Genomic DNA, 108574 nt, shown 5'->3' on the forward strand with positions numbered 1-108574 from the left:
GGACTTGTTATTGCAAATGAAACAAAACAAAATTTTACTGAAATTTTACAATCTACAAATGAAATTGCTGACCAAATTAAAACGATGGTTGAAACAGCTAATGGGATGTCAAAAGGTGCAAATGAAGTATCTATTTCGGTTGGTCAAATTGCTATGACGGCACAAAATAATGCGACGAGTACACAAAGTGTTGCAGCGTCAGCTGAGGAGCAGTTAGCTTCTATGGAAGAAATTGGTTCTGCAGCTGGTACACTATCTCAAATGGCTGAAGAGTTACAAGTATTAATTGAAAGATTTAAAGTATAAAAAGGGGAGGCTGTCTCAAAATAGCATTAGTGCTATTAGAGACAGTCTTTTAGCTGATAAACGGATTAGAGGTTCAATGTATTTAATGTTTGTCGAAAAATAGAGGGATTTGTTAAGCGGGTGTATAATTAATATAATATAGACTACGTTTAAAGGAGATCAGTATGGGAGTGTATTGGGGAACGAAAAGACATTCTTGGCTTAGCTATGTCTCGTTTTGGTTAAGCATTTTATTCTTTGTTGCTTTTTTAATTGAAGTGTTTCTATTTAAAACACTTTCAAATAGCTCATTACAAATCGTTAAATACCTTTATTTTATATTTGTTCCATTAAATATCATTCTTAGTTTAAGGTTATTATTTAAGAAGAATGAAAAGAAAATATTACCGATTTTTAGTTTAATTGTATCACTATTATTTGCAAGTTTAATTATAGTGTTAGCATTAGTAGCTACAGGAAAAGTCTTATGAGGAGAGTGATATAAATTACTCTTCTTTTTTGTGGTTTTTTAAGAGTTATAAGTAGTGTGTAGGAAATAAGGAAAGTGATAAGTTATCAGTAAGAGGACGTACTAGTGAATAGAGAGTGAACTGAAAATACTATATGTTTTGTATGTGTATATAAAGCAAATGAATGCAGTAAGATTCGTGATATATGGTACAATAAACATGGATAGTGATAGAGATAAAGGGTATATAAAATACTCATCGTTTTTTAGTAAGAGAGGGGTTATCTTATGCTATACGAGGATTTGATGACATTATTCCAAGCTGCTCCGATAGAATTGGATAGAGGCGGCTGGAAATATATAATCCAGGAACAAAATGATAATTATGAAATTGTTGATGAAATGTTAAAAAAGCAAATGAATGTTGAATTGTATTTTAATGAGTATGATGAGGTGAAAATCACTTTATATAAAGATGGAAGCCCTATTACTACTATGCAAAGAATTGCTATTTCAAAAGTTGAGTTGGATGAAGAGGAAGACGGCATTCAATTCGTATTGGAACGCATGCCAAGTCGAATGATTCGTTTGCAATTAAAGCCATATCTTGCAGTAGAAATGGGGCCGTACTGGGAAGTATGTGAAGACTGTGAATGAAGATGAAAAACATCCGTATACACGGATGTTTTTTTATGTTTTTTGAAGTTGTTTAAAGGCAATAATCGGTAGTAAAATGATGCTCACCCAACCGATAATAGGGTATAGAATATGAAGTAATTCACTATATCCAATGAAACTAAAGCAATAACTAATTAGTAATATGAAGTAAATAATGCTATTACTTTTCCATCCGGTAATGGATTGCATTTGTTTTGTCATTCCGAATATATTCCCAACTAATGTTGTGAATACTTCACCAAAAATGATAAGAACAAAGAAAAAATGGAAAGTTGCATTAAACCTTCTTACAACTTCAGCCATTGGGATGTTATATTGATAAAATTGTTCAACTGATAATATTGCTAAATGGCTACATAATAAAATAAAGCAAAGCCCCGCGCCGCCTAAAATACCACCCCATAAAATAGCTTTTCGATCTTTTACTTCACTGGCCAATGGGACGAGAACACTTTGGGCGAGAGAAAGATTTAATGCAACATATGTAATAGGGCTAGTAATCCATTTCATATTCCAACTTTCTGTAGGAACGGTGTCAATAATAGGAGTTGTACCATGAATAAAGGTTGTAATAGCAAGTCCGATAATAAAAATCATCATAATAGGTACGACAAGTGTATTCACTTCAAAAACACCTTGTAATCCCCGGCTCCCAATAATGAGGCAGGCGATGACTGTGATGAAAATACCAAGTTGTCTCGGGAGACGAAGTTGTTCTTCAAATACTGCCCCGGCTCCTGATAACATAACGCTAGTTACGCCAAATAATACGAGTAATAATAAAGTATTTACGACATTTCCAAATACATCCCCAAATAAATATTTATTAAATTCTTGCGCTGAAAATGCCCCGATTTGTGATGAAAGTAACATCATTTTTGTACCGAGCCAAATAAAAAAAAATCCACTTATACATATGCCAATGGTTCCGTACAATCCGTTAACTGTAAAAAATTCAACAATTTCTCGCCCAGTAGCAAATCCAGCTCCAACGACCGTTCCGATATAAGTAGCAGCGACTTTCTTTGCTACTTGCCATTGTTGATTGTCCATGTTATCCCTCTTTCTTCTATGATGAGCTTGACTTACTATTATGCATATGTGTGAGCTTGGACAATTAGACATATGAAGTAGTTGAAAGGATACATGAATTATATGATATTAGGGAAATATTAAGGTTGTTAAAACTTTGTTACATATAAGCTGTTCATTCAAAAGAATAGGGAATGTATGGTAAAATGAAGTTAGGTCATTAAAAGATAATAACATGATAAGAGGAGTGGATTGTATGAGTACGAAAACGAATGTTGTTGAAGTATTAAACAAGCAGGTAGCAAACTGGAATGTATTATATGTCAAACTGCATAATTATCATTGGTATGTGACAGGACCGCACTTCTTTACATTACATGAGAAATTTGAAGAGTTTTATAATGAAGCAGGAACATACATTGATGAGTTAGCAGAGCGTATTTTAGCGTTAGAAGGAAAACCGTTAGCGACAATGAAAGAGTATTTAGCAACTTCAACTGTAATCGAAGGGACAAGCAAAGAGACTGCAGAAGAAATGGTGCAAATTTTAGTAAACGATTTTTCTGCACTTATTCAAGAATTAAAAGAAGGTATGGAAGTAGCTGATGAAGCTGATGATGAAACATCGGCTGATATGCTATTAGCAATTCATACGACATTAGAACAACATGTATGGATGTTAAGTGCATTCTTAAAATAAACATAAATGGATTAAAGAAAAACTCTATTGAAAAATTCTTTCAATAGAGTTTTTTGTAATTTTTCAGTTTTCTTTTATGCTATAATATAGTAAAAAGGAGGCGATACAATGTTTCGCTTTTTCAGAACTGGAAAAGAAGATAGGGAAATTACGAAAGATGAATTAGAACAAGCGATGGCGAAGTTTCTAGAAACGAATGCTAATATCGTTTATACAGTTTTAGTAAATGATGATTACACAGTAAATTATGATTTGTTAAAGCCCTATTTACCTGCATTTCCAACAAATTTTTTTCTGATAACGAAGGAAACGCTTGAAGTATTTGAACATACAGAAGAAAATTTAAACCTAGTTAAAGAAATTGATATCGTACAAAAGGCCGTAGATCAATATGTAACAGAAAAAGAAATGTTCCCAATTGTTGAAGATAGCGAAGATCGCCTCATATGCGGAGTGAAGCTAGGACCATATTTAAATCGTATATTAAAAAGAAACTTATATATTTCAGAAAAGCATTATTTAGTTTCAAGTAAACCAGATAAGAAAAAAAAGAATAGTGGGCAGATGTTATGAGAACAACAATAATATTATTGTTGTCTTTTTTTTATTAAAATATTGATTTTTCAGTTTATTTAACTTTATACTACAACTAGTGGATAGGAAGGAGTGGTGTATTATGCGTATACATACATTAACTATTAAATATCATTCTGAGAATCAGGTATTGTTAAGTTGAATTGTAGAATTTAACTATTTATACCGTGACCCTAGAATGATAGGAAGATTGGAGAAGCAATTATTATAAAAGGTTACGGGGGAATTCCTATATGGAAAATAATATGACTTATATTAAGTTATTAAATGAAACGTTACATTGTTATGCGAATAAAGGAAGTTTTGAAGCGTATTCTTACATAATGAATAATGCTAAAGATGTAATGGGTAATGAAGCACAAATATATAATTTTAAATATGCATTAGCAAGTGCAGCAGGACTTGAAGAAGAAGCGTTGCATTTAATGAAGAAAGCAATTATAGAAAATGGATTTTGGTACGGAAGTGAGTATTTAATTTCCGATGATGATTTAAAACCACTACATAAATTTGAAGAGTTTCATAGAATGGTTCAATTATGTAAAGAAAGAGAAGAATTAGCAAAGAAATCGGAACAAGCAGACGTGAAATATAAATACAGCAAACAAACTGAAAATCTACTAATAACACTGCATGGGGATCAAGAAAATATACAAATAATAGAACCATATTGGAACTCTGTAATGGAACAAGGTTTTATGCTAGTATTGCCTCAATCTTCCCAAATTCAATTTTCAGATGGATATGTGTGGGATAATATCGAAAGAGGAAGAGAAGAGTTAAAAGGACATTACAATAAGATTAAAGTGAATAAAACATTTGGGAATATTATTATTGGTGGCTTTTCTGCTGGGGCAAGAGTAGCGTTACATTCCATGTTACAAGGTGAAATAGAAGTGAACGGTTTTATTTTTGTGGCACCGTGGCTCCCGGAAATGGAAGAATGGGAAGAAATAATTGGAATATTGCATGATAAAAGCATAAAAGGATATATAATATGTGGGGATCAAGATGAAGATTGTTTTGAAGGTACACAGCAATTTGTAACGTTATTAAAGGATAAAAATATAGAACATAAGTATAAAGTTGTGCCTAACTTAAATCATGATTATCCTCATAATTTTGATGAGTTATTAAAAGAAGCTATTGAATATATAGGAAGCAAAAACAATTGATTGATAGTAAGAAAAGGAGATGCATCATATGTGATGCATCTCCTTTTCGTTATTATAAATTAAAAGCATCTGCCAATAGGCGATAAGAGTTTAATTTATGTTCAAATTGATGAGTAATCGTGACAATCATAAATTCGTCAGTATTATACGCTTTGCTTAAGTTTAATATTTTTTCTTTCACAGAAGACGGATCACCGACAATCATACGTTGACGATTTTCTTTTATGCGGAATAGATCATAAGCACTATACGAATAATTTTGAGCAGTTTCAATAGAAGGAGTACCAGTAGTCCGTTTTCCTTGTTCTAATAGTAAAATCGATAAATCAAGGCTTGATGCAATCTTCTCCGCTTCTTCATTTGTTTCTCCGCAAATAACAAAAATAGATACGATTGATTTTGGTTTATCACCTAAATAGGAAGGTTGGAATTGTTCTTGGTAAGCCTTCATTACTTCAGGGCCACCGTATCCGTTAATGAACTGTGCAAATGCAAAAGAAGCGCCTTGCTTTGCGGCAATCATTGCACTTTCTCCGCTAGAACCGAGCATCCACATTTCAGGAGATGTTGGGATAACTGGAGTAGCCTTTAAGTTTGCATAATGATGGTTTTCTGGTACTTGATCATGTAAGTACATAGCAACATCTGCAATTTGTTCTGGATATTGATCAAGTGAGACCATTTTACCTTCTTGAAGTGCGCGAGTTGCTATCGGCATACCACCAGGCGCTCTCCCGACACCAAGGTCGATGCGGCCCTTATAAAGTGCTTCTAAAACGCGGAAATTCTCGGCAACTTTATATGGACTATAATGTGGCAGCATAACACCACCAGAACCAACTCTAATACGGTCAGTTTTCGCGGCAATATGTGAAATGAGTATTTCTGGACTTGAACCAGCTAAGCTAACTGAATTATGGTGCTCGGATACCCAAAAACGTGTGAATCCGAGTTTCTCAACTTCTTGTGCAAGCGTAACTGTATGTGAAATAGCTTGGGCTGCTGTGCTACCATCTGAAATAGGTGATTGGTCTAATACACTTAATTTGATCATAGAATATACCTCTCAATCTTAATGTACATCCTATTATATATTTACTTACGAAAAATGCGTAATGAAATGCTCAAAAGGAAAAGTGAATAATTTTTTATCCGCTTTTAATGAGAAAACCCTCGTTCATAATGATTCATTTCGACTAAGTTTAATATATATTCGTAGTTATCAATTTCTAAATGTATTTGCTTGCGTTCTTCTTCAGTTAGTTTAACGCTAGTGAGTTTTTTACATAGCTGCTGTTTCTTTAATTCTAAATGTTTTTTTGTAGCCTGATAATCGTAAGTACGTTTCATGTGTCTCCACCCTTTCCATACAGTTACTATCTGTATGTTTATAATATGAAGCATGTGGAAGGGGGAGAGCTCCACCTTATGTATTTTTAGTGAGTTTTCAAATTGTGGTGGTGTATGTTTAAGTGAATTTATGAATAAAATGCACTAAACCACTAATTTGTATTTCATGAAGTAAGGGGTGGGATTGTGCAGAAAGATATAATGTATAACACTGAGATGGATGAAACATTAAAAGTTATAAATAAGGGATTAAAGAAGACGACACGTCCGAAACAAATCATTGTAGTAGGGGCTGGTATGGCTGGATTAGTTTCGGCATCTTTATTAAAGGCTGCGGGACATGAAGTGAAGATTTTTGAAGCAAACAACCGGGTAGGTGGCCGTATAGAGACAGTTAGAATGGAAGATACCGGATTATATTTAGATGTTGGGGCAATGAGAATTCCGTATTCGCATACATTAACGATGGCATATATAAGAAAGTTTGGGCTACAGGTGAGCCCTTTTATTAATAGGAATGAGACAGATATTATCTACGTAAATGGTCGGAAAACGACATTAAAACAATACGAAAAAGATCCAAGTATTTTAAGATATCCTGTGGAAATGAATGAAGTTGGGAAAACGTCTGAGGAACTATTAATGTTAGCGGTACAGCCCATTATAAATTTTATAAAAAAGAACCCAGAGAAAAATTGGGATATTGTAGTAAAGGATTTTGGGAGATATTCTACAGGTCAATTTTTAAAATATCATCCTTATCAATATAATACGTATTTTTCGCCAGTAACGATTGAGATGATAGGTGTTCTATTAGATTTAGAAGGTTTTTTAGAAAGGTCATTTGTTGAGACGTTACGTTTTTTATATATTATGCAAGAGGAGAGCGGATTTTGCGAAATAATAGGTGGGAATGATAGATTACCAAAGTCTTTTTTACCACAATTAGAAGAAAATATTATATATAATCAAAAATTAATGAAGCTTCATCAACAAGCCAATAGTGTAACAGCCTATTACCGGAACGAGGAAACTTTTGAATATAGTAGTATTACAGGGGATTTAGTTATTGTTACAATTCCTTTTTCAACAATGCGATTTGTAGAAGTAGATCCATTTGATTCGATATCTCATGCGAAGTGGAAAACAATTCGCGAATTGCATTATATGCCGGCTACAAAAATAGGAATTCAATTTAAAAGTCGTTTTTGGGAGGAACAAGGGCAATTAGGTGGGAGAATTATAACAGATCTTCCTATACGTTATGCGTATTATCCAAGTCATGGAATCGGTTCAAAAGGACCAGCCATTATGCTAGGGAGTTATACATGGTCATACGATGCATTACTATGGGATGGTTTATCAAAAGGGGATCGTATCTATTACACATTACAAAATTTAGCAACAATATTAGGTGGTCAAGTATATGATGAGTTCATGTCTGGAATATCAAAGAGTTGGACATTAGATCCATATGCGCTTGGAGGGTTTGCACTATTTCAAGCTGGTCAAGAATCTGAATTACAGCCAGTCATTGTAAAACCTGAGGGGAGAATATACTTTGCCGGAGATCATACAACGCTGTATCACGGATGGATTCAAGGTGCGATTGAATCCGGAGTGCGTGTGGCGATGGAAGTGAATGATCAAAAAGTTTAAAATTCAGAAATTTCTTTACTGTATAACTTGAGATGGATATTATTATATATAAAAGAATTATAGGGAGTGTTTACAGTGAATCCGTTATTATTCGATTTTCCTTCTGAATTTTATACTGACAGGCTTTTTATTCGAATGCCAAAACCAGGTGATGGTAAAGTTGTATATGACGCAATTCAAGCTTCAATACAAGAATTAAAACCTTGGATGGTCTTTGCACAAAAAGAGCAAACAGAGGAAGAAATAGAAGAGAGTATTAGAAAATCGCATATTCAATTTTTGCAGCGTGAGGATTTGAGATTACTAGTTTTTTCGAACGAAACAGGTGAATTTATTGCATCTGCCGGATTACATCGTATTAATTGGGATATACCTCAATTTGAAATCGGGTATTGGATTGATTCAAGGTTTAGTGGAAAGGGCTATATGGTAGAGGCTGCAAAAGGTATAACAGATTATGCTTTCACTGAATTGAAAGCAAACCGCGTAGAAATTCGTTGTGATTCTCTAAATAAGAAGAGTAGAGCGATACCTGAGAAATTAGGATTTAAATTAGAGGGTACTTTAGAAAGCGCGAGTGTTGCGGTGGATGGAAATGGATTAAGGGATATGTGTGTATTTGCAATGACGAGAAATACATATGAAAAAGAAGAGCTGTAAAGAAACAGCTCTTCTTTTTGTTTATTATGGTACAGGATGTCCATTAGAGCTTTCGAAAAGTGTAAACCATTGTTGGCGGTCTAAATTAACTTTTGTTGCCATTGCAGCCGTTTTTACTCGATCTAATTTACCAGAGCCAACGATTGGCATCATGTTAGCTGGATGAGCGAGTAACCATGCATACATAACAGTATCGATGCTAGTAACACCTAGTTCAGTAGCAACTTTTTGTAAAGTTTCACGTACACGTACGGCGCGTTCTGATTGACCAGTAAATATTTCACCACCAGCAAGAGGTGACCAAATCATTGGATTAATTCGTTTTTCTTGGCATAAATCAATCGTACCTTTTTCAAAATGCTCAAGCTGCATCGCAGAAACTTCAATTTGATTTGTAATGAGCGGGAAATCTAAATACGAACTTAACATATTAAATTGTGAAGGTAAAAAGTTAGATACACCGAAGTGGCGAACTTTGCCTTCTTGCTTTAAGCGTGAGAACGCTTCTGCCACTTCAGTTGGATCCATAAATGGATCTGGGCGATGGATGAGCAATACATCAATATAATCTGTATGTAAGTTTTGTAATGAATCTTCCGCGCTTTTTATTATATGTTCAGCACTCGTATTGTAGTGAGCAACATATCGCTCTGGAAATTTAGGTGATGGGGGAGCGATTCCACATTTAGTGATGATTTGCATATTTTCGCGTAAGGAAGGCTTTAATTGTAACGCTTCTCCAAACAATCCTTCACACGTATACCCACCATAAATATCAGCGTGATCGAAAGTAGTAATCCCCAAATCCATACAGTCTTCAATAAAAGAAAGTAACTCTTGCTTTGTCATATTCCATTCTGCTAAACGCCAGAACCCTTGAATAATACGAGAAAATTCTAGTGTTTCGGCCATTTGAACTCGTTCCATTATAAGTACCCCCTTGATGAATGATAATATTTTTGAAAAGGCTTTCTTGCTACATATTATTATATAGTTACCCGGTTGTACATACAATAAATATGTTTTGCTACAAAAACGTTTTTCTCTATATGCTATAATGTAGAAACATATAGCTATAAGGAGATGTAAGGAATGATTCCAGTAACAATACTAACTGGTTTTCTTGGATCAGGGAAAACGACATTATTAAATCGAATTTTATCAGAGGATCACGGCAAGAAATTAGCAGTGATTGTAAATGAAATAGGGCAAATTGGTATCGATAATCAATTAATTATGAACGTTGAAGAAGAAATTATGGAAATGACAAACGGTTGTTTATGCTGTACTGTGCGTGAAGATTTACTTGTTGCTTTAAAACAATTACTGGATGTGAAAGCAGAAGGGAAAATGGACTTTGATGGATTAGTAATTGAAACAACAGGTCTTGCAAATCCAGGTCCGATTATTCAAACTTTCTTTTTAGATCCAGTTATTCAATCTGCATACCAAATTAACGGTGTTCTAACAGTTGTAGATAGCTATCATATACATAAACATTTTGAAAAGGGACTAGAAGCGAAAGAACAAATTGCCTTTGCTGATGTTGTGTTAGTTAATAAATTAGATTTAATTGAAGAAAATGAGAAAGAAAATCTCTTGCATGAACTTCAAGGAATTAACCCGACTGCAAAGTTAATCGAGGCGACTAACTGTGAGGTAGATATTCCATCGTTATTACAAATTCAAACGTTTAAAACGAAAGATACGCTGCAAATTTACCCTCATACAGAACATAACCATCTAGAAGGTGTAAAATCGTTTGTACTACGTGAAGAACGTCCGTTAGATTTACAAAAATTGAATGAGTGGATGTCAGCTGTTGTTCAAGAACTAGGGGAGCATTTATATCGCTACAAAGGAATTTTATCTATTGATGGAGTAGATAAACGTATTGTTTTCCAAGGTGTGCATACACTGTTTGCCGCTTCGTACGATAGAGAGTGGCAAGAGGGCGAAGAGCGAGTAAGTGAAGTAGTGTTTATCGGAAAAGATATTAATAAAGAATGGTTCCAAGAACATTTCCAAGAGTGTGTGAAATAAGTCTGCGTATATTGCAGGCTTTTTTTGTTTACTAAAATTGGAATTTGCATTAAAATAATCTGAAAATACTAAATGTTTAGTATTTCGTTAGGGGTAGGGGGAGAAAAGGTGCGTTTAATGATTCTTGGATTGCTTACTAAAAGGGAGTCGCTATCTGGTTATGAAATACAGCAGGCGCTAAATATGGTGCAAAGTAATAAATGGGCGGAAGTTTTCCCAGCTTCTATTTATCACGCATTAAAAAAAATGGAAAATGAAAATTTCATTCAAGTTAAAGCAATTGAAATGACCGGAAAACGGTCGAAAACGATATATTGTATTACAGACAAGGGAAGTCAAGAATTTAAAAGGTTATTAAAGGAGTCGTTTCAAAAAACTTCAGTTATGTTTCCAAAACATCTATATACAGCGTTAACATTTCTGTCAGAAGAAGAGAGTATGAGAGAGGAGGTTTTAGAAGCTTTAGAAGAGCAGAAAAGTGAAATACGATCTACTTATGAAGAGATGAGGGAAGGAGAAAGACTAAAAGATAACGCGCCAGCGTATGTGAAACTAATTTTCGAAAATATGTATGAACAATGTGAGATGCAACTTCGATTTATTCATAGGTTAGAGAAACTATTAAAAAAATAAAAATGTGGTGGGAAGAATATGAAAATCGATCATCTTGTTATAAATGTAAATAAAGAAATACAAGAAAATAAGGAAACGATTAAAAATGTACATTCTATCGGGCTTCCATATGTTCCGAAATGGGGAAAGGGAACGAAAGGGTTTAAAGTATCTAACATATGGATTGGAAAAGAATATTTAGAATTAGTAAGAGTAAAAACAAAAGATGGGGGTGGTTGGGTACAAGAGTGGGTTCAGAAATATTGTGATGGCCATAGGGGACTTATCGGACTGGCAATTGATGTTGAAAATATAGATAAAGTGTATGGGAAAATGATAGAAGGTGGAATTGGAATTACAAAACCAGAACCATTACAATACAAGTGGTTTTTTAATTTATTTAAGAAAACTATGCCGTGGAAAAATGCATACATACAGCCGATGAAGGGGATGCCGTTTCAATTCTTTCTACAACAAATGGACGATCAAAAGAGCAGAGAATATATGGAGAAATATATGAATCCAAATAGTTTGGAGCAGGGAATTACAGGAATAAATACGGTGAAATTATATGGAGAAATAACAAATGGAGATAGAGACATTATTAGTTGTCTATTTTCAGATGTTACAAATGAAGAAGAAGAAATAGTAATACGTTTAAACAATCAAATGATTTATCTAATTCAATCGGATGAGCATTTTACGGAGATAATACTAGATTGCAAAAGCGAAGCACATAGGGAGAAGAAATTAAATATAGAAAATGTGACATTAATAAATAAATAATAAAAAGCCTGTTTTCACAGGCTTGTATTTTCATCTATTAGTAATTCCATTACAACACCTACAACTGGGCCTTCGTCATCAATATCACCATTTAAACGGAAGCCAAATGACTCATATAGTCCCATTGCGAGTTTGTTGTCAGGATGTAAACTTAAATAAATTATTTTACATTCAAATTTTTCTTGTAAGAATTGAATGAGTATGCGAAGGAAACGTTTTGCGTATCCTTTTCCTTGATATTGTTGATCAATCATAAAGCGATCTAACCAGACACTTTTACGTTTTTCCCAATACCATCCATACATTGCATACCCTACAAGTGTTTCTCCATCATATAAACCTACTGACGTTCCGTTTCCTTCAAATAATGATTCTGCTAAAGAAAACGCATTGCTTTCAATAAATTGCTGCTGGTCTTTTGCGACGTTTAAAGCAGCTACTGAACGCCAATTTTTTGCTGTTACTTCACAAATGTGAAGAGTCATAATTCCAACTCACCTTCTAAATTAATATAGCTTAAAAGCTAATATGGATTATTTTACTTGTTATTTTAGTCAAGTCAAGCGGAAACAGACAAAAAAGAAGCTGAATGGAATATTCAGCTTCTTATAAAAAAGTTGATTAGTTAGTAGCTTCTTTCAATGTATTTACGTTTTCTTCCATTAAAGTGAAGTAATCTTTATTGTTCTTTGCATCATCCTCAGAAATAGTAGCAAGGTGATTTAAGCGTAAAATTTTTGTACCTGTTTCTTTTTGAATAACTGATGCCACTTTTGGAGTAGAGAATGTTTCAAATAAAATATATTGTAGACCGTGCTCTTTTACTGTTTTTGTAATGTCAGCAAGCTGCTTTTGAGATGGTTCATCAGATGCTGAAATTCCAGCGATTGGAATTTGTTTCAAACCGTATCGTTGTTCCCAGTAGCCGTAAGCTGCGTGTGAAACTAATATTTCTTTCGTTTTTGCATTTGCAACAACTGCTTTAAATTGATCATCTAAATCAGTAAATTTTGTTTGTAGTGCTGCAAAGTTTTTTTCGAACTCTTTTTTATGTTCAGGCTGTAATTCTACAAGTGCATTTTTAATTTTTTCTGCTTGTTTCATCGCAAGAGTAGGGTCTATCCAAACGTGTGGGTCTTTATCGTGATGATGTTCATCTTCTTTATGACCGTCTCCATGATCGTGCTGCTCTTCTTCAGATGAAGCACGAAGTTCGATATCTTTAGATGCATTTACAATTTTTACGTTTTCTTTTTTTAATGATTTTTCCATTTTTTCGGCAAATGGTTCTAATTCTGCGCCGTTATAAACAAATAAATCGGCTTTCGCCACTTGTACAGTCTGCTTTTGACTTGGTTCAAATGTATGAGAATCCGCACCAGGTGGGTAAATTGTTTCTACATTTACATAATCACCACCGATTTTTTTTGTAAAGTCAGCGAGTGGGAAAATGGTTGTATAAACAGAAAGTTTCCCATCTTTTTTCGCCGCACCTTCTTTGTTGTTAGAACATCCAGCAAAGATGAGTGTGAAAATAAGTATAAATAAAAATAGAGCTAATTTTTTAGGCATATAATTCTCCTCTTTTCTTTTTTACAATTATATTTTCTCCAAATATAAGAAGAAAATATCGTTTTAACACAAAACGGAATAATTACGTTTTAGGTTGCGAACCTAGTATAATACATCTTTATGAAAGTTGCAATAAATAATAATCATTACGATTTGTTTTTGTTATAAATTTGTCAAAAAGAAAGGTATTAATTTTTATGATTGGTGCATATGTGACAATGTTACTTTCATATATTGGGAGGGAGCAGAAAAAAAGGGGATGAGTACTTGGGTTACTTCATGGAGGCTATCTTATTAATACTTGCGGTAGTATTGCCATTATCTTTTGTTTTAATTTTTTTAAGGAGATTAATAAGTAATTTAGGAGATGCTACAAAAATAACGAAATTACCAATGGAGGAAAAAGAAAAGAAAAAAGAGTAAGTAAAGCACTATGCGTACGCATAGTGCTTTACTTATGGTAAAATGGGAGAACGGAAACTCCTGTTAGCGACGATTAGCTATAGGAGAGAATAGTAAATAAAGAGGTATACACATATATGAATAAGCGAACAGCGTTAGTACTTGGCGCAAGTGGGCTAGTTGGACAAGAAATAACACGACTATTACTTGACTCAGATTACTACGATTCGGTTACTATTTTTGTAAGAGAACCATTACAATTACAGCATGAGAAATTGCAACAGAAACAGGTGGATTTTTCAGTATTAGAGGAATACAAAGAATTTTTTGCAGTAGATGATGTTTTTAGTTGCTTAGGAACAACGATAAAAAAAGCGAAGTCGAAGTCGAATTTTAAAAAAGTAGATTATGAATATACATTACGAGCTGCCTGCTTAGCTGAAAAACAAGGTGTGCAAAATTTTCTTGTTATTTCATCAATGGGAGCAAAACCTAAATCATTTTTCTTTTACTCGCAAGTGAAGGGGAAAATGGAAGAGGAGCTGAAAAAGCTAGTTATTGGTGGCATACATATTTTCAGGCCGTCATTATTAGTTGGAAATCGACAAGAATATCGTTTTGGGGAAAGAATGGCTGAGAAATTATCTCGTATTCTTCCGTTTATATTTAAAGGGGCTTTTAAAAAGTATAAACCAATTTCAGCTAAAGATGTGGCGAAAGGAATGTATATAACAGCGCTACGTGAAGAATCTGGTATTCATATTTATAGTTCAAACGATATTATAGAAATAAAATAAGTAAAACCGAGAAGAATAATTTCTCGGTTTTACTTATTAGTTTTAATTTTCCCGGGTGCTCGTCGGTACTGATATGGTTCTTTTAATTCAAAGCCAAGTTCATTGGCAGCTATTCTTGGGAAGTATGGATTACGAAGTAACTCGCGTCCGATAAAAATTAAATCTGCTTCGTTATTATTTAAAATTTGCTCTGCTTGTGATCCGGTTGTAATTAATCCTACCGCACCAGTCGCGATGTCAACATGCTCCTTAATATGTTTAGCATATTGTACTTGGTAACCAGGATACACATCAATATGTGCGGGTACAACAGCACCAGAACTACAATCGATTAAATCTACCCCTTGTTCTTTCATCCATCCTGTATACTGCACATAATCTTGAACCGTTAACCCGTCAGGATGATAATCATTTGCTGAAATACGAACAAATAACGGTCCGTTCCAAACTTCATTTACAGCATCGATGATTTCGCGTAAGAAACGATAGCGATTTTCAGGTGAGCCCCCCCCGTATTCATCAGTCCGCTTATTGGAAAGCGGAGAAAGAAATTCATTAATAAGATAACCGTGAGCACCATGTAATTCAATAACGTCAACCCCCGCTCGTTTAGAGCGTAAAGCTGCTTTTTGAAAAGCAGAAACAGTTTCTTTAATTTGCTTTTTATTCATTTCTACTGGTATTTTCATTCTATCGTTAAACGGAATTGCTGAGGGAGCGAAAGCATCTGTTTCTAATTCAGCCTTTCTTCCGGCGTGAGCGAGTTGAATGGCTGCTTTTGCACCGTTATTATGTATAAATGTTGTCGTTTTATGTAAGCCTTCAATTAGAGTATCATCCCAAATGCCTAAGTCTTTGTTAGAAATTCGTCCTTCAGGTAACACAGCTGTTGCTTCAATCATAACTAAACCTACTTGGCCAGCAGCCCTGGTTCCATAATGGACGAGATGAAAATTAGTTACTTGGCCATCCTCATTTTCTGATGAATACATGCACATAGGTGACATAATGATACGGTTTTTTAGCGTAACGTCCTTAATTGTATAAGGTGAAAAGAGTTGAAACTCCATCAAATATCCCCCTTGATTGAATTTTCTTACATTGTATCATCCTCTTTTTTGTTTCCCTAATAAAACGCTTATACGAAAAATTTCGTCTATTCGTGTTACAATAAATAATATGTAATGAATTGGAGGATGACATATGTACCAGGCTTATTATGATAGTGAATTAGGTTTGTTAGAAATTACAGCGAACGAAGAAGGAATTACGTCTGTTATATTTGTTGAAGATAGAAAAGAAGAACATAAAAATGAACTTGTTGAACAATGTATAAATGAATTAGATGAATACTTTGAAGGAAAAAGAAAAGAGTTTACAGTTCCATTGTCTGCTGAAGGAACACCATTCCAAAAGAATGTATGGGATGCACTTTACACTGTTCCGTATGGCGTAAGTGCTTCATATTTAGATATTGCGGAGAAGGTTGGGAATACGAAAGCTGTACGAGCGATAGGAGGGGCAAATAGCCGGAATCCAATTTCAATTATCGTTCCATGCCATCGTGTAATAGGAAAGAGTGGAAAACTTGTTGGGTATGCGGGTGGTTTATGGAGGAAAGAGTGGTTATTGAAACATGAAGGTATTTTAAATAAATCGTAAGAAACAACCTTTGGAACGAGGGAGTTAGCTCGGCTGTCCTAAGACAAATTCGTTAGCTATCAAAAGTAACGATGAACCGAGAAGCCCCCACTTCGGGGTAAGCTCGTAAGAGATACTAAGTGGTGGGTAGTTCACAATGAAGTATGGATGGAAAGAGGGATTGTTTTGAAATGTATAAATTGTGGGCGACCTTGTATTAATGATCAGCTGAATTGTGCAAATTGTCAACGAAACTTGCATAATGAACAAGGTGAAGAAAGCTCGCTAATAGACAAAGAATTAGAAGTATATGTAGGGAGACAATATCCATATTACAAAAGAAAATGGGAGCTTGAGAATAAGCGAATTGCTAGGTGGAGCTGGAATGGTCTGGCTGCTATTTTTAATGTAGGTTGGCTTGGATATCGCAAGTATTACGTACCTGCTGCTTTATTTATACTGTTATTAGTAGCATGTGATGCATTTTCTTATTATATGGGGTTCAACGTAGCGTTGCCAATCATTAATATGGTGCCTCTTACGTTTTTATTACTCATTTTCATTCTATTTGGGATGGGGATTTTTGCAAATGGATTATATTATCAATTTGCAGAAAGGCGTATATATCGAATAAAAGCACGGGGAATTAAAGATGAATCGGTTGAAAATTATCTCATCCGTGATAGTGGTGGAACGAGTAAAATGGGAGCAACAATCGTTACTATTTTAGCAGTTGCTAGTATTTTTTTCAGTCATTTCTTTTTTCCGACTGATCGAGATATTATACAAAAAGTACGTACAAGTTCGCTTTATGAATATCCGTTCTTTTCGATTGGTGAATCGTTTGAAAGCTATTTTCAAAATTCAGGGTGGATATATTATCGTGGTTCGGAAGGTATGGAATTAGTAGAATTTCAAGGATACAGCCCAGGGATGCCAAGACAAAAAGTTACAATTCAATTTATTGTTGATTATAAATTGAGTGAAATTGAGCCATATTCCCTTACGATTAATGGTGAATCTAAAAATGAAGAAGAGTTTTTGAAGATGATGGAAGAAATATTCAAGGTTGAAAATCCGTTTGAAATAGAGGATGGATTGCAAGTAAATGCTATTCAACAAAGCGGAGGGAAAGCAATTTCTGACCGCTTTTTTTCTTTTTATGAAAATAAATATTTAAAATAATCAGAATTTTTTGTATAATAAAATATATTATACAAGTTTTAACTTATACATATAGATTGGGGGAAGGAAGAATGAAGAGAAAGGTAACAACGATTGCTGCAGTTGCATTATCGGCTAGTGTATTGGTTGCAGGTTGCGGAAATGGGGAGAAGGCATCTACAACGAAGAAAGAAGCAGGTAAGGGAGTAGCGGATAAGCAAGTATTAAACTTACTAGAAACAGCTGAAATTCCTTCAATGGATACATCTAAATCAACAGATTCTGTATCTTTCCGTGTATTTGTAAATGCAATGGAAGGATTATATCGTCTAGATAAAGATAATAAACCAACTCCAGGTATGGCCAAAGACGTGAAGATTAGTGAAGATAAAAAGACATATACATTTGAATTACGTGATGCAAAATGGTCAAATGGTGATCCAGTTCGAGCACAAGATTTTGTATATGCATGGCAACGTACATTAGATAAAGCAATAGCAGCAGAATATGCATTTATTTTATTTGATGTGAAAAATGCACAGAAAGTAAATAAAGGAGAAGTACCGTCGGATCAATTAGGTGTTAAAGCGAAGGATGATAAAACGTTGGTAGTAGAATTAGAGCAACCAGCACCTTATTTCCTTGAGCTTACTTCGTTCCCTACATTCTTCCCATTAAATGAAAAGTATGTAAAAGGACAAGGGGATAAATACGGATTAGAAGCAGATAAATTATTGTACAATGGACCATTTACAATGAGTGAATGGAAACATGAACAAAGTTACCAGTTAAAGAAAAACCAAAATTATTGGGATAAAGATGCTGTAAAATTACAAGAAATTAATGTGGGTATAGTAAAAGAGACAAGTACTGGGGTAAATTTATATGATAGTGATCAAGCAGATCGTGTCATTTTAAGTTCTGAGTTTGTAGACAAATATAAAAAGAATAAACCAGATGAATTTAAAACGAAGCTAGACCCACGTATGTATTTCCTACGTTTTAATCAAAAAAATGCAACGTTTAAAAATCAAAAGGTTCGTGAGGCGATTGATTTAGCGTACGATAAAAAAGGAATTGCGGATGTAATTTTGAATGATGGATCATTGCCAGCGTATTTCTTAGTACCTGAAAAGTTTACGACAGGACCAGATGGAAAAGACTTCCGTACTGTAAATAAAAATTTCCGTGACAGTAAAGATAATGCTGCGAAAGCAAAAAAACTGTGGGAAGAAGCGAAGAAAGAACTTGGTCAAGATACAATTACAGTAGAATTACTAAATGATGATAACGGTAGTCGTAAAAAAGTGGGCGACTTTATTAAAGAAGAATTAGAGAAAAACTTACCTGGTATTAAAGTGAATTTGAAGCAACAACCATATAAGCAGAAGTTAGATTTAGAAAAGAAATTTGAATATGAATTCTCATTATCTGCATGGAGTCCAGATTATCCAGACCCAATGACATATATTGATATGTTCGTTACTGGAAGCTCATTTAATGAAATGGATTATTCAAATCCGAAGTACGATGATTTAGTAGCAAAATCAAAAGGAGAACTACTAAAAGATGACGCAGCACGCTGGAAAGCACTTGCAGAAGCTGAAAAAATCTTAATTGGTCAAGACGCTGCAATCTCACCTACGTACCAACAAAGTACAGCTTACTTAGAGAAGACGTATGTAAATGGTATTGCTAACCATACGTTCGGTGGCGACTTTAGTTATAAATGGGCATATATTACAAAGAAATAGTATAATAAAAGATGAGTGAATTTTCACTCATCTTTTATTTGTTTAGGGAGGAACGTGGAGTGTTGAAAGGAATCAATCATCTTTGTTTTTCAGTATCAAATTTAGAAAACGCTATTATGTTTTATGAAAGAGTGCTAGAAGGAGAACTATTAGTTAAAGGGAGAAAACTTGCATATTTCAATATATGTGGAGTATGGATAGCACTGAACGAGGAGGCACATATTCCAAGAAAGGAGATTCATCAATCTTATACGCACCTCGCATTTTCTGTTGAACAAGAAGACTTTGAACGCTTACTGCAGCGATTAGAAGAAAATAAAGTTCATATTTTACAAGGAAGAGAACGAGATGTGAGAGATTGTGAATCTATATATTTTCTAGATCCAGATGGTCATAAATTTGAGTTCCATTCAGGGACATTGCAAGATCGTCTAAATTATTATAGAGATGAGAAACCTCATATGACATTTTACTAAGGGGGGGAAGAAGTTGCATGCGCTTGTAATTGGTGGAACAGGAATGCTAAAGAAAGTTTCTATGTGGCTTTGTGATCAAGGATTTCGTGTGTCTGTTATTGGACGAGATGAAGTGAAATTAGAAAATGTTAAGCAAGCTAGTTCGGCACCAGAAAATATTACATGTCTTCCTTTAGATTATCAAAATGACGATGATGTAAAGCAATCTATTACAAATACAATTGAACAAAATGGTCCAATAACATTAGTTGTTGCCTGGATACACTCTAATGCAAAGCATGCATTACGACTCATTTGTAATGAGGTAGAATTGTCGTCGGAAAAGTACAGTTTATTTCATATATTAGGTAGTAGTGCATCACGTACGAAGTCAAAAAAAATAGGCGGGGCATTATGTAGTTATTACAGAGTTATATTAGGGTTTATTTTAGAAGATACATATGCAAGGTGGCTTACTCATGAAGAGATAGTTGACGGAGTTATAAAAGGAATTGAAAGTAAATGCACAGAATGGATTGTAGGGAGAGTAGAGCCGTGGGAATTGCGGCCGAAATGATAAGGGGGAAATAGGAAATGAAGACAACAGTATATGTAACAAGGCACGGTGAGACAGAATGGAATGTAGCAAAGCGGATGCAAGGACGAAAAAATTCAGCCTTAACTGAGAATGGTATGATACAAGCGAAACAATTAGGGGAGCGTATGAAGGATTTACCTCTCCACGCCATATATAGTAGTCCAAGTGAAAGAACGATTCATACTGCCGAATTGATTAAAGGAGAACGCGATATTCCAATTATAGCAGATGAACATTTCTATGAAATAAATATGGGGACATGGGAAGGGCAAACAATTGCTGATTTGGAAATGCAATATCCAGAAGAAGTACATTTATTTTGGAATGAACCACATCTTTTTCAATCAACATTAGGGGAAAACTTTGCGGCCGTTCATAAAAGAGTAATTGAAGGGATACAATTTCTTTTAGAAAAGCATAAAGGGGAAAATATTTTAATTGTCTCTCATGCTGCAGCAGCGAAATTACTTGTAGGGCATTTTGCAGGTGTTGAAATTGAACATGTATGGGGAGAGCCATTTATGCATAGCGCGAGTCTTAGTGTGATTGAATTTGATGAAGATCTTGGTAAAGTAAAACAATTTGCAGATATAAGCCATTTTCAGTAAACGTAAAAAAGGCCGCAATGCGGCCTTTTTTGGTGGGTATAAAAAACTAGCAATTACGTTTTTTATACCAGAAGTGATCGAATTTCTTATTTTTGCAAGATGGGAACTTATGTCCGTCTCTGCAATCATTCCATTTGTGCCCGTCATCGTGACAGTCTTTACCATGATCACAATCATCATCGCAAGAGCTACCGTGTCCGTGAGGGAAGAATTCGCATTTTTTACAGAAACTTCGTTTTGTCCAGAAAAATTTCTTTTCAAAGCGTATGCATTTTGTAACGAAAGTACAATGCTTTCTGCGAGTACGTTTTGTAACTAAAACGCATTCTTTTCTACGCGTCACTTTTGTAACGAACGTCCATTTTTGAACGCGCACACGAGTGCATTTCGTAACAAACGTCCATTTTTTAACATGAGTACATTTTGTAACGAAAGTACAATGTTTTACGCGAGTACATCTTGTTCTTGGACATTTACGCCCTGTTGTACATTTACGCCCTGTTGTACATTTATGATGAGAGAATTTATCATCATCGCACTCAAAAGTACTTGGATCTTGGTGTAAGAAATCCTCCATACCAGCACTTTTGATTTCTTCAACAGCTTTTCTAATATCACGTTTCATAGAAATCCTCCTTATCGAGTGTTAAATTGAAAAGGTATTCTTTTTCCTTAACATGATATGAGATTCGACTTCTTTCTGAACAGGACAAGAGTGTAATTTTATATAAATAGATGATAGCGGATGTATGGACAAGACAAGGCGCATACATTGAATGAAGAGAACTGAGAAGGGATGAGAAAACATGCTGCCTTCATATGATTTTTTTGTTCATCCAATGTACTTAGTGGAATTGAAAAAGGACATTTGGTCAGATAGTCCAGTGCCAGCAAAATTAACTTATGGAAAAAAGAAGTATGACATTGATATCGTATACCGAGGGGCTCATATTCGCGAATTTGAGAAAAAGTCTTATCATGTTATGTTTTATAAACCGAAAAAATTTCAAGGCGCGAAAGAGTTTCATTTGAATTCTGAGTTTATGGATCCGTCTCTCATACGAAATAAATTATCTTTAGATTTTTTTCATGATATTGGTGTACTTTCGCCAAAATCACAACATGTATTTATAAAAATTAATGGTCAAATTCAAGGTGTGTATTTACAGTTAGAATCAGTTGATGAAAACTTTTTGAAAAATAGAGGGTTACCGAGTGGTTCTATTTATTATGCGATAGATGATGATGCGAATTTTTCGTTAATGAGTGAGCGAGATAAAGATGTTAAGACAGAGCTCTTTGCGGGTTATGAATTTAAATATTCGAATAAAAATAGTGAAGAACAACTGAGTGAATTTGTATTTCAAGCGAATACTTTGTCGAGGGAAGATTATGAAAAAGAAATCGGGAAGTTTCTACATGTAGATAAATATTTACGATGGTTAGCTGGAGTTATTTTTACGCAAAACTTTGATGGTTTCGTTCATAACTATGCACTATATCATAACGATGAGACAAATTTATTTGAAGTGATACCGTGGGATTATGATGCGACTTGGGGGCGAGATGTACAAGGGAGRCCACTTAATCATGAATATATTCGTATTCAAGGTTATAATACGTTAAGTGCAAGAGTGTTAGATATACCTGTATTTAGAAAACAATACCGAAGTATTTTGGAAGAAATATTAGAAGAACAATTTACCGTTTCGTTTATGATGCCGAAAGTAGAAGGTTTGTGTGAATCGATTCGTCCATATTTACTACAAGATCCATATATGAAAGAAAAATTAGAAACATTTGATCAAGAAGCTGATATGATTGATGAATATATAAATAAAAGAAGGAAGTATATACAAGACCACTTACATGAATTGGATTAATTTTGAAAGAGATTGGAACATTATCAATCTCTTTTTTTGTATAATAAAGATGTATCAATTTAATTGACGTAATATTTACTCAATAAAGAATGGAGATGTGGAAACATGACGGTCAAGTGGATTGATTGGGTAAAACAAATACAATCTATAGCTCAAGCGGGTTTAACGTATTCTAAGGATGTATATGATATAGAGCGTTTTCAACAATTACGGGACATTTCAGTTTCAATGATGTCACATTATACAAAGACAGATTGGGAAGTAGTAGAGAATTTATTTGCAAGTGAGACAGGCTATCAAACACCTAAAGTTGATATACGGGCAGTTATTTTTCAAAATGAAAAACTATTATTTGTGAAAGAAAAAAGTGATAGGAAATGGGCATTGCCAGGTGGATGGGCTGATGTTGGTTATACGCCAACAGAAGTAGCAGCAAAAGAAGTTTTAGAGGAGACGGGTTATGAAGTAGATGATTTTAAGCTACTAGCTATATTTGATAAAGAAAAGCATCAACCATCGCCTTCTGCAACGCATGTATATAAGATTTTTATTGGCTGTAATATTGTTGGTGGGGAAAAGAAAGTTAGTATTGAAACAGAAGAAATAGAGTTTTTTGGTGAAGATGAATTGCCGGATTTATCAATTGCTAGAAATACAGAAGAGCAAATTAAAGAAATGTTTGCCTACATGAAAGACCCGCAGAAAGAAAAAATAATAGATTAATACTGCTAGAATTGTACATATTGTTAAAATGAAGATATTGGCAGATGCCAATCTTTATGTGATAATGGGATGGTATGTGAAGAAAAAGGAGATAGAAAAGAAAATGTTAGCAAACATAATAGATCAGTTATTGCAATTCTTTGCAAGTCTAGGATACTTTGGAGTAGCGCTAGCTTTAATGATTGAAATTATCCCGAGTGAAATTGTACTTTCGTATGCTGGCTTTTTAGTCGCAGATGGTAAAATTAGCTTTGTCGGTGCAGTTATTGCTGGAACAATCGGTGGTACTTTAGCTCAAATCTTTTTATATTGGCTTGGATACTATGGAGGGCGTCCAGTTGTAGAGAAATATGGAAAATATCTACTTATTAATAAACACCATTTAGACATAGCAGAAAATTGGTTTAAGCGTTACGGAGCTGGAGTAATATTTTCGGCACGTTTTATCCCAATTGTACGTCATGCAATCTCTATTCCGGCAGGACTAGCTAAGATGCCATTAAAACTTTTCACACTGTATACAGTTGTAGCGATTATTCCATGGTCAATACTATTTATATACTTAGGTGAAAAGCTTGGTGGAAATTGGCGACATATTAAAGAGTATGCATCTGATTACACACATTACATAATTATAGCGGCTGTTCTCTTTGTTGCTCTATACTTCGGTTTAAAGTATTTAAAAAAGAAAAAAGCAGCGCGTTAAAGTCAATGATTTTTCATTGGCTTTTTTTTATTGTTTCAGTTCTAAAAAAAAGGAGTTGTCCATAATGTGTAATAATAAAGCGTAGCGGGGGAATGTGATGAAAGGATCACCGTTTTTACGTGGAACGATATTTTTAACGATGGCAACGATGATATCTAAAATGTTAGGGTTTATATATGTTATACCATTTACAGCAATGGTGGGTACGAGTGGGTACGTATTATATACGTATGCATACCGTCCTTATACAATTATGCTTAGTATTGCAACGATGGGATTGCCACTTGCCGTTTCAAAAATGGTTTCAAAATATGATCAACTCAATGATTATCACACTGTTAAGAGAGTGCTAAAGAGTGGTATCGCTTTCATGGTCGTTATGGGCGTTATTTCTTGTTTAGCATTATATATGTTAGCACCACATTTAGCTAAACTTGTGATTGATGGAAATGATCAGTCAGGGAATAGTGTGGTAGCTGTCACGCACAATATTCAAATTGTAAGTTTTGCGTTAATACTCGTTCCTGTAATGAGCTTGTTACGTGGTTTCTTTCAAGGTTTTCAATCTATGGGACCTTCTGCGCTCAGTGTAGTTGTAGAGCAATTTTTTCGGGTCTTAACTATTTTGATAGGAAGCTTTGTCGTTTTATATGTTATAAAAGCTTCTGTTTCGTTGGCAGTTGGTATTTCAACGTTTGGAGCATTTATGGGAGCACTAGGTGGATTAAGTGTTTTAAGTGCGTATTATATAAGAAGGAGAAAACATTTAAAGAAAAAAGAGATTGCCAGTATACCACAAACGACGAAAAGTTTTTTTTCGTTGTATAGAGAACTGTTTACATATTCTATTCCTTTCGTTGTAGTTGGATTAGCGATTCCGTTATATCAGACGATTGATACATTTACAATTAATAAGCTACTTATACAAGTAGGATATATGCAAGGAGAAGCAGAAAAGATTAATGCGATTATTGGCCTTGTTCAGATGGTTGTACTTATCCCGGTTTCTGTTGCAACAGCTTTTAGTATGTCCCTTGTACCTGAGATGACGAAAGCTTATACAGCGGGAGATGAGAAGCTACTGTATAAACATTTTACAAGGACAAATTTATTAGTGATAGGAATTACCGTACCGGCGGCGATTGGAATGATGATTTTAGCAAAACCAGTGTATACTCTTTTATTTGGTGCTGGAAATGATCCGGAGATGGGCAGTATTATTTTGCAGTATTATGCTCCTGCTTGTATACTATTCTCACTATTTACAGTAACCGCTGCCATGTTACAAGGAATTAATCAACAACAGAAAACAGTGCTAGGATTAGTAATCGGAATAACTGTGAAGATAGTTTTAAATATTGTATTGCTACCGTATTTTGATTATGTAAGTTTTATCATTTCAACATACGCTGGCTATACGATTTCAGTCGGCTTTAACTTGTGGATGCTTTCTAAATATGTTATAAAGGCAACATAAGCTTTTTTAAAGGCAGAGAACACTCTGTCTTTTTCTATGTTTACAAGATTTTTCTTAAAAAAACGTTTTCAAAATAATTTTTCTATTGAAATTTAATCGTTTGTTTCATATGCTGAAAATAGCGGTTCAAAAACTGTTGTTTAAGTGAGGTAGATTCCCACATGTAAAAAGAATCGGGGTGATAGTATGTTAAATATTTATTTAACAGACCGAAACGGAAAACTACAAGAGGTTGAGGAAATGCAAAAGGGCTGCTGGATTAATGTACTTCATCCAACAGAAGAAGAAATTCAGTATCTAGTACAAACTTTAAATGTAGACTTAGATTTCATTAAAGATCCTTTGGATGATGAAGAACGTTCTCGTATTGAAAAGGAAGACAATAATACTTTAATTATCGTGGATATTCCGACAGTCAGACATGATGAAGAAGGAAATTCAATTTATGACACGATTCCAATAGGTATGATTGTAATGCCAGATTGTTTTGTTACTATTTGCTTAGAAGAAAATCCAATTTTTGAACGCTTTATTAATCAACGTATTAAAGAATTTTATACGTTTAAAAAGACGCGCTTCGCACTTCAGCTCTTATATACAATTTCTACTTATTATTTAAGATACTTAAAGCAAATTAATCGAAAAACAATCGATTTAGAGCACCAATTAAATAAGTCGATGAAAAATAAAGAAATTTTCACATTGCTCGGCCTTGAAAAAAGTTTAGTTTATTTTACAACATCATTAAAGGCAAATAAAATTGTAATTCAAAAATTAATGCGAAACAGTACATTTTTGAAAATGTATGAAGACGATCAAGATTTACTAGAAGATGTATTAATTGAAAATAAGCAGGCTATTGAAATGGCGGAAATATATAGTCACATTTTAAGTGGAATGATGAATACATTTAGTTCGGTTATTTCTAACAATTTAAATAGTGTTATGAAACTGTTGACTTCTATTACAATCATTTTATCATTACCAACGATGGTTTCTAGTTTCTTTGGAATGAACGTAAAGGTTCCGTTTGAAGGGGAAGCACATGGTTTTGTAATTGTACTTATAATATGTGTAACATTATCTTTCACTTTAGCATTTGTTTTTTGGAAGAAACGTTACTTTTAATGATAGGAAAGCTGCGCTAGCATAGTTATAAAACTGTGCTAGCGCAGCTTTTTTTGCTATGAAATCTCAATTTTGGAACAGAATATAACTTGTGAAATGTAATGTGTATGAAGGTTATGAATTCCATATAACTCTTGTTCAAATAATGAAATGGGGTTAAAATTACATATTGTTAATGAAAAGTTGGAGGAAATACATCATGGAATTGTTTCAATTACCGAAAGCATTCCTGCAAATGAATACAATCTTTATCTCAATATTAATCGAAGCACTTCCTTTTGTGCTAATTGGTGTATTTATTTCAGGATTCATTCAAATGTTTGTGACAGAAGATATGGTGGCAAAATGGATGCCTAAAAACCGATTTCTGTCTGTTTTATTAGCTACTTTTTTAGGTATGATGTTTCCTGGATGTGAATGTGGAATTGTTCCGATTGTAAGACGATTAATCGGAAAAGGGGTTCCGCCCTATGCAGGAATTGCATTTATGTTAACTGGACCGATTATTAATCCAGTTGTATTATTTGCAACATATGTTGCTTTTGGAAGTAGTATGCACATGGTATGGTATCGTTCTATTGTAGCGATTATCGTAGCAATTATCGTTGGAATTATATTATCATTTATGTTTAAAGAACATCAATTAAGAGATGATCACTTCCCAGAAGTGAATCATAAGCGTCCGTTACGTACAAAAATGTGGGATGTATGTACACATGCTGTTGAGGAATTTTTCTCAATGGGAAAATACTTAGTGTTAGGAGCGTTAATTGCTGCTGCAGTTCAAACGTTTGTACAAACTTCAACATTGCTTGCTATTGGACAAGGTCCGTTTTCTTCATCAGCTGTAATGATGGGACTTGCTTTCATTTTATCACTTTGTTCAGAGGCGGATGCATTTATTGCTTCTTCGTTCCAAAGTACATTTTCAACAGCGTCACTTGTCGCGTTCCTCGTATATGGACCGATGGTGGATATTAAAAATATGTTTATGATGCTTGCGACATTTAAAACAAAATTTGTAATTGTTGTGACGGTTACAGTTACACTTGTTGTTTATGCAAGCTCACTACTCATTTATGCGATGGGGTGGTAGGTTATGTTTCGAGCATATATATTATTAGGTTTTACAATTTTAATTGGACAGCTTCATATTTCCGGTAATATTACGAAGTATATAAATATGAAGTACGCCTATTTATCAAAAACTGCAGCTATTATTTTAGGTTTCTTAACGATTGTACAAATTATTATCGTTTTCCAAAAAGAACATCAAAAAGAAAAAGAGAAACATGATTGTAGTTGTGATCATAGTCATTGCGGGCATGATCATTCGAAAGATGAGAATACATGGTGGAAAAAAGTGTTTTCTTACACGTTATTCTGTTTTCCAATCATTACAGGATTGTTTTTCCCAATTGCAACATTAGATTCCGATATTGTTAAGGCGAAGGGATTCCATTTTCCAGTAGCGCAAGCAGAAAGTAAAGATCCATTTATGACAAGGCAATTTCTAAGACCTGACACGAGCATTTATTACGGGAAAGAAGGATACCGTGGTGTAATGGAAAAAGGGAAGAAAGAGTTTGTTACGAAAGATAATATCACTTTAAAAGATGAAGATTTCTTAAAGGGTATGGAGACAATTTATAATTATCCTGGTGAATTTACTGGTAAAACCCTGTCTTATAAAGGATTTGTTTTCCGAGATGACTCTTCTAAAAAGGAACAATATTTCTTGTTCCGTTTCGGCATTATACATTGTGTTGCCGATTCGGGTGTATATGGTATGTTAGTTAAAAAACCAGAAGGTGTAGAGTGGAAAAATGATGATTGGATTCAGATAGAGGGAGAAATTTCAACTGAATTTTATCAGCCGTTTCATGCGAATATTCCAGTGTTAGAAGTAACGAAATGGAATAAAGTTGAACAGCCGAAAGAACAATATGTATTTAGAGGAGCCGATTGATAAAATCGGTTCTTTTTTGTGGACTAAAAGTTCTAAAAATTGTTAATATTAAACGTGTAGTTCATGAGGTGTAGTGTATATTGGGATATTAGAGATAAATAATTAAAGGGGTGATAACAATGACTGAAGTAAAGGGTAAAACAGCTAATGAATCAAGAGTGTTTAAAACGAGTCGAGTATTTCCAACGGATTTAAATGATCATAACACGCTATTTGGTGGAAAGATATTGGCGGAGATGGATATGGTTGCTTCAATTTCAGCAACGAGACACTCGAGAATGGAATGTGTCACAGCGTCTATGGATTGGGTAGATTTCTTACATCCAGTACGTTCTTCAGATTGTGTTAGTTATGAATCTTTCGTAATTTGGACGGGAAGAACTTCTATGGAGATATTTGTGAAAGTAGTAGCAGAAGATTTAATTTCAGGTAAAAAACGTGTAGCAGCAACTTCATTCGTTACTTTTGTTGCGCTTAGTAAGGAGAATAATCCAGTTCCTGTACCGCGTGTTATCCCTGAGACAGAAGAGGAGAAAGAATTGCATCGAATTGCTGTGTCACGTGCAGAACAGCGCCATATTCGTAAGGCAGAGAGTAAGAAGGTAGCTACACTGCTAACTTTTTGATGTGAAATACTTTCCTAGTGGTACTATTTTGTAATAGGTTAGGAGATTTTTGAAATGAAAAGCGGACACCTAAAAATAGGTGTCCGCTTTTATAGTTTTTTCATCCCCATATCGTACTACAATAACTGCTTAGCAGAAGCAAGCAGCACCGACGATAATTAAGAGGATAAATAATACGACTAGTAGCGCAAATCCATTACCATGTGCGAAGCCCATTGTTATTTCCTCCTTTTATTTTAAGATACAACATACAATATGCAGATGAGCTCCTGTTTGATATGGACGTATATCATGCAATGACATATTTTTTGTATGATAATGTTTTAAAAAAGGAAAGATATAGGAATAACAGTAGTTAGAGAAAGGAACGTATCCATGAAGCACTTTTTAATTGTAATAATTTGTTTTATAGGTGTATTCATATGGATGAACGTTGATGTGGAAATGGGGAAGAAAATGGCTAGTGGATATGAATTAGAAAAAATCCGATCAGGGGATTTTCAAGTATATACGAACGGTGATGAGTTATATAGAAGCTTATTTGAGGATATAAATCGTGCAGAAAAGAATGTATATATTCATTTTTATATTGTAGGTAAAGATGAGGTAAGTAAAGAATTCTTACAGTTATTAGAGAAAAAAGCATCTAGCGGAGTAGATGTGAAATTGTCAGTAGACCGCATTGGCGGATATAAGCTTAAGAAAAAGATAATTAATCAATTAAAAGAAAAAGGCGTGAAGTTTACATTTAGTAAAAAACCTAAATTAAAAAACTTATTTTATTCTTTGCATCAACGTAATCATAGACGCATTGTTACTATAGATGGGAAAGTTTCGTACATTGGTGGCTTCAATATCGGAAAGGAATATCTTGGACAGGATCCTAAATTTGGTCCGTGGCGTGATTATCATGTACGCATCGAAGGGAATGGAGCTACTGATATGGAACGGAAGTTTGCGGAAGATTGGCAAGAAGATACGGGAGAAAAGTTTCCTATACACCAAGAGTTACCTGTACAAGGAAATGTAAAATATCAATACGTATTTTCGAATGGAAAAGGTTTATGGAAGGAGTATGGAGCGTTTTTAAAGAAGGCAAAACATTCTTTAATTATCGCTACACCATATTTTGTACCGAGTAAAGAAATGGTGAAGGGGCTGAAAGATGCATTAAATCGTGGTGTCCATGTAAAAATCCTCGTCCCATTTAAAAGTGATGCAGTATTGCTAAAACAGGCTGCCTATCCTTATTTGAAAGACATGTTAGATGCTGGAGCGGAGATTTATCAATATCGAAATGGATTTTTTCATGGGAAGGTAACAATCATCGATGAGGAAATGGTTGATATTGGTACAGCAAATTTTGATAATAGAAGTTTTTACTTAAATAGCGAATCTAACTGTTTCATATATGATAAGACAGTCGTTGCTGACGTCTGGAGTCGATTAAAAGGAGACTTTCATAAATCAAAACGATTTTCTGAAGAAGATTTTGAGAAAATTAGTAGATGGGATTGGTTTCTAGCAAGAATATCAAATGTTATCGCATCATATTTATAGTATAGAGATGAAATAGGAAGGGAGGCGCTTTAATGGATTGTATGAAAGAATTGATGACATATAGTTACACACTTATATATAAAGTTGGAGAATACACGAGCAAGGTTCGAGATGAAGAATTAAAAGATATTTTGCAGCATCATTTGCCGTATATGTTACAAGCATATAATGAACAAGTGAATTTTCAAGAAGGAGAAAATATACAACATATAACTTGTAAACAAATGTGGCCGGAATTTACTGAAATGGATAGGGAAACAGATAATGAGTATACAGGGGATACTGGGATTGCTATTTGTTATATTACACATTTGAAACGATTAGCATTAAAGTTTGCTCAAGTGGCAGTAGAAGTTGCGAACCCGGAGTTTCGTTCTTTTCTGGAAAATTGTTTTGTGAAAATGAATCGTTATGCTTATAGTGTTTGGCAATATGTTGTGAAGAAGGAATATAAGATTAAACATGTATATGAAAGTGAAAAATTCGCGTGAAAAGCTAAGGTGGAATGAAAGGCGCCTTAGTTTTTTTATGTCTAATTAGAATGGGAGGATTAAAGATTGGCTATGTTATCCGAAAATTTACAAAAGTTTACTGTATCTTTACTATTTTTAAATCTTCCCTTTAAAAAAAAAGAGTAATATGGGATTGTACATATTCTATCAAAGGGAGGAAACGCAAATGAACAAATGGGTTAAGTCATTAACTGCTATGGCACTTGCAAGTTCTTTATTAATGGTAGGTTGTAGTAAAGATGGGGATAAAAAGAAAGAGGATGACACAACTTCGCAGCAAGATGAAAAGAAAGATAAAGAAACAAGCGGAACAGACAAGTCTTCTGATTCGAAAGAAAAGAAATAAATAAAAGAGCTTCCTCACATAAACGAGGAAGCTTTTTTGTTGTATATTTGTATGTATTAGGGAAAAATAGAGAGAAAGAACTGAAGAGGGGATAATATATGAAAGTATGCATATTAGGAGCGACAGGTAGAGTAGGATCACAAATTATGAAATTGGCATTACAAGATTCATATGAAGTAACGGTATTAGTTCGTGATTTGAGTAAAGTGGAAATAGAGCATGAAAGGTTGCAAGTTATTAAGGGAAATGTATTAAGCGGAGATGATATAAAGGAAGCGATTAAAGGATGTGATATTGTAATTAGTGCTCTTGGAACTGATCGGAATGGGACGTTAGAGAAGAGTGTACCGATTATTATAAAGCAAATGGAAGAAGAGGGCATAAAGAAAATTGTTACAATAGGAACTGCTGGTATTTTACAAGCACGAACAAACCCAAGTATATATCGTTTCCAATCAAAAGAATCGAAAAGAAAAATGACAACAGCTGCGGAAGATCATTTAGCTGCTTATGAAGCGCTGAATAATAGTAAACTATGTTGGACTGTTGTTTGTCCGACGCATTTAATAGATGGTGATGTAACCGGTGTATATCGAACTGAACAAGATATGTTGCCAACAGATGGATCGAAAATCACAGTTGGTGATACAGCTGATTTTACATGGAGTTTACGTAATAAAAGCTTATACGAGAAAAGTCGAGTAGGTATTTCATATTAAAAAACCATCCTAAAATAGGGATGGCTAAAAAATGATATAGCATACAAAGATGATAATCATAATAATTTGGAGAATTGCTTTCGCTACTGTACTACTTAAAAAACCGACTACAGTTGCAATTCCGACTAAAAGGGCGTCTTTTGGCGCCTTTTTATGCATTAGTTCCGTAATAAATACAGATAAGAACGGTATGATAATAAGCCCGAATGGTGGGAAGAAGAACGATCCAACAATGATAGAAACCATACCAACACGTTCGCCCGATTTTGTACTACCGTATTTTTTTAGGAAGTATCCATTTGCAATAAAGTCAGCAACGAAAATGAAGAGTGTAAAAATGACTTGAATAATCCAAAAAGATGTCGTTAACTCTCCGCCATTTATTCCAAAATGATAAATGAAATAGCCAGCCCATACGGCAAGGATGCCAGGGATAATGGGGTATATAAAGGCAAGAAATGAAACAATGAAACAAGCAATGATACAAATTGTTAGTAAAACAGTCACTTTATAACTCCTTTGTAGTATCTAATTTATGTACAGCAATCTTTTTAATTTGATGCCCATCAAGTTCTAATGCTTTAAATTGAAAACCATCATATTCAACTGAATAGCCAGCTTCAATATTTAAATCAATTGCTTGAGAGAGAAGCCAACCACCAATTGTATCTAAGTCACTTTCATCGATATGTAGGCCAAACATATCATTTACTTCAGAAATGAGTACTTTCCCATCTAAAACAGTAAGCTTAGGAGTACGCTTTTCAATCATCGGTGATTCGTCTGCGTCAAATTCATCTTGAATTTCGCCGATAATTTCTTCAAGAATATCCTCCATCGTTAAAAGGCCAGCAGTTCCACCGTATTCATCCATAACAATCGCCATTTGTACGCGGTTCTTTTGGAGGTGTATTAACGTTTTACGAATGGGAACTGTTTCAAATACAGTTAAAACAGGATGTATGTAGGCATCAAGTGGTTTGTAAATGCCTTTTGTTTGATTATGAAAAATCTCTTTCGTATTTATCATTCCGATAATATCATCTTTATCCTTTTCAATAATAGGATAACGTGTATACTTTTCAGTTGCAACGATTTTCATATTTTCTTCTAACGTATTTTCAGTAGATAAACAAACCATTTCAGTTCTAGGTACCATAATTTCTTTAGCAACACGATCATCAAATTCAAAAATATTATTTACATATTTATATTCGGTTTGATTAATTTCGCCGCTTTTATAGCTTTCACCTAAAATGAGTCGTAGTTCTTCTTCGGAATGGGCAAGTTCATTTTCTTTCGCAGGCTCTAAACCGAGTAATTTTGTGAAAAATATAGCTGCACTATTGAGAAGCCAAATGAACGGATACATAATTTTATCAAATAAAATAAGCGGTTTTGCAAATTTTAATGTGATTGCTTCAGCTTTTTGGATTGCGAAAGACTTAGGAACTAACTCGCCTAATACAACATGGAAAAAAGTAATCACACTAAAAGCAATAATAAAGGATAACGTGTTAGCCATTGTTCCAGTAATATTGATTTTTTCAAATAGTGGTCGCAGTAAATGTTCCACAGTTGGTTCACCAAGCCAACCAAGTCCTAAAGAGGTGATAGTAATGCCAAGCTGACAAGCGGATAAATAAACGTCTAAGTTAGATAAAACGCTTCTTGCAGCTAATGCTTGTTTATTACCTTCATTAGCAAGCTGGTCAATTCGACTTTTTCGTACTTTTACGACAGCGAATTCTGAAGCAACGAAAAAACCAGAAATAAGGATAAGTATAAAGATGAGAAAAATATTTAATATGTCCAAGTGTGTTCTTTATTCCTAATTTGGAATAAAGATGTCACCTCCTGTAATTATGTTATACTTTTATAATAAATCCAAATGAAAAGATTAGTCAAAGAAAATGGGTAAATAATGGTAGGTTTCTATAGTAGTTTTTTAATTTGCTGTTATTTTGTCCTCTATATAATAGGAATAACCGTCTACTTTTAATTTAAGTAGACGGTTATTCTATGTTATGGTTTCGAAATACTTCTAGTTAAAGTATACGTGTTTTGTTTAGAGTGGTTTGTTGTCCATAAAGCTTGGAGAAACGATAAGATGCTATATGGAATATAAAGTAGTAATAAACCAATTGTGACAACTATAGGTGCATTTCTACCAAATTGGACGATAAATTGTAATAGTCCGTTTGTATGAAAAATACATTCCATAAAAACGAATGAAAGAATAATGGAACTCAAAATAGATTTATGATTGGAAGTAAGCGCAATAAATAACGTATCAACAAGGAAAGATGAATTTTTTATTTCGTATTCATTAGTAGTATTTAAGAACGGTAGCCATTTTTTAATTGCTTGCATAACGATTATCATAGAAGTGCTACATACGATGATAAAAGAAGAGAAGAAAGGAAACTTTATGAATTTAGATATGTAGAGAAGTGATAATAGGACTGAACATTGTAATATCACAGTGCCAAAAGAATACGGTATCCAGCGAAATAAAGAACTACACTTTTTTAATGAGTTTGGTGCTTTTAAAAATAGATGGCCAATTCCTAGACTTATAAAGAAACCGATTACAAGAGTGAATGTGAAACGAACGATTGATAAAAAATATATTTCCCATATGTAGGGGAACAGTGGTGACGAATGGTTAGAGGTATGTAGTATATTTTGTGTATGTACAAGCTGATTTGCTGAGAAAAGGATAGGCTCATGCATCCAATCAATTGTGGGAATTGAAATGGAAGAAGGCTGTGCTAAATTATGAAAAATGCTTACAAATCCAGTTAAGTAGGAGTAATTATGTGTAATGAATAATGCTGGAAGGGGACTTATGACAAAAATAATCAAAACACCGGCTATAAATTTACATATATGTGAGCGCAATAAGGACATACAATCACCTGCTCTTAGAATATTCAGAAAATTCTTATTCTTATTTTAGCTTTTTTCAGGGGAAGTTACAATATATTTTTCTTTACCTATTGGTATATGGATAGTTTTAAATTATTTTTAGAAATTTATTTTATGTGTGGGATATAAAGCAGGAGAGGGTATATAACAGCATCCATACAAAAAACGTGAACAGTTTAGCATTTTCACGTTTTTTGTATGGGATGAATGAAAAGAAATGTAGGTAAATGTCGAAAGGATTAAATTGATTTTTCAAATTGGAAAGTGATACCATAAAGTTAAACAGTGTTTAAATCATTGTTTAATCGATAAATTCTAGAGGAGGAGATAAGTTGGGGGGAAATGAAAACATATCAACGAAAGAAAAGATTTTAAATACAACCTTGGAGTTAATTAAAAACGAAGGTTTTGAAAGGGTAACGATAAGGAAAATTGCATCATTGTCAGATGTAAATATTGCGCTTGTAAATTACCATTTTGGTTCAAAAGAAAAGTTGATTAGTGAGGCGATTAAAGTTTTGTTAATTAGCTTCCAAGGCACTTTTTCTATTTTAGATGATATTACAGTACCAGCGAAAGAAAGATTAAAAATATTTTTATTTGATTATGTACTAGTAATTCGGCAATATCCTGAGTTAGTCAGGAAGATTATTGCAATGGGAACTACGGTATTTACATCTCAATACGAATATGGAGATTTTTTGAAGAGGCTAGGTTTTAGTAAAGTGAAGAATATTTTGAGCGAAATAACAAATGAAGCGGATCAGGAAATTTTAATGATGATGACAGTGCAAATATTTGGATCCATTTTTCTTCCAGCATTAATGATGCCAATTCTTGAATCAGGAGCAGATATAAGAGTACTGCCTATAGAAAAACAGATTGATTTCCTATTTGAACGCTATTTTTATAAAAATTGAGATAGTGGGTGATAGAGATGGTTAGTTTCTTTAGAAAGCATTGGTATGATATAGGGTTAGTTGTGGCTATTGTTGTCGTTGTTTGTTTAGTCGCGAATTTGGGAGAAATAAGTGAAATAAAAGTACTGTTAGCGTTAAGTTTTGTAGCCATTTTAGTGCATCAATTTGAAGAGTATCGTTGGCCAGGTTATTTCGCTGGTCTGTTTAATGTAGTTATATTTAAAAGTGATATACCAGATCGCTATCCATTAAATACGCAATCTGCTATGGTAATAAATATTTTGATTGCGTATGTTTTTTATTTACTTCCGGTTTTCTTTCAAAATATAATATGGCTTGGGATGGCACCTATTTTAATGGGGTTTTTTCAATTCATATGGCATGGTATTTTTGCAAATATAAAAGCTAAAACAATATACAATCCGGGATTAGGTGCGGTTGTATTACTACATGTTCCGATTGGTTATGCATATATGAGATATGTTCTTTTACACAATCTAGCTACAAATTTGGATTGGATATTAGGGCTGATCTATTTTCTAGTAGCAACCTATTTTTTAATTATAAAAGGAAATATGTTAATGAAAAGTAAGGAGACAAATCATTGTTTTTCTAAAAAGCAATTAGGTCCGTACAATGATGCAGTAAAGTGATCCAGAATTCAGAAGGGATTTTTGATGCTGAAGAGAGTACAAGTGAATGATTCATGAATAAATTATGACGGAAAAATGAATAATTTTCAGAAAAATAAAATAATATATTTATTTTTTTCTGAAAATATAATATAGTTATGGCACAGAAAGTATTTTAACATAAGGAGGCTGTTTATGAGGATTAAAGGAAATTATGTGCCGAAAAGGGAAGTGTTATTTTGCTCAAGTTCAATTACGATAGGGGAAGCACTGGAGCATTTAAATAAAACTGGGTATCGTTGTGTACCAGTTTTAGATGAAAAAAAAGAGAAATACTTAGGGAATATATATAAAGTAGATATTTTAGAATATAAAGGTTCACTTGAAGAGAGTGTAGTACAAATATTAAATGATAAAGAAGGATATGTGAGAGAAGATTCTTCGTTCTTTAAAGTATTTTTTACAATAAAAAAATTACCTTATTTATCAGTAGTTGATGAAAAAGGAGTTTTCCTGGGGATTTTAACGCATAAAAAAGTTTTTGAGTTATTAGAAGACGCATGGGGAGTCCATTCTAGTAAATATTCTGTCATGATTGGAACACAAGATTATAATGGGGCCATTCAAAAATTATCGACAGTGCTAAAGAAATACACTGGTATTCAAAGCTTAATGACTTTTGATAATGATGCTTTATTAGTACGTAGAATAATGTTTACATTGGGAGAAGAGTTTGAAGATAGTGAATTAGAAACATTGCTAAAGGATTTAGAAAATCATGGATTTAGAGTTGTGTATGTTGAAGAGATGAATAATCCACGTGAAGTTGAAACGATAGACTAACAAGTAAAAGCCATCTTATTTTTTGATGGCTTTTACTTTCTTTCGTATAAAAATATTCAAATATAATAAAATGTAAAAATCGTAAATTTCTAAAAAAAATTGTGTAATAAAATAAATAAAGGAGGTATGTGTGGATAATTTTGATTTTCAAAAAATTCTATTTAAAAATATGTTTTTATTTTTCAGCCAAATATGTTACTATATGTGTGATAAAAACAAAGAGGTCTGACAACTAAACTCCACGTTATAACACTCTAATGACTTGAATATTCAAAAAAATCAAAAATTAATAATTAGAGTAAGAATAAGGGGAATGGAGAAATTATGGAGAAAGACATTGCTTTGTAAGGGGCATATTTTATCATCTTGAGCAGAGAGGAGGATGCATAGCATATTGTGAAAAGAGAGATAAACAATGAAAAAGTGCTATGCAAATGAAAAGCATGAAGGGACGTTTAAGGCCAGGTGATACGGTAGCGATTGGTTTAATGTTATTTGCACTATTTTTAGGAGCAGGAAATTTAATTTTCCCACCAGTTTTAGGTCAACAAGCTGGAGAGAATGTTTGGGTTGCTACAATTGGATTCCTTGTAACGGGAGTCGGATTACCCCTATTAGCTGTAACAGCTGTCGCGTTTGTAGAGGGGGACTTGAAAGCGCTGTCTTCTAGAGTTCACCCTATATTTGCGTTTATTTTCCCATTGATTAGTTATTTAGCGATTGGACCATTTTTCGCGATTCCGCGTACTGGAGCTGTTTCATTTGAAATGGGTATGAAGCCATTTCTATCAGAGACAATGGTTTCTGAGTGGTACATGCTATTTCTTTTCACTATAGTTTTCTTCGGAATAACGTGGTATTTATCATTAAATCCATCTAAATTAGTGGATTGGTTCGGGAAATTTCTTACACCATTGTTAGTATTGATTGTTGCTGTTATTGTCGGAAAGGCAATTATTGATCCGATTGGAGAACCAGCTGCACCGCTAGCGGCATACAAAGAAAATGCTTTCTTTGGTGGATTTATTCAAGGATATTTAACGATGGATGCAATTAGCGCGCTCGTATTTGGAATTGTCGTTGTACAAGTTATCCGCTCTAAAGGGATAAAAGAGAGTAGTCAAGTTGCAAAAATAACAATTGTATCAGGTATTATTGCTGTACTTGGTTTAACGTTAATCTATTTATCACTTGCTTATCTTGGTTCAACAAGTACATCACTTGGGATCTCAGAGAATGGTGGACTTATTTTAACGAATGTTGTAAATGAGTTATATGGAACAAGTGGTAAAATTTTATTAGGACTTGTTATTATACTCGCTTGTTTAACAACTTCTGTTGGATTAACATCTGCTTGTGCGGGCTTCTTTACAAACGTATTCCCAAAACTTTCGCATAAAACGATTGTAACAATGGTATGTGTGTTTAGTTTAATTGTATCTAACTTAGGTTTAACACAATTAATCGCAGTCACTTTACCAGTGTTAATGATTATTTATCCAGTTGCAATCGTATTAATCGTACTTTCATATTTCCATAAATGGATTGGAAAGCGAAATACAATTTATATTGGTGCAATATTAGGTGCATTGTCAATTAGTTTATTTAATGGCTTAGAAAGTGCGAACATAAAAATTGACGGGGTTTCAAATGTACTACAAATGTTACCATTATATAAAGAAGGAATAGGATGGTTAATCCCAGCATGTATTGGCGGGGTTCTCGGTTTCTTCTTCTATAAATCAAATGAATCAAGTGAGTTACAAAAGAAAGGTGCCTAGGCGCCTTTCTTTTTTTGAAGGGGATTTTTATGTTTTGTCTAAGTAATAATTGGGAGGATTGATAAAATGGCTAGTTTTGAAGATTTTTTGACTTTGGATTTACGAATTGGAACTGTAACACATGCAGAGGAATTTAAAGAAGCGAGAGTGCCAGCGATTAAACTAGAAATTGATTTTGGGGAGCTTGGGGTCAAGCAGTCAAGTGCTCAAATTACGAAGAGATATAATCCAGAAGACTTAATCGGTCAGCAAATTGTTGCTGTTGTAAATTTTCCGCCAAAGCGTGTAGCTGGATTTAAATCGGAAGTGCTTGTATTAGGTGGAGTTCCTGAAGCTGGTGATGTTGTGTTGCTTCAGCCTAATATGGAATTGCCAAATGGAACGAAAATTAGTTAGTGTGAAGGTAGGGGTAAACATGGATATCGGACGAGAATATTTACAATGTGCCATTTCGAATTTCAAGGCAACACAAAAACAAGGAGAACGTGTACTTTCTCAATTATCTTATGAACAGATAATGTGGTCTGCTTATGAAGAGACAAATAGTATCGCGATTATTATTAAACATTTACATGGTAATATGCGTTCAAGATGGACGGAATTTTTAACGTCTGATGGCGAAAAAATAGATCGTAACCGAGATGGTGAATTTGAAGGTGGGTACAATTCAAAACAAGAAGCGCTTGCTGCGTGGCAAGAAGGGTGGGAGTATGTCTTTAAAACGATGGATACTTTAACAGCAGAGCAGATTTTGCAGAAAGTATACATTCGCGGAGAAGAACACACTGTCATGCAAGCGATCGAAAGGCAAATTTCTCATTATGCTTTACATATTGGACAAATCATTTACATTGGTAAAATGTTAAAAGAAAATGAATGGGAGTGTTTAAGCATTCCTAGAGGTCAATCTACTAGTTATTTACAGAAAAAACGTTCAACATAATAATAGGAAAGAAACCGATATAAAATAGGAAGCAAAAAAATAAGCCAATTGATAGAGGGCTCCGTGAACATTAGAATGCTGCCAGCAATAAGCCCATATGTAATAAGAAAGAAACCAAAGAGTGTATTTATAGGAATAAAACGTGAGACAAATAATTGCTGATTTTTGAAACAAGTGTTGTGAAACAAATAAAAGCGGAAATGCCATGTAGAGGTAATAAGATCTTTCCTTCTCGTTATTCTTTTTTTACATTTATGACAGATGAACGGTGGTTGCATTTTATTACGCTCCATTTTTTATATTTGTAATAATGTAAGACAAAAGTAAGTATAAAGTGTATGTTCCTATATACGCTCCTGCAATAAGGAAAAATGGATTCAGTAAAATTCCATGAATGCTTGTCATGAAAACTAAATTTTGTATTAAAACATCATATATATTAATAGAAATAATTGTCCCGAGTACATACAGTGCTAAGTATGCGGAAATATGTAGCACAATACGAATTTTAGGATGTAAAGCAAACAAATAAAAAATAAATGATAAGACGATTGGTAATGTTCCTATTAGTAGCTTCAATTCATTTCACCTCATTAACAATATAGCCGGAATTTAAGCGGTCTATTCTCTAGAGCTTGTACATAACTTGAAATAGAGAGGGTGATAGTATGAATCGAGGCTTTTTTTACGTGAAATTAACAAGTGTACGCAAGTTAATTATATTTATTATTACTACGGTATTAGCGACTTTCTTTCTTATTAGTGTAATGGTAACTTCCATGAAAGAGACAAAGTCAACGTATTTATATAATTGGTTAAATGAGTTATCAATGAATGGTTACATGTACGTTATTGGGAAGGAGAATCATTATTTTACACAGGAGTACCGGAATTTGAATCAAGACTTTTCTATTTCTTCATTCCTCTTTTCGATGGCTACGAATATTCGTTTTGATGATGTACGTAGTTTTGTCGGGAAAGAACTTCCGGGATTTGGGAAATATGATACAGAAATCGTTATAGCAGGTGAAGGAACAAACTATTCCAACTTACCGATAGAATCGAGTGTGCCTCTTGAAGAAGTAGTGAAGGAACGGACTGGAGAAGCTGGACAAGTTCCTAAGCCTGATCCGAATAAAGAGAAGAAACAACCATCTCAAACGACGGGAAAAAGACAAGTTGCATTGATTTATCATTCACATAGCTGGGAATCTTATTTGCCGTTACTCAACTTAACGAATGATCCAAATCCGAATAAAGCAACGAGTTCTGTAACGAATATTTCAATAGTTGGCGATCGATTGCGAGAACAGTTAGAAAGTGAAGGGATCGGTGCTGCTAACGATAAAACTGATGTTGGTCAAAAATTAATAAGTAAAGGATTAAATAGTAATAGTTCTTATAAACTGTCACGAGAAATTGTACAAGAAGCGATGGCTAGTAATAAAGAACTCCAATATTTTTTCGATTTGCACCGTGATAGTGCACGGAAAAATGTCACGACAAAAACAATTGGAGATAAATCATATGCAAAGCTTGCTTTTGTAATTGGGAAAGGAAATAAAAATTATGAAAAGAACTTACAATTAGCAACAGCTCTTCATGAGGAAATTAATAAGAAATATCCAGGAGTGAGCCGTGGTGTAATTCAAAAAGGGTTCCAAACAGGAAATGGAGTCTATAATCAAGACTTATCAGGACAGGCGATTTTAATTGAAGTTGGTGGCGTAGATAATACAAAGGAAGAATTAGATAGATCGATTGATGTTCTTGCTAAAGCATTTGGAGAATATTTTTGGCAAGCTGAAAAAGTGAATGGATAAAGCGAAAATTTGATCGGTGAGTGCTCATCCTACTGATTAGTAGCCCTTACGAATCAGGCTACCCGTTAATACGGGATAAACGTAAGCAAGAAGCTTACGTTTATTTGTTTGTTCATAATCTATAGGTAGAAAGATATGTCACATTATAGACAAAATTCCCTATTATTATATTGATATCGAAATTTGTCTATTTATAGTAAGAAATTTAAAAAGGAATTTTCGGAATAGTGGAGAAAATCTTTTTACAAGGAAAATTTTTAACTAACAGAATGGGTAGGGGATCAAGGTGATACGAGAGATTAGAGTAGAAGATGCAGCATCATTTTTACAATTAAGTAAGCAGTTAGACGAAGAAACGAAATTTATGTTATACGAACCAGGGGAAAGAAAAACCACAGTAGAGCAACAAGAAAAGATGGTCCACCGTTTTATAGAAAATGAATATGCAACAATATTTGTAGCAGTTGAAGATGATAGAGTAGTTGGATTTATTTTAGCCAATGGTAATGATGTTCAAAGAAAGAGACATGTGGCAGGCATTGTAATTGGTATTTTGCAAGAGTATAGTGGCCGAGGTATTGGAACGAGTTTGTTTAAAGAAGTAGAGAAGTGGGCAAGATTACATGATGTATGGCGTTTAGAATTAACGGTAATGGCCCACAATACAAGAGCTCAGGCACTATATAGCAAAATTGGATTTGAACAAGAAGGTGTCAAAAAATCTGCTCTTATCATCGATGGAAAAGGTGTCGATGAGTATGAAATGGCCAAATTATTAAAATAAGAGGTCGTTATATGAAAAAAAGATGGGCACTACTTGGTATCGTAGCGATGATACTGATCATTGGAGTAGCAGGAATAAATTATAAGATGTACAAGGGTCAAGAGGCGAAGGAAGTAAATGTAAATAATATATTTCCGAAAGCTAAAGAAACGATTGCTAATATGGATGGGGATATCGCAGTCATTAGTAATCCGAATTCGATGCTTGTACTTGTGAATAAAAATAGGCGTTTACCAGATGGGTATAGACCGCCAGATTTAGTTGTTCCGAAAGTACGTTACTCTAGTGAAGGTGATCAAGAGAAGAAAAAGATGAGGAAAGAGGCAGCGGCGGCACTTGAGGAAATGTTTCAGCAAGCCAATAAGGAGCGGATTTTCCTTTTTGCAGTCTCTGGATTTAGATCTTTTGATCGACAAAAAGCATTAAATACGATGTATAAAAGACAAGATGGAGAAGCAAAGACAGCGATGTCTAGTGCAGTCCCTGGTACGAGTGAACATCAAACAGGACTAGCTATGGATATTACATCTCAATCTGCTAAATTTCAGCTAGAAACTGTTTTTGGGGAGACGAAAGAAGGAAAGTGGCTTTCTGAAAATGCCCATAAATTTGGTTTTGTTATTAGATATACGAAAGAGAAAGAAGGGATTACCGGTTATCGTTATGAACCGTGGCATGTACGGTATGTTGGGAATCCGCAAGCTACATATTTATATGAAAACCAACTGACGATTGAAGAAGTAACGCAGTAATGAATTGAGGGGAGAGGGCTAAGATGACGATGTTATATAAGAAAAAGGTACATGCATATATTACGAGAGAAAAAGAAGGGGTTATGCAACTACTCGTTTTTAAACATCGTGATATACGAGAGGCTGGTATCCAAGTGCCAGGCGGGACAGTAGATGAAGGCGAAACGTTAGAGGCAGCAATTTTACGTGAAGTACAAGAAGAGTCAGGACTACGCCATTTTTGTATCGAGCGCTTCCTTTCCGATTACATTATTTTTGTGAAAGAAAAAAAGGAATATCAAAAACGTCATTTTTTCCACATTTCATTATTAACAGATGTGAAAGATACGTGGGAGCATATAGTGAGTGCTGGTGAGGAAGACAAAGGTTTAGTATTTTGTTATGAGTGGGTTGATATTAACAAATGCCCTGAATTAGCAGGTAAACAAGGCGAGTTTTTACATTTGTTAGAAGAGGTATATGTAAAATAATAAAAAGGGTCTGAGGCGATATTGTATTCGTTTCAGACTCTTTGTATTTCTCTGGAAATTAAAGGTTTTTAAACTGGTGAGTTGAATTCCTGTATAGGGATAGTAGTTGTTAATACGAGGAGCGGAGAAAATGAAAAAGTAATAGACATACGTCATATATAAAAGGGCTTATAAAAGGAGAATGAAAATGGAAATTCAGTTCAATACCCTACTGCAAAAAGAATTAACAATTCATGATATTCAAAAGGAAATGGAAGCTGGGAAGTTAACTTCAAAAGAACTAGTCATGTATTATCTTCATAGAATCGCAAAGTATGACCAAGATGGACCGAAAATCAATTCTATTTTAGAAATCAATCCAGATGCTATCTTTATTGCAGAAGCGTTAGATTATGAAAGAAAGACAAAAGGTGTAAGAGGTCCATTACATGGTATACCTGTTTTACTTAAGGATAATATTGAAACGAATGACTCGATGCATACAAGTGCTGGTACGATTGCCCTAGAACAAAATATAAGTAGTGAAGATGCATTTCTCGTTACAAAACTTCGAGAAGCAGGATCAATTATAATAGGTAAAACAAATATGACAGAACTAGCAAATGCAATGTCTTTTGAAATGTGGGCTGGATATAGCGCTAGAGGTGGTCAAACAATTAATCCTTACGGTACAGGAAAGGATGATATGTTCGTTGGTGGCTCAAGTACAGGGTCTGCTATAGCAGTTGCCGCTAACTTTACTGTATTATCCGTTGGAACAGAGACAGATGCTTCTATTTTGAGCCCAGCTGTTCAAAACTCGGTTGTAGGTATTAAGCCGACTGTTGGGTTAATTAGTCGTAGTGGAATTATTCCTTTCACTTATTCACAAGATACAGCTGGGCCATTTGCTAGAACAGTAACAGATGCTGCTATTTTACTAGGGAGTCTAACTGGGGTGGATGAGAAGGATGTAGCCACTCATAAAAGTGAAGGCATGGCATATCAAGATTATACATCTTATCTTGATGCTAACGGTTTAAAGGGGGCGAAGATTGGTGTATTTAGCAATGCGCCAAAAGATTATTATGAATCTGGAGAATACGATGAAAAATTGTTTAAGGAAACGATTCAAGTTTTACGTAGTAAGGGAGCGACAATAGTAGAAGATATTGATATTCCATCTTTTCATAGAGAATGGAGCTGGGGGGTTCCGCTTTATGAACTGAAGCATAGCTTAGATAACTATCTTTCTAAATTACCTTCTACTATTCCAGTACATTCTATTTCGGAGTTAATGGAGTTTAATAAAAACATAGCAGAAAGAGCTTTGAAATATGGACAAACTAAGTTAGAAAGAAAAAAAGATTTTCCTAATACGTTAAGAAATCCTGAATATTTAAAGGCAAGATTAGAAGATATATACTTTTCGCAAAAACAAGGTATTGATTTTGCATTGGAAAAATATAATCTTGATGCGATACTGTTCCCTTCTTATATAGGATCTACTATATGTGCGAAAGCAGGTTATCCGTCTATAGCAATGCCTGCGGGATATATGGATAATGGGAGGCCTTTTGGAATTACTCTTGCAAGTGCTGCTTTTAGTGAAGGGGCATTAATTAAACTAGCATATGCTTTTGAACAAGCGACAAAACATAGGAAGATTCCCAACTTGTCATGAATAGAATAAACAAAAAGGACAGGAATTCCTGTCCTTTTTGTTTTATTGATTAAAGTGAAATATCTTTCTGCTCCGTCTTCTGATATTTTAATAAGTTAAAGGATAAACAAGCAGAACATAAAATAAGAAAAGCGGCGATAATATAAATAGTACGAACGCCGAACATATCAGTAATAATTCCAACGCTAAGCATAGAAAGACCAGAAGCTGTCGAGAGAAGTGCACCATGAGCTGTATACATCTTCGATAATAAAGAAGGAGTGACGCTTGATTGTAAAACCGTCGTTTGAGAAATATCTCTAATTTGATAACATGGTCCCATTAGAACACAAAGAAATAGAGCAATAAATCCGCTACTTGTCATACCATATAAAAATGTAAGAATACTAAACATAAGAGAGCCTATCGCCATGGAGCGTATTAAATTTTTTTGAATATATGTACTCATTTTCCACGCTAATATCCCGCCAATTAATGTGCCGACGTAATAACTTGTGTTAATATATCCCCACCAATCTTCGCCTTTATGAAGAACAGTCGTTACATATGCCATCGTAATAGCACCGATCCATATCGTCCCTGCGAAAGTTTCAATTAAGTCCATAATTGTAACGATGCGCAGAGACGGGTGTTGAAATAACAGTTTCCATCCTTCTAATAATGCAGTAGTTTTCGAAGAAGTGGGTTCTGCTACTCGTTCAGCTTGTATAGATTGTAATGAAAGGTGTAATGTAATACATCCGAAAATCATCAATATGTTATTAATCATGAGTGTCGAAGTAACGCCAATGAGAAGAACAATTATGCTTGTAAATGAGTATGCAGCGGCTTGTATAATTTGTGTTGAAAAGGAAAAGACACTATTTACTTTTACTAATTTTTCTTGTGGTGTTAAGCGCGGGATAACTGCGTATAGTAGAGGAGCGCTCCAGCCACTACATAATGAAATGAAAATAACAAAAGTTAAAAGAGCAGAAATGTTTGTTGATAGTATAGGAAATAATATCATTAACAATATTAAAAGAGCTGTTTTAATCCATTGTAGAGTATATAGCAATGAATAAGATGGAAACCGATTCATTATAAGTGGTGCAGAGGTGTTCGCGATAAGATTTGTGATAACTTGTAATAATGGAAAAAGAGCAGTAATTGTAGCTGATCTAGTTGTGATATAGATGTGAGTTGTAATAATCATTATGTATACAATGTCAGCGAGAGTAATGCATATTTTGGAGCCCAAATAGTAAGTTAGTGAACGTTTAGGCAATAAGAATACCACCTTTCAAATCAATACTGCTTTTAATTTTAATCATTATAATCTGTAAGTTATATTTTTGAAAGAATTAAATTTTTTGTCATTTTTTGAAAGGGATTTTCGTGTATAATGAAGAATATATTAATATAGCATTTTATTAATGCTTGTTGTAACAGCGAATACATATAATAGCTTGTAGCAAACGCCCCCTCTATGAGAAAGGGCGGATAAACCATTCTTTTCTTCATATACATATAGAAAATGAGAAAGAAAGTGAGGGTTGCATATGGCTGGATGGGTGATTTGGTTTATAATAGCGGGTATTTTATTTATTGCAGAAATGTTGTCGATTACGTTTTACATGCTTTGGCTTGGAATTGGAGCTGTTGTCGGAGGTCTTATTGCTTTGTTTGCTCCTGATGCACTATTTTTACAAGTTGTTGTTGGGGCGATTGTAAGTTTAACATTGACTTTCTTTACGAAAAGAATTTCTAAAAATTTTCGAGAAGCAAAAGGTTTTACTGATACAGTAGATAAACTTGTTGGTAAAAAGGGAATTGTTATGCAAACGATTACAAGTGAAGTGAACGGTATTGTGAAAGTGGATGGAGATACTTGGACAGCTATTTCGGATACTCCTATTGATGCTGGAGAAAAAGTCGTTGTTATACAGAGGCATAGTACTATTTTACAAGTGAAAAAGGAGAGTGAATAAATATGGCAGTAGCATTAACGTTAACGATTATTTTCGCATTGATTGTCGTTGTATTTATTGCATTGACAATTAAAATTATTTCTCAGCAAAAAGTTGGGGTCGTTGAAAGGTTTGGTAAATTTCAACGGATTATGCACCCTGGATTAAATATTCTAATCCCAATTGTAGACCGCGTTCGTGTATATCACGATTTACGTATTCAACAAACGAATGTACCACCACAAAAGGTAATAACGAAAGATAATGTACAAGTAGAAATTGATACAATTATTTTCTATCAAATTGTTGAACCAGAGCTTGCGACATATGGTATTTCAAACTATGAATATGGTGTTCGTAATATTACATCTGCAACAATGCGTCAAATTATTGGTAAAATGGAGCTTGATGAAACATTATCAGGTCGTGAAAAAATTTCAACAGAAATTCGTTTAGCACTTGATGAAGCGACAGAAAAATGGGGCGTTCGTATTGAGCGTGTCGAAATAGTCGATATTAATCCACCAAAAGATGTGCAAGTATCAATGGAAAAACAAATGAAAGCAGAACGTAATAAACGTGCGATCATTTTAGAAGCTGAAGCAGCGAAACAAGATAAAGTCCTTCGTGCTGAAGGGGAAAAACAAAGTAAAATTTTAATGGCTGAAGGGGATAAAGAAGCGCGTATTCGTGAAGCGGAAGGTATACGAGAAGCGAAAGAATTAGAAGCGCAAGGGGAAGCGAGAGCGATTGAGGAAATTGCAAAAGCAGAACAAAACCGAATTGAATTACTTCGCGCAGCAGATTTAGATGAGCGCGTACTTGCTTATAAATCATTTGAATCATTGATTGAGGTTGCAAAAGGCCCAGCAAATAAAGTATTTATTCCATCTAATGCAATTGAAACACTTGGTACTCTTGGGGCAATTGGGGAAATCTTTAAAGAGAAACAAACGAAGAAATTACCTTCGTCAGATACAGAAAAAGAACAATAAGAGTGAGGAAGAGAAATGGGATGCCATTTCTCTTTTTTTTGCGTATATTACGAAAGGCTTGTACATATCCATGTATAAAGAAGGTGATACAGTGAAAAAGTATGCAACCCGTATACATGGGAAGAAACTAATCTCGTTACTCTTTCTATGTGCACTAGTCATAATTATTATTGCGTCGATTTTAACGTCGCTTTTACATACAATGAAATCGAATTACGCGAATCAATGGTTTGGAAAAGTATCGATGCAAGGTTTTGTTCAAATGATAGAAAGTGAGAATCGCTATTACGGATTTGATTATTTTAAGCAGAATAAAAGGGAGTCATTTGGAAATTTAATGTTCTCGATGGCGACGGATTTGAAAATTAAAGATTTAAGAACGTTTGTCGGTAAAGAAGTGCCTGGTATGTCAAAGTATTACTCTAACATTATCGTAGCTGGGGAAGGAACAAACTTTACGAATATCCCAAATGAATCTAGTGTACCGATTGAAGAAGTAACGAAAGAGCGAGAAGTAGCAAAAGATAAAGTTACAGAAGCTGAAAAGAATAATCCGGTTCAGAAAAAGAACGGAGCGAAAAAAGGTGAAAGTGCAGTATATATTTATCATACACATAGCTGGGAATCTTTCTTTCCGTTATTACCAGGGGCTACCGATCCATCAAGTCCAGATGTAAATGTGTCCTTACTAGGGAAACGTATGAAAGAACAACTTGAAGGACAAGGAATTCCGGTAGTTCATGATAAAACGAATATGGGGGATTTATTAGCGAGTAAAAAATGGAAATGGCTGCAATCATATAAAGCGTCTCATGAATATGTAAAAGAAACATTAGCACAAAATAATAAAATTGCGTTTCCGATTGATATACACCGTGATGATCAGCGGAAGAAGGTAACAACAAAAGTAATTAACGGGAAATCGTATGCAAGATTATATTTTATAATTGGGATGGAAAATGAAGGGCGTGCTGAAAATGAAAAAATTGCAAGGGCAATCAATAGTTATTTAGATGAAAACTATTACGGATTAAGTAGAGGGATTTTTCCGAAGTATAAAAAAGATGGAAATGGTGTTTATAATCAAGATTTATCTAAAAATGCGATGTTAATTGAAGTTGGTGGTGTTGATAATACATTAGATGAATTATATAACACAATTGATGTGTTAACGGAAGCGTTTAGTAAATATTATTGGAACAATGCAGAGAAAGTGAATGGATGAGGGGCGGGAAACCGTTCCTTTTTTGTGTTGTTTAAAAAAAATTAAGATTTCATAATGTGAAATAAGAGCGAAATTATACGTATTAAAATTGATATAATGATTGAAAATTCAGTCATCAAATAGAGTTTCTAAACTTTTTAGTATATTATTATGGAAAATTGGAGGGGAAAGAATGGCAATTAGAACAGGGGAACAGTATATTGAAGGATTACGAAAAAGAAATCCTGAAATTTGGATTGGTGGAAGAAAAGTAACAGATGTAGTAAATGAAGATGTTTTTCGCGAACCTATTTTACAAATTGCTAACTTATATGATATGCAGCACAATCTAGAATATCAGGATAAGATTACTTATATATGCGAAGAGACAGGGGAAAGGGTCTCAAATTCCTTTTTAGTGCCAAAAAATTATGAGGATTTAAAAGCACGTCGTGAATTATTTGAAGTATGGGCAAAAGCTACCTTCGGTTTAATGGGAAGAACACCAGATTTTTTAAATGTAACAGTGACTTCAATGGCAAGTAATTCTTGGTTTTTTGAGAAGTTCAATCCAGAATGGGGAGCGAATATAAAGAATTATTATAAACATATACGGGATAATGATTTATTTTTAACACATGCGATTATTAATCCGCAAAATGATCGTAGTAAGGCTTCTCATCAACAAGAAGATGAAACTATGCATTTAGGTGTAGTAAGTGAAACAGCAGAAGGTATGTATGTTAGTGGTGCTAAAATGTTAGCGACACTCGCTCCTATTACAGACGAGGTAATTATATATTCCTATCCAAGTTTTAAGCCAGGTGATGAACGTCATGCAATCTCTTTTGCAGTACCAATTGATGCACCAGGACTAAGAATTCTTTGTCGTGAGCCAATGCAAGATGGAAAACGTTCTCTATTTGATCATCCACTTGCATCAAGGTTTGAGGAAATGGATGCATTACTAGTATTTCATAATGTGTTTATCCCATGGGATAAAGTATTTATTTATCAAAATATAGAAGCTGGGAATCAATTGTATCCTAAAACGGGAATTGGTCATCAACCAGCGCATCAATCTGGAGTAAGAGGATTAGTAAAGCTTTCTTTCGCTGCTGAAGTAGCTATGAAATTAGCAGATTCGATAGGAGTAGATGGATTTTTGAATGTACAAAACCAGTTAGCAGAGCTTATGCAAGATGTAGAAACGATACGTGCGCTCTTACAAGTAGCTGAGTATGAATATGAAACGAATCCATATGGAGAAATTATTCCTGCAAGGTTGCCACTTGATACAATACGCAGTTTATTACCTAAAATGTATCCACGTGCAATTGAGATTATTCAAACCATCGGTGCTGGTGGATTATTAATGTCACCGACAGGTGCAGATTTTATGAATCCCGAAATTCAAGACGATATGGAAAAATACTATATCGGGCGTGAAGGAGTATCTTCTGAGGAACGAGTTCGTTTATTTAAATTAGCATGGGATTTATGTGGAGAAGCTTTTGGACAACGGTTATTACAATATGAGCGTTATTATTCTGGAGATCCGGTGCGTAAAATGGGAATGTTTTATAATGCGTACAAAAAACAACAAACGTTTTCCCTAGTAAACAATGCTTTGCAATCAAGCTCATCTGAAGGTGCTTTAAGTTGAATAAAAATGTTTACGCTTACATTTTTATTTAGAAAAGGAAGGAGCAACAGAGGATAACAAGAATTTTACTGTTAGGATGTAAATCTTCTTATATTTTTAACAACATCTAAAACTAGAGAACTGTAACTGGAATAGGGGAGGTAAATGATTTGATCGCTTCTATCGGTAAAATTTGTAAAATTCTAAATTGTTTTACGAGTGATGAGCCTGTACTAGGTAATTCTGAAATAGCGGAAAAACTAAATATGAATGCAAGTACGGTTCATCACCTTGTTCGTACGTTGTGTGCAGAAGGAATGCTCATTCAAGATGAGCAAAGAAAATATAGATTAGGCTGGAAATTGTTAGAGTGGGGAAACCAGGTTATGTTTCAGCAAGAGATTTATAGCGGAGCAATTCCACTTGTAGAAGAGCTTGTTAGAAATTTTAATGGGACTGTGCATATTGGTATGTATGATCGTGGTGATGTCGTATTTATTTTGAAAGTGTCATCAAGGGAATCAGTTCAAATTTCAACACATGTTGGATCAAGAGAGCCTGCATATTGTACAAGTACAGGGAAAGTGTTGCTTTCGTTTCATTCATCTTCATTAGAATGTACGTCAGAAAAAGAACTTTTACGACGAGCCCCTAATACAATTACTTGCGTGAAACAATTCCAAGTGGAGTTACAGAAGATTCGTAAACAAGGATATTCAATTAGTGATAATGAAAATGAACATGGACTATATGGAATTGCTGCTCCAATTCGATCTTATACTGGCAGAACTATTGCGGCGCTTAATATTGTTGGTCCCATATCATATATGCAGGGAAGTAAACGTGAAATCATAATTCAAAGTGTGATGAATACAGCAAATTTGATTTCAAAGGAATTTGGTTATTTAGAAATCTAACTCTAGAAGAAGAGAGATGAGAATCATTTATATACATGAGCAGTGTATACCTGAATTAATGAAATCAATTGTTTCAATTGGTGCTTTTGATGGTGTACATAAAGGCCATCAAACTGTTATTAAAAATGCGGTTGAGAAGGCAAAGGAATTAAAGATAACAAATGTTGTGTATACATTTGATCCACCACCACGTTCTTATTTTCAAGGGGCGCAAATATTAACACCCATTGAAGAGAAGGTGAAACGTCTTCAAAATCTCGGTGTTGAACATGTAATTGTAATTCGGTTTGATGAGTCATATATAACAAAAAGTGCGAGCTGTTTTGTTCAAGACTTAAAAAGGCTAAATCCTGTGGACATTTATATTGGTCAAGATTTTAGGTTCGGAAAAAATCGAGAAGGTAATATAGAGCTGCTAAGAGAACACTTCAATATTTCTATAGTGAAAGATGTTTGCTGTGAAGAAGGTGAGCGAATATCTTCAACGAGAATTAGAAATTATGTATGTCATGGAGATWTGCAAAAGTCTAGCTCTTTACTCGGTTAGTCTTTTAAAACGATATAAATAGAAGGAATAAAGAGGAGGAAATAATATGTCTAAAACATTGCAATCTTTTAATTTACTAAAATGGATTGATGAGAATAAGGAGTTATTGAAGCCGCCAGTAAATAATAAAGTTATTTGGCAAGATTCGGAATTTATCGCCATGATATTAGGTGGTCCAAATAGAAGACGTGATTTCCATGTAGATCCTTCAGATGAATTTTTCTATCAAATTAAAGGTGAATGTTATGTGGAGTGTATTACAGAGGAAGGTAAGCGGGAAGTTGTCACAGTAAAAGAAGGGGATGTATTTATGCTGCCAGCTATGGTACCACATTCACCACATCGTGTTGCCAATACATTTGGACTAGTAATTGAAAGAAAACGTAGTCAAGGAGAACTTGAGGATTTCGTTTGGTTCTGTGACGAGTGTAATCATGAAATGCATCGTGTACGTGTTCAATTAAATGATATTGAAAAACAAGTAAAAGAAGCAATTCATAGTTTTAATTCAAATAAGGAAATTCGAGCATGTAAGAACTGCGGTCACATTATGCCAGAAGAAGTGGAGGAATGGAAGTGCGAATAGATTTTCATACACATATTATTCCTGAAACTTTTCCGGATTTTGAAGAGAAGTTTGGTGGCGGTCGTTGGCCGATATTAAATCGGACTTGTACATGTGGTGCAAGCATTATGGTTGGAGGTAAAAACTTTCGAGACGTTACAGACCAAGTCTGGTGCCCTAAGAAAAGAATTGAAGATATGGACCGTGAAGGTGTAGATATTCAAGTTTTATCGCCAATCCCTGTTACATTTTCGTATTGGGCAAAACCAGAGGAAGCCGAAAGTATGGCACGTATTCAAAATGATTTTATTGCAGAAACAGTTTCAGCACATCCAAATCGTTTTGTAGGGTTAGGAACAGTTCCGATGCAAGATGGAGAAACTGCAATTCGTGAAATGGAGCGTTGTATAACGGAATTAAATTTACATGGTATTGAAATTGGCACAAACGTGAATGGTAAAAATTTAGATGATCCATCGTTTATTGAATTCTTTCGAATGGCTGAAAAATGGCAAGTTCCGATTTTTATTCATCCATGGGAAACATTAGGGCGTGATAGAATGCCACATCATAATTTTATGTATACAGTCGGGATGCCAAGTGAAACAGCACTTGCGGCAGCTACACTAATATGTAGTGGGATAATGGAGAAATTTCCACGGTTAAAGGTTTGTTTTGCACATGGGGGAGGGTCTTTCCCATATATTTTGCCAAGATTAGATCAAGGATGGAAAGTATGGCCACATTTACGGTTGACTACACACCCTCCTAGTTATTATGCAAAGAAATTTTATTTTGATTCTTTAAATTATGATCCTATTAATTTGAAATATATGATTGAAAGATTTGGATATGAAAAGATTTTCATGGGCTCAGATTATCCATTTTTATTGCGAGAAGTTGATCCTGGAAAAGTGATTGATGAAACAGTCGGTTTATCGGAGGAACAAAAAGCAGCGATGCTCGGGGGAAATGCTGCGGAATTTTTAAATATTGATATAAAAAAACGAGGTGTAGCATATGCAGAGATTACAAACACCTGAGAACAAATTAAGTGAGTTAGGAATCACACTACCAGCTATTCGCCCAGCAGTTGGAAATTATGTTAGTTGTGTAAAAGTAGGTAACTTATTGTTTACTGCTGGACAAGGTGTAGATGAGTATCATGGGAAATTAGGAAAGGATATTTCCATTGATGAAGGATATAAAGCAGCAAGACAATCCATGTTGAATTTATTGAGTGTTGTGAGAAACGAACTAGGTGATTTAAATAAGGTGAAACGAGTTGTAAAGCTACTTGGTTTTGTAAATAGTACGGAAGATTTTATTAATCAGCCAAAAGTAATGAACGGGGCATCTGATGTATTAGTAGATATTTTTGGGGAAAAGGGAAAACACGCCCGATCTGCAGTCGGTATGGCTCAATTACCTAATAACACAACAATTGAAATTGAGATGGTTTTAGAAATTGAGGAGTAGGAGGTAAGGAAGGTGAACAAAGAATTATTAGCTGACAAAATGAAAGTAAAAGATGCGAAATTGTTTATTGATGGACAATATGTGGATTCCATATCTGGCGAAACATTTGATACGTTCAATCCAGCGACGAATAGAAAACTTGCTTCTATTGCAAAGGCAAATGAAGAGGACACAAAAAGAGCAATTGATGCGGCAGAACGTACATTTAAAAGCGGTATTTGGAGTAAAATGCCTGTGGAAGAGCGGTCGAATATTTTATGCAAAATGTCAGATTTGATTATGGAAAGAGTGGATGAACTAGCGTATATAGAAACTCTTGATGTTGGAAAACCGATTAAAGAAAGCAAAGGATTCGATATACCACGTTCGGCTCATAATTTTCGCTTCTTTGCTGAAATGGCTAAATATATGGTGCATGAGCATTATGACAAACATAACTTTATGTCATATGCAAAGTATGCTCCCGCGGGAGTGACAAGTTTAATCATTCCTTGGAATTTGCCATTTATGCAAATGACGTGGAAAGCATCAGCTGCACTTGCTTCTGGTAATACTGTTGTTGTCAAGCCGGCCTCTTATACTCCATTAAGTGCAGTTATGCTTGGTGAAATTGCAAATGATGCAGGACTACCACCAGGTGTACTTAATATTATTACAGGTCCAGGGAATACTGTCGGGACAAAAATGACAACACATCCAGCTGTTAGAAGAATTTCATTTGTTGGAGAAAGTAATACAGGCAAGACAATTATGCGTAATGCATCAGAAAACTTAATACCTGTTTCCTTAGAATTAGGGGGCAAATCAGCAAATATCGTATTTGAAGATGCAGATTTAGATGAAGCAGTACAAGGATCAATTGARGCTATTTATCGGAATCAAGGAGAAATTTGTTTAGCTGGTTCAAGATTACTTGTGCAAGAAAGTGTATATGAACAGTTTTTAGAGAAATTTGTAGCGGCTGTAAAAAGAATAAAAGTTGGAGATCCTCTTTCTGAAGATACAGATATGGGAGCGCTTGTATCAAAATCTCATTTAGAAACAGTTGATCGTTATGTAGAAATAGGAATTTCAGAAGGGGCAAAATTAGCCTATGGTGGAAAAAGAGTGGAGAGTCTAGTAGAAGGAAACTTTTATGAACCTACTATTCTATATGATGTTGATAACAGTATGCGTGTAGCACAAGAAGAGATATTTGGCCCAGTTCTAGTTGTTATTCCATTTAAAACGGAAGAGGATGCAATTCGCATTGCGAATGATTCCATTTATGGACTAGCTGGAGTTGTTTGGACAAATGATCTTAGACGAGCGCAACGAGTGGTTTCACAAATCGATTCAGGCTTATTATGGATTAATTGTTGGTATGTTCGAGATTTACGTACTCCATTTGGCGGTTCGAAGGCGAGTGGGATTGGTAGAGAAGGTGGACGTCATAGTTTCGAATTTTATACGGAAGCTAAGACGGTTACGATGAAATTATAAAGGTGATGTTTTAACTTAAAGTTCAAAGCTCCCATCTGACATTTATGGAAATAAAATAGTTAGGTGGGGGCTAGTTATATTGTCGTTGATAGGGGATATATAAATTTGAAAAATGAGGTGAAAGCAATTGTTAATTAAAGAATTAGCTGATGAACTATTACAAGCTGAAAATTCACGAGTAGGGATACCTCCATTTACTGAGAGATATGCTAATTTATCTGTTGAGGATGCTTATAATATTCAGCTTGAAGTAGTAGAAAGAAAGTTGGAGAATGGGCGTTGTGTAATTGGAAAGAAAGTTGGACTTACGAGTGTTGCAATGCAACAGATGCTTGGGGTAAATGAACCAGATTATGGACATTTACTAGATGATATGAAGATAGAAAATGGTAGTGAAATTTCAGTAAGTTCCTTTGTAGCTCCCAAAATAGAAGCAGAAATAGGGTTTGTTTTAGCAGAAGACTTAAATGGGCCTAATATTACATATGTTGACGTACTAATGGCGACGAAATATGTAGTGCCTACACTTGAAATTATTGATAGTCGAATTGCTGATTGGAAAATTCGGCTTGCTGATACAGTGGCGGATAATGGATCGTCGGCAAAAGTTGTAATTGGTGATACATTCTCTAGCGTTGATAAAGTAGATTTACGTACAACTGGAATGACACTTTATAAAAATAATAGTTTAATTGCAACGGGTGCTGGTGCGGCTGCATTAGGGCATCCTGCGCAAGCTGTTGCTTGGCTAGCTAATAAACTTCATGAGTTTAATATTGGATTAAAAGCAGGGGAGTTAATTTTACCAGGTGCGTTATCTGGTGCAGTCTCAGTAAATAGTGAAGATAGTATTCATGCTGATTTCGGTTCACTCGGATCGGTTTCTGTTACCTTCATATAGATTAAAAGATTGAAAAAAGGGGGGATAGATGTGGAGAAAGTAAAGGTAGCCATTATTGGATCAGGTAATATTGGCACGGATTTAATGTATAAATTAAGAAAAAGTGAAGTCATAGAGCTGAATGCCATGATTGGAATAGATTTGGAATCGGATGGTTTAAAGCGAGCAAAAGAAGCGGGATACGAGATTTTTGATAATGGAATACAAGCAATTATTGATAATCCAAATTTAGCCGATATTGTATTTGATGCAACTTCAGCTAAAGCACATAGTCACCATGCAAAAGTATTGGGGGAACTTGGGAAAATAATAATAGACTTAACACCTGCTGCATGTGGGCCGTTCGTTTGCCCTGCTATACAAAATAATAATTTTGTATATAAGAAAAACGTTAATATGATTACGTGCGGGGGACAAGCAACGATTCCAATTGTTTATGCTATTAATGAGGTAGCAAATGTTACATATGCAGAGATAGTTGCTACAATTTCAAGTTTAAGTGCAGGTCCAGGTACAAGGGCAAATATTGATGAGTTTACAATTACGACGAGGCGCGGAATTGAAGAAATTGGTGGGGCAGATCACGGGAAAGCACTCATTATATTAAACCCTGCGGAGCCTCCTATATTAATGAGAGATACAGTATATTGTGAAGTTAAGTATATGGATGAGACTTCTATCCAAGAAGCGATTCAAAAGATGGTTGAAGTAGTTAGGACGTATGTTCCAGGTTATTCTTTAAAACAAGAGCCGATGTTTGATGGGAATCGTGTAACTGTATTTTTAGAGGTTGAAGGAGCAGGAGATTATTTTCCCTCTTATGCCGGTAATTTAGATATTATGACAGCAGCGGCATTAAAAGTAGCTGAAGAATTCGCAGCGCAAATTATTTCAGAGAAGAAAAGAGGTGTAATGAATGAGGCGAAATAGTGAAATGCCAGTGAAAATAACGGAAGTTTGTTTACGTGATGGAAGCCATGTAATGAAACATCAATTTACAGAAGAACAAGTTCGATCTGTTACAAGGGCATTAGATGAGGCTGGTATGCATTATATCGAAGTGAGTCATGGAGATGGTTTAGGTGGTTCTACATTACAATATGGAAAGTCATTAGTTAACGAAATGAAGCTGATTGAAGCAGCGGTAGATGAGTGTAAGCAAGCTAAAGTAGCTGTTTTGTTAATTCCTGGTATTGGAACTATTCATGAATTAAAGCAAGCTGCAAATATTGGTGCGAAACTTGTTCGTGTAGCAACGCATGTAACAGAAGCTGATGTTTCAGCTCAGCATATTCAATTTGCGCGTGGGCTAGGTATGGAAGTGTGCGGTTTTTTAATGATGGCACATTCTGCACCGGTTGAAAAATTAGTAGAACAAGCAAAGCTTATGGAGGATTATGGTGCAGAAGCAATTTATGTAACTGATTCGGCTGGTTCTTTATTGCCCCACGAAGTACGTGAGCGTATTCGTGCATTACGTCAATCTTTAAATATAGAAATTGGTTTCCATGGCCATAATAACCTTTCTGTTGCAGTAGCGAATACAGTGGCGGCAATTGAAGAAGGTGCGACACGTATTGACGGAAGCGTGCGGTGTCTTGGAGCAGGAGCTGGAAATGCCCAAACAGAAGTATTGCTCACTGTTTTGGATCGTATGGGGTATAAGCTAGATATAGATTTATATAAGATGATGGATTTAGCTGAGGATATTGTTGCACCTTTATTGCCAGCGCCGCAAGAAATTCAAAAAGGAAGTCTTGTAATGGGATATGCTGGTGTATATTCTAGCTTTTTATTACATGCTGAAAGAGCGGCAAAGCATTTTGGTGTAGACGCTCGTGATATTTTAATAGAACTTGGGAAAAGAAAAGTAGTTGGAGGACAAGAGGATATGATTTTAGATGTCGCGGCAGAATTAGCAAAGATAAAAACGGGGGTGTAAAAGATGGCTTTAGTGAAAGGAGCAGATTTAGAAATTGTGGAGTATTTACTTCAAGCTGAAAAGGAAAGGAAAGAAGTAGTAAAAGTAACGGATAAGCACCCAGATTTAACAGTAGAGGATGCTTATAAATTACAAAAATGTTTAATTGAACAGAAAATGAACGAAGGTTCTAAAAGAGTTGGTGTGAAACTTGGGTTAACGAGTAAAGCAAAACAACAAATGATGGGTATTGATGAAGCGATATACGGATATTTGTTGGAAGATATGTTAGTGTTCGAATGGGAGCCATTGCAATACGAAACATTGATTCATCCAAAAGTAGAACCAGAGATTGCTTTTTTAATAGGTGAGGATTTACAGGGAACGAATGTGACAGCAGCTGATGTATTAAAGGCAGCAAAATATGTTGCGCCAGCTTTAGAGATTATTGATAGCAGGTATTTAAATTTTAAATTTACATTACCTGATGTAATAGCTGATAATTGTTCATCTTCAAAGTTTTTATTAGGAAGTAGATGGATGGATGCTAAAGAAATAGACTTAGCTAGTGTAGGGATGGTTATGTCGAAAAATGGTAAGATTGCTACAACTGGAACGGGGGCAGCAGTACTGGGACATCCAGCAGAGGCAATTGCTTGGGCGGTAAATAAACTTGGTTTACAAAATGAAGGATTTAAAAAGGGTGATATTGTATTAAGTGGGGCATTATCTGAAGCGATTGCATTTAAAGCAGGAGATTCCATAATTGCACAATTTGATGATTTAGGAAGTGTAGCGATGTTTTGTGAATAAATAGTAAAGAGAGAGATAAAAATGCCAATTATACAAATTCAAATAATAGAAGGTAGAAAGCAGAGCAAATTCAAAATCTAATATTTGATGTTACAGAGGCAGTTGCGAAAAACTTAGATGTAGATGTTGGACGGGTTCGTGTTTTAGTGAATGAAATCCCAAGTTCGCATTGGGGAGTTGGAGGAAAGTCAAAAGATTTTTTAAAAGAAAGTTAGTAATAAAAGCAATTTTCATTCTTTTATGAATGGGGATTGCTTTTATTGTTTTGGAATTTTTTGATAATATGTTAAAATTTAATCTTGGTTTTAAGGAGATAAGGGGGAATAAGAATGCAAATATTACTAATACGCCACGGAGAATCAGAAGCAGATATTTTAAATGTACATGAAGGTCGAGCTGACTTTGAATTAACAGAAAAGGGAAGACAGCAAGTACAAAGGCTTGTACAGAAAGTGAAAGCAGATTTCCCGCCAGATTTCATTTGGGCAAGCACATTAAGACGTGCTCGCGAAACTGGTGAAACATTAGCAGAAGGAATTGGGTGCCCAATTCAACTAGAAGAGGAATTAATGGAGTTCAATAATGGAGTGCAAGCAGGTTTATCATTTGAAGAGGCGAAAAAATATCCAGAGCCAAAGTTTCTTCATGATCGTTTTGAAAACGGGGAATCATTTATTGAATTTAGAATGAGAATAGAAGGAATCTTTTCTAAAATCGTGACAGAGAATACATATGACCGAATTGCAATTGTTGCACATGGTGGTGTAATGAATAGTATATTACGTGCATTTTTCAAAATGCCAATCTCAATGGACTATTACTTTAAAATAGGAGATACGGGAATAAGCTTAATTGAAATTGATGGTGAACAAAAAACGGTACATTTCATTAATGATACGAATCATTTGGACGGGATGTAAAGACCTATGTACAAAGTAGTGTTTTTTGATGTTGATGGTACTCTTTTAAGTGAGATTGACAGAAGTATGCACGAAAGTACAAAAGAAGCGATACAAAGATTAATAGATAAAGGAATACAAGTAGTTGTTACAACAGGGAGACCATATAGCTTATGCTCACAATTTGAGGAACTAGGCATAAATACGTTTATTTCTGCAAATGGTGCACATATAAAATGTGCTGATGAAGTTATACATAAATCGGTACTTTCAAGAGGAATTGTTCATGATATTTCAAATTTCGCTGAATTACATGGTCACAGTGTTTCTTATTTTACAGAGGAATTTGTAATGAATGGTATTGCCTCAAAAGACGAACGTGTAATACGAGCATTAAATGAAACGTTAAATTTAGAGCGGTATCCTGACAAAGTTAGAAACTTATCAGAAGAGATTTATTGTGTATGTCTGTATGCTGATGAAACAGAAGCTCAAAAATTCTTTGAAAGATATCCAGCACTTACGTTTGAACGTTTTCATGGTTACGTTATGAATGTGTTGGAAGATAGTAAAGTATCGAAGCTAACTGCAATTCAAAAGGTATTGGAACATCTGGAAATTTGTAAATCAGAAGCAATTGCTTTTGGTGACGGTGGAAATGATATTGAGATGTTACAGTATGTAGGACTAGGAATTGCGATGGAGAATGGTGGAGAAGAGTTAAAAACAAGAGCTGATTTCGTTACAAAGAAGGCGAGTGAAGGTGGTATTTTATTTGCCTTAAAAAAGTTTAATGTCGTCTAACATACCTTTATTGAAATAAAGGTATGTTAGGATCTTTAATGTGCTCACATAATAAAATATGAATTTGCCCGCGATGATGATAAAAATGTGCAACGATTTCAAGTAACCATTCGAATCGAGAGTAAGAAATACCCCAATAAGCAGTCATAATTTCCGCTAATTCTTCATTGGAATAGGATAAAAAAGTTTTAGAAAGTAAATCGTACCCTTGTATCATCGTTTGCTGTATTTGAGTAATTGTTTCTGGTGTTTGTTCTATATAAAAGGTATGTAAGTCTTTTTCCGTAATACCATTTAATATGAGTAAATCAGCATGGAAAATAAGGGAAAGATGTGTGCACATTTCAAATAATGACCGCTTTGATTCAATCGGCTTTATTTTCAAATCACTTTCAGTATATTGGTTCAGTATTTGAATGGAAGTATCGATAGCAATTTTAACTTGATTCAATGCAGATGGAACAAACATTGTAATTATTCTCACCTCCGTATATAATAGTTTCTTAAGGGTATTATATCATACTCAAAATTCCGAAAATTCTAGTAGTTTGACTAGCATAGTGAAAAGTATTATATTGTAAAAGGTCATATGAAACGTGAAATAGAATGGAATGTAATTATTGAGTTAGGAGTTAGACCAATGAGCTTGAAATATGGAAGAGATACAATTGTTGAAGTTGACTTAAATGCGGTAAAACATAATGTAAAAGAATTTAAAAAACGTGTGAATGATGAAAATATTGCAATGATGGCTGCTGTAAAAGCGAATGGGTATGGTCATGGGGCAGTTGAAGTTGCGAAATCGGCTATTGAAGCAGGAATAAACCAACTTGCAGTTGCATTTGTAGATGAAGCAATTGAATTAAGAGAAGCTGGAATCACTGTACCTATTTTAATTTTAGGATATACACCAGTAGCAGCTGTAGAAGATGTAATTCAATATGACGTTATGATGACTGTTTATAGAGTAGAAGATTTACAAGGTATAGATGAAGTTGCAAACCATCTTCAAAAGAAAGTGCGAATTCATGTGAAAATTGATACAGGAATGAGCCGTATTGGTTTACAGGAAGAAGAAGTTAAACCGTTTTTTGAAGAGTTAAAACGTATGCGATATGTAGAAGTAGTAGGGATGTTTACACATTACTCTACCGCTGATGAAATAGATAAAACTTATACAAATATACAAACAAGTTTGTTTGAGAAAGCTGTAAATACAGCGGAAGAATTAGGAATTCATTTTCCATATATTCATAGTTCAAACAGTGCAGGATCAATGGAACTTAGTAACACATTTCAAAATATGGTTCGTGTCGGTATTGGAATTTACGGTATGTATCCTTCAAGAGAAGTGGATCATACAGTTGCTTCCTTACAGCCAGCGTTGTCTTTAAAATCAAAAGTAGCTCATGTTAAACATGCGAAGAAAAATCGTGGTGTTAGCTATGGGAATACTTATGTAACAACGGGCGAAGAATGGATTGCAACTGTACCGATTGGTTATGCTGATGGTTATAATCGTCAGCTATCTAATAAAGGGCATGCACTAATAAACGGAGTACGAGTACCTGTAATTGGCCGTGTTTGTATGGATCAGCTTATGCTAGATGTTACAAATGCAATGCCAGTACAAGTAGGAGACGAAGTTGTATTCTACGGCAAACAAGGTGAAGAAGAGATTGCGGTGGAAGAAATAGCAGATATGTTAGGTACAATTAATTATGAAGTTACATGCATGTTGGATAGAAGAATTCCACGTGTTTATAAAAAAAATGATGAAACGACTGCGGTTGTAAATATATTAAGAAAAAAATAAGAAAAAACTGAATCGATATGATTCAGTTTTTTTATTTTTGACAAATGAAAAATGTTCTATTTATACCGTGTAGTTGTATATTGTTACATCCTACAGATTTTAAAGAGGTAATAATTTCGTCTCTAAAATAACATGCTTCCTCGATAGAAAAGTCACTCCTATTCCAACAATCTATAATAATCATACTTTGTCATAATTTCAAAACCACATTGTGTATATAGTTTTAAAGCATTGTTATTTTTCGTTTCGACGTCTAGTTCAATTGTTGAAACTCCTTCTGTAATAAGTGTATGTACCATATAACTAAGAATATCTTTACCATATCCTTTACCTTGATAAGAAGGATGAACGGCGAATCCTGATAGTGTAGTAGATTGCTCTTGCTCAGTAACTGTAATCGTTCCTATCACTTTTTCATCGATAAGAGCACTGTAAACTTGATGGGAAGATGAATTCATCATCTTTTGTAACCATGTGGATGTATTTGCTGCCGAATCTCCAAAAGCTTCACTAGCGATTTCTATAAGATCAGGAAGTAATTCAGAAGATGCAACGGTAAGATTAATATTATTTTTCAATGTTTTTTGTGCTTCGTTTGTTTTGAACTTCATACCGTATTCACTGTATAAATAAGGAAAGTTCATTTGTTTTGCAAATGATTTCCCTGAAATAGAGTCACCATTAATTATAAGAAGGGCTTCATCTGCCTCTCTTTTTTGTATTTCTTTCATTGCTGTTTGTAAAAGAGTAGTGCCTATATGTTGTTTCCTATAGTTCGGATGAACAAACCCTATTAACTCCAGTTTTGTTGGTCTCTCAAAGTCATACATACTTAATGCACCGATTAATTGAGTATCATCATAAAATAGAAAATCATTTACCACTTCTATATTACGGGCAGTTAAAAAGTTTATATGTAAATCTGACGAGTAATCAATTTGATCGTGTTGTCCGCAAATATGAGATAAATCTTTCATTTGCTGAATTTCGTTTTCTGTTAAAGATTTCTTTTGTTCAATATTCATTTCATAATCCCTCTCATTCGTATTTAAAAATAGGATGGATGACTTAGCCACTTGTCTAACTCCACACTGCCCTGAACAGATAATAACCGGTACAAATATCGATAGGGATGTCTACATTCTTCAAGACGAGGAATGGGCATAATGGTTTCGTAACCTTGTTTAAAAGCATGAGCCTCTTTTTCTGTAAATACATATTCTAATCCAATAAAATCAAACTCTCGAGGAGCAACCGCATAAGCTTCTGTATCTACTAAACCAGTAATAGATTGACCATCTGATAAAAACTGAGTAGGATCCATATCAATTAAAACAAGTGTAGATTCCTTCGGTGACGGCAAGGAAGAGAGCTGTGACTCAAAAGTATGGAATGCGTTTTGGATGCTCGCGTTATCGGAATAGAACTTATTTACAAGATCTTTACTGACTTTTAATATGTGAGACTTAAATTCTTCTAGTGGAATGTGGAAAGTATTTGATGGGTTTCCTATAAACTCTGCTTGAAACGAATGAATTTCTGCTAGTCCTTTTCCAAGGCTGAATAAAATAGAATCAGGTTGTCCGATAAATGATTGCAGCGTATTTCCGGTTAGTTTTCCGACGATTACATACTCTCGCTCATTTAAAACATGTTTTTGCAAAATAGTCGGGATGGGTAAGGTAGTATGCTTTTTCAATAATGCGTGTATTGTTTCTAAATGATGTACATGCCTTGGATCAATTCCAAAAAGATTTTTACATCCCCACCAAAAATCATTGTTGGGCTCTTCAGTCATTTTTGAGGAACGAACAATAACTTCTTCAGCTTCTGTTTTAACAAGAAACACGTCGCTTGCATGGTCTACATAGCCTGGGTGTAAAGTTTGAACAGATAAAATAGGTGAAGTGAATAGTTGTTGTAGCATGAAAGGTCCCCTTATTCTGTAAATTCTATAAATTCATTATATAACAGAATATGTACCAAGTGGATAATGATGGGGACAACATAGAACTTAAATAAATTTATGGTGAGAAATCAGTGTGAAAATTATATTTTTCTAGTTTTGTATGAATTATCAAAATAATGTTTCTGACGATAAATCTGTAAAAATGCCTGAATATAAATCCCGTATTTTTCAATAAATGAAAGGTTAAGCCTACTTTTATAAGAGTTATAATGTAGGTTATGAAAAATATTTCTCAATAATAAAATGAAGAGAAAAATATGAAGAAGTAGAATAGATTACTTAATAGTTTTAAATTAATTAATATGATTAACTATTAATTATATTAGATAGGAGAGAATATTATGGCAAATGTACTCGTAATAAATTTCCCTGGAGAAGGTCATATAAATCCGACTTTAGCTATTGTAAGTGAGTTAATTCGGCGAGGGGAAACAGTTGTTTCGTATTGTATTGAAGATTATAGAAAGAAGATTGAAGCAACAGGTGCAGAATGCCGAGTGTTTGAGAATTTCCTCTCTCAAATTAATATTATGGAACGAGTAAATGAAGGTGGGAGTCCTTTGACGATGCTATCTCATATGATTGAAGCATCAGAGCGTATTGTTACTCAAATTGTAGAAGAAACAAAAGGGGAAAAGTACGATTACTTGATATACGATAATCATTTTCCAGTAGGACGTATTATAGCGAATGTTTTAAAATTACCTAGCGTTTCTTCTTGTACAACGTTTGCTTTTAATCAGTACATTACTTTTAATGATGAACAAGAATCGAGACAAGTAGATGAAACTAATCCATTATATCAATCTTGTTTAGCGGGAATGGAAAAATGGAATAGGCAGTATGGAATGAAATGTATTAATATGTATGATATTATGAATCATCCTGGTGATATTACTATTGTATATACTTCAAAGGAATATCAGCCGCGTTCAGATGTATTCGATGAATCGTATAAGTTTGTTGGTCCATCAATTGCTACTCGAAAAGAAGTAGATAGCTTTCCTATGGAAGATTTAAAAGATAAACAATTGATTTTCATTTCTATGGGAACAGTTTTTAATGAACAACCTGAGTTATATGAAAAATGTTTTGAAGCGTTTAAAGATGTAGAAGCGACAGTCGTATTAGTTGTTGGTAAGAAGATAAATATAAGTCAATTTGAAAACATTCCGAATAACTTTAAGTTGTATAATTATGTGCCGCAATTAGAAGTATTACAGTACGCTGATGTATTCGTGACACACGGTGGTATGAATAGTTCGAGTGAAGCACTATATTACGGTGTCCCGTTAGTTGTAATTCCGGTAACAGGAGATCAGCCTTTAGTTGCGAAACGAGTGAGTGAAGTAGGAGCTGGAATAAGGCTTAATCGTAAAGAATTAACTTCTGAATTGTTACGTGAGACTGTAAAGAAAGTAATGTATGATGTAACGTTTAAGGAAAATAGTCGTAAAGTTGGAGAGTCACTTCGAAATGCTGGTGGGTATAATAGGGCAGTTGATGAAATATTTAAAATGAAAATGAATTCATACTTAAAACTTAAATAAATGTTTGGAGCACACTTACTGAAATACGTAAGTGTGTTTTTATAAATAAATTACATAAAAAATCACTATAAAGGTGAAACTTTTGTGTATATAAACTGATATCTTTGAATTAGTAGTAAAATTACGTTAAAATAATACTAAGAAAATATATATGTTTTGGGGGTAATGAATGAAAAGAGTATTTGAATACGTATTATTAACAATTGGATCGATTATTGTAGCGGGTTCATTAGAGCTTATTTTAGCACCTAATGGATTAGTAGATGGTGGGGTAACGGCCATTGCTATTATGGCAAATAAAGTTGCTGGATTACCGCTTTACGGAGTGTTTTTAGGACTTAATATTCCTATTTTGTTATTTACTGCAAAAGTAATGGGTAAGAAGTTCTTTATCCGTACGTCTTATGCAAATGTTGTTACAACACTCGGATTGATTTATTTAAAACCATTTCCAGCAATTACGACTTCAGAATTATTAATTGTACTTTATGGAGGAGTTCTATTTGGTGTTGGTGTTGGGATTGTTGTAAAAATGGGTGGAGCAATTGATGGGTCAGAAATGCTAGCTGTTTGGATGAACAAGCATTTTAAAGTACCAATTAGCACATTTTTACTTGCTGTAAATGCGGTTATTTTTGTATTTGTTGCTATTTTATTTTCAATTGAGCAAGCGATGTTCTCATTAGCTATTTTCTATATTGTTACGAAAATGATTGATTTCATATTAGATGGTATTAATCAAGGAAAGAGCGTTATGATTATTTCTGGGAAAAATAAAGAAATAGGCGATTTGCTTATGAAAGAATTGCAATTATCCGTTACGTATCTACATGGAGAAGGTGGTTTTTTAGGAGAGCACAAGAAAATCATTTATTGTATTACAAACCGTTTCATTTATCCAAAAATGAAAGATCTCGTTCTCTCTGTAGATCCAACCGCTATAATTGAAGCTTCCTATTCAACAGAAACAACTGGTGTTAAGCGTCCAGGAAGGACTGCTCGATCAGGAGACGTATCAGAAAAATAGTGTGTAAAATAACTCCACATAAGTATAACTTATGTGGAGTTATTTTACTTAGGGAACCAGGCTTCCTTTAGTAATTTGACTACAATTTCGATACTATCTTCGGGAATGCTGCCGAAACCGAGTAGTACATATGACGCCTCGCTTAAATTATGTACAGAATCATATGTAGAGAGTGGGTATAATTTGATTTGTTGTTTTGCAGCAGTATGAATCAGTTCTTGTTCGTTCATACCATTATGAACATGAAGTACGATATGCAGTCCAGACTGTTCGCCAAGTATTTGAACACGAGATCCCATTTCATTTTTGATAGATTTAACTAGTAATGTGTGCTTTCTTTTATATAACGTACGACTACGGTTCAAATGGCGCTCCCAATCACCATTGTGAATAAAGGTTGCAAAAGCGAGTTGCTGTATTGTGGAAACAGTTTGTTTAAACTTACCTTCCAGCTCTGTATAGATTTTTAATAGGTGAGTTGGTAAAACGATATACCCCATTCGTAAAGAAGGTAAGAAGGATTTCGAGAAAGTTCCCATATAAATAACGCGTTCATTTGAATCTAGTCCTTGTAAAGAGGGAATAGGTTTTCCTACATAACGAAATTCTCCGTCATAATCATCTTCAATAATATATCCTCCGCAATCATTGGCCCATTTTAATAATTCGAGCCTTCTAGATAATGGCATAATCATTCCAAGAGGAAATTGGTGTGATGGAGTGACGTATGCTACATTGGAACGTGATTCAAGTAAAGTTGAAATACGAATCCCTTTATCGTCTAATGAAATAGGGTGAACAGGAAGACCAGAACTTTGAATCATGGCAGTTATACGGTGAAATCCAGGGTTTTCGATTCCGTATTCCTTTTTTGAACCAAGCAGTTGAAGTAGTAGCCAAAGAAGAGGCTGCGTACCGGCTCCGATAATAATTTGATCAGGTGAAGAATGTACCCCGCGTGCATGGTATAAATATTTTGAAATATGCTCTCGTAGAACGAACTCACCTTGAGGATCTTCTTTAGCAAATAATTCATTTTCATACTGGAATAAAGTTTCTTGTAATGCTCTTTTCCAGTTTGTAATTGGAAAAGCTTTTTGATCAATAAGGCCTTGGCTACAATCATAGTCATATTGTTCATTTTTAATATTGTTAGCGCTGTTTGACGCAACGTGTTGTTTATTTTGAATGACATCAATATCAACTTCCGCAACAAAAATCCCGCGTTTCGGTTTACTTTCTACATAACCTTCAGCTAGTAATTGTTGATAAGCAGATTCAACAGTAATACGACTAACATTAAGTTGTATCGCTAAATTTCTATGAGAAGGAAGGCGTGTACCGGCAGGTAGTAATCCCTGAGAAATTTCTCGTTTCATATATTCGTAAATTTGTAAGTAAATTGGTGTTTTACTTTCTAATTGTAATGGGATAGTAAGATCCATTTTAAGAATTCTCCTTTAAAAACTGGCCATATAAAAAATAATCGAACTGTCACTTAAGTTAAGGGCAGTTACTTTTTATAATGATGATATAACATTTAGAAAATTTAATAAATAGTAAGGGGAGAATTATAATGAATATTAGAGAAGTAGTAACAGAAGCTGATTTACATGATGTATTCCCTGTATTACAGCAATTACGAACAAAAATTTCAAGAGAAGAAGCAAGTTCTTTATTTCAAAAAATGAAAGAAGAAAATTATAAACTACTTTCGTTACAGAATGAAGATGATGAAGTTGTTTGTCTTGCTGGTGTAGCAATTTGTACGAACTTTTATAATGAGAAACATGTTTTCGTATATGACCTTGTAACTGCGGAAGCTCACAGATCGAAAGGATATGGTAAAGTTCTTCTGTCATATGTAGAAAAATGGGGGAGAGAAAAAGGGTGCAGTTCTATCGTTCTTACATCAGCGTTTCCAAGAGTTGATGCCCATCGTTTTTATGAAAGAGAAGGCTATGATAAGGTAAGTTATTCTTTTTATAAAGAGTTATAATGTTAAGTAGGTTCCGTGTGTAAAAATATATGGAACCTATTTTCTTTTACAGATTTGAGCTAGGAACAGGTCTAGTAATATAATTTGTCGAATATTAGAAATTAACAAGGCGATATTGTATTTAGAGAATGTTAGGAGCGTTTATACTTGGAAAAAATAAAGAAATTATCTATACCAAATGATGTAAGAGTCATCATTATTTCTGATATTCATGGAGAATTAGATCTTTTTAAGGAACTACTACATAAAGTTAATTTTAAAGATGATGATTATTTAATTATAAATGGCGACCTTTGTGAGAAGGGGAACGATAGCATCGGCGTAGTAAACTACGTCATGGATTTAGTAGTTAGCAAGCCAAATGTTTATGTAGTTGAAGGGAATTGTGAAGTTGTAGTTGAAGCGCTTGTAAATGAAAATCCTGCGCTAATAAATTATTTATGTACGCGAAAAAATACAATTTTTAATGAATGGCTAGGGAAATTGAACATTACAGTTAATGAAGAAAGTGATATTCGTGAAGTGAAAAACATATTGATGAGCCATTTTTCAAAAGAAATAAAGTGGCTAACAGAATTGCCGACAGCGATTGAAACAGAAGATTATATCTTTGTACATGCTGGTCTTGAAGATAGAGAGAATTGGAGACAAACAGACAGGAAAAATGCAATTGCAATGCCAGAGTTTTTTAATAAGTCACATAGAGCGGATAAGTACGTAATTGTTGGACATTGGCCTGTTGTGAACTATTCCGAAGAGGCGCCGTCTAACAATCCAGTTATTGATAAGGAGAAAAAAATTATTGCGATTGATGGTGGTAATGCGATTAAAGAAGCAGGGCAATTAAACGCATTTATTATACAGAGGACAACTTTAGGTGATACGTTTTCTTATACATATGTAGATCATTTTCCACAGTATGAGGTATTGACAGATTTTAATGCGAATTCAGTAATGCAGGGCGGGGTTACATATCCGCATTATTACATAAAGCCTGTGGAGAGAATGAAAGGTTTTACCGTATGTAAACAACTAGGAACAAATGAATTACTTCATGTGAAAAACGAGTATATAAAGCAACTTGAATCAGGTGAGTATACAGTGAAAACGGATATTTCTTGTGCGCAAATCAGTATTAGAAAAGGGGATACAGTTTCTTTAATTGATGATAGCTGCATGGGATATGATTTAATTAAAAAAGATGGTGTAGAAGGCTGGATTGAGAAAGGAATTCTACTTGAGGTAGAAAAGAAGGGGAATACAATATTTAGCTAAAATAGGAGGGGTATAACCTCCTATTTTTTATTAACTATGCTACGAGTTCGTACTTCATCTAATTTTTTCCGAAGTTCCGTTTCTAGATTAAACTCGAAAAAATTGGCTAATTTACATAAATAATTCGTATTTTATAACAAAATTATACAATATAGAGTAGAGTTTTGTTTTGATTTTTCTGAAAAAATATTATAATTGTATATGAAATAAAGAGGAATGTAGGAGGAAATTATGCAAAACGTTATATTAAAGGGGAACAAAGTTACAATTCGTACAATAGAAGAATCAGATATAAAAACATTATGGAATCTCGTATTTAAAGAAGAGAATCCAGAATGGAAGAAATGGGATGCGCCATATTTCCCTTTCTCAATGCAAGAATACCCATCTTATAAAGAGAAGATGCAAGCTCGTTTAAAAGAAGAACCACTGTCAAATTTAATTATAGAAAATAACGGCCAAATTATAGGGACAGTCGGATTTTATTGGGAGCATAAACCGACGCGTTGGTTAGAAATGGGAATCGTAATTTATGACCCAGCATACTGGAATGGTGGATATGGTACAGAAGCATTAACATTATATAGGGACTTACTATTTGAAAATATGGAGATTGGTAGAGTAGGGCTTACAACTTGGTCTGGCAATGAAAGAATGATGAAAGTAGCAGAGAAAATAGGAATGAGCTTAGAAGGAAGAATGCGAAAATGCCGATATTATAACGGGACATACTATGATTCTATTCGAATGGGAATGATTCGTGAAGAATGGGAAGCGCTACGTGTAACAAAGGGGTGAGGAAGCATGTACGCTATCATTGCTACATTTGATTGTGTGTTTACTAATAAAGTTAGAGAATTGCAAAATGAATTAACGAATATAATTGAAACAAATGAACTAGCCGGAGTAGAACCACATATAACATTGGCTGATTATAAGGAGTTAGATGTTAATTTATATACGAAGAGATTAGAGGAGTTTGTAGCTTTTCAAGAGAACATCTCCACTGTAACTTTTCCTTCTGTTGGAACTTTTCCTACTAACGGAACTATCTTTCTAGCACCGACCATTACCGATGAATTATTAAGACTTCATCATTCTTATCATGATTATTTCAAAACTTTTCATGATAATTCGAATTCATATTACGTGCCAGGAAAATGGGTTCCGCATTGCACGATTTCTAATGGGTTAAATTCAAATCAATTTTTAAGTGTAATGGAATATATATATGGAAAATTTGATGTTACAATAGCTTCGATTGAGAAGTTAAAATTAATTAAGGTAAATTATGAAAATGGTTTTGCCATTTCTTCTAGTATATTAGCAGAATATAATTTAATGAGAATGGAGACATCGAGATGACATATGTAATTAGAGAAATGAAGCAAGAAGATATTCATGCTGTACAAAACGTAGCAAAAATAGCTTGGCATGATACTTACGAAGGAATTATTCCGAGAGAGATTCAAGATAGTTTTTTAGAGGAAGCATATTCTGATGAAAAAATGAAATATCGTCTTAAAAATACACATTTATTCGTTGCAGAAGAAGAGGGAGAAGTAATTGGATTTGCGAATTTTTCACCTGTTAGACTGCAAAATGAAGCAGAATTAGGTGCGATTTATTTGTTACCAGATCAGCAAGGAAAAGGGATAGGAAGTGCTTTATTACAAAAAGGAATTTCAGCATTAAACGGAATTCGAAAAATGTACATTCATGTAGAAGCAGCAAACGAAAAAGGAAAGCGCTTTTATGAAGCGAAGGGTTTTGCCGAATTAGAGCAATTTGAAGAAGATTTTGAAGGACATTTGATGCAGACAATAAGGATGGTTTTATACATATAGGGAGGAGCAGGAATGAAAATATTTGACTTTAGCGAAAAAATGGGAAAGCACATATCAGTATTTCAATCTAATTTCATAATGTCGAAAATGTTAAACCATCAAGGGAATATACATATCGGCGCTATGCATTTACAAGAGAATGGAATCATCGGATATCATGAAGCAGTTGTGTCGCAGCTGCTTCTTATTGTGGATGGTGAAGGATATGTATGCGGGGCAAATAAAGAAAAAGTGAAGATAGAAGCTGGACAAGCTGTGTTTTGGGAGAAGGGTGAGTTACATGAAACAAGTACGGAAAAAGGATTGATGGCAATTGTAATTGAGTCAGACGGTCTTGAAAATGGTATTTCAATGATGATTAGAGGGCAGGAGGGAGAAAGGAATGATTACAAAAGCGAATGAGAAAGAAACGGAAAAAATATTACATTATGCAGCTCAATCACTTTTCGAAGGAACGAGAGGGAATTGTCAGTTAAGTAAAGAAAAAGCGATTGAAATTACAAAGCCAATAATAGAAAAAGGGGCATATTATTTAGTCATTAAAGAAGAAAATAAAGTAATGGGATGGATATTAATAGGGGAAAATACAGACTATTTTTCTCGTGAAAAACTTGGATTTATATATGAGCTGTATGTGTTTTCAGAATATCGCGGGAGAGGATTATCGCGAGAATTGATGGAGGCTGGCATTAAGGAATTGAAGGAGAAGTATTCCGAAATTCGTTTGAACGTATTTGCTGGAAATTTTGCAAAAGAGATGTACGAAGAATTTGGGTTCATTGAAAGACAAGTAATTATGACTTTGAAGTGAGAAAATATTTCAAGCTGGAATAGCAAAATATAAAATAAAAGAAGCCGATGAATAAATCGGCTTTTTAACGATACATCGTCCACATTCCAATATCTTTAAACCCTAAACGTTTATAAATTCGTCCAGCAGCTGGATTGTTATAAAATAAGCAAAGCGTTCGGCCTTCTTTCGTAAAGTCTTGAATCATTTTTTGTAATATGAGTGAAGCATATCCATTTCCGCGGTAATTCGGGTGTGTACATACACCAACTACCATAGCGGATAATGAATTTTCAGCGGAAGTTGAGGAGGATGCGATGATTGCGACGTCTTTTTCAATATAATATGTACGTCCTGTATTTGTTTCGATAGCTTGCCTTAACATTTTTTCTGATTCATTAGCAGCCGGGAATTCAGCGATGTCACTTCGTAATTTCATAATTCGTTCTATATCATCGAGTGAGGCAAGTTTAATTGTTTCATGAATTGGTGTGCTAGGTAAGTTGCTGTCATTTAGACATTCGCAAAAATACATTTCATTTTTGGCGCCTAGTTGTACACTTGGAGCAGTTTCAAATCTTTCTACAATAGTTGACTTGCCAGAGAGTTTAAGCGGCTTATATGCGGAAAGAAGTGCCTCATAGTCAGTAACCACAAACTCTTCTTTACTATACGGTATAAATGTATCGTGAAAGCGAAGTAAAATGGATTTTAATGTTCCATTCTCTTTAAATACGCCCCATAATTCTTGAAAGTCTGTTTCATAACCGAAAGCTTCTAAATCCCCAATAATAAATAAGTTAAGGGCTGCTTCTTCTTTTAGAAAAGAAAATACTTGTTTATGATCTTTCTTTGTTAATTTTCTCATCATAACGAATCGACCTCTTTTTTATTTTTCTAAATATTACAACTTAAGTTTTTTGAAATCAATATAAAATTTTATGTTTAGTTCACCAACTTTCGGAAAAACTAGGAAAGATATGACAAAGGAGGTTATGAACGGTGGATCATCCAATTCAAGGATTAATGAGAGCAGCAATGGAAAATTTGAAGGAAATGGTCGATGTAAATACGATTGTTGGGGAGCCTGTTCAAACGGCTGACGGTGGTGTAGTGTTAACGGTTTCTAAAGTAGCGTTCGGTTTTGGAGCAGGAGGATCTGACTTCCAGACGAATGATGGACAAAGAGCGAACGGTAACCCTGCATTTGGTGGCGGTAGCGCGGGTGGTGTTTCTATTACACCAGTAGCATTTCTAGTCGTGAATAAAGACGGGATAAATATTCTTCATCTACAAAATGCGACACATTTAGCAGAAAAAATAATTGAATTAGCTCCGCAAACAATTGATAAAATTCAATCGATGTTCCAAAAAGAAGAAAAGAAAGAGGGAAATAATCACCCTCAAAACCCAGATGATATCCTTTAAAAACGCCTGCTCATAAGCAGGCGTTTTTTCTTGTAATCAGTATGTAATAAAACACATGAAATTGTAAATAGTTTTTGAAGTTTTTTCTATGTTTCTAAAATTTTTCATGTTAAAATATGCTATAGAATTGAAACATATAAAACGAAGGTGGCTAGGTGCTTTGTCTGGAGGATCTGACCAAGTAAACAATATGATATATATTAATGGTAATCGTCGGGGTCATTGTTTTATTACATCTGGAATTACGTTTAAAGAGTTTGCAAGTAACATCCCTTCACCGCTTCATCAAGTATTGCTTTTAAAGCATAATTTTGAGTGGACAGATTTTCATTATCATACTTTATTTGAATATGTTGAGGAAGAAAACATACATAAACTCATTCAAGCAGAGATTGATGAATTTGATGAATTTTGTTGGGTAGATTTCGATGATGCAAGCGATTTAGATGAGTTAGAGCCAAAAGAAATTGCAGAATTATTATATTTGGCTCACAAAAAAGAACCACTTGGAAGAACGTTCTTCCCATTGTTGAAGAATAGATTCGTTTATTTTTCACATGATGACGGTTGGTACAACAAAGTGTATTACCGTAGAATCGGTGATTTTGTAGGAATGCTGAGTAAAGTGATTCCATATAAACTCGGTTCGTTTGGAAAGAAACGTTTTACTTTCTTCCAAAAATCAAAAATTTTCCCAGCAATTTCAAAGGAAGTTATCCTTGGGCTTATGCCGTTAATGGAAGATGGTTTATACATTGATTTAGCGGGGAAAATTGAGTCGAGAAGAGGTCTTGAAATTCCGGTATATGTAGTAGGATCATTCGAAAGTACGGATGAGGTACTAGATAATATCGATGAATTGAAAGCGGAAGCAACAGAAACGGGTTGGCTCATTTTTGATAAGAAAGAACAAGAGTGGCAATGGGTTGTAGACTAAGAAAACTTGGCGCATGAAGTCAAGTTTTCTTGTCTTTTGAAAGGAGAACAAATGAAGAAATATTATACAATTGTGGGTATTGTAAGTATTATTCTCGTGGCAATATTACTTATAACTTGTCCGAAAGAATCAGATTTTAAATTGTATTTAGAGGATAAGTATGCATTAAAATGTGACGAGAGTAGCTTTGAATGCACGCAAAATGTAGATGAAAAAAAAGAGAAATTGCAGTTTGAAAGTATTGATGCACGAAATGGTGTTTTCTTTATGACTGTAAAGCAAACGTATAAAACAGAAGCTGGTGTTATGAAAGAATATAGCGGAGTAGGTATATTCGGTACATTTCTTTTTGTTTCAGAGAAGACTTTCTAGTAATAGAAGGTCTTTTTTTTATGCTTATGTTCATATAGATGAAGTAAGACAAGCATAGGAGGGGTATTGATGAAGAAGGGATGTATCGTTTGTGGTGGTGAGGAGTTTTTTTCTTCAACATTATATGCACGTACGAAACAAGATTGGGCATATGCGCCAAACATGTACCGATTTGAAAAGGTGTTTATTGAGCATAGAGATGAAGAAAATTATCCGGTTTTTCAGGAAATTACAGCGAAGCATTGCTGTGGATGCGGTCATATCATGTTGTATCATGAATGAACACACCAAGTATAACTTGGTGTGTTTTTTTTAAAACGCTGATAAAGCAAGCGGATATAGTAAAGTGAATAGAACAGAAAAACTTCCAAAACCAATTGCGGTATATCCAAGTGTTCTCGCTCCAAAATTGACAGCTAATAAGCCAACTAAAATAGCAAGGGAGCCGAGTGTAACAGGATAAAAAGCAATGGAGAATAACGAAAGAAATAATGCGACATAGCCTATCATTGCACCGGTGTTTGTACCTTCTATTTCATTTGCAATTTCTTTGCGCTCATGTCTAATCGGAATACCAGCTGGAGATATTTCAGCTGCATACTCTTCGTTTTTTTCACCACTTTTAAAATGATGATTTCTCTTTCTTCGCATGTACATCCCTCTCTTTCAATTGGGTGTATCTATAGTATCTTTCATAAGAAGCAGAACATGAGTATGAGTTAAACCCAAGTAAAGCAAAAATTGGAGAAAATAGATTCCGTTGTTATCCTGTTTATCCCGCTATTTGCCGTGCAGTAAGACCCCCACCTCAAAATTTGGCTGGAGCAAAGAAGTTAGATGGGAGTCGGGCTGCCCGTAAAAGCCCGATTGGTTCAAATAATAATCAGTGGCGGACGAACAAACACCCCCACTGATTAAAGTTTCACTTTATCTCCTTATGAAGATAAACAGGGATTTTGGAACATGATGTAGAATGAAATGAATGATAATACGTGAAGGTAGGGGAATGTATGGCGAAGTTTAATTGGCATGAATCGGCAGAGAAAAAATGGGATAACAATGCAGAGTTTTGGAATCAAAATAGTCAAGAAATGTGGGATAGCGGGAGCAGGAGTACAATCATTCCATTTTTTGAGCAGTACGTGGAAAAGGAAGTACAAGTGTTAGATGTTGGCTGTGGTGATGGGTATGGTACATATAAATTAAGTCTTACTGGGTACAAAGCGGTTGGGGTGGACTTATCGGAAGTTATGATTCAAAAGGGTAAGGAGCGCGGAGAAGGCCCAAACTTATCTTTTATAAAAGGTGATCTTTCTTCATTACCATTTGAAAATGAGAAATTTGAAGCAATTATGGCAATTAATTCTTTAGAATGGACCGAGGAGCCGTTGCGAGCATTAAATGAAATAAAGCGTGTTTTAAAGAAAGATGGATACGCATGTATTGCAATTTTAGGACCGACAGCAAAACCGAGAGAGAACAGTTATCCGCGCCTATATGGCAAAGACGTTGTTTGCAATACGATGATGCCTTGGGAATTTGAACAGTTAGCAAAAGAACAAGGATTTGAAGTTGTAGATGGTACCGGCGTATATAAGCGCGGAGTAAATGAGAAGATGTTAGGTCAGCTACCTACAGAGTTACAACAAGCGTTAACATTTTTATGGGTATTTATGTTAAAAAACGTATGACAAAATTGAAGGGTTTTAGGAGGTAAATAAGTGCAGAAAATACAAAAAACTGATACAATATCATCAGAATCAATTAAAGGGGGACTAGGGTACATGACAACTACTACAACAGTTAAATCTGATATTGAAATCGCACAAGAAGCAAGTATGAAGAAGATTCAAGAAATTGCAGCTGATTTAAATATTTTAGAAGAAGAACTAGAGCCATACGGACACTATAAAGGCAAGTTATCTCTTGATATTTTTAAGCGTTTACAAGATGAGAAAGACGGTAAAGTTGTTTTAGTAACAGCAATTAACCCAACTCCAGCAGGAGAAGGTAAATCAACAGTAACAGTTGGTTTAGGTCAAGCTTTTAATAAAATTGGTAAGAAAACAGTAATTGCACTTCGCGAACCATCTCTTGGACCAACAATGGGATTAAAAGGCGGAGCAGCAGGTGGCGGTTATTCTCAAGTAGTACCAATGGAAGATATTAACCTTCACTTTACTGGAGATATTCATGCGATTACAACTGCCAATAACGCATTAGCGGCGTTCATTGATAATCATATCCAACAAGGAAACACACTTGGAATTGATACGCGTAAAATCGTTTGGAAACGCTGTGTTGACTTAAATGATCGTGCCCTTCGTAATGTAGTAATTGGCCTTGGTGGACCGGTTCAAGGCGTACCGCGTGAAGACGGTTTTGATATTACAGTAGCATCTGAAATTATGGCCGTATTCTGCCTTGCAACAGATATTCAAGATTTAAAAGCTCGTCTATCTCGCATTGTTGTCGCTTATAATTTTTCAAATCAACCTGTAACAGTTAAAGATTTAGGAGTAGAAGGAGCGTTAACACTTCTATTAAAAGATGCATTAAAACCGAACTTAGTACAAACATTAGAAAATACACCAGCTATCATTCATGGCGGACCATTTGCGAATATCGCTCACGGTTGTAACAGTGTTATCGCTACGACAATGGCAGCAAAATTAGGTGATTATGTTATTACAGAAGCTGGATTCGGTGCAGATTTAGGTGCCGAGAAGTTTTTAGATATTAAAGCACGTGCAGCTGGTATTAAACCAGAAGCGGTAGTTATTGTTGCGACTATTCGTGCGCTTAAAATGCACGGTGGTGTGGCGAGAGATCAATTAAAAGAAGAAAATGTAGATGCGTTAGCAAAAGGTATGGAGAACTTACAAAAGCATGTTGAAACAATTCAAAGCTTCGGTGTTCCTTTCGTAATTGCCATTAACAAATTCATTACTGATACAGATGCAGAAGTTGCATACTTACAAGAATGGTGCAATGAGCGTGGCTATGCAGTATCCTTAACAGAAGTTTGGGAGAAAGGTGGCCAAGGCGGAGTTGACCTTGCTGAGAAAGTGTTAAAAGAAATTGAAAAAGGTGAAAACAACTACGCACCACTTTATGAATTAGAATTACCATTAGAAGAAAAAATTCGTACAATTGCTCAAAAAGTGTACGGCGCAAAAGATATTGAATTTGCTCCGAAAGCACGTAAGCAATTAGCTCAATATGAGGGAGAAGGTTGGAGTAACCTACCGATTTGTATGGCGAAAACACAATACTCTCTTTCAGATGATGCAACAAAATTAGGTCGCCCATCTGACTTTATCGTTACAATTCGTGAATTAAAACCATCTATCGGTGCAGGGTTTATCGTTGCGTTAACAGGAACAATGTTAACAATGCCAGGCCTTCCTAAACAACCAGCAGCACTACAAATGGATGTAAATGAAGATGGAAAAGCAGTAGGTTTATTCTAAAAGGTTGTAATTCATCTCGTTTATCTGTAAACTATATATACATCAAGTGGCGCCTTTCCATCGAAAGGCGCCTGTTTTTTGGAGGAAATTATGTTTGATCCAACTGCTTTTGAAAATTTAAAGGTAATTGTGGAAGGAGCTGTCTATGATTTCGATTTACACGGTGATATTCTCGTAACGGATCGAAAAGATGTGATGGACCTTGCTTCATTAAGTCGTATGTATAGTATTTCATTTCAACTAACAGAAACATTTAACACGATGGTAGAAGCGACATTTTCACTATCTGTTGATGCAAAGAATTTATCAGGTGAAATATTAGAAGTACCTCAGTTTATACCAGGTTGTGAAATGAAGCTGGAATTCTCGTTCGAAATGGAGCAACCAGAGATAGGATGCGAAGAAATTGAAACTTTATTGCATTCTATATGGGGAAAAGAGCGAATGATTACGCAAAAAATTTCATACGAATATAATAAGCGAGCGATTTCATATCATAATAAGGTAGAGGTTCTATTTCAAAAATCGATTACAGAAGACCATGTTGATGATTTAATAGCTGTTATTTCACACATGATAGAAACGGTGCGAACAATACAACATTTTCTTCAAAAATAGAGATAAAGGAGAAAAATAAATGATAAAAGATATGCAACCATTTTTACAACAAGCTTGGGAGAAGGCTGGTTTTAAAGAATTTACTGAAATTCAAAAACAAGCGATTCCAACTATTTTAGAAGGACAAGACGTTATTGCTGAATCTCCAACTGGAACAGGAAAAACATTAGCGTACTTATTACCACTTTTACATAAAATTAATCCTGAAGTTAAACAACCGCAAGTTGTAATTTTAGCGCCAACTCGTGAACTTGTTATGCAAATTCATGAAGAGGTTCAAAAGTTTACAGCGGGAACTGATATTTCAGGTGCGTCTTTAATTGGTGGTGCGGATATTAAGCGCCAAGTTGAAAAATTAAAGAAACATCCGAGAGTTATTGTCGGTTCACCAGGACGTATTTTAGAATTGATTCGTATGAAAAAATTAAAGATGCATGAAGTGAAAACGATTGTATTTGATGAGTTTGATCAAATTGTAAAACAAAAGATGATGGGTGCTGTACTTGATGTAATTAAATCAACGATGCGCGATCGTCAATTAGTATTCTGCTCGGCGACAATAACAAAAGCTGCAGAAGATGCGGCACGTGATTTGACAGTTGAACCACAATTAGTACGTGTAACACGTTCAGAGGCACAGAGCCTAGTTGAACATACGTATATCGTTTGTGAGCGTCGTGAAAAAAATGATTATATTAGAAGAGTTATGCATATGGGAAATGTAAAAGCAGTTGCCTTCTTAAATGATCCATTCCGTTTAGATGAAATTACTCAAAAACTGAAGTTCCGTAAAATGAAAGCAGCAGCACTTCATGCAGAGGCAAGCAAACAAGAGCGTGAAGTAACGATGCGCGCGTTCCGTAGCGGGAAATTAGAAATATTACTTGCTACTGATATTGCAGCACGTGGATTAGATATCGATGATTTAACACACGTAATCCACTTAGAGTTACCAGATACAGTAGACCAATATATTCACCGCTCAGGACGTACTGGACGTATGGGCAAAGAAGGAACAGTTGTTTCTCTTGTAACAGAACAAGAAGAGCGTAAATTACTTCAATTTGCGAAAAAATTAGGTATCGTGTTTACGAAACAAGAAATGTTCAAAGGAACATTTGTAGAATCGAAACCACCAGCACCAAAGAAAAAGAAACCAGCCTTTACTGGTAAGAAAAAGCCTAGATAAATAATGAGAAAGACGTAACTATTTGTAGTTACGTCTTTTTTGTTTGTAATTGAATAACAAAGGAAATTTAAATGTACCTATCTTATAAGAAATATCGATAAAGGTGAATCATTTCTCATTTAGTTTGTACAAGGAAGTAATGTAAAGAGAGTCGAATATTAAACTGATGCGAAATAATAAAAAGAAGGTACATATATGGATAGGAAATTAGGAATGTTTTTGAATACGAAACATATTGAAGTAAATGAAGGAATACAAAAAGCAAGGGAATGGGATTTAGAATATATTCAATTATATGCTATGAATAAGAACTTCAATTTAGCTAATATTTCAAAGGCAAAATGGACTACTTTAAAGAAAAGGTTATCTTTTAATGGAATAAAGGTTCCATCATTAGCAATTAACTTTGGAGAAAATGGAATTATAGGAACGGAAGTTGACAGTGCAATAGAGCAGTTTAAATACATTACTGACAGAGGTTTGGATCTGGGAGCAAAGATAATAACCGCTCATATCGGGAAAGTTCCAGATAATGAAAAAAGTGAGTCCTATGATAAAATGGAACGAGTTTGTTACGAGATAGGGGATTTAGCATTCAAATTTGGAGGAGTCTTCGCTATTGAGACGGGGTCTGAAAAAGCATTAGTGTTAAAACGATTTTTAGAAACTATAAACTCAAAAGGACTAGCTGTTAACTTTGACCCAGCAAATTTAATAAGTGATGCAAATGAAAATCCGGTAGAAGGTTTATTACTATTAAAAGATTATATAGTACAAACTCATATTAAAGATTGTAAAGGAGTGAAAAGTGATAGTTCAAGTAAGTATATAGAAGTAGCAGTAGGAAATGGTGAAGTAGATTTCGATATATTCTTCAAGGTATTAGATGAAATTGGATTCGACGGATATAACATGATTGAAAGAAATGATTATTTTGACGAACTGAATGGGATGAGTAGGTCGATAAATTTTGTGAAGAAGTACATATAAACTCAAAAGGAATAATAATAGCACCTGTAGAAACCTACATAGAATATAAAAACCATTAGGGGGAAAACAAATGATTCATAAAGTCGGACAAATTATGTTGTATGTAAATAATCAAGATGAGGCAGTAAATTTTTGGACGGAAAAGGTAGGGTTTCATGTAGTTGCAGAGGAAGATAACAAACAAGGAATGAAATGGATTGAAATCGCTCCGACTAAGGGTGCAGAAACGAGCATTATACTACATAATAAAGAAGTTATTTCGAAAATGAGCCCAGAATTGAATCTTGGTACACCATCTTTAATGTTCTTCTCAGAAAATCTTGACCAATTATATACAGATTTAACAAATAAAAATGTTACTGTTGGCGAAATGGTAACTATGCCTTCTGGTAAAGTGTTTAACTTTGCTGATAGTGAAGGTAATTATTTTGCGGTTATGGAAAAGAACAAATAATGATATTGCTATGTCAAAATCCCCCTCGTATAAAATGAGGGGGATTAAATATTTGAAATGGATTTTTCATTAGAGAGTTGTTTGATAAGAAATGTCCCTTTTTCAATAGCTGTCTCAATATAACCAACGATTTGATCAAACGTAAACACCTGTAAGTCTTCATGCAAATGGTGCTCAGGGTATAGCATATCTTCAAAGATATATTGCCGAAAAGCTAAAACATTCTCTCTAGAAACCTCCTCTATATTCACAATGTTAGCCTCTTGATTAAGTAGGGTGAAGAGCTGCTGTTCTTTATCGTAATGATGCAACAATTGTGCGTTCAATAATTTAAAATCGTTATAGTACATAGGTGCGATAGTTTCGTCGTTTTCTATTCTGTTTTTAAGCCAAGGTAGAAAAAAGCCGCTTAGCCAATTATCATCGGCAATGAGGTGGGTATAATAACCTAAAATATAAGGGGAATCTATATGATCTTCGTATTTATGAATAAATGAATCATAATCTATTCTTCTCGTATAGTTCTTCGTTGTACCAGCGTAAAAATGGGAAGCTCCTTTTTCTTCTTTTGAATGAACAGCATCAGGAGCTACACCACCAAGTAAGAAAGAAGTTTTATCTTGAATAGAAAGTTTCTCAGCAATACCGCTCGCGATAATGATATGCATAATTCGTGATCCCATGAATAACACCTCTATTTCATGTATTCATTTTAGGGAGCTGTCTGAACGTGTAGTATTACTTTCCCTATACTTTGTCTACTTTCGACCCATTCATGTGCTTTCCCTGCATCTTGAAGAGGAAAAGATTTCGTAGCTTTAATTTGTAAACTTCCATCGCGTAAATAATGGAAAACTTGATTCGCAGTTTCTTGAAGCAATTCAGGACGTTTTTTCCGTGTAGTGCCAAAGCTGAAACCGAGTATAGAACGGCAACTTGCGTGTAAATCTTTCGTTTGAAAAATACCAACTTCTCCGCTAGCATTGCCGAAATGGACGAGACGACCGTAATAAGCAAGGCATTCTAAACTTCTTTCGGACACAGTACCAGAAATAGAATCTAAAACAATATTAACGCCTTCTCCGTTTGTAAGCTGATTTACCCTCTCTACAAAATCTTCATTTTGATGACAAATAACATAATCAGCGCCAGCATCTAAAGCAATTTTTCTTTTCGCTTCACTTCCAACAGTACCGATAACTTTTTTAGCCCCTAATAGTTTTGCAAGTTGAATCGCTGTAGTACCAATTCCTCCAGCAGCTGCATGAATTAGAACAGATTCACCTTGTTGAAGTCTTGCAACATTTGCAAGTAAATTGTAGCTTGTAAAAGATACGATAGGGCAAGCGGCTGCAGTTTGGAAATCAACTTCATCAGGTAATACAAAAGTAAGATTTTCGTTCGCGACAACATATTCAGAGTATGAACCATTTTGAGGAAAAGCAATGACTCGTTGGCCAGGATAAATGTTTTTTACATGAGAACCTACGCGTTCTACAATACCAGCTGCATCTATCCCTGGGATAAAAGGTAAGGCTTTGTTTCCTTTTTTGCCATAACGTGATTTAATATCGGCAAAATTAACACTAGTAGCAACAACGCGTATTAAAACTTGATTGTCTGAAATAGCCGGCATCTCCACATCTGTATATTTCATCACTTCAGGACCACCGAACGAAGTTACAAAGATAGCTTTCATATACATCCTCCTAAATTTGAATATATATATTATTTTAAATCTTTATTAGAAATTGGAAAATTATATAATTGTTATGCAGGGTTATAAGTGAAGCTTATGAAGTCATTGCATTATTATATTAATTTATTTGAAAAAACTTTGAAAGAAATCGAACGAAATATCGTTTTCTTGCCAATATATATTGTAGGACAAAGGAGGGATGGTACATGAAGGGTGAAACAGTGTATTCAGATTTAATCCAATTAACTTTATCAGGTAATAAAGAAGCATATAGCGAATTGTATGATAAAACGATTCAAGAAATATATAAGACAGCACATTTTTTAATAGAAGATAAAACGGATGTAGATGATATCGTTCAGGAAATATACATACAGCTATATGAATCGCTTCGTAAATATGATAGCGAGAAGCCATTTAGACCTTGGCTAATTGGACTTGCGATTAAACAAATTCATTCTTATAGAAGAAAGAGGTGGATGCGACTGCGAATTGTAAAAAAAGCAGAAGAGCAAAGAAAACCAGTACAAATTGATTTTTCTAGCGATGTTGTAAGTAAAATATCAAATCAAAAATTAATAGAACTCATTCATAAGTTACCGTATAAATTGAAACAAGTTATTATCTTAAGATACTTACACGATTACTCTCAAGAAGAAGTAGCACAAATATTACATATTCCAATCGGTACAGTGAAGTCTAGAATTCATGCGGCATTAAAGAAACTACGCCAAAAAGAACAAGTAGAAGAAATCTTTTTAGGAGAGGTAGGGAATGTGAAATGAGCTTAGATTGTAAAGTTAGAGAATCTATACAAGAAGAAGCGAAGGGGATTGTTGCCCCGCCGGAGTTAAAAGAAAAAGTAATTGTTCAGATTAAAATGAAGCGAGGGGGGAACAAAAGGAAGAAGCGTCTTATTGCAGGAGTGCTTGCAGCCGTATTTTTAATCCCAACGACTGGTTTTGCTTACCAATCTATTATGGCGGATGGTATATACGGGTCGTTTGAGAACTTAAAAAAACATGCCGGAGCGATGACATTAGAAGCGTATATGCGTTTTAATGCAAAGTTATCAGAAGCGAAAGACGAAATGGGTGCGAAGGAATATGAAGAGTTTACAAAAGAACTAAAGAAATTAACAAATGCAAAGCTTGAGTACGGGGATTCGAATGGTAATATTGATTATGATCAATTATCACCAGCTAAAAAAGAGGAATTGAAAAAGGTAGAAATGGAGCTTCAGCCGTATTTTGATAAATTAAATGGCCATAAATCTAGTAAAGAAGTATTAACTTCAGAAGAGTATGAACAATATATGGAATCGTTAATGTCATATCAAACCGTATTAGTAAAAGCGAAATCGAGCGGTCGGATAACAGTAGAAGAAGTACCTGAAGCGTATAAAGAAAGATTTATTAAAGCAGAACAGTTTATGGAGTATGTAGATGGAAAGGTGAGATAAGTAAAAAAGCTCATAGCTTAAGCTGTGAGCCTTTCTTATTGAAACGTAAATATATTAACCACCTATTCCTTTTGCTAGCAATAAGAAATATGCAAATACGAGTATTACTCCATTTAATGCCGTACCAACTATTTTAAATAGCCAATCCTTTGATGCGATTGCAAAAATAATGCCGAGTAATGAAAGTATACTTAGAATCACAATAATTAACGTTAAATTCGCATTAGGGCCTCTTAAAACAAAGAAAGAACATATACTTGCGATAAACGTTAGAAACGAGAAAGTCCCTAATTTCATAATAAGTCTCCCTTGTTTGAAATGTATTTTGATTTAGTGCACGACTTTCTTTAGTTTAACATAAATTTCCTATTACCGATTAAATATATGAACAATAAAAAACGAGTATAAAATCTATGCGATTTCACACTCGTTTTGTTATTAATTAAATTTCCTTACCACATGTATAGCAACTCTTACAAGGAGTATTGCACTTATAAATAACCCACCATAACCAACGGCACTTAAAAATTGAACAGTAGGTTCTTTTGCACACAAGTCAGGGGCAGAATTACCTTGACTTGCTTAATAAAGTGAAAGTGAGAAATCACTTAGTTATATTCCTTACTATTCTCCTTGTCTTTTTGTATAAAACAATCTAAAAGCGAGTAACCAGCTATTAAACTAATAATGGTAACGAAAGTTGTATTCACAAGAATAATATTAGTTAAATAAGGTAGGTATTCACCAACTGGTGAAAAGAGTAGAGCTGGAGAAAAGGAAATGAATAGTGTTGGCAACGTAATAGCGATAAACTTATCCGGCTGAAAGTTCCAGTTTTGTTTACTCGTTTCGCGATTAATTGATTGTAGGAATCGTAATAAAATGCCGACCAAAAGAGGGAAGAGTGTAAAGTAGAATAATCTTGGATAGACGTTAAAGTTCACTTGCGCGTCTGTATCTAAATAAAATTGAATTTTAACACCTACAACTAATAATAAGATGATAAATAATGTAAAGCAGAGGTATAGTATCACTTTTTGCATTCCATTCCACCATCCTTTATTAAAAAATATATTCAAGGAGCGAAGATATATACGATAATGGCGTTGTATATATCTTCGTTTTCTATTAGTTAATTGTGGATTTTGTTTGCTTCGTTAAGTAATCAATAATTCCCATCGCGCTAATTTCTATATCTAGATGTAAAATGTTATATACGGAATGATCTGATGGGACATTTAATTTTGTAAGATGAGAAGTGATTTTATCCATTAATAAAGTTTTTAAAGCTTTAGTAGCCTCATCGAAATCAGTATGTTTTTGAAAAATTTCATTTCCAGTATTAACGAAAATAGGTAACCAATGTTCAAGTTGGTTATATGCTTCTGTTACATTAGCAGATGCGCCGTAATGACCGAAATAAATAGTATCTACATTCATACTTTGAATGTGATTTTTAGAGGCAGTCATCGCATCTGGCTGGAATTGTGAAGGGGATGTTGATGGTAAATATAGTTCAACACCAAGGTCTGCGAGTTCTCTATAATAAATGCCAATTGTATCGCCAGTAAAAATGCCGTTTGTTAATGAATCGTGAATGCTAATATGGTGCTTTGCATGTCCCGGTGTATCATAAAATGTAAGAATGCGGTCTTCTGAAATTTGTAATGTATCACCATTTTGTACAATATGAACACGTTCTTCTTCTATAGGTAAAATGGGATCAAACAGTTTATCAAAATCTTCTTTGTACACAGCTTTTGCACCTAAAATGAGTTTTGTTGGATCAATCATATGACGAGCACCGCGAGAATGCACATATAAAGTAGCATTTGGGCACTTTTCCATCATTAACCCTGCTGCGCCTGCGTGATCTAAATGAACATGTGTAACGATAATGTTTTTTACATCATTTAAATTAATATGTAATTGCTGTAAGCCGTCTAAAATATAGGGAAGAGAAGGGGCCGCACAAGTTTCAATTAAAGTAATATCGTCACCTAATAAAACGTATGTACCTGTGCGTTCATCATGTTGTAAGTCATAATCATCAATAAGATATAGATGAGAAGATAGTTGTTCTACTTTTTTCATACTTACCACTCCTTATATACGGTATGTATCTATTATACGCTAAAAATAGAAAAAGACAGAAAACGAAAGCTCGTCTTCTGCCCTTTTGTAATGTAGTTATTTCGTTTGTTCTTTATTGATAGACATAACGAACAGTCCAACAATGCCGCCAACGATCGGAAGCATAATTTCTCCTGCTAAATTAAAGTAGGAGCTTAAAAATAAACCATTTACATCGATTACCCAGCCAATAACATACAATAACATCATATATAGTACGAAATAAAACTCGCGATTTGAAATCGTTTCATGTTGTGCAGTTTTCATAATGAACACCATCCTTTTCTATTATAATGGAAATATAAACTGTCACATTTTGTTCACAAATTAATTGTAAAACTTTCCATCATAAAAGTCTAGTATATTGTGTCGAATTTTCGAACGAAAATAAAGCGCTATCATTCCGGTATGTGAGTACGTAATAAGAGCTGTATATTCACGAATGTAGTATAGTATAAACATAGAATGATAGTGAAGAGAGGGGTAGGAACAATGACAGTTTATGATTTTTCAGCTAAAACAATAACAGGAGAAGAAAAATCGTTAAAAGATTACGAAGGAAAAGCACTTCTTATTGTAAATGTAGCTAGTAAATGTGGATTTACACCACAATATAAAGGGTTACAGGAAGTATATGATAAATATAAAGACCAAGGATTAGAAATACTCGGTTTCCCTTGTAATCAATTTGGGGGACAAGAACCAGGCACAGAAGCTGATATTACTAGTTTTTGTGAATTGAACTACGGTGTGAACTTCCCAATGTTTGCAAAGATTGATGTAAAAGGTGACAAGGCTCATCCACTTTATACATACATGACAGAACAAGCACCAGGTTTACTCGGTATGAAAGCAGTGAAATGGAACTTTACTAAGTTTCTAATTGGAAAAGACGGGAAAATAGTAGGGCGTTTTGCGCCGCAGACGAAGCCGGTGGATTTAGAGGTTGAGATTGAGAAGGTGCTTGGGGAATAATTAGGAGTTAGCTATCTATTATGTTTACTAAAAAACACCTCAAAGAACAAAGTAGCTCTTTGAGGTGTTTTCTTTAAACTCACATTATCAAGATTAAATCACTCTATCGTAGTCGTTTGATTTAGGCAGAGAAGCTGCTTTTTTCATAAGCACTTCCCATAAGTGTACGGATGTCTTCCATTCGGCTGCGGCCTGTTCCTTTTGATACATAGCGTTCTCATAACTGAAAGTAAGTTGTTGCATATCGGCCGAATTGTAAAGTGTATCGATGTGGAGAGCGTATTCTCGGAATGTTTGACTTTCACCCCGTGGTATGCCGATTCTCGCAAATTGTTTTAAAAGTGCACCGTAAGCTTTTTGATAAACAGCATCATCTTTTCGGTATTTATAGAAAAGAATAATAAAAAATGTAATCCATTTCATTCTAGTGGTGAAGAGAATGTATCCGATGATACTAATCGGCATCGTAGAGAGGAATACGTACCACCAAGAAAACCCATTTTTAGAATTTGTGATCTTTTTAGTAGAGGCTTCTTGTGTATTTTCTATTAAATTTTTGAGCTTTGCTTCATTGTTCCGTTGGTGTATTGGCTCGTTATTAGAATTATTTACTTGGTTATTTTGTGAAGTAGAAGCAGGAGTATTATTTGTGAAATTATAGGGATTGGTAAATCCTTTTGTTGGTTCGAATGGAATCCATCCGTATCCTGGGAAATATACTTCGACCCAAGAGTGTGCGTTATTGTTTTCGATTTTATAAACATTCTCACCTTCTGTACTAGCAAGTGTATTCTCAAGAGTTCCTTCTGTATAGCCTTTTACCCATCGAGCGGGAATCCCGGCAGAACGAAGTAAGACGATCATAGAAGTCGAAAAATTATTACAGTATCCGCTTTTTGTATCGAAAAGGAATTGATCTACATAATCTTGGTTTTTGGCAGGAAATAAGACATTCATTGTTTCGTATACAAAAGAGTTGTCTGTGAAGTAATTTTCAATAGCTAATACTTTATCATATCGGTTGCCTTTATCATTTGTAAGATTAACAGCCAAGTCTTTTACTCGCTGCGGTAATGATTCGGGAAGTTGTGTGTACTTTGTCATGAAATAAGGACTTGTTTCATGACCTTCATTCGTTTTTACAGATTTCAAATTTTCTATGGAAAACTCCGGAATCTCATATGTTACTTTATACGAGTTTAAAGTAGTAGAAGAGTCTCCGTGCATCGTATAGATTTTTTCTGAAAATGGGTCAACGCTGTATGATACATCAGAAGAAGCCTCAACTGATACTAATCCTGCTGGATAGGTAAGGTGAGGATAACTTTTTTGCATGGTGATTGTTGCTTCGGTTGTCTCCGTTTTTGTATTTTGTTCGTACCAACTCACGACGTCGTTTTTATTTTTAAAAGAAACCTTTTTCGGGTTTTCAGAAACCTCCCAGCCTTTTCCTGTATAAAAATCTTTTGTTTCTACTCTCCAATATTGTTTGTTTTGCGTTTGTGCTGTAAAAATAATTGTATTATCCGGCTTAAAAGGACCGCCTAATTGCGAGTCATCTAGACCATATCCAATTTTAGAAACTTCTTGTTCTTTACTTGCTTCAGATGTGTTGAATTTTAAAAAATCCATTGGGTTTGGCCATTGAGGGCCAAATTTTGGAGCAAAGTATGCGATGGTTGCTGACAATACAATAAATATTGTAAGAGGTCTAAGTAATTTTGAGATTTCTCTAGCATAATTTTGTAAGTGTTCCATCTCTTTTATTCGTTCTATTTGAAGAAGACTAAGTATAAAAAAGCCGATGACAACAGTACGAATAATAGCGTAGTTTTCATTGTATAAATGTAAGTTATGAAAAGTTATGATATAAATAATAGTCAATATAAGAAATAACAACCCGCGTTTTTTATGAATCATCCAAAAAGAGATGAAAGAACTCAAAAACCAAAATGATAAAAAAAATAAAAGGGTTGGAAAAACTGGAGAAATATCTAGCAAATTCCCTTGAAATAACAGGGAGGAATTTCGAGAAATATCAGAAAAAAATTTCGTTAGCCAAGATGGATTTATAAAAGCATTTTTATAATGCAGGAAATGAATGATGAATAAGATCGTGACGATCTTTATTGGAATCTGCCACCTTGTTTGAAAAAAAGAGAGAGTGAAGCAAATTCCTATAAATATTACAAAAATATCTAATCTACCTACGTTTGTAATACCTATAAGGGGTCTTAGCCATTCTAGTAAAAGTAGAAGTGCACATACATGCATGAAGAATCTGCTCATATCCCATTTGTATTTTGTTCGTAATGTTATCATTTGCTCACCTCAAAAAACACGTTTGTATACCGGTTCCCATAAACCACATTTACAAATATTTTTCGTTTTTGTAGAGTTTCTAGAATACTTAGTTCTCGATGTGAGAGTTGATTTGCTTTTTCTTTCACGACAAACACCATTAATTTTCTGTTTTTTATAGCAGCAAAGTTAGCCGCCTTTTGAATATCGGGAGAAAGATCGCTTGTCACGAGTATAATCGTTACGGGCTCATAAATTTTTCTTAATTCCATTTCTACACTCCGGGAGAGCGGGAATACACTGTCTGCTTGTACTTTTGCTAAATGAAAAAAGATTTGTTGCAACTGAGTATCTCCATTGTTTAAAGGGAAAATAGTTTGTTCTTTTCCGACAGACACGAATGATGCTGGTGAATTTTGCTTCAAGACAGCCCTCACAATAGAGGCAGTAAACGTTACGACTGATTCGAATAGAGGGGACTCAGTTCTGTCCATAAATATCATAATATTATGGCTGCGCTGTTGTTCAAACTCTTTCGTCATAATATTGTTTGTTCGGGCAGTTGCTTTCCAATCAATCCATGAAAAGCGGTCACCAGGTTTATAGTCTCTGACACCGACAGAGATTGTAGAGTCTTTTGCTAAATTTATATTTGCTGAAAGTGCCCCTTGTTCGAAATGATTTTCCAATTGTCGATATGTTATATCTACATACTGGGGATAGACTAAAAATGTATCTGGAACTGAAAAAGTTACTTCTTTCTCCATCATACCGAATAGATCACCAGTTTTGACACGTACGCTTGAAAAAGTGTGCTCTCCTCTAGGGATTGTGTCAATAACATATTGAAACGAAATATTCCGTTTGAATCCTGGAAAGAGTATTACCTTATTCACCTTCGTTTGTATACAACTTGTAAATTGTGATGGTAGTTCATCTTCTATAACTAAATAAAGTAAGGGAAAAGGAAATTTTCTTTTTATTGTAATAGTGCTTAAAAGTTGTTCTCCGGCTACATATTCGTTTTTGTTTGTTATTCGTTTTACTTCAGCGTCTCGTAAAGCGTAGAAGGGAAATAGTAGTGAATAAAGACCAATAGGAATCGTACTGTAAAACAAAAACCAACTTACAAATCCTCCTTGAAGCATAGCGTACACAAATGTTAAGACTAGGCATAAAGGTATTAGCAATAACTTCGTAACGTGATATAGCGCCCGTAGTAGTCGTTTCATCAAAGGTTTTTCGTCCTTTGAGTCGGCACGGTAGTTCGTGCAACGATTTTGGCGATAACTTGTTCTCCTGTTATTCCTTCAAATCTTGCTTCCATTTTTAGAATGAGTCTGTGAGCTAAAACGTAAGGAGCTAAAAATTTAACATCGTCTGGAATAACATAATTTCTGCCATGGATGAATGCATAAGCTTGTGAAGCTTTCATTAAAGCGATTGAGCCGCGTGGACTTGCACCTAGCTGTATAGAACTATAAGAACGCGTCTGAGTAACAAGTTTTACAATGTAATGCTTGATTGCTTTGTCCATGCTTACTTCCCGTACGCTTTGTTGTAAATAAAGTAATTCTTTTATTGTAGTAATAGCTTGTAAATGAGAGAGTGGATTTGTTTTTTCCATCCGGTTTAAAATTTCAAATTCTTCTTCTGGTGTAGGATATCCCATTCTTAGCTTCAACAAGAAACGATCGAGCTGAGCTTCTGGTAAAGGATATGTTCCCTCATATTCGACCGGATTTTGTGTAGCCATTACAAAGAAAGGTTTTGGTAACGATCTTGTAATGCCATCTATTGTGATAGTGCCTTCTTCCATACTTTCAAGTAAGGCAGATTGTGTCTTTGGAGATGTACGATTAATTTCATCAGCAAGTACAAAATTCCCCATAATCGGTCCAGGCTTGAACTCAAATTGGAGTTCTTTTGGATTATAAATAGAAACACCTGTTACATCAGACGGCAGTAAATCAGGTGTGAATTGAATACGCTTGTAATCAGCATCAATTGATTTAGAAAGAGCACGTACTAGCATTGTTTTCCCAACGCCAGGAACATCTTCTAATAGTACATGACCTTCAGCTAAGAGAGCTGTCAAAGCTAAGAGCGTTTCTTGTCGTTTTCCGACCATTAATTTTTCAATATTGGTGATTATTTTTTCTACTATGGGATGTAATGAATCAAGCTGGGGCATCGTAATCCTCCTAATTTTATTATCTTTTCTAATTCATTTTTATGTTAAAGAAAAGGAGTTCCTTCATTTTAATGCAGTATAATAGTAATCTAAGAGGTAAGTAGGAATGGTTTATATAAGTTCATATTGAGAACTTATATAAATAGGAAAAACTTAAATGTTAAAAAATCATGGTGATATACTTTATAATTTCTATGTCCCCAAAGGGAATCCTACTCGTAATTTTATGAATATTCAGATTATATATACGGATAACATCTAGTATAATTGTTTCCGTAATTAAGGGCAATACAGTAAATAATGATTTGTAGTTTTATCCCTCTATTTGCGGGCTCATTAAAGTTTCACTTTATATAAAATATGTCTTGATAATAGTATCGTTGCAGAAAAGTAAATTCCTTATAGCATTATTGAAGTAGTATCAAAACTCTTTTTAATATATTTATATAAAAACGTAGGAATTTCTCCTGCGTTTTTTCTTATGCAAAAAAAGGTGAATCCTCCAAATACTATTCTCCTAATAAGCCCACCGCTGACCGAAATCTTCACAACAAAACAAAGTAATCTTTACTTATAAATGTTTCCCCTTAAACCGATTTCCAAATGAATTTATGACAATCTCTTGAACTGTGCGAAATGTCACATCTGTATTTTACAACCTCTTTTATAGTAAGGGTATGTAAGAGAGACGTACTAAGGGAGTGAACAGTATGAAGAAGAAACCTTCAGCACTAATGAGACGTTTAAAATATTTTTCACCAATAGATCGTTATAACGATAATCATACACAAGAAACATATGAAGATCGTGAATGGGAAAATGTGTACAGAAAGCGTTGGCAGCATGATAAAGTAATCCGTTCTACACACGGTGTGAACTGTACTGGTTCTTGTAGCTGGAACATTTATGTGAAAGATGGAATTGTAACATGGGAGGGTCAAGAGCTTAACTATCCAACAACAGGTCCTGATATGCCTGATTTTGAACCACGAGGATGTCCGCGTGGAGCGAGTTTTTCTTGGTACATTTACAGTCCGCTTCGTGTGAAATATCCGTATGTACGTGGTGTTCTATGGAGTATGTGGCAAGAGGAACTACAAAATAACGAGTCACCACTAGACGCTTGGAAAAGCATTGTGGAAAACCCTGAAAAAGCACGTACGTATAAGCAGGCGCGTGGTAAAGGGGGATTCATTCGTGCGAATTGGGATGAAGTATTACAACTCGTTTCTGCTTCATTACTATACACAGTAATTAAATACGGTCCAGACCGAAATGTTGGTTTTTCACCAATTCCAGCAATGTCGATGTTAAGTCATGCAGCTGGTAGCCGCTTTATGCAACTTATGGGTGGACCAATGCTTAGTTTCTATGATTGGTACGCAGATTTACCACCAGCTTCTCCGCAAATTTGGGGTGATCAAACTGATGTACCAGAAAGTAGTGACTGGTATAACTCTGGTTACATTATGACATGGGGTTCAAATGTACCGATGACGAGAACACCAGATGCTCACTTTTTAGCAGAGGTTCGATATAAAGGAACGAAAGTCGTTTCTGTAAGTCCTGACTTTGCCGAGTCTACAAAGTTTGCTGATGATTGGATTAGTGTGAAACAAGGTACAGATGGTGCACTTGCGATGGCAATGGGGCATGTAATCTTACAAGAATTTTACGTAGATAATCAAGTGGAATACTTCACAAAGTATGCGAAGCAATATACTGATTTTCCTTTCTTTGTCACATTGAAAGAAAAAGGAGATCAATTCGTTGCTGATCGTTTCTTAAATGCTTCTGATATTGGACGCGAAACGAAGTTAGGGGAATGGAAACCTGTACTTTGGAACGAGAATACGAATGATTTTGCAACACCTCACGGCACAATGGGATCACGTTGGGATAACGAGAAGAAATGGAACTTGCGTTTAGAAGATGAACAGACAGGTGAAACAATTGATCCACGTCTTTCTTTACTTGGAATGGAAGATAGTGTTGAAACAGTGCAAATTCCATACTTCTCTGATGATGGAAATACAATATTAGAACGCACAATTCCAGTGAAAAAAGTTATGATAGAAGAAGGCGAAGTGTTCGTTACAACTGTATATGACTTAACGTTAGCAAATTACGGTGTGAACCGAGGTCTTGGCGGGCAAGAACCGAAAGATTTCAATGATGATGTACCGTTTACACCTGCATGGCAAGAGAAAATGACTGGAGTAAAACGAGAGCTTATTATTCAAATTGCTCGTGAGTTCGCGCAAAATGCAGTTGATACGAATGGCCGCTCGATGATTATTATGGGAGCTGGTATTAACCATTGGTTTAACTCTGATACGATTTATCGCGCAGTTTTAAATCTTGTTCTTCTCGTTGGGGCACAAGGTGTAAACGGCGGCGGTTGGGCACATTATGTTGGTCAAGAAAAATTACGACCAGCAGAAGGATGGCAAACAATCGCGATGGCGAAAGATTGGCAAGGGCCACCGAAATTACAAAACGGTACATCTTTCTTCTATTTCGTAACAGATCAATGGCGTTATGAAGATACACCTGTTGGACATTTAGCATCACCAGTTGAGGGCAACTCTCGTTATCAACATCACGGTGATTACAACGTATTAGCTGCACGACTTGGCTGGTTGCCTTCTTATCCAACATTCGAGAAGAATGGAATTGAATTATATAAAGAAGCTGTTGCTGCTGGTGCAACAACACAAGAAGAAATCGGAAAATACGTTGCACAAAAACTAAAAGAAAAAGAACTGAAATTTGCGATTGAAGACCCAGATAATAAAAACAACTTCCCGCGTAACTTATTCGTATGGCGTGCAAACTTAATTTCAAGTTCCGGTAAAGGACACGAATATTTCTTAAAACATTTATTAGGTACAACAAACGGATTAATGAATGACGATAGTGACTCATTAAGACCAGAAGAAATTAAGTGGCATGAAGATGCACCTGAAGGGAAGTTAGATTTACTCATTAATTTAGATTTCCGTATGGCTGGAACGGCGCTTTATTCTGATATCGTCTTACCTGCTTCAACTTGGTATGAAAAGCATGATTTAAGCAGTACGGATATGCATCCATTTGTGCATCCATTTAATCCAGCAATCGGTTCACCGTGGGAAGCACGCTCTGACTGGGATATTTTCACCTCTCTTTCTAAAGCTGTGTCAGATTTAGCGAAGAAAATCGATCTTGAACCAATGAAAGAAGTCGTTGCAACACCACTTCTTCACGATACACCGCAAGAATTAGCGCAACCACTTGGCAAGATTAAAGACTGGAGCAAAGGTGAGTGTGAACCAATCCCAGGTAAAACAATGCCGCAAATTCATGTTGTCGAAAGGGATTATAAAACGATTTATGACAAGATGACAGCGCTTGGACCAAATACCGAAAAACAACCGATTGGTACGAAAGGGATTTCTTGGTCGGCAGAAAAAGAATATGAGCAATTAAAGAGTCGATTAGGAGTTGTTCGAACGGATTCTATTGCGAAGGGGTGCCCAGACATAAAAGAAGCAATTAATGCTGCTGAGGCGGTATTAACACTTTCTTCTACAACAAACGGTCATATGGCGGTAAAAGCATGGGAAGCGCTTGAAAAACAAACCGATTTAAAACTACGTGACTTAGCAGAAGAACGTGAAGAAGAATGCTTCACATTTGAACAAATTACAGCGCAGCCTAAAACAGTAATTACTTCTCCGGCCTTTACGGGTTCTGAAAAAGGTGGACGCCGTTACTCACCATTTACAACAAATGTTGAACGTCTCATCCCTTGGAGAACGATAACTGGTCGACAATCTTTCTACTTAGATCATGACATGATGAAAGAATTCGGTGAAACGATGGCAACATTTAAACCAATACTGCAACATAAACCGTTCCGTAAATCACGACCTGAAGTAGAAGGGAAAGAAATTACACTAAACTATTTAACACCGCATAATAAGTGGTCGATTCATAGTATGTACTTCGATTCATTACCGATGTTAACGTTGTTTAGAGGTGGTCCAACTGTTTGGATGAACAAAGATGACGCGAATGAAGCTGGTGTTGCTGATAACGATTGGATTGAATGCTTTAACCGTAACGGAGTTGTCGTAGCGCGTGCTGTTGTAACGCACCGTATACCGAGAGGAATGGCATTTATGCACCATGCGCAAGATCGTCACATTAACGTGCCTGGTACGAAATTAACAAGCACCCGCGGGGGAACGCATAATAGTCCAACCCGTATTCATGTTAAACCAACACATATGATTGGTGGATATGGCCAATTAAGCTATGGATTTAACTACTATGGTCCGACGGGGAACCAGCGTGACTTAAATGTCGTAATCCGTAAACTGAAGGAGGTAGATTGGCTTGAAGATTAAAGCACAAGTCGGAATGGTAATGAACCTAGATAAATGCATCGGCTGCCATACTTGTAGCGTAACATGCAAAAACACCTGGACAAATCGTCCAGGTGCTGAATATATGTACTTCAATAACGTAGAAACGAAACCTGGAATTGGTTATCCGAAACAATGGGAAGATCAAGAGAAATATAAAGGCGGCTGGGAATTGAAAAATGGTGAAATTCAGCTGAAATCCGGTTCGAAAATGAAACGCCTTATGAATATTTTCCACAACCCAGATCAACCAACAATCGATGATTACTTTGAACCTTGGAACTATGATTATGAAACATTAACAAATAGCCCGCAGCGTAAGCATCAACCAGTTGCTCGTCCGAAATCAGCAATTACAGGCGAATTTATCGACAAAATTGAATGGGGTCCAAACTGGGAAGATGATTTAGCTGGTGGACATATAACAGGATTGCAAGATCCGAACGTAAAGAAAATGGAAGAAGAGATTAAAACAGATTTTGAAAATGTCTTTATGATGTATTTACCACGCATATGCGAACATTGTATGAATCCATCTTGCGTTTCTTCTTGTCCATCGGGTGCGATGTATAAACGTGAAGAAGATGGGATTGTTCTTGTGGATCAAAATGCATGTCGTGCATGGAGATTTTGTGTATCGTCTTGTCCGTATAAAAAAGTATATTTTAACTGGCAAACAAATAAAGCTGAAAAATGTACAATGTGTTTCCCTCGTATTGAAGCTGGTATGCCAACAATTTGTTCGGAAACTTGTGTAGGACGTATTCGATATATTGGGGTAATACTATATGACGCTGACAAAGTGAAAGAAGCAGCTTCTGTTGAAGATGAAAAAGATTTATATGAATCTCAGCTTACTGTTTTCCTAGATCCAAATGATCCAGAAGTAGCAGCTGAAGCGAAAAAACAAGGCATTCCTGAAGAGTGGATTAAAGCAGCACAAGAGTCACCAATCTATAAAATGATTATCGATTGGAAAATTGCTCTGCCTCTTCATCCAGAGTACCGTACAATGCCAATGGTTTGGTATATCCCACCCCTTAGCCCAATTATGAATATGGTGGAAGGGAAAGGTAGTAACTGGCAAGCAGAAGAGATTTTCCCTGCTATCGATAATATGCGTATCCCAATTCAATATTTAGCGAATCTACTCACTGCAGGGGATGAATCACATATTCGTCTTACATTGAAAAAAATGGCTGTTATGCGAACGCATATGAGAGCGTTGCAAATTAATAAAGAACCAAATGAAGCAGTATTAAAAGAAATTGGTTTAACGAAACAGGATGTAGAAGATATGTATCGTCTTCTTGCTATTGCGAAATATAAAGATCGCTTTGTTATCCCGACGTCTCACCGCGAACAAGTTGCAGATTTATATAGCGAGCAAGGAAGTTGTGGTTTATCTTTCGCAGGTGGGCCAGGCTCTTGTACGACAATTTCTTAAAAAAAGGGGGTAGAAAACTATGAAACAAAGTTTACAAACAGCTTTTTCTTGTTCTTCTTTTCTTCTCTCCTATCCTGAACTAGGTTGGAGGGAAGCTTTACTAGAATTACAGGAAGAGATTCAAGAAATTGAACAGGAAGAAATCAGAGCATCACTTACAACATTTATAAAAGAAGCGCTAAATAAAACAGACAATCAACTTATTGATTCTTACGTCTATACATTCGACTTTGGAAAGAAGACAAATATGTATCTTACCTACATGAAAACGGGTGAACAAAGAGAGCGTGGAATTGAATTATTAGAGTTAAAACAGCATTATCAAAAATCTGGTTTTGAAGTAACAGATAAAGAACTACCTGATTATTTACCGCTTCTACTTGAGTTTCTTGCAAACGCGAATGAAAAAGATAGCGAACCAATTATGAGTAAATACACGGAAAATATACAAGCGTTGCACGGGCAATTAAAAGAAGCAAACTGTATGTATGAACCAATTCTCGCCGCTGTTCTACTCGCTATCAATACATGGGGTGTACAGGCAAATTAGAAAGGAGAGTTGTCAAAATGATGGATCAATTTCTATGGGTATTGTTTCCCTATATCATTTTTGCAATCTTTATCGGTGGACATATTTTCAGATACAACTATGATCAATTTGGATGGACGTCAAAATCTAGTGAACTATTAGAAAAGAAAATGCTCCGAATCGGAAGTCTATTATTCCACTTTGGGATCATGTTCGTCATTGGTGGTCATGTTATGGGGATTTTAATTCCAGAGTCTGTATACCGTTCAATAGGTATTTCTGAGCATATGTATCATGTAGTAGCAATTAGTTTCGGGCTTCCGGCAGGTGTTGCTTCTATCATCGGTTTAATTATATTAACGTACCGCCGTGTAACAGTAAAACGCATCATTGCAACGAGCACAAAGGGAGATTATATTGCGCTTATTTTATTACTTATCGTAATGCTAGCAGGACTTTCCTCAACGTTTTTAAACATCGACTCAAAAGGGTTTGATTATCGTACAACGATCGGTCCGTGGTTCCGAAGCCTCTTCATTTTCCAACCGAAAGTTGAATATATGATGGAAGTACCTGTATGGTTTAAAATTCATATTCTTGCAGGAATGGGGCTTTTCGCAGTATGGCCATTTACTAGACTGGTACATGTATTTAGTGCCCCAATTAAATATATAAGCCGTAGTTATGTAATTTACAGAAGACGTATTCCAAATGAATTGAAAAAATGATTTAGTTTTATATGTTTAGTAATTTATAAGGAAAGCCGAGATCTAATTGGAGACCTCGGCTTTCCTTATAGGTATAAGTATCTAAATAAGATGCTAATCAATACTACAAACAGAGGCAGAGCAATCTTCACAAGCAATTGCACATTTTAAAAATTGTAAATCGTGAATTGTAATCTTTCCTTTATGAATAGAAATTGTACCTTGCTTTTTTAATTCATTTAACATTCGATTTACGCTTTCACGTGAAGTTGCACAGAAATTAGCAAGTTCTTGATTCGTTAAAGGTAAATCGATGAGAATACCATTTTCTTTTAACACACCATAACTATTTGTCATTCGAATGAGAGTAGAATACAAGGCACCTTTTTTGCCATGCAATACTAAATCTCGGAACTTCGTTTGCATTCTTCTTAAATGTTCACTAATCCATTTCATAAATTCAAATACAAGTGCGGGCTTTTGGAGTAATTCTCTTTCTAACGCTTCACGCTTTATAACGCCTACTTCAACATCTTCAAGGCATTTTGAATTTAATAAATACTTCGCATCGTCCGTGAACAATGTTAATTCTCCAATAATGTCATATGCCGAACAAATACGGAGTGTCAACTCTTGCCCATCAGCATTTAGTTTACTAATTTGTACTTTTCCGGAGTGGATGATATAGAGTTCGGTTGCCTCCATACCTTCTTGAAAAATAAAACTTCCTTTTTTAATTTGCATTTTATATTCAACAGATGCAAGTAATTCCTTTAAATCTTGAGATAATTTCATACTGTTTGTCACAGCAATCACCTTTCTTCTTATAAGCAATACATTTCCTATTTTGAGTGTAAGTATGCTGAAAATGCAAGAGCTATTTCAAAATTGTTGTAAAATTTCAATGACCGTAAGGAGTAGGGACTGAAGATGTGAACAAAATGCGAACAGATTTGTGAAGAATTTTTGAATGGGGAAAGTAATGTGAGAAAAGTCACATTGAATATGTAGCTTCTTTTTTATAATGAAGGCAAATAAAAAATTTGAAAGCTTACTAATGATTGCAGTAGAAAAGAAGGGATATATATGCACGAGAAGATGAAAGATTCTTTAGAACGGCCACTTCAAGATTTACGTATTTCAGTTATTGACCGTTGTAATTTTAGGTGCACGTACTGTATGCCAGCTGAAGTGTTCGGACCTGATTATGCTTTTTTACAGGAAGAGTTTTTATTAACGTTCGATGAAATAGAAAGGTTAGCGAGATTATTTATAAGTATGGGTGTTAATAAAATTAGACTTACTGGCGGTGAACCTTTATTGCGTAAAGATTTACCGAAGTTAATTGCAAGGCTTGCAAAGCTAGAAGGCTTAAAGGATATTGGACTCACAACAAACGGTATTCATTTAGCAAAACAGGCAAGGGCATTAAAAGAAGCGGGATTAAAACGTGTAAACATTAGTTTAGATGCGATAGAAGATCATGTCTTCCGAAAAATTAATGGACGAAATGTAAGTACAAAACCTGTATTGAAAGGAATTGAAGTAGCAAAGGCAGCTGGATTAGAAGTAAAAGTAAATATGGTCGTAAAAAAAGGGATGAATGATAGTCAAATTCTTCTTATGGCTCGTTATTTTAAAGAACAAGAAATTCAGCTTCGTTTTATCGAATTTATGGATGTGGGCAGTACGAACGGATGGAACTTTGAAAAAGTTATTACGAAGGAACAATTAATAGAGAAAATTAATCGTGTATATCCGATTGAGCCTGTTAAACCTCGTTACTTTGGAGAAGTTGCGAAATTGTATCGATATGTAGGGAGCGATGCAGAAGTTGGATTTATTACTTCTGTTTCTGAATCTTTTTGTTCCTCTTGTACGAGAGCTCGTATTTCGGCAGACGGTAAGTTTTTTACGTGCTTATTTGGAACGAAAGGAACCGATTTGCGAACGCTTCTTCGAGAAAATATTTCTGATGCTTCATTATTAAAAATTCTCCAACATACATGGGAGTGCAGAACAGATCGGTATTCGGATGAAAGAACGGCTGAAAGTACAAATAAACGTCCAAAAGTTGAAATGTCTTATATCGGTGGATAGCGAAAGGAGGATTCCCTATGCAAGAGCGATATTCAAGGCAAGTATTGTTTTCTGGAATTGGTGAAATGGGACAAAGAAAAATAAGAAAAAAACATGTGCTCCTAATCGGTGCGGGTGCACTAGGAGCTGCAAATGCGGAAGCGCTCGTTAGGATGGGGATTGGGAAATTGACAATTGCTGATCGTGACTACGTCGAATGGAGTAATTTACAGCGGCAACAGTTATATACAGAAGAAGATGCACAGCAGTGTAAACCAAAAGCGATTGCAGCGGCAGAACATTTAAGAAAGATTAATTCTGAAGTCGAAATTGTACCAGTTGTAACGGATGTTACAATGCAAGAAATGGAAGAGTTAGTAAAAGAAGTGGATCTCATTTTAGATGCGACTGATAATTTCGATACGCGCCTACTTATAAATGACATGTCACAAAAAGAAAATATACCTTGGATATACGGTGGATGCATTGGAAGTTACGGTGTAACGTATACAATTTTCCCGGGGGAAACACCATGCTTTCGCTGCCTAATGGATCATCCTATGGGCGGTGCAACATGTGATACAGCAGGAATCATTCAGCCGGCTGTACAAATGGTCGTTGCTCACCAAGTGACAGAAGCGATGAAAATATTGGTGAATGATTTTCAGGTGCTAAGGGGAACGATGTTATCATTTGATATTTGGAACAATCAATATCTCTCATTAAAAGTAAATAGGCAGAAGAAAAGTACATGTCCATCTTGTGGAAATGTACGCACGTATCCAAGTTTAACATTTGGATCACAGATGAAAACTGAAGTGCTATGCGGGCGGAATACAGTTCAAATCCGTCCAGGGATAAAGCGAGTTCTTAATTTAGAAGAAGTTCGAAATCGCTTACAAAAAAGCGTGAGTGTCAAAAAAAATCCATATTTACTATCGTTTCTAGTAGATGAATATCGTTTTGTTTTATTTACAGACGGTAGGGCATTTATTCATGGGACAAATGATATGAAAATGGCAAAACGATTATACGCAAAATATATAGGATGAACAGAAAGAGAGTTTATCCTTATCAAAACGAGGTGATAAAAGAATGCTAGAAAAACGTAAACCAATTCCAGTAGCAGAAGCAGTTGCACGCATAATGGAGTATGCTCATCAAGGTGAAATAGAAAAGGTTTCTCTTATAGACAGCTACGGTAGAACGCTTGGAGAAGATGTTATTGCAGATCATGATGTCCCGCATTTTGATCGCTCTCCATACGACGGGTTTGCAATTCGAGCGGAAGATACAAAAGAAGCAAGTAGCAGTAACCCTATTCAGTTTGAAGTGATTGGTGAAATTGGAGCAGGTTTTGTTTTTACAGAAGAAGTGAAAACATTTCAAGCTGTCCGTATTATGACAGGAGCCGCAATTCCAGAGGGGTGTAATGCTGTTGTTATGTTAGAGCTAACGGAAGGATTTGAAGAAAACGAAAAGACGTATATGACATTAAAACGCTCTTTCGCTGCTGGTGATAACATTTCTTTTAAAGGAGAAGATGTAAAACAAAATGCCATACTTGTGAAAAAAGGGACTTCTATTAACCCTGGAGTAGCGGCGCTTCTTGCTACGTTTGGTTATAGTTCCGTACATGTTGTAAAACAGCCGGTTATTGGAATTGTAGCGACAGGAAGTGAACTTTTAGAAGTACATGAACAGCTTAAACCGGGGAAGATTCGAAATAGTAATTCCTATATGATTGCTGCTCAAATTGAGCGAGCAGGTGGAATTGTACGCTATTATGGACAATTTGCTGACGATTTAGAGACGTGTTATGAGACCGTAAAAAGAGCAATAAAAGAAGTCGATATTTTAATTACAACTGGTGGCGTTTCGGTAGGAGACTATGACTATTTACCTGCTATTTATGAGAGATTACGAGCTAATGTACTTTTCAACAAAATAGCGATGCGACCAGGAAGTGTGACAACTGTAGCTGAGCTAGAAGGAAAACTATTATTTGGTCTATCTGGTAATCCTTCAGCTTGTTATGTCGGATGTGAATTATATGTTCGGCCAGTCATTGGAACATATTTGCATAGAAAAGATCCGCACGTATATCGAGCAGAAGCAATTTTACAGAAAGACTTTCCAAAAGCAAACCCATTTACTCGTTTTGTAAGAGGGAGAGTGGAAATTGTAGATGGCCAATTGCAAGCAACACCAGTTGGTTTAGATAAATCTAGTGCAATTTCTTCACTTGCAGAGGCGAATGCATTTATCGTCCTGCCGGGAGGAACGAGAGGATTTGAAGCAGGAATAATTGTTTCGGTATTATTATTGGAATCGAACATAGGAAGTGAGTGGCCGTGGAAAGAACCACTTCGATCATACAAGTAATAGAAAAATAGATTGCTAACTTATACAAAGATAAGAGGTGCAAGATGACACATGCGTATTATGAAGTAATTAATACACCTATTTCAATTGAAGATGTTACAAGGAAAGTAATTCGTCGTGAGTGTGGTGCTGTTACTACTTTTATTGGTACTATCAGAGAATTTACGAAAGGACGTCGTACACTATATTTAGAGTATGTAGCTTATAAGACGATGGCGGAAAAACAACTGGAGAAGATTGGGACCGAAGTAGAAGAGAAGTGGCCTGGGACATATGTAGCAATTACACATCGCATTGGTACATTGGAAATTTCTGATTTTGCTGTTGTTGTCGCCGTTTCAACACCACACCGGAAAGCAGCCTATGAGGCGAACGAATATATTATGGAGCGTATAAAACAAATTGTTCCGATTTGGAAGAAAGAGTTTTGGGAAGATGGTGAGTCATGGATAGGTGATCAGTTAGAGAAAATAGCATATGCAAATGGTGAGCCTGAAAGGGAGATGAGAACATGATTGAAGTACTATTATTTGCACATTTGCAAGAAGAAGCAAGCAAACCTGCCTTGCACATAGATTGTGAAAATATTACGGTTACTGAACTAAAGGAATTTCTGGTTAAGGAATATAACGTAGCAATTTCAAACGAGGTTATGGTCGCCATAAATGAAGAGTATGCAAATGAAGATGACAACATTCAAACTGGCGATGTAGTAGCAATGATTCCGCCAGTAAGTGGTGGTTGATTCTTTTCAGCCTAATCATGTTAGGACGTGATTAGGCTGGAGAGAATGAATATAACTATGCATACATAGGAGGGAACAGGATGAAAAGTCCTAATTTTCAATTAAGTTTACAAACTTCTAATCTAGTTATCGGTTTTATGGTATGGGTTATCTTATCATCATTAATGCCATATATTAAAGCGGATATTCCATTAACTGCGGGACAAATTTCTATGGTCACAGCAGTACCGGTTATTTTAGGTTCTATTCTTCGCATTCCAATTGGTTATTGGACAAATCGTTACGGAGCAAGAAAATTGTTCTTTATTAGTTTTATACTTTTATTATTCCCTGTCTTTTACATTAGTGTTGCCAATTCTATGATGGATTTAATTATTGGTGGGTTATTTGTAGGGATTGGTGGTGCTGTATTCTCTGTAGGAGTAACTTCTCTACCGAAATACTTCCCGAAAGAGAGTCACGGTTTTGTAAATGGTATTTACGGTGTGGGTAACGCTGGAACAGCAATTACTTCATTTTTAGCACCTGTAATTGCGACATCAGTTGGCTGGAGAACAACAGTACAGTGTTATTTAGTTTTACTTGCAGCATTTGCACTTATGAACTTTTTATTAGGCGATCGTAAGGAAAAAAAGGTGAATACACCATTAATGGAACAAATAAAAGGTGTATATAAAAATGAAAAACTTTGGTTTCTATGTATCTTTTACTTTTTAACATTTGGATCATTTGTTGCATTTACAGTATATTTACCAAACTTTTTAGTATCTCACTTCGGATTAGAGAAAGTAGATGCAGGCATGCGGACAGCTGGATTCATCGTATTAGCAACAATGATGCGCCCGATTGGTGGTTGGCTCGGTGATAAATTTAATCCATTTAAAATATTAATCTTCGTATTTATCGGCTTAACACTATCTGGTATTGTTTTATCATTCATGCCCAGTATGAACGTGTATACATTTGGTTGCTTACTAGTTGCATTCTGTGCAGGTATTGGAAATGGAACAATCTTTAAGCTTGTTCCAATGTACTTCTCTGAGCAAGCAGGGATTGTAAATGGGGTTGTGTCAGCTTTAGGTGGATTAGGAGGGTTCTTCCCACCATTAATTTTAACGTTACTATTCCAACTAACAGGTCATTATGCAATTGGATTTATGGCGTTATCAGAAGTCGCTCTTGCTTGTTTAATCATTACAGTATGGATGTATAGCCAAGAGAAGCTGTTAGTGATGTTAAAGAATCATTAATAAAGAAAAAGAACCCTCCTAAAGTAATTGAACTGTACCCCGAATCATGGACACTTAAAAAAAGCCCCATGATTCGGGGTTTTTGTGTATTTTTATCAAAAAACCTCGTTATAATGGAACCAACGATAGAAATGAGGTACGGAGAATGGGTAAAATTATTTTTAACGAAATTCAAA

Annotated in this window: 122 protein-coding genes and 2 pseudogenes (1 of these 124 only partly in view); 92 read left to right on the forward strand and 32 right to left on the reverse strand. The window is 35.0% G+C overall.

All coding sequences use genetic code 11. From position 1 onward, the window contains the following. From AC1DKZ_RS13045 to AC1DKZ_RS13055, 3 genes are all read left to right on the forward strand, one after another. Window positions 1-306: the 3' portion of a methyl-accepting chemotaxis protein gene (locus AC1DKZ_RS13045; protein ID WP_476996397.1), read on the forward strand. The gene continues 1677 nt to the left of window position 1, outside the view; the window shows 306 of its 1983 coding nt (coding positions 1678-1983); its start codon lies off the left edge, out of view; it ends in the stop codon at window positions 304-306. A 164-nt stretch (window positions 307-470) separates the two neighbouring features. Further along, entirely contained in the window at window positions 471-776 is a 306-nt protein-coding gene (locus tag AC1DKZ_RS13050) for a hypothetical protein (protein ID WP_476996398.1), read from the forward strand. A gap of 266 nt (window positions 777-1042) precedes the next feature. Then, window positions 1043-1411 (forward strand): DUF3979 family protein, encoded by a 369-nt coding sequence (locus AC1DKZ_RS13055; RefSeq protein ID WP_002086098.1) that lies wholly within the window; start codon window positions 1043-1045, stop codon window positions 1409-1411. 33 nt (window positions 1412-1444) lie between these two features. Here the strand turns inward: AC1DKZ_RS13055 and AC1DKZ_RS13060 are convergent, their stop codons facing one another. Then, a complete protein-coding gene (locus AC1DKZ_RS13060) occupies window positions 1445-2485 on the reverse strand; it encodes a YkvI family membrane protein (RefSeq protein ID WP_476996399.1) in 1041 nt (346 codons plus the stop codon). 235 nt (window positions 2486-2720) lie between these two features. Here AC1DKZ_RS13060 and AC1DKZ_RS13065 point away from each other — a divergent pair, with 235 nt between their 5' ends. The 3 genes from AC1DKZ_RS13065 to AC1DKZ_RS13075 all read left to right on the forward strand — a co-directional run bounded on the left by AC1DKZ_RS13065 (window position 2721) and on the right by AC1DKZ_RS13075 (window position 4933). Beyond that, entirely contained in the window at window positions 2721-3164 is a 444-nt protein-coding gene (locus AC1DKZ_RS13065; RefSeq protein WP_476996400.1) for a Dps family protein, read from the forward strand. A 108-nt stretch (window positions 3165-3272) separates the two neighbouring features. Further along, window positions 3273-3737, forward strand: a complete 465-nt coding sequence (locus AC1DKZ_RS13070) for a DUF3939 domain-containing protein (RefSeq protein ID WP_000488199.1) — start codon at window positions 3273-3275, stop codon at window positions 3735-3737. A gap of 254 nt (window positions 3738-3991) precedes the next feature. Beyond that, window positions 3992-4933, forward strand: a complete 942-nt coding sequence (locus tag AC1DKZ_RS13075; protein WP_476996401.1) for an alpha/beta hydrolase — start codon at window positions 3992-3994, stop codon at window positions 4931-4933. Between the two features lie 52 nt (window positions 4934-4985). Here the strand turns inward: AC1DKZ_RS13075 and AC1DKZ_RS13080 are convergent, their stop codons facing one another. Then, window positions 4986-5987: an LLM class flavin-dependent oxidoreductase gene (locus AC1DKZ_RS13080; protein ID WP_002012419.1), complete on the reverse strand. Its 1002-nt coding sequence runs from the start codon at window positions 5985-5987 to the stop codon at window positions 4986-4988. A 104-nt stretch (window positions 5988-6091) separates the two neighbouring features. After that, entirely contained in the window at window positions 6092-6283 is a 192-nt protein-coding gene (locus tag AC1DKZ_RS13085) for a DUF3896 family protein (protein WP_002012420.1), read from the reverse strand. 186 nt (window positions 6284-6469) lie between these two features. Here AC1DKZ_RS13085 and AC1DKZ_RS13090 point away from each other — a divergent pair, with 186 nt between their 5' ends. Both AC1DKZ_RS13090 and AC1DKZ_RS13095 read left to right on the forward strand, forming a co-directional pair. Beyond that, window positions 6470-7942 carry a flavin monoamine oxidase family protein gene (locus tag AC1DKZ_RS13090; RefSeq protein WP_431182074.1) on the forward strand — a complete coding sequence of 491 codons (1473 nt, stop codon included), beginning with the start codon at window positions 6470-6472 and terminating at the stop codon, window positions 7940-7942. Window positions 7943-8017: 75 nt separating this feature from the next. Beyond that, window positions 8018-8602 (forward strand): GNAT family N-acetyltransferase, encoded by a 585-nt coding sequence (locus AC1DKZ_RS13095; protein WP_002126982.1) that lies wholly within the window; start codon window positions 8018-8020, stop codon window positions 8600-8602. Between the two features lie 24 nt (window positions 8603-8626). Here AC1DKZ_RS13095 and AC1DKZ_RS13100 read toward each other — a convergent pair whose 3' ends face one another. After that, window positions 8627-9529 carry an aldo/keto reductase gene (locus AC1DKZ_RS13100; RefSeq protein ID WP_476996402.1) on the reverse strand — a complete coding sequence of 301 codons (903 nt, stop codon included), beginning with the start codon at window positions 9527-9529 and terminating at the stop codon, window positions 8627-8629. 165 nt (window positions 9530-9694) lie between these two features. Here AC1DKZ_RS13100 and AC1DKZ_RS13105 point away from each other — a divergent pair, with 165 nt between their 5' ends. The 3 genes from AC1DKZ_RS13105 (at window position 9695) to AC1DKZ_RS13115 (ending at window position 12043) form a co-directional block, all read left to right on the forward strand. Beyond that, window positions 9695-10645, forward strand: coding sequence for a CobW family GTP-binding protein (locus AC1DKZ_RS13105; protein WP_476996403.1), 951 nt, complete (start codon window positions 9695-9697; stop codon window positions 10643-10645). Window positions 10646-10753: 108 nt separating this feature from the next. Next, the gene (locus AC1DKZ_RS13110; RefSeq protein WP_002086081.1) at window positions 10754-11278 is read left to right on the forward strand and encodes a PadR family transcriptional regulator; all 525 of its coding nucleotides are present in this window, start codon (window positions 10754-10756) and stop codon (window positions 11276-11278) included. An 18-nt stretch (window positions 11279-11296) separates the two neighbouring features. After that, window positions 11297-12043 carry a VOC family protein gene (locus tag AC1DKZ_RS13115; RefSeq protein ID WP_476996404.1) on the forward strand — a complete coding sequence of 249 codons (747 nt, stop codon included), beginning with the start codon at window positions 11297-11299 and terminating at the stop codon, window positions 12041-12043. Between the two features lie 14 nt (window positions 12044-12057). Here the strand turns inward: AC1DKZ_RS13115 and AC1DKZ_RS13120 are convergent, their stop codons facing one another. Next, window positions 12058-12528, reverse strand: coding sequence for a GNAT family N-acetyltransferase (locus tag AC1DKZ_RS13120; protein ID WP_476996405.1), 471 nt, complete (start codon window positions 12526-12528; stop codon window positions 12058-12060). A gap of 136 nt (window positions 12529-12664) precedes the next feature. Further along, window positions 12665-13615, reverse strand: a complete 951-nt coding sequence (locus tag AC1DKZ_RS13125; RefSeq protein ID WP_476996406.1) for a metal ABC transporter substrate-binding protein — start codon at window positions 13613-13615, stop codon at window positions 12665-12667. 267 nt (window positions 13616-13882) lie between these two features. Between AC1DKZ_RS13125 and AC1DKZ_RS13130 the strand changes: the two genes are divergently transcribed. Together AC1DKZ_RS13130 and AC1DKZ_RS13135 are read left to right on the forward strand one after the other, a co-directional pair. After that, window positions 13883-14038 carry a hypothetical protein gene (locus AC1DKZ_RS13130; RefSeq protein WP_476996439.1) on the forward strand — a complete coding sequence of 52 codons (156 nt, stop codon included), beginning with the start codon at window positions 13883-13885 and terminating at the stop codon, window positions 14036-14038. Between the two features lie 116 nt (window positions 14039-14154). Then, window positions 14155-14814: an oxidoreductase gene (locus AC1DKZ_RS13135; RefSeq protein ID WP_002031464.1), complete on the forward strand. Its 660-nt coding sequence runs from the start codon at window positions 14155-14157 to the stop codon at window positions 14812-14814. Between the two features lie 29 nt (window positions 14815-14843). Here AC1DKZ_RS13135 and namA read toward each other — a convergent pair whose 3' ends face one another. After that, window positions 14844-15884, reverse strand: coding sequence for an NADPH dehydrogenase NamA (gene namA, locus AC1DKZ_RS13140; RefSeq protein ID WP_476996407.1), 1041 nt, complete (start codon window positions 15882-15884; stop codon window positions 14844-14846). 133 nt (window positions 15885-16017) lie between these two features. Between namA and AC1DKZ_RS13145 the strand changes: the two genes are divergently transcribed. From AC1DKZ_RS13145 to AC1DKZ_RS13170, 6 genes are all read left to right on the forward strand, one after another. After that, window positions 16018-16476, forward strand: coding sequence for a methylated-DNA--[protein]-cysteine S-methyltransferase (locus AC1DKZ_RS13145; RefSeq protein ID WP_002086069.1), 459 nt, complete (start codon window positions 16018-16020; stop codon window positions 16474-16476). A gap of 165 nt (window positions 16477-16641) precedes the next feature. Beyond that, window positions 16642-17640 (forward strand): DUF2628 domain-containing protein, encoded by a 999-nt coding sequence (locus AC1DKZ_RS13150; RefSeq protein WP_476996408.1) that lies wholly within the window; start codon window positions 16642-16644, stop codon window positions 17638-17640. 71 nt (window positions 17641-17711) lie between these two features. Further along, window positions 17712-19373, forward strand: a complete 1662-nt coding sequence (locus AC1DKZ_RS13155) for a peptide ABC transporter substrate-binding protein (RefSeq protein ID WP_476996409.1) — start codon at window positions 17712-17714, stop codon at window positions 19371-19373. Between the two features lie 59 nt (window positions 19374-19432). Beyond that, on the forward strand, window positions 19433-19849 hold the full coding sequence (gene fosB / locus AC1DKZ_RS13160; protein WP_476996410.1) for a FosBx1 family fosfomycin resistance bacillithiol transferase: 417 nt from the start codon (window positions 19433-19435) through the stop codon (window positions 19847-19849). 13 nt (window positions 19850-19862) lie between these two features. Further along, on the forward strand, window positions 19863-20405 hold the full coding sequence (locus tag AC1DKZ_RS13165; protein WP_476996411.1) for a short-chain dehydrogenase: 543 nt from the start codon (window positions 19863-19865) through the stop codon (window positions 20403-20405). Between the two features lie 17 nt (window positions 20406-20422). Then, window positions 20423-21034, forward strand: a complete 612-nt coding sequence (locus AC1DKZ_RS13170; RefSeq protein WP_002189368.1) for a phosphoserine phosphatase 1 — start codon at window positions 20423-20425, stop codon at window positions 21032-21034. A gap of 46 nt (window positions 21035-21080) precedes the next feature. On the opposite strand, the gene exsB is transcribed toward AC1DKZ_RS13170, so the two are convergent. Further along, on the reverse strand, window positions 21081-21659 hold the full coding sequence (gene exsB, locus AC1DKZ_RS13175; protein ID WP_002064999.1) for an exosporium protein ExsB: 579 nt from the start codon (window positions 21657-21659) through the stop codon (window positions 21081-21083). A 181-nt stretch (window positions 21660-21840) separates the two neighbouring features. Here exsB and cotH point away from each other — a divergent pair, with 181 nt between their 5' ends. From cotH to AC1DKZ_RS13215, 8 genes are all read left to right on the forward strand, one after another. Further along, window positions 21841-22917, forward strand: coding sequence for a spore coat protein CotH (gene cotH / locus AC1DKZ_RS13180; protein WP_431182084.1), 1077 nt, complete (start codon window positions 21841-21843; stop codon window positions 22915-22917). 105 nt (window positions 22918-23022) lie between these two features. Then, on the forward strand, window positions 23023-23640 hold the full coding sequence (locus AC1DKZ_RS13185; protein ID WP_476996412.1) for an NUDIX hydrolase N-terminal domain-containing protein: 618 nt from the start codon (window positions 23023-23025) through the stop codon (window positions 23638-23640). A gap of 103 nt (window positions 23641-23743) precedes the next feature. After that, window positions 23744-24346 (forward strand): undecaprenyl phosphate transporter UptA, encoded by a 603-nt coding sequence (uptA, locus tag AC1DKZ_RS13190; RefSeq protein ID WP_431182188.1) that lies wholly within the window; start codon window positions 23744-23746, stop codon window positions 24344-24346. 97 nt (window positions 24347-24443) lie between these two features. Continuing rightward, window positions 24444-25823, forward strand: a complete 1380-nt coding sequence (locus tag AC1DKZ_RS13195; RefSeq protein ID WP_476996413.1) for a putative polysaccharide biosynthesis protein — start codon at window positions 24444-24446, stop codon at window positions 25821-25823. Window positions 25824-26009: 186 nt separating this feature from the next. Beyond that, window positions 26010-26951 carry a magnesium transporter CorA family protein gene (locus AC1DKZ_RS13200; protein WP_000932392.1) on the forward strand — a complete coding sequence of 314 codons (942 nt, stop codon included), beginning with the start codon at window positions 26010-26012 and terminating at the stop codon, window positions 26949-26951. 199 nt (window positions 26952-27150) lie between these two features. Then, window positions 27151-28047 carry a permease gene (locus AC1DKZ_RS13205; RefSeq protein ID WP_000418719.1) on the forward strand — a complete coding sequence of 299 codons (897 nt, stop codon included), beginning with the start codon at window positions 27151-27153 and terminating at the stop codon, window positions 28045-28047. Window positions 28048-28050: 3 nt separating this feature from the next. After that, the gene (locus AC1DKZ_RS13210; RefSeq protein ID WP_002012447.1) at window positions 28051-28920 is read left to right on the forward strand and encodes a TIGR03943 family putative permease subunit; all 870 of its coding nucleotides are present in this window, start codon (window positions 28051-28053) and stop codon (window positions 28918-28920) included. A 119-nt stretch (window positions 28921-29039) separates the two neighbouring features. Next, window positions 29040-29546, forward strand: coding sequence for an acyl-CoA thioesterase (locus AC1DKZ_RS13215; protein WP_113938288.1), 507 nt, complete (start codon window positions 29040-29042; stop codon window positions 29544-29546). A gap of 129 nt (window positions 29547-29675) precedes the next feature. Here AC1DKZ_RS13215 and AC1DKZ_RS13220 read toward each other — a convergent pair whose 3' ends face one another. Then, window positions 29676-29762 (reverse strand): YjcZ family sporulation protein, encoded by an 87-nt coding sequence (locus tag AC1DKZ_RS13220; protein WP_000505094.1) that lies wholly within the window; start codon window positions 29760-29762, stop codon window positions 29676-29678. 159 nt (window positions 29763-29921) lie between these two features. On the opposite strand from AC1DKZ_RS13220, the gene cls reads away from it, so the two are divergent. The 4 genes from cls (at window position 29922) to AC1DKZ_RS13240 (ending at window position 32683) form a co-directional block, all read left to right on the forward strand. Then, window positions 29922-31106 carry a cardiolipin synthase gene (cls, locus tag AC1DKZ_RS13225; RefSeq protein ID WP_476996414.1) on the forward strand — a complete coding sequence of 395 codons (1185 nt, stop codon included), beginning with the start codon at window positions 29922-29924 and terminating at the stop codon, window positions 31104-31106. A 32-nt stretch (window positions 31107-31138) separates the two neighbouring features. Further along, window positions 31139-31597, forward strand: coding sequence for a spore coat protein (locus AC1DKZ_RS13230; protein WP_113938290.1), 459 nt, complete (start codon window positions 31139-31141; stop codon window positions 31595-31597). Window positions 31598-31784: 187 nt separating this feature from the next. After that, a complete protein-coding gene (locus tag AC1DKZ_RS13235) occupies window positions 31785-31964 on the forward strand; it encodes a hypothetical protein (protein ID WP_002065008.1) in 180 nt (59 codons plus the stop codon). A 98-nt stretch (window positions 31965-32062) separates the two neighbouring features. Then, a complete protein-coding gene (locus AC1DKZ_RS13240; RefSeq protein ID WP_476996415.1) occupies window positions 32063-32683 on the forward strand; it encodes an NAD(P)-dependent oxidoreductase in 621 nt (206 codons plus the stop codon). A 24-nt stretch (window positions 32684-32707) separates the two neighbouring features. Here AC1DKZ_RS13240 and AC1DKZ_RS13245 read toward each other — a convergent pair whose 3' ends face one another. The 3 genes from AC1DKZ_RS13245 to AC1DKZ_RS13255 all read right to left on the reverse strand — a co-directional run bounded on the left by AC1DKZ_RS13245 (window position 32708) and on the right by AC1DKZ_RS13255 (window position 35596). Further along, the gene (locus AC1DKZ_RS13245) at window positions 32708-33190 is read right to left on the reverse strand and encodes a DUF456 domain-containing protein (protein WP_000217328.1); all 483 of its coding nucleotides are present in this window, start codon (window positions 33188-33190) and stop codon (window positions 32708-32710) included. A 1-nt stretch (window position 33191) separates the two neighbouring features. Then, window positions 33192-34499: a hemolysin family protein gene (locus tag AC1DKZ_RS13250; RefSeq protein ID WP_113938292.1), complete on the reverse strand. Its 1308-nt coding sequence runs from the start codon at window positions 34497-34499 to the stop codon at window positions 33192-33194. 209 nt (window positions 34500-34708) lie between these two features. Next, window positions 34709-35596, reverse strand: coding sequence for a hypothetical protein (locus tag AC1DKZ_RS13255; protein ID WP_002012455.1), 888 nt, complete (start codon window positions 35594-35596; stop codon window positions 34709-34711). Window positions 35597-35946: 350 nt separating this feature from the next. Between AC1DKZ_RS13255 and AC1DKZ_RS13260 the strand changes: the two genes are divergently transcribed. The 6 genes from AC1DKZ_RS13260 to AC1DKZ_RS13285 all read left to right on the forward strand — a co-directional run bounded on the left by AC1DKZ_RS13260 (window position 35947) and on the right by AC1DKZ_RS13285 (window position 40733). Further along, a complete protein-coding gene (locus AC1DKZ_RS13260) occupies window positions 35947-36534 on the forward strand; it encodes a TetR/AcrR family transcriptional regulator (RefSeq protein ID WP_002012456.1) in 588 nt (195 codons plus the stop codon). Between the two features lie 8 nt (window positions 36535-36542). Further along, window positions 36543-37187: an HXXEE domain-containing protein gene (locus AC1DKZ_RS13265; RefSeq protein WP_002086041.1), complete on the forward strand. Its 645-nt coding sequence runs from the start codon at window positions 36543-36545 to the stop codon at window positions 37185-37187. A gap of 174 nt (window positions 37188-37361) precedes the next feature. Next, entirely contained in the window at window positions 37362-38009 is a 648-nt protein-coding gene (gene cbpA / locus AC1DKZ_RS13270) for a cyclic di-AMP binding protein CbpA (protein ID WP_431182090.1), read from the forward strand. 443 nt (window positions 38010-38452) lie between these two features. Then, the gene (gene brnQ4 / locus AC1DKZ_RS13275; protein WP_431182189.1) at window positions 38453-39790 is read left to right on the forward strand and encodes a branched-chain amino acid transport system II carrier protein BrnQ4; all 1338 of its coding nucleotides are present in this window, start codon (window positions 38453-38455) and stop codon (window positions 39788-39790) included. A gap of 66 nt (window positions 39791-39856) precedes the next feature. Further along, window positions 39857-40186: a chaperone CsaA gene (gene csaA, locus AC1DKZ_RS13280; protein WP_113938296.1), complete on the forward strand. Its 330-nt coding sequence runs from the start codon at window positions 39857-39859 to the stop codon at window positions 40184-40186. Beyond that, on the forward strand, window positions 40167-40733 hold the full coding sequence (locus AC1DKZ_RS13285; RefSeq protein ID WP_002165929.1) for a DUF1572 domain-containing protein: 567 nt from the start codon (window positions 40167-40169) through the stop codon (window positions 40731-40733). The genes csaA and AC1DKZ_RS13285 overlap by 20 nt, the downstream gene beginning before the upstream one ends. On the opposite strand, the gene AC1DKZ_RS13290 is transcribed toward AC1DKZ_RS13285, so the two are convergent. Together AC1DKZ_RS13290 and AC1DKZ_RS13295 are read right to left on the reverse strand one after the other, a co-directional pair. After that, complete coding sequence (locus AC1DKZ_RS13290) at window positions 40706-41011, reverse strand: permease (RefSeq protein WP_078178819.1); 306 nt, start codon at window positions 41009-41011, stop codon at window positions 40706-40708. The two genes, AC1DKZ_RS13285 and AC1DKZ_RS13290, sit on opposite strands and share 28 nt — an antisense overlap. A gap of 4 nt (window positions 41012-41015) precedes the next feature. Then, complete coding sequence (locus AC1DKZ_RS13295) at window positions 41016-41312, reverse strand: hypothetical protein (RefSeq protein ID WP_002012463.1); 297 nt, start codon at window positions 41310-41312, stop codon at window positions 41016-41018. 89 nt (window positions 41313-41401) lie between these two features. Here AC1DKZ_RS13295 and spoIIP (AC1DKZ_RS13300) point away from each other — a divergent pair, with 89 nt between their 5' ends. The 5 genes from spoIIP (AC1DKZ_RS13300) (at window position 41402) to AC1DKZ_RS13320 (ending at window position 46225) form a co-directional block, all read left to right on the forward strand. Next, window positions 41402-42556 (forward strand): stage II sporulation protein SpoIIP, encoded by a 1155-nt coding sequence (gene spoIIP / locus AC1DKZ_RS13300; protein ID WP_431182091.1) that lies wholly within the window; start codon window positions 41402-41404, stop codon window positions 42554-42556. Between the two features lie 286 nt (window positions 42557-42842). Next, window positions 42843-43340: a GNAT family N-acetyltransferase gene (locus tag AC1DKZ_RS13305; RefSeq protein ID WP_201067009.1), complete on the forward strand. Its 498-nt coding sequence runs from the start codon at window positions 42843-42845 to the stop codon at window positions 43338-43340. A gap of 11 nt (window positions 43341-43351) precedes the next feature. Further along, window positions 43352-44092, forward strand: coding sequence for a M15 family metallopeptidase (locus AC1DKZ_RS13310; protein WP_201067011.1), 741 nt, complete (start codon window positions 43352-43354; stop codon window positions 44090-44092). A gap of 23 nt (window positions 44093-44115) precedes the next feature. Further along, the gene (locus tag AC1DKZ_RS13315; RefSeq protein ID WP_000178291.1) at window positions 44116-44562 is read left to right on the forward strand and encodes an NUDIX hydrolase; all 447 of its coding nucleotides are present in this window, start codon (window positions 44116-44118) and stop codon (window positions 44560-44562) included. 187 nt (window positions 44563-44749) lie between these two features. Next, window positions 44750-46225 (forward strand): amidase family protein, encoded by a 1476-nt coding sequence (locus AC1DKZ_RS13320; protein ID WP_201067013.1) that lies wholly within the window; start codon window positions 44750-44752, stop codon window positions 46223-46225. Between the two features lie 49 nt (window positions 46226-46274). Here AC1DKZ_RS13320 and AC1DKZ_RS13325 read toward each other — a convergent pair whose 3' ends face one another. Next, window positions 46275-47492 (reverse strand): MFS transporter, encoded by a 1218-nt coding sequence (locus tag AC1DKZ_RS13325; protein ID WP_002168568.1) that lies wholly within the window; start codon window positions 47490-47492, stop codon window positions 46275-46277. Between the two features lie 274 nt (window positions 47493-47766). Between AC1DKZ_RS13325 and AC1DKZ_RS13330 the strand changes: the two genes are divergently transcribed. The 17 genes and pseudogenes from AC1DKZ_RS13330 (at window position 47767) to AC1DKZ_RS13410 (ending at window position 62346) form a co-directional block, all read left to right on the forward strand. Next, window positions 47767-48195, forward strand: a complete 429-nt coding sequence (locus AC1DKZ_RS13330; RefSeq protein WP_002012470.1) for an NfeD family protein — start codon at window positions 47767-47769, stop codon at window positions 48193-48195. Window positions 48196-48197: 2 nt separating this feature from the next. Further along, window positions 48198-49169 carry an SPFH domain-containing protein gene (locus AC1DKZ_RS13335; protein ID WP_002012471.1) on the forward strand — a complete coding sequence of 324 codons (972 nt, stop codon included), beginning with the start codon at window positions 48198-48200 and terminating at the stop codon, window positions 49167-49169. A gap of 91 nt (window positions 49170-49260) precedes the next feature. Further along, window positions 49261-50394 carry a stage II sporulation protein P gene (gene spoIIP, locus AC1DKZ_RS13340; protein ID WP_476996416.1) on the forward strand — a complete coding sequence of 378 codons (1134 nt, stop codon included), beginning with the start codon at window positions 49261-49263 and terminating at the stop codon, window positions 50392-50394. A gap of 172 nt (window positions 50395-50566) precedes the next feature. Then, window positions 50567-52039, forward strand: coding sequence for a 4-hydroxyphenylacetate 3-hydroxylase family protein (locus AC1DKZ_RS13345; RefSeq protein WP_476996417.1), 1473 nt, complete (start codon window positions 50567-50569; stop codon window positions 52037-52039). A gap of 149 nt (window positions 52040-52188) precedes the next feature. Beyond that, window positions 52189-52935, forward strand: a complete 747-nt coding sequence (locus tag AC1DKZ_RS13350) for an IclR family transcriptional regulator (protein WP_097829707.1) — start codon at window positions 52189-52191, stop codon at window positions 52933-52935. A 16-nt stretch (window positions 52936-52951) separates the two neighbouring features. Then, window positions 52952-53482 carry an adenylyltransferase/cytidyltransferase family protein gene (locus AC1DKZ_RS13355; protein WP_476996418.1) on the forward strand — a complete coding sequence of 177 codons (531 nt, stop codon included), beginning with the start codon at window positions 52952-52954 and terminating at the stop codon, window positions 53480-53482. 46 nt (window positions 53483-53528) lie between these two features. Beyond that, window positions 53529-54068, forward strand: coding sequence for a 3-hydroxyanthranilate 3,4-dioxygenase (gene nbaC, locus AC1DKZ_RS13360; RefSeq protein ID WP_088058417.1), 540 nt, complete (start codon window positions 53529-53531; stop codon window positions 54066-54068). Beyond that, the gene (locus AC1DKZ_RS13365; RefSeq protein ID WP_431182096.1) at window positions 54053-55090 is read left to right on the forward strand and encodes an amidohydrolase family protein; all 1038 of its coding nucleotides are present in this window, start codon (window positions 54053-54055) and stop codon (window positions 55088-55090) included. The genes nbaC and AC1DKZ_RS13365 overlap by 16 nt, the downstream gene beginning before the upstream one ends. Then, window positions 55068-55526: a RidA family protein gene (locus AC1DKZ_RS13370; RefSeq protein WP_431182097.1), complete on the forward strand. Its 459-nt coding sequence runs from the start codon at window positions 55068-55070 to the stop codon at window positions 55524-55526. Before AC1DKZ_RS13365 ends, AC1DKZ_RS13370 begins: the two co-directional genes overlap by 23 nt. A 12-nt stretch (window positions 55527-55538) precedes the next feature. Then, window positions 55539-57008, forward strand: a complete 1470-nt coding sequence (locus AC1DKZ_RS13375; RefSeq protein ID WP_431182098.1) for an aldehyde dehydrogenase — start codon at window positions 55539-55541, stop codon at window positions 57006-57008. 127 nt (window positions 57009-57135) lie between these two features. Then, complete coding sequence (locus tag AC1DKZ_RS13380; protein ID WP_431182099.1) at window positions 57136-57909, forward strand: 2-keto-4-pentenoate hydratase; 774 nt, start codon at window positions 57136-57138, stop codon at window positions 57907-57909. Between the two features lie 30 nt (window positions 57910-57939). Beyond that, window positions 57940-58839 carry an acetaldehyde dehydrogenase (acetylating) gene (locus tag AC1DKZ_RS13385; RefSeq protein WP_476996419.1) on the forward strand — a complete coding sequence of 300 codons (900 nt, stop codon included), beginning with the start codon at window positions 57940-57942 and terminating at the stop codon, window positions 58837-58839. Beyond that, a complete protein-coding gene (gene dmpG, locus AC1DKZ_RS13390; RefSeq protein ID WP_431182101.1) occupies window positions 58826-59851 on the forward strand; it encodes a 4-hydroxy-2-oxovalerate aldolase in 1026 nt (341 codons plus the stop codon). Before AC1DKZ_RS13385 ends, dmpG begins: the two co-directional genes overlap by 14 nt. 3 nt (window positions 59852-59854) lie before the next feature. Beyond that, window positions 59855-60643 carry a 2-keto-4-pentenoate hydratase gene (locus AC1DKZ_RS13395; protein ID WP_431182102.1) on the forward strand — a complete coding sequence of 263 codons (789 nt, stop codon included), beginning with the start codon at window positions 59855-59857 and terminating at the stop codon, window positions 60641-60643. Between the two features lie 21 nt (window positions 60644-60664). Beyond that, a pseudogene (locus AC1DKZ_RS13400) lies at window positions 60665-60858 on the forward strand (4-oxalocrotonate tautomerase). Between the two features lie 114 nt (window positions 60859-60972). Continuing rightward, window positions 60973-61563, forward strand: a complete 591-nt coding sequence (locus AC1DKZ_RS13405) for a histidine phosphatase family protein (RefSeq protein WP_431182103.1) — start codon at window positions 60973-60975, stop codon at window positions 61561-61563. Window positions 61564-61569: 6 nt separating this feature from the next. Continuing rightward, the gene (locus AC1DKZ_RS13410; RefSeq protein WP_431182104.1) at window positions 61570-62346 is read left to right on the forward strand and encodes a Cof-type HAD-IIB family hydrolase; all 777 of its coding nucleotides are present in this window, start codon (window positions 61570-61572) and stop codon (window positions 62344-62346) included. A gap of 7 nt (window positions 62347-62353) precedes the next feature. On the opposite strand, the gene AC1DKZ_RS13415 is transcribed toward AC1DKZ_RS13410, so the two are convergent. After that, the gene (locus tag AC1DKZ_RS13415; protein ID WP_431182192.1) at window positions 62354-62815 is read right to left on the reverse strand and encodes a DinB family protein; all 462 of its coding nucleotides are present in this window, start codon (window positions 62813-62815) and stop codon (window positions 62354-62356) included. 171 nt (window positions 62816-62986) lie between these two features. Between AC1DKZ_RS13415 and alr the strand changes: the two genes are divergently transcribed. Further along, the gene (gene alr, locus AC1DKZ_RS13420; protein ID WP_431182193.1) at window positions 62987-64162 is read left to right on the forward strand and encodes an alanine racemase; all 1176 of its coding nucleotides are present in this window, start codon (window positions 62987-62989) and stop codon (window positions 64160-64162) included. A 31-nt stretch (window positions 64163-64193) separates the two neighbouring features. On the opposite strand, the pseudogene AC1DKZ_RS13425 reads toward alr, so the two are convergent. The 3 genes and pseudogenes from AC1DKZ_RS13425 to AC1DKZ_RS13435 form a co-directional block, all read right to left on the reverse strand. Beyond that, window positions 64194-64328 (reverse strand): annotated as a pseudogene (locus AC1DKZ_RS13425) (class I SAM-dependent methyltransferase); the annotation flags it as partial. After that, entirely contained in the window at window positions 64321-65187 is an 867-nt protein-coding gene (locus AC1DKZ_RS13430; RefSeq protein ID WP_476996420.1) for a GNAT family N-acetyltransferase, read from the reverse strand. The gene AC1DKZ_RS13430 and the pseudogene AC1DKZ_RS13425, both read right to left, overlap by 8 nt. 23 nt (window positions 65188-65210) lie before the next feature. Further along, window positions 65211-66089 carry a phosphotransferase gene (locus tag AC1DKZ_RS13435; RefSeq protein WP_476996421.1) on the reverse strand — a complete coding sequence of 293 codons (879 nt, stop codon included), beginning with the start codon at window positions 66087-66089 and terminating at the stop codon, window positions 65211-65213. 383 nt (window positions 66090-66472) lie between these two features. Between AC1DKZ_RS13435 and AC1DKZ_RS13440 the strand changes: the two genes are divergently transcribed. Both AC1DKZ_RS13440 and AC1DKZ_RS13445 read left to right on the forward strand, forming a co-directional pair. Then, on the forward strand, window positions 66473-67681 hold the full coding sequence (locus AC1DKZ_RS13440; protein ID WP_476996422.1) for a macrolide family glycosyltransferase: 1209 nt from the start codon (window positions 66473-66475) through the stop codon (window positions 67679-67681). A gap of 169 nt (window positions 67682-67850) precedes the next feature. Further along, entirely contained in the window at window positions 67851-68708 is an 858-nt protein-coding gene (locus tag AC1DKZ_RS13445; RefSeq protein ID WP_016120087.1) for a YitT family protein, read from the forward strand. A 44-nt stretch (window positions 68709-68752) separates the two neighbouring features. On the opposite strand, the gene pdxR is transcribed toward AC1DKZ_RS13445, so the two are convergent. Next, window positions 68753-70153, reverse strand: coding sequence for a MocR-like pyridoxine biosynthesis transcription factor PdxR (pdxR, locus tag AC1DKZ_RS13450; RefSeq protein WP_476996423.1), 1401 nt, complete (start codon window positions 70151-70153; stop codon window positions 68753-68755). A gap of 131 nt (window positions 70154-70284) precedes the next feature. Here pdxR and AC1DKZ_RS13455 point away from each other — a divergent pair, with 131 nt between their 5' ends. The 7 genes from AC1DKZ_RS13455 (at window position 70285) to AC1DKZ_RS13485 (ending at window position 74640) form a co-directional block, all read left to right on the forward strand. Beyond that, window positions 70285-70707, forward strand: a complete 423-nt coding sequence (locus AC1DKZ_RS13455) for a GNAT family N-acetyltransferase (RefSeq protein ID WP_113938543.1) — start codon at window positions 70285-70287, stop codon at window positions 70705-70707. Window positions 70708-70854: 147 nt separating this feature from the next. Next, entirely contained in the window at window positions 70855-71982 is a 1128-nt protein-coding gene (locus AC1DKZ_RS13460) for a metallophosphoesterase (RefSeq protein ID WP_476996424.1), read from the forward strand. 231 nt (window positions 71983-72213) lie between these two features. Next, on the forward strand, window positions 72214-72780 hold the full coding sequence (locus AC1DKZ_RS13465) for a GNAT family N-acetyltransferase (RefSeq protein WP_427280274.1): 567 nt from the start codon (window positions 72214-72216) through the stop codon (window positions 72778-72780). 6 nt (window positions 72781-72786) lie between these two features. Then, window positions 72787-73347, forward strand: a complete 561-nt coding sequence (locus tag AC1DKZ_RS13470; protein ID WP_113938546.1) for a 2'-5' RNA ligase family protein — start codon at window positions 72787-72789, stop codon at window positions 73345-73347. Then, window positions 73344-73829 carry a GNAT family N-acetyltransferase gene (locus AC1DKZ_RS13475; RefSeq protein ID WP_201051972.1) on the forward strand — a complete coding sequence of 162 codons (486 nt, stop codon included), beginning with the start codon at window positions 73344-73346 and terminating at the stop codon, window positions 73827-73829. Before AC1DKZ_RS13470 ends, AC1DKZ_RS13475 begins: the two co-directional genes overlap by 4 nt. A gap of 12 nt (window positions 73830-73841) precedes the next feature. Next, window positions 73842-74231 (forward strand): cupin, encoded by a 390-nt coding sequence (locus tag AC1DKZ_RS13480; protein ID WP_476996425.1) that lies wholly within the window; start codon window positions 73842-73844, stop codon window positions 74229-74231. After that, window positions 74212-74640 carry a GNAT family N-acetyltransferase gene (locus tag AC1DKZ_RS13485; protein WP_002031496.1) on the forward strand — a complete coding sequence of 143 codons (429 nt, stop codon included), beginning with the start codon at window positions 74212-74214 and terminating at the stop codon, window positions 74638-74640. The genes AC1DKZ_RS13480 and AC1DKZ_RS13485 overlap by 20 nt, the downstream gene beginning before the upstream one ends. 64 nt (window positions 74641-74704) lie before the next feature. Here the strand turns inward: AC1DKZ_RS13485 and AC1DKZ_RS13490 are convergent, their stop codons facing one another. Next, window positions 74705-75490: a GNAT family N-acetyltransferase gene (locus tag AC1DKZ_RS13490; protein WP_431182113.1), complete on the reverse strand. Its 786-nt coding sequence runs from the start codon at window positions 75488-75490 to the stop codon at window positions 74705-74707. 131 nt (window positions 75491-75621) lie between these two features. On the opposite strand from AC1DKZ_RS13490, the gene ytfJ reads away from it, so the two are divergent. From ytfJ to AC1DKZ_RS13510, 4 genes are all read left to right on the forward strand, one after another. Next, window positions 75622-76047, forward strand: a complete 426-nt coding sequence (gene ytfJ, locus AC1DKZ_RS13495) for a GerW family sporulation protein (protein WP_113938551.1) — start codon at window positions 75622-75624, stop codon at window positions 76045-76047. A gap of 160 nt (window positions 76048-76207) precedes the next feature. After that, window positions 76208-76984 carry a hypothetical protein gene (locus AC1DKZ_RS13500; RefSeq protein WP_002085994.1) on the forward strand — a complete coding sequence of 259 codons (777 nt, stop codon included), beginning with the start codon at window positions 76208-76210 and terminating at the stop codon, window positions 76982-76984. A 51-nt stretch (window positions 76985-77035) separates the two neighbouring features. Further along, the gene (locus AC1DKZ_RS13505) at window positions 77036-77356 is read left to right on the forward strand and encodes a hypothetical protein (RefSeq protein WP_002165916.1); all 321 of its coding nucleotides are present in this window, start codon (window positions 77036-77038) and stop codon (window positions 77354-77356) included. Between the two features lie 69 nt (window positions 77357-77425). After that, a complete protein-coding gene (locus AC1DKZ_RS13510; RefSeq protein WP_002012518.1) occupies window positions 77426-77638 on the forward strand; it encodes a hypothetical protein in 213 nt (70 codons plus the stop codon). Between the two features lie 30 nt (window positions 77639-77668). On the opposite strand, the gene AC1DKZ_RS13515 is transcribed toward AC1DKZ_RS13510, so the two are convergent. Then, window positions 77669-78007 (reverse strand): hypothetical protein, encoded by a 339-nt coding sequence (locus AC1DKZ_RS13515; RefSeq protein ID WP_001253195.1) that lies wholly within the window; start codon window positions 78005-78007, stop codon window positions 77669-77671. Window positions 78008-78366: 359 nt separating this feature from the next. Between AC1DKZ_RS13515 and AC1DKZ_RS13520 the strand changes: the two genes are divergently transcribed. The 6 genes from AC1DKZ_RS13520 to AC1DKZ_RS13545 all read left to right on the forward strand — a co-directional run bounded on the left by AC1DKZ_RS13520 (window position 78367) and on the right by AC1DKZ_RS13545 (window position 84080). Then, the gene (locus AC1DKZ_RS13520; protein ID WP_201033057.1) at window positions 78367-79047 is read left to right on the forward strand and encodes a class I SAM-dependent methyltransferase; all 681 of its coding nucleotides are present in this window, start codon (window positions 78367-78369) and stop codon (window positions 79045-79047) included. A gap of 93 nt (window positions 79048-79140) precedes the next feature. Continuing rightward, complete coding sequence (locus AC1DKZ_RS13525) at window positions 79141-80829, forward strand: formate--tetrahydrofolate ligase (protein ID WP_277958626.1); 1689 nt, start codon at window positions 79141-79143, stop codon at window positions 80827-80829. A gap of 90 nt (window positions 80830-80919) precedes the next feature. Beyond that, on the forward strand, window positions 80920-81447 hold the full coding sequence (locus AC1DKZ_RS13530) for a hypothetical protein (RefSeq protein WP_476996426.1): 528 nt from the start codon (window positions 80920-80922) through the stop codon (window positions 81445-81447). Window positions 81448-81466: 19 nt separating this feature from the next. Next, window positions 81467-82636, forward strand: coding sequence for a DEAD/DEAH box helicase (locus tag AC1DKZ_RS13535; RefSeq protein ID WP_002012513.1), 1170 nt, complete (start codon window positions 81467-81469; stop codon window positions 82634-82636). 195 nt (window positions 82637-82831) lie between these two features. Beyond that, window positions 82832-83626 carry a sugar phosphate isomerase/epimerase family protein gene (locus AC1DKZ_RS13540; RefSeq protein WP_016092727.1) on the forward strand — a complete coding sequence of 265 codons (795 nt, stop codon included), beginning with the start codon at window positions 82832-82834 and terminating at the stop codon, window positions 83624-83626. A 70-nt stretch (window positions 83627-83696) separates the two neighbouring features. After that, window positions 83697-84080 carry a VOC family protein gene (locus AC1DKZ_RS13545; RefSeq protein ID WP_431182117.1) on the forward strand — a complete coding sequence of 128 codons (384 nt, stop codon included), beginning with the start codon at window positions 83697-83699 and terminating at the stop codon, window positions 84078-84080. 44 nt (window positions 84081-84124) lie between these two features. Here the strand turns inward: AC1DKZ_RS13545 and AC1DKZ_RS13550 are convergent, their stop codons facing one another. After that, entirely contained in the window at window positions 84125-84763 is a 639-nt protein-coding gene (locus AC1DKZ_RS13550; RefSeq protein WP_431182118.1) for a zinc dependent phospholipase C family protein, read from the reverse strand. A gap of 29 nt (window positions 84764-84792) precedes the next feature. After that, window positions 84793-85779: a quinone oxidoreductase family protein gene (locus AC1DKZ_RS13555; protein ID WP_476996427.1), complete on the reverse strand. Its 987-nt coding sequence runs from the start codon at window positions 85777-85779 to the stop codon at window positions 84793-84795. Between the two features lie 206 nt (window positions 85780-85985). Between AC1DKZ_RS13555 and AC1DKZ_RS13560 the strand changes: the two genes are divergently transcribed. Then, entirely contained in the window at window positions 85986-86564 is a 579-nt protein-coding gene (locus tag AC1DKZ_RS13560) for a sigma-70 family RNA polymerase sigma factor (protein WP_427285360.1), read from the forward strand. Beyond that, window positions 86561-87241: a DUF3600 domain-containing protein gene (locus tag AC1DKZ_RS13565; RefSeq protein ID WP_431182120.1), complete on the forward strand. Its 681-nt coding sequence runs from the start codon at window positions 86561-86563 to the stop codon at window positions 87239-87241. The genes AC1DKZ_RS13560 and AC1DKZ_RS13565 overlap by 4 nt, the downstream gene beginning before the upstream one ends. A 54-nt stretch (window positions 87242-87295) precedes the next feature. Here AC1DKZ_RS13565 and AC1DKZ_RS13570 read toward each other — a convergent pair whose 3' ends face one another. The 4 genes from AC1DKZ_RS13570 to AC1DKZ_RS13585 all read right to left on the reverse strand — a co-directional run bounded on the left by AC1DKZ_RS13570 (window position 87296) and on the right by AC1DKZ_RS13585 (window position 89641). Beyond that, a complete protein-coding gene (locus tag AC1DKZ_RS13570) occupies window positions 87296-87538 on the reverse strand; it encodes a hypothetical protein (RefSeq protein WP_431182121.1) in 243 nt (80 codons plus the stop codon). Between the two features lie 311 nt (window positions 87539-87849). Further along, window positions 87850-88284 carry a hypothetical protein gene (locus tag AC1DKZ_RS13575; RefSeq protein WP_431182122.1) on the reverse strand — a complete coding sequence of 145 codons (435 nt, stop codon included), beginning with the start codon at window positions 88282-88284 and terminating at the stop codon, window positions 87850-87852. 85 nt (window positions 88285-88369) lie between these two features. Further along, window positions 88370-89335 (reverse strand): MBL fold metallo-hydrolase, encoded by a 966-nt coding sequence (locus AC1DKZ_RS13580; RefSeq protein WP_431182123.1) that lies wholly within the window; start codon window positions 89333-89335, stop codon window positions 88370-88372. 96 nt (window positions 89336-89431) lie between these two features. Then, window positions 89432-89641, reverse strand: a complete 210-nt coding sequence (locus AC1DKZ_RS13585) for a DUF3925 family protein (protein WP_002127081.1) — start codon at window positions 89639-89641, stop codon at window positions 89432-89434. A 225-nt stretch (window positions 89642-89866) separates the two neighbouring features. Here AC1DKZ_RS13585 and bsaA point away from each other — a divergent pair, with 225 nt between their 5' ends. Next, complete coding sequence (gene bsaA / locus AC1DKZ_RS13590; RefSeq protein ID WP_002065095.1) at window positions 89867-90349, forward strand: glutathione peroxidase; 483 nt, start codon at window positions 89867-89869, stop codon at window positions 90347-90349. 93 nt (window positions 90350-90442) lie between these two features. On the opposite strand, the gene AC1DKZ_RS13595 is transcribed toward bsaA, so the two are convergent. From AC1DKZ_RS13595 to AC1DKZ_RS13605, 3 genes are read right to left on the reverse strand one after another with little or no spacing between them, the layout of a single operon-like run. Then, window positions 90443-92671, reverse strand: coding sequence for a transglutaminase TgpA family protein (locus AC1DKZ_RS13595; protein ID WP_476996428.1), 2229 nt, complete (start codon window positions 92669-92671; stop codon window positions 90443-90445). Further along, on the reverse strand, window positions 92668-93882 hold the full coding sequence (locus AC1DKZ_RS13600) for a DUF58 domain-containing protein (protein WP_476996438.1): 1215 nt from the start codon (window positions 93880-93882) through the stop codon (window positions 92668-92670). Before AC1DKZ_RS13600 ends, AC1DKZ_RS13595 begins: the two co-directional genes overlap by 4 nt. Next, the gene (locus AC1DKZ_RS13605; RefSeq protein ID WP_113938586.1) at window positions 93882-94844 is read right to left on the reverse strand and encodes an AAA family ATPase; all 963 of its coding nucleotides are present in this window, start codon (window positions 94842-94844) and stop codon (window positions 93882-93884) included. Before AC1DKZ_RS13605 ends, AC1DKZ_RS13600 begins: the two co-directional genes overlap by 1 nt. Window positions 94845-95554: 710 nt before the next feature. Here AC1DKZ_RS13605 and AC1DKZ_RS13610 point away from each other — a divergent pair. Genes AC1DKZ_RS13610 through narI form a run of 4 tightly spaced genes read left to right on the forward strand, consistent with a single transcriptional unit; the run spans window position 95555 to window position 101960 of the window. Next, window positions 95555-99238 (forward strand): nitrate reductase subunit alpha, encoded by a 3684-nt coding sequence (locus AC1DKZ_RS13610; protein WP_476996429.1) that lies wholly within the window; start codon window positions 95555-95557, stop codon window positions 99236-99238. Beyond that, window positions 99228-100703, forward strand: a complete 1476-nt coding sequence (gene narH / locus AC1DKZ_RS13615; RefSeq protein WP_476996430.1) for a nitrate reductase subunit beta — start codon at window positions 99228-99230, stop codon at window positions 100701-100703. Before AC1DKZ_RS13610 ends, narH begins: the two co-directional genes overlap by 11 nt. A 19-nt stretch (window positions 100704-100722) precedes the next feature. Continuing rightward, window positions 100723-101253, forward strand: coding sequence for a nitrate reductase molybdenum cofactor assembly chaperone (gene narJ / locus AC1DKZ_RS13620; protein ID WP_113938589.1), 531 nt, complete (start codon window positions 100723-100725; stop codon window positions 101251-101253). A 17-nt stretch (window positions 101254-101270) separates the two neighbouring features. Beyond that, window positions 101271-101960: a respiratory nitrate reductase subunit gamma gene (gene narI / locus AC1DKZ_RS13625; protein ID WP_417051620.1), complete on the forward strand. Its 690-nt coding sequence runs from the start codon at window positions 101271-101273 to the stop codon at window positions 101958-101960. A 93-nt stretch (window positions 101961-102053) separates the two neighbouring features. Here narI and AC1DKZ_RS13630 read toward each other — a convergent pair whose 3' ends face one another. Beyond that, window positions 102054-102746 (reverse strand): Crp/Fnr family transcriptional regulator, encoded by a 693-nt coding sequence (locus AC1DKZ_RS13630; protein ID WP_476996431.1) that lies wholly within the window; start codon window positions 102744-102746, stop codon window positions 102054-102056. A gap of 279 nt (window positions 102747-103025) precedes the next feature. Between AC1DKZ_RS13630 and moaA the strand changes: the two genes are divergently transcribed. From moaA to narK, 6 genes are all read left to right on the forward strand, one after another. Continuing rightward, entirely contained in the window at window positions 103026-104039 is a 1014-nt protein-coding gene (gene moaA, locus AC1DKZ_RS13635; protein ID WP_476996432.1) for a GTP 3',8-cyclase MoaA, read from the forward strand. 17 nt (window positions 104040-104056) lie between these two features. Next, window positions 104057-105070, forward strand: coding sequence for a molybdopterin-synthase adenylyltransferase MoeB (locus AC1DKZ_RS13640; protein ID WP_431182126.1), 1014 nt, complete (start codon window positions 104057-104059; stop codon window positions 105068-105070). A 43-nt stretch (window positions 105071-105113) separates the two neighbouring features. Continuing rightward, window positions 105114-106403 (forward strand): molybdopterin molybdotransferase MoeA, encoded by a 1290-nt coding sequence (locus AC1DKZ_RS13645; protein WP_431182127.1) that lies wholly within the window; start codon window positions 105114-105116, stop codon window positions 106401-106403. Window positions 106404-106447: 44 nt separating this feature from the next. Continuing rightward, window positions 106448-106918 carry a molybdenum cofactor biosynthesis protein MoaE gene (locus AC1DKZ_RS13650; protein ID WP_476996433.1) on the forward strand — a complete coding sequence of 157 codons (471 nt, stop codon included), beginning with the start codon at window positions 106448-106450 and terminating at the stop codon, window positions 106916-106918. Beyond that, complete coding sequence (moaD, locus tag AC1DKZ_RS13655) at window positions 106915-107148, forward strand: molybdopterin converting factor subunit 1 (RefSeq protein ID WP_476996434.1); 234 nt, start codon at window positions 106915-106917, stop codon at window positions 107146-107148. The genes AC1DKZ_RS13650 and moaD overlap by 4 nt, the downstream gene beginning before the upstream one ends. Before the next feature lie 80 nt (window positions 107149-107228). Next, window positions 107229-108398, forward strand: coding sequence for a nitrate transporter NarK (gene narK, locus AC1DKZ_RS13660; RefSeq protein ID WP_002031603.1), 1170 nt, complete (start codon window positions 107229-107231; stop codon window positions 108396-108398). The last annotated feature ends 176 nt before the right edge of the window (window positions 108399-108574 follow it).

The organism is Bacillus sp. 05T21 (assembly GCF_056396785.1).

Bases quoted from the DNA above. Each gene is read 5' to 3' on its own strand.
- cls (WP_476996414.1), top strand. From the start codon at position 29,922: ATGAAGCACTTTTTAATTGTAATAATTTGTTTTATAGGTGTATTCATA.
- dmpG (WP_431182101.1), top strand. From the start codon at position 58,826: ATGAGGCGAAATAGTGAAATGCCAGTGAAAATAACGGAAGTTTGTTTA.
- exsB (WP_002064999.1), bottom strand. From the start codon at position 21,659: ATGAAACGTGATATTAGAAAAGCTGTTGAAGAAATCAAAAGTGCTGGT.
- namA (WP_476996407.1), bottom strand. From the start codon at position 15,884: ATGGAGTTTCAACTCTTTTCACCTTATACAATTAAGGACGTTACGCTA.
- AC1DKZ_RS13105 (WP_476996403.1), top strand. From the start codon at position 9,695: ATGATTCCAGTAACAATACTAACTGGTTTTCTTGGATCAGGGAAAACG.
- AC1DKZ_RS13065 (WP_476996400.1), top strand. From the start codon at position 2,721: ATGAGTACGAAAACGAATGTTGTTGAAGTATTAAACAAGCAGGTAGCA.
- AC1DKZ_RS13195 (WP_476996413.1), top strand. From the start codon at position 24,444: ATGAAAGGATCACCGTTTTTACGTGGAACGATATTTTTAACGATGGCA.
- AC1DKZ_RS13330 (WP_002012470.1), top strand. From the start codon at position 47,767: ATGGCTGGATGGGTGATTTGGTTTATAATAGCGGGTATTTTATTTATT.
- cbpA (WP_431182090.1), top strand. From the start codon at position 37,362: ATGAGGATTAAAGGAAATTATGTGCCGAAAAGGGAAGTGTTATTTTGC.
- AC1DKZ_RS13490 (WP_431182113.1), bottom strand. From the start codon at position 75,490: ATGATGAGAAAATTAACAAAGAAAGATCATAAACAAGTATTTTCTTTT.
- AC1DKZ_RS13605 (WP_113938586.1), bottom strand. From the start codon at position 94,844: ATGCCCCAGCTTGATTCATTACATCCCATAGTAGAAAAAATAATCACC.
- bsaA (WP_002065095.1), top strand. From the start codon at position 89,867: ATGACAGTTTATGATTTTTCAGCTAAAACAATAACAGGAGAAGAAAAA.
- AC1DKZ_RS13135 (WP_002031464.1), top strand. From the start codon at position 14,155: ATGAATAAGCGAACAGCGTTAGTACTTGGCGCAAGTGGGCTAGTTGGA.
- AC1DKZ_RS13215 (WP_113938288.1), top strand. From the start codon at position 29,040: ATGACTGAAGTAAAGGGTAAAACAGCTAATGAATCAAGAGTGTTTAAA.
- AC1DKZ_RS13395 (WP_431182102.1), top strand. From the start codon at position 59,855: ATGGCTTTAGTGAAAGGAGCAGATTTAGAAATTGTGGAGTATTTACTT.
- AC1DKZ_RS13085 (WP_002012420.1), bottom strand. From the start codon at position 6,283: ATGAAACGTACTTACGATTATCAGGCTACAAAAAAACATTTAGAATTA.
- alr (WP_431182193.1), top strand. From the start codon at position 62,987: ATGAGCTTGAAATATGGAAGAGATACAATTGTTGAAGTTGACTTAAAT.
- AC1DKZ_RS13345 (WP_476996417.1), top strand. From the start codon at position 50,567: ATGGCAATTAGAACAGGGGAACAGTATATTGAAGGATTACGAAAAAGA.
- AC1DKZ_RS13645 (WP_431182127.1), top strand. From the start codon at position 105,114: ATGCTAGAAAAACGTAAACCAATTCCAGTAGCAGAAGCAGTTGCACGC.
- AC1DKZ_RS13640 (WP_431182126.1), top strand. From the start codon at position 104,057: ATGCAAGAGCGATATTCAAGGCAAGTATTGTTTTCTGGAATTGGTGAA.
- AC1DKZ_RS13550 (WP_431182118.1), bottom strand. From the start codon at position 84,763: ATGGGATCACGAATTATGCATATCATTATCGCGAGCGGTATTGCTGAG.
- AC1DKZ_RS13235 (WP_002065008.1), top strand. From the start codon at position 31,785: ATGAACAAATGGGTTAAGTCATTAACTGCTATGGCACTTGCAAGTTCT.
- moaA (WP_476996432.1), top strand. From the start codon at position 103,026: ATGCACGAGAAGATGAAAGATTCTTTAGAACGGCCACTTCAAGATTTA.
- AC1DKZ_RS13570 (WP_431182121.1), bottom strand. From the start codon at position 87,538: ATGAAATTAGGGACTTTCTCGTTTCTAACGTTTATCGCAAGTATATGT.
- narI (WP_417051620.1), top strand. From the start codon at position 101,271: ATGATGGATCAATTTCTATGGGTATTGTTTCCCTATATCATTTTTGCA.
- AC1DKZ_RS13240 (WP_476996415.1), top strand. From the start codon at position 32,063: ATGAAAGTATGCATATTAGGAGCGACAGGTAGAGTAGGATCACAAATT.
- AC1DKZ_RS13585 (WP_002127081.1), bottom strand. From the start codon at position 89,641: ATGAAAACTGCACAACATGAAACGATTTCAAATCGCGAGTTTTATTTC.
- AC1DKZ_RS13485 (WP_002031496.1), top strand. From the start codon at position 74,212: ATGATTACAAAAGCGAATGAGAAAGAAACGGAAAAAATATTACATTAT.
- AC1DKZ_RS13285 (WP_002165929.1), top strand. From the start codon at position 40,167: ATGGAACGAAAATTAGTTAGTGTGAAGGTAGGGGTAAACATGGATATC.
- AC1DKZ_RS13060 (WP_476996399.1), bottom strand. From the start codon at position 2,485: ATGGACAATCAACAATGGCAAGTAGCAAAGAAAGTCGCTGCTACTTAT.
- AC1DKZ_RS13535 (WP_002012513.1), top strand. From the start codon at position 81,467: ATGATAAAAGATATGCAACCATTTTTACAACAAGCTTGGGAGAAGGCT.
- AC1DKZ_RS13120 (WP_476996405.1), bottom strand. From the start codon at position 12,528: ATGACTCTTCACATTTGTGAAGTAACAGCAAAAAATTGGCGTTCAGTA.
- AC1DKZ_RS13170 (WP_002189368.1), top strand. From the start codon at position 20,423: ATGAAGACAACAGTATATGTAACAAGGCACGGTGAGACAGAATGGAAT.
- AC1DKZ_RS13560 (WP_427285360.1), top strand. From the start codon at position 85,986: ATGAAGGGTGAAACAGTGTATTCAGATTTAATCCAATTAACTTTATCA.
- AC1DKZ_RS13205 (WP_000418719.1), top strand. From the start codon at position 27,151: ATGGAATTGTTTCAATTACCGAAAGCATTCCTGCAAATGAATACAATC.
- AC1DKZ_RS13445 (WP_016120087.1), top strand. From the start codon at position 67,851: ATGAAAAGAGTATTTGAATACGTATTATTAACAATTGGATCGATTATT.
- AC1DKZ_RS13365 (WP_431182096.1), top strand. From the start codon at position 54,053: ATGGAAGTGCGAATAGATTTTCATACACATATTATTCCTGAAACTTTT.
- AC1DKZ_RS13185 (WP_476996412.1), top strand. From the start codon at position 23,023: ATGACGGTCAAGTGGATTGATTGGGTAAAACAAATACAATCTATAGCT.
- AC1DKZ_RS13475 (WP_201051972.1), top strand. From the start codon at position 73,344: ATGACATATGTAATTAGAGAAATGAAGCAAGAAGATATTCATGCTGTA.
- AC1DKZ_RS13480 (WP_476996425.1), top strand. From the start codon at position 73,842: ATGAAAATATTTGACTTTAGCGAAAAAATGGGAAAGCACATATCAGTA.
- AC1DKZ_RS13310 (WP_201067011.1), top strand. From the start codon at position 43,352: ATGAAAAAAAGATGGGCACTACTTGGTATCGTAGCGATGATACTGATC.
- AC1DKZ_RS13540 (WP_016092727.1), top strand. From the start codon at position 82,832: ATGGATAGGAAATTAGGAATGTTTTTGAATACGAAACATATTGAAGTA.
- AC1DKZ_RS13530 (WP_476996426.1), top strand. From the start codon at position 80,920: ATGTTTGATCCAACTGCTTTTGAAAATTTAAAGGTAATTGTGGAAGGA.
- AC1DKZ_RS13145 (WP_002086069.1), top strand. From the start codon at position 16,018: ATGTACCAGGCTTATTATGATAGTGAATTAGGTTTGTTAGAAATTACA.
- AC1DKZ_RS13650 (WP_476996433.1), top strand. From the start codon at position 106,448: ATGACACATGCGTATTATGAAGTAATTAATACACCTATTTCAATTGAA.
- AC1DKZ_RS13595 (WP_476996428.1), bottom strand. From the start codon at position 92,671: ATGATAACATTACGAACAAAATACAAATGGGATATGAGCAGATTCTTC.
- AC1DKZ_RS13505 (WP_002165916.1), top strand. From the start codon at position 77,036: ATGAAGAAATATTATACAATTGTGGGTATTGTAAGTATTATTCTCGTG.
- AC1DKZ_RS13075 (WP_476996401.1), top strand. From the start codon at position 3,992: ATGGAAAATAATATGACTTATATTAAGTTATTAAATGAAACGTTACAT.
- AC1DKZ_RS13555 (WP_476996427.1), bottom strand. From the start codon at position 85,779: ATGAAAGCTATCTTTGTAACTTCGTTCGGTGGTCCTGAAGTGATGAAA.
- AC1DKZ_RS13415 (WP_431182192.1), bottom strand. From the start codon at position 62,815: ATGTTTGTTCCATCTGCATTGAATCAAGTTAAAATTGCTATCGATACT.
- AC1DKZ_RS13080 (WP_002012419.1), bottom strand. From the start codon at position 5,987: ATGATCAAATTAAGTGTATTAGACCAATCACCTATTTCAGATGGTAGC.
- AC1DKZ_RS13155 (WP_476996409.1), top strand. From the start codon at position 17,712: ATGAAGAGAAAGGTAACAACGATTGCTGCAGTTGCATTATCGGCTAGT.
- AC1DKZ_RS13220 (WP_000505094.1), bottom strand. From the start codon at position 29,762: ATGGGCTTCGCACATGGTAATGGATTTGCGCTACTAGTCGTATTATTT.
- AC1DKZ_RS13070 (WP_000488199.1), top strand. From the start codon at position 3,273: ATGTTTCGCTTTTTCAGAACTGGAAAAGAAGATAGGGAAATTACGAAA.
- AC1DKZ_RS13435 (WP_476996421.1), bottom strand. From the start codon at position 66,089: ATGCTACAACAACTATTCACTTCACCTATTTTATCTGTTCAAACTTTA.
- AC1DKZ_RS13440 (WP_476996422.1), top strand. From the start codon at position 66,473: ATGGCAAATGTACTCGTAATAAATTTCCCTGGAGAAGGTCATATAAAT.
- AC1DKZ_RS13200 (WP_000932392.1), top strand. From the start codon at position 26,010: ATGTTAAATATTTATTTAACAGACCGAAACGGAAAACTACAAGAGGTT.
- pdxR (WP_476996423.1), bottom strand. From the start codon at position 70,153: ATGGATCTTACTATCCCATTACAATTAGAAAGTAAAACACCAATTTAC.
- AC1DKZ_RS13055 (WP_002086098.1), top strand. From the start codon at position 1,043: ATGCTATACGAGGATTTGATGACATTATTCCAAGCTGCTCCGATAGAA.
- AC1DKZ_RS13610 (WP_476996429.1), top strand. From the start codon at position 95,555: ATGAAGAAGAAACCTTCAGCACTAATGAGACGTTTAAAATATTTTTCA.
- AC1DKZ_RS13520 (WP_201033057.1), top strand. From the start codon at position 78,367: ATGGCGAAGTTTAATTGGCATGAATCGGCAGAGAAAAAATGGGATAAC.
- AC1DKZ_RS13335 (WP_002012471.1), top strand. From the start codon at position 48,198: ATGGCAGTAGCATTAACGTTAACGATTATTTTCGCATTGATTGTCGTT.
- AC1DKZ_RS13320 (WP_201067013.1), top strand. From the start codon at position 44,750: ATGGAAATTCAGTTCAATACCCTACTGCAAAAAGAATTAACAATTCAT.
- AC1DKZ_RS13100 (WP_476996402.1), bottom strand. From the start codon at position 9,529: ATGGAACGAGTTCAAATGGCCGAAACACTAGAATTTTCTCGTATTATT.
- AC1DKZ_RS13525 (WP_277958626.1), top strand. From the start codon at position 79,141: ATGACAACTACTACAACAGTTAAATCTGATATTGAAATCGCACAAGAA.
- AC1DKZ_RS13405 (WP_431182103.1), top strand. From the start codon at position 60,973: ATGCAAATATTACTAATACGCCACGGAGAATCAGAAGCAGATATTTTA.
- narJ (WP_113938589.1), top strand. From the start codon at position 100,723: ATGAAACAAAGTTTACAAACAGCTTTTTCTTGTTCTTCTTTTCTTCTC.
- AC1DKZ_RS13600 (WP_476996438.1), bottom strand. From the start codon at position 93,882: ATGAAACGACTACTACGGGCGCTATATCACGTTACGAAGTTATTGCTA.
- AC1DKZ_RS13455 (WP_113938543.1), top strand. From the start codon at position 70,285: ATGAATATTAGAGAAGTAGTAACAGAAGCTGATTTACATGATGTATTC.
- AC1DKZ_RS13125 (WP_476996406.1), bottom strand. From the start codon at position 13,615: ATGCCTAAAAAATTAGCTCTATTTTTATTTATACTTATTTTCACACTC.
- AC1DKZ_RS13290 (WP_078178819.1), bottom strand. From the start codon at position 41,011: ATGCAACCACCGTTCATCTGTCATAAATGTAAAAAAAGAATAACGAGA.
- nbaC (WP_088058417.1), top strand. From the start codon at position 53,529: ATGTCTAAAACATTGCAATCTTTTAATTTACTAAAATGGATTGATGAG.
- AC1DKZ_RS13545 (WP_431182117.1), top strand. From the start codon at position 83,697: ATGATTCATAAAGTCGGACAAATTATGTTGTATGTAAATAATCAAGAT.
- AC1DKZ_RS13210 (WP_002012447.1), top strand. From the start codon at position 28,051: ATGTTTCGAGCATATATATTATTAGGTTTTACAATTTTAATTGGACAG.
- AC1DKZ_RS13580 (WP_431182123.1), bottom strand. From the start codon at position 89,335: ATGAAAAAAGTAGAACAACTATCTTCTCATCTATATCTTATTGATGAT.
- spoIIP (WP_431182091.1), top strand. From the start codon at position 41,402: ATGAATCGAGGCTTTTTTTACGTGAAATTAACAAGTGTACGCAAGTTA.
- uptA (WP_431182188.1), top strand. From the start codon at position 23,744: ATGTTAGCAAACATAATAGATCAGTTATTGCAATTCTTTGCAAGTCTA.
- csaA (WP_113938296.1), top strand. From the start codon at position 39,857: ATGGCTAGTTTTGAAGATTTTTTGACTTTGGATTTACGAATTGGAACT.
- AC1DKZ_RS13230 (WP_113938290.1), top strand. From the start codon at position 31,139: ATGGATTGTATGAAAGAATTGATGACATATAGTTACACACTTATATAT.
- AC1DKZ_RS13410 (WP_431182104.1), top strand. From the start codon at position 61,570: ATGTACAAAGTAGTGTTTTTTGATGTTGATGGTACTCTTTTAAGTGAG.
- AC1DKZ_RS13115 (WP_476996404.1), top strand. From the start codon at position 11,297: ATGAAAATCGATCATCTTGTTATAAATGTAAATAAAGAAATACAAGAA.
- moaD (WP_476996434.1), top strand. From the start codon at position 106,915: ATGATTGAAGTACTATTATTTGCACATTTGCAAGAAGAAGCAAGCAAA.
- AC1DKZ_RS13255 (WP_002012455.1), bottom strand. From the start codon at position 35,596: ATGTCCTTATTGCGCTCACATATATGTAAATTTATAGCCGGTGTTTTG.
- AC1DKZ_RS13430 (WP_476996420.1), bottom strand. From the start codon at position 65,187: ATGAATATTGAACAAAAGAAATCTTTAACAGAAAACGAAATTCAGCAA.
- AC1DKZ_RS13315 (WP_000178291.1), top strand. From the start codon at position 44,116: ATGACGATGTTATATAAGAAAAAGGTACATGCATATATTACGAGAGAA.
- AC1DKZ_RS13515 (WP_001253195.1), bottom strand. From the start codon at position 78,007: ATGCGAAGAAAGAGAAATCATCATTTTAAAAGTGGTGAAAAAAACGAA.
- brnQ4 (WP_431182189.1), top strand. From the start codon at position 38,453: ATGAAGGGACGTTTAAGGCCAGGTGATACGGTAGCGATTGGTTTAATG.
- AC1DKZ_RS13050 (WP_476996398.1), top strand. From the start codon at position 471: ATGGGAGTGTATTGGGGAACGAAAAGACATTCTTGGCTTAGCTATGTC.
- AC1DKZ_RS13465 (WP_427280274.1), top strand. From the start codon at position 72,214: ATGCAAAACGTTATATTAAAGGGGAACAAAGTTACAATTCGTACAATA.
- AC1DKZ_RS13510 (WP_002012518.1), top strand. From the start codon at position 77,426: ATGAAGAAGGGATGTATCGTTTGTGGTGGTGAGGAGTTTTTTTCTTCA.
- narK (WP_002031603.1), top strand. From the start codon at position 107,229: ATGAAAAGTCCTAATTTTCAATTAAGTTTACAAACTTCTAATCTAGTT.
- AC1DKZ_RS13370 (WP_431182097.1), top strand. From the start codon at position 55,068: ATGCAGAGATTACAAACACCTGAGAACAAATTAAGTGAGTTAGGAATC.
- AC1DKZ_RS13575 (WP_431182122.1), bottom strand. From the start codon at position 88,284: ATGCAAAAAGTGATACTATACCTCTGCTTTACATTATTTATCATCTTA.
- AC1DKZ_RS13565 (WP_431182120.1), top strand. From the start codon at position 86,561: ATGAGCTTAGATTGTAAAGTTAGAGAATCTATACAAGAAGAAGCGAAG.
- AC1DKZ_RS13470 (WP_113938546.1), top strand. From the start codon at position 72,787: ATGTACGCTATCATTGCTACATTTGATTGTGTGTTTACTAATAAAGTT.